Annotated in this window: 94 protein-coding genes and 1 pseudogene (2 of these 95 cut by a window edge); 50 read left to right on the top strand and 45 right to left on the bottom strand. The window is 70.9% G+C overall.

Features of this window, described 5'->3' with window-relative positions:
* Positions 1-48: the final stretch of a lactonase family protein gene (locus tag GUI43_RS05040; RefSeq protein ID WP_112589363.1), read on the top strand. It extends 1,125 nt beyond the left edge of the window; 48 of the gene's 1,173 nt are visible here — the last part of the coding sequence; its start codon lies off the left edge, out of view; it ends in the stop codon at positions 46-48.
* Positions 49-104: 56 nt separating this feature from the next.
* On the opposite strand, the gene GUI43_RS05035 is transcribed toward GUI43_RS05040, so the two are convergent.
* Together GUI43_RS05035 and GUI43_RS05030 are read right to left on the bottom strand one after the other, a co-directional pair.
* Complete coding sequence (locus GUI43_RS05035) at positions 105-1,373, bottom strand: MFS transporter (protein WP_283016218.1); 1,269 nt, start codon at positions 1,371-1,373, stop codon at positions 105-107.
* Positions 1,374-1,794: 421 nt separating this feature from the next.
* Positions 1,795-2,097 carry a helix-turn-helix domain-containing protein gene (locus GUI43_RS05030; protein ID WP_091399313.1) on the bottom strand — a complete coding sequence of 101 codons (303 nt, stop codon included), beginning with the start codon at positions 2,095-2,097 and terminating at the stop codon, positions 1,795-1,797.
* Between the two features lie 65 nt (positions 2,098-2,162).
* Between GUI43_RS05030 and map the strand changes: the two genes are divergently transcribed.
* The 5 genes from map (at position 2,163) to GUI43_RS05005 (ending at position 7,694) form a co-directional block, all read left to right on the top strand.
* The gene (map, locus tag GUI43_RS05025) at positions 2,163-2,936 is read left to right on the top strand and encodes a type I methionyl aminopeptidase (protein ID WP_091399310.1); all 774 of its coding nucleotides are present in this window, start codon (positions 2,163-2,165) and stop codon (positions 2,934-2,936) included.
* Positions 2,937-3,122: 186 nt separating this feature from the next.
* Entirely contained in the window at positions 3,123-3,992 is an 870-nt protein-coding gene (locus tag GUI43_RS05020; RefSeq protein WP_112589371.1) for a CDP-alcohol phosphatidyltransferase family protein, read from the top strand.
* 98 nt (positions 3,993-4,090) lie between these two features.
* Entirely contained in the window at positions 4,091-5,746 is a 1,656-nt protein-coding gene (locus GUI43_RS05015) for a sulfatase-like hydrolase/transferase (RefSeq protein WP_244220330.1), read from the top strand.
* Between the two features lie 36 nt (positions 5,747-5,782).
* Entirely contained in the window at positions 5,783-6,583 is an 801-nt protein-coding gene (locus GUI43_RS05010; protein WP_112698122.1) for an FkbM family methyltransferase, read from the top strand.
* Positions 6,584-6,677: 94 nt separating this feature from the next.
* Positions 6,678-7,694 (top strand): LysR family transcriptional regulator, encoded by a 1,017-nt coding sequence (locus GUI43_RS05005; protein WP_249037651.1) that lies wholly within the window; start codon positions 6,678-6,680, stop codon positions 7,692-7,694.
* On the opposite strand, the gene GUI43_RS05000 is transcribed toward GUI43_RS05005, so the two are convergent.
* The 8 genes from GUI43_RS05000 to GUI43_RS04965 are packed head-to-tail and all read right to left on the bottom strand — an operon-like array spanning position 7,619 to position 15,825.
* Positions 7,619-8,857 (bottom strand): vWA domain-containing protein, encoded by a 1,239-nt coding sequence (locus tag GUI43_RS05000; RefSeq protein ID WP_112698121.1) that lies wholly within the window; start codon positions 8,855-8,857, stop codon positions 7,619-7,621. The two genes, GUI43_RS05005 and GUI43_RS05000, sit on opposite strands and share 76 nt — an antisense overlap.
* On the bottom strand, positions 8,854-9,696 hold the full coding sequence (locus tag GUI43_RS04995; RefSeq protein ID WP_112698120.1) for an SRPBCC family protein: 843 nt from the start codon (positions 9,694-9,696) through the stop codon (positions 8,854-8,856). The genes GUI43_RS05000 and GUI43_RS04995 overlap by 4 nt, the downstream gene beginning before the upstream one ends.
* Positions 9,693-10,562, bottom strand: coding sequence for an AAA family ATPase (locus tag GUI43_RS04990; RefSeq protein ID WP_112589381.1), 870 nt, complete (start codon positions 10,560-10,562; stop codon positions 9,693-9,695). The genes GUI43_RS04995 and GUI43_RS04990 overlap by 4 nt, the downstream gene beginning before the upstream one ends.
* Complete coding sequence (locus GUI43_RS04985; protein WP_112698119.1) at positions 10,559-11,134, bottom strand: nucleotidyltransferase family protein; 576 nt, start codon at positions 11,132-11,134, stop codon at positions 10,559-10,561. Before GUI43_RS04985 ends, GUI43_RS04990 begins: the two co-directional genes overlap by 4 nt.
* 3 nt (positions 11,135-11,137) lie before the next feature.
* A complete protein-coding gene (locus tag GUI43_RS04980; protein ID WP_112698118.1) occupies positions 11,138-12,004 on the bottom strand; it encodes an XdhC family protein in 867 nt (288 codons plus the stop codon).
* A 10-nt stretch (positions 12,005-12,014) separates the two neighbouring features.
* Entirely contained in the window at positions 12,015-14,405 is a 2,391-nt protein-coding gene (locus tag GUI43_RS04975) for an aerobic carbon-monoxide dehydrogenase large subunit (protein WP_112698117.1), read from the bottom strand.
* A complete protein-coding gene (locus GUI43_RS04970) occupies positions 14,402-14,950 on the bottom strand; it encodes a (2Fe-2S)-binding protein (RefSeq protein WP_112698116.1) in 549 nt (182 codons plus the stop codon). Before GUI43_RS04970 ends, GUI43_RS04975 begins: the two co-directional genes overlap by 4 nt.
* Positions 14,951-14,952: 2 nt before the next feature.
* Complete coding sequence (locus GUI43_RS04965; RefSeq protein WP_112589391.1) at positions 14,953-15,825, bottom strand: FAD binding domain-containing protein; 873 nt, start codon at positions 15,823-15,825, stop codon at positions 14,953-14,955.
* A 118-nt stretch (positions 15,826-15,943) separates the two neighbouring features.
* On the opposite strand from GUI43_RS04965, the gene GUI43_RS04960 reads away from it, so the two are divergent.
* Entirely contained in the window at positions 15,944-17,017 is a 1,074-nt protein-coding gene (locus GUI43_RS04960; protein WP_112698115.1) for an XdhC family protein, read from the top strand.
* A gap of 138 nt (positions 17,018-17,155) precedes the next feature.
* Here the strand turns inward: GUI43_RS04960 and GUI43_RS04955 are convergent, their stop codons facing one another.
* The gene (locus GUI43_RS04955; protein ID WP_112698182.1) at positions 17,156-17,554 is read right to left on the bottom strand and encodes an NUDIX hydrolase; all 399 of its coding nucleotides are present in this window, start codon (positions 17,552-17,554) and stop codon (positions 17,156-17,158) included.
* Between the two features lie 76 nt (positions 17,555-17,630).
* Between GUI43_RS04955 and GUI43_RS04950 the strand changes: the two genes are divergently transcribed.
* From GUI43_RS04950 to GUI43_RS04940, 3 genes are all read left to right on the top strand, one after another.
* Complete coding sequence (locus GUI43_RS04950; protein WP_112698114.1) at positions 17,631-18,050, top strand: ASCH domain-containing protein; 420 nt, start codon at positions 17,631-17,633, stop codon at positions 18,048-18,050.
* A 70-nt stretch (positions 18,051-18,120) separates the two neighbouring features.
* Entirely contained in the window at positions 18,121-18,885 is a 765-nt protein-coding gene (locus tag GUI43_RS04945; RefSeq protein WP_112698113.1) for an ABC transporter ATP-binding protein, read from the top strand.
* Positions 18,882-20,744, top strand: coding sequence for a hypothetical protein (locus GUI43_RS04940; RefSeq protein ID WP_112698112.1), 1,863 nt, complete (start codon positions 18,882-18,884; stop codon positions 20,742-20,744). Before GUI43_RS04945 ends, GUI43_RS04940 begins: the two co-directional genes overlap by 4 nt.
* A gap of 106 nt (positions 20,745-20,850) precedes the next feature.
* On the opposite strand, the gene GUI43_RS04935 is transcribed toward GUI43_RS04940, so the two are convergent.
* Entirely contained in the window at positions 20,851-21,087 is a 237-nt protein-coding gene (locus GUI43_RS04935) for a hypothetical protein (protein ID WP_112698111.1), read from the bottom strand.
* Between the two features lie 592 nt (positions 21,088-21,679).
* Here GUI43_RS04935 and GUI43_RS04930 point away from each other — a divergent pair.
* The 4 genes and pseudogenes from GUI43_RS04930 (at position 21,680) to nrfD (ending at position 27,907) form a co-directional block, all read left to right on the top strand.
* Positions 21,680-22,477 (top strand): PrsW family intramembrane metalloprotease, encoded by a 798-nt coding sequence (locus GUI43_RS04930; RefSeq protein ID WP_112589403.1) that lies wholly within the window; start codon positions 21,680-21,682, stop codon positions 22,475-22,477.
* Positions 22,478-22,622: 145 nt separating this feature from the next.
* A pseudogene (gene fdh, locus GUI43_RS04920) lies at positions 22,623-25,871 on the top strand (formate dehydrogenase); the annotation flags it as partial.
* A 30-nt stretch (positions 25,872-25,901) separates the two neighbouring features.
* Positions 25,902-26,945, top strand: coding sequence for a 4Fe-4S dicluster domain-containing protein (locus GUI43_RS04915; RefSeq protein WP_112605577.1), 1,044 nt, complete (start codon positions 25,902-25,904; stop codon positions 26,943-26,945).
* Positions 26,942-27,907 carry an NrfD/PsrC family molybdoenzyme membrane anchor subunit gene (gene nrfD, locus GUI43_RS04910; RefSeq protein WP_112698109.1) on the top strand — a complete coding sequence of 322 codons (966 nt, stop codon included), beginning with the start codon at positions 26,942-26,944 and terminating at the stop codon, positions 27,905-27,907. The genes GUI43_RS04915 and nrfD overlap by 4 nt, the downstream gene beginning before the upstream one ends.
* Before the next feature lie 90 nt (positions 27,908-27,997).
* Here nrfD and GUI43_RS04905 read toward each other — a convergent pair whose 3' ends face one another.
* The 8 genes from GUI43_RS04905 to GUI43_RS04870 form a co-directional block, all read right to left on the bottom strand.
* Positions 27,998-29,557 (bottom strand): OFA family MFS transporter, encoded by a 1,560-nt coding sequence (locus tag GUI43_RS04905; RefSeq protein ID WP_112589413.1) that lies wholly within the window; start codon positions 29,555-29,557, stop codon positions 27,998-28,000.
* A gap of 243 nt (positions 29,558-29,800) precedes the next feature.
* Entirely contained in the window at positions 29,801-31,381 is a 1,581-nt protein-coding gene (locus GUI43_RS04900; RefSeq protein ID WP_112698108.1) for an MDR family MFS transporter, read from the bottom strand.
* A 73-nt stretch (positions 31,382-31,454) separates the two neighbouring features.
* Positions 31,455-32,075 carry an acyl-CoA-like ligand-binding transcription factor gene (locus GUI43_RS04895; protein ID WP_112698107.1) on the bottom strand — a complete coding sequence of 207 codons (621 nt, stop codon included), beginning with the start codon at positions 32,073-32,075 and terminating at the stop codon, positions 31,455-31,457.
* 41 nt (positions 32,076-32,116) lie between these two features.
* A complete protein-coding gene (locus GUI43_RS04890; RefSeq protein WP_112698106.1) occupies positions 32,117-32,977 on the bottom strand; it encodes an alpha/beta fold hydrolase in 861 nt (286 codons plus the stop codon).
* Positions 32,974-33,846: an SDR family oxidoreductase gene (locus GUI43_RS04885; RefSeq protein WP_112698105.1), complete on the bottom strand. Its 873-nt coding sequence runs from the start codon at positions 33,844-33,846 to the stop codon at positions 32,974-32,976. Before GUI43_RS04885 ends, GUI43_RS04890 begins: the two co-directional genes overlap by 4 nt.
* Entirely contained in the window at positions 33,836-35,329 is a 1,494-nt protein-coding gene (locus tag GUI43_RS04880) for a flavin-containing monooxygenase (RefSeq protein ID WP_112698104.1), read from the bottom strand. Before GUI43_RS04880 ends, GUI43_RS04885 begins: the two co-directional genes overlap by 11 nt.
* Positions 35,330-35,629, bottom strand: a complete 300-nt coding sequence (locus tag GUI43_RS04875; protein WP_112698103.1) for a DUF4873 domain-containing protein — start codon at positions 35,627-35,629, stop codon at positions 35,330-35,332.
* A complete protein-coding gene (locus GUI43_RS04870; protein ID WP_112589427.1) occupies positions 35,626-36,354 on the bottom strand; it encodes a TetR family transcriptional regulator in 729 nt (242 codons plus the stop codon). The genes GUI43_RS04875 and GUI43_RS04870 overlap by 4 nt, the downstream gene beginning before the upstream one ends.
* A gap of 48 nt (positions 36,355-36,402) precedes the next feature.
* On the opposite strand from GUI43_RS04870, the gene GUI43_RS04865 reads away from it, so the two are divergent.
* On the top strand, positions 36,403-37,293 hold the full coding sequence (locus GUI43_RS04865; protein WP_112698102.1) for an AurF N-oxygenase family protein: 891 nt from the start codon (positions 36,403-36,405) through the stop codon (positions 37,291-37,293).
* Between the two features lie 70 nt (positions 37,294-37,363).
* On the opposite strand, the gene GUI43_RS04860 is transcribed toward GUI43_RS04865, so the two are convergent.
* Both GUI43_RS04860 and GUI43_RS04855 read right to left on the bottom strand, forming a co-directional pair.
* Positions 37,364-37,870, bottom strand: a complete 507-nt coding sequence (locus GUI43_RS04860; protein ID WP_112589431.1) for a VOC family protein — start codon at positions 37,868-37,870, stop codon at positions 37,364-37,366.
* Between the two features lie 92 nt (positions 37,871-37,962).
* Positions 37,963-38,487, bottom strand: a complete 525-nt coding sequence (locus GUI43_RS04855; protein ID WP_112589433.1) for a winged helix-turn-helix domain-containing protein — start codon at positions 38,485-38,487, stop codon at positions 37,963-37,965.
* Between the two features lie 241 nt (positions 38,488-38,728).
* Between GUI43_RS04855 and GUI43_RS04850 the strand changes: the two genes are divergently transcribed.
* The gene (locus GUI43_RS04850; RefSeq protein WP_112698101.1) at positions 38,729-43,153 is read left to right on the top strand and encodes a S8 family serine peptidase; all 4,425 of its coding nucleotides are present in this window, start codon (positions 38,729-38,731) and stop codon (positions 43,151-43,153) included.
* A gap of 73 nt (positions 43,154-43,226) precedes the next feature.
* Here the strand turns inward: GUI43_RS04850 and GUI43_RS04845 are convergent, their stop codons facing one another.
* Positions 43,227-43,733 (bottom strand): winged helix-turn-helix domain-containing protein, encoded by a 507-nt coding sequence (locus GUI43_RS04845; protein ID WP_112589437.1) that lies wholly within the window; start codon positions 43,731-43,733, stop codon positions 43,227-43,229.
* A gap of 270 nt (positions 43,734-44,003) precedes the next feature.
* Here GUI43_RS04845 and GUI43_RS04840 point away from each other — a divergent pair, with 270 nt between their 5' ends.
* From GUI43_RS04840 to GUI43_RS04825, 4 genes are read left to right on the top strand one after another with little or no spacing between them, the layout of a single operon-like run.
* Complete coding sequence (locus GUI43_RS04840) at positions 44,004-44,981, top strand: phosphatase PAP2 family protein (protein ID WP_170158675.1); 978 nt, start codon at positions 44,004-44,006, stop codon at positions 44,979-44,981.
* Positions 44,982-44,997: 16 nt separating this feature from the next.
* The gene (locus tag GUI43_RS04835; RefSeq protein WP_112589441.1) at positions 44,998-45,690 is read left to right on the top strand and encodes a response regulator; all 693 of its coding nucleotides are present in this window, start codon (positions 44,998-45,000) and stop codon (positions 45,688-45,690) included.
* The gene (locus tag GUI43_RS04830) at positions 45,687-47,147 is read left to right on the top strand and encodes an ATP-binding protein (protein WP_112698099.1); all 1,461 of its coding nucleotides are present in this window, start codon (positions 45,687-45,689) and stop codon (positions 47,145-47,147) included. The genes GUI43_RS04835 and GUI43_RS04830 overlap by 4 nt, the downstream gene beginning before the upstream one ends.
* Positions 47,144-47,647 (top strand): hypothetical protein, encoded by a 504-nt coding sequence (locus GUI43_RS04825; protein WP_112698098.1) that lies wholly within the window; start codon positions 47,144-47,146, stop codon positions 47,645-47,647. The genes GUI43_RS04830 and GUI43_RS04825 overlap by 4 nt, the downstream gene beginning before the upstream one ends.
* Before the next feature lie 19 nt (positions 47,648-47,666).
* Here GUI43_RS04825 and GUI43_RS04820 read toward each other — a convergent pair whose 3' ends face one another.
* From GUI43_RS04820 to GUI43_RS04810, 3 genes are read right to left on the bottom strand one after another with little or no spacing between them, the layout of a single operon-like run.
* Positions 47,667-48,692: a D-alanine--D-alanine ligase family protein gene (locus tag GUI43_RS04820; RefSeq protein WP_112698097.1), complete on the bottom strand. Its 1,026-nt coding sequence runs from the start codon at positions 48,690-48,692 to the stop codon at positions 47,667-47,669.
* Positions 48,689-49,831 carry an alanine racemase gene (gene alr / locus GUI43_RS04815; protein ID WP_112698096.1) on the bottom strand — a complete coding sequence of 381 codons (1,143 nt, stop codon included), beginning with the start codon at positions 49,829-49,831 and terminating at the stop codon, positions 48,689-48,691. Before alr ends, GUI43_RS04820 begins: the two co-directional genes overlap by 4 nt.
* Positions 49,828-50,985 (bottom strand): acyltransferase family protein, encoded by a 1,158-nt coding sequence (locus tag GUI43_RS04810; protein WP_112698095.1) that lies wholly within the window; start codon positions 50,983-50,985, stop codon positions 49,828-49,830. Before GUI43_RS04810 ends, alr begins: the two co-directional genes overlap by 4 nt.
* A 149-nt stretch (positions 50,986-51,134) precedes the next feature.
* Here GUI43_RS04810 and GUI43_RS04805 point away from each other — a divergent pair, with 149 nt between their 5' ends.
* The gene (locus GUI43_RS04805) at positions 51,135-52,007 is read left to right on the top strand and encodes an LLM class F420-dependent oxidoreductase (RefSeq protein ID WP_112589451.1); all 873 of its coding nucleotides are present in this window, start codon (positions 51,135-51,137) and stop codon (positions 52,005-52,007) included.
* A gap of 184 nt (positions 52,008-52,191) precedes the next feature.
* Positions 52,192-54,234, top strand: a complete 2,043-nt coding sequence (locus GUI43_RS04800; RefSeq protein WP_112698094.1) for a serine/threonine protein kinase — start codon at positions 52,192-52,194, stop codon at positions 54,232-54,234.
* A gap of 63 nt (positions 54,235-54,297) precedes the next feature.
* Here the strand turns inward: GUI43_RS04800 and GUI43_RS04795 are convergent, their stop codons facing one another.
* A complete protein-coding gene (locus GUI43_RS04795) occupies positions 54,298-56,559 on the bottom strand; it encodes a catalase (RefSeq protein ID WP_112698093.1) in 2,262 nt (753 codons plus the stop codon).
* A 184-nt stretch (positions 56,560-56,743) separates the two neighbouring features.
* Between GUI43_RS04795 and GUI43_RS04790 the strand changes: the two genes are divergently transcribed.
* From GUI43_RS04790 to GUI43_RS04735, 12 genes are all read left to right on the top strand, one after another.
* The gene (locus GUI43_RS04790) at positions 56,744-57,643 is read left to right on the top strand and encodes an alpha/beta hydrolase family protein (protein WP_112605684.1); all 900 of its coding nucleotides are present in this window, start codon (positions 56,744-56,746) and stop codon (positions 57,641-57,643) included.
* Positions 57,644-57,780: 137 nt separating this feature from the next.
* Positions 57,781-58,566: an ABC transporter ATP-binding protein gene (locus GUI43_RS04785; protein ID WP_112589455.1), complete on the top strand. Its 786-nt coding sequence runs from the start codon at positions 57,781-57,783 to the stop codon at positions 58,564-58,566.
* Complete coding sequence (locus GUI43_RS04780; RefSeq protein ID WP_030490741.1) at positions 58,563-59,285, top strand: ABC transporter ATP-binding protein; 723 nt, start codon at positions 58,563-58,565, stop codon at positions 59,283-59,285. The genes GUI43_RS04785 and GUI43_RS04780 overlap by 4 nt, the downstream gene beginning before the upstream one ends.
* 30 nt (positions 59,286-59,315) lie before the next feature.
* Positions 59,316-60,194 carry a branched-chain amino acid ABC transporter permease gene (locus tag GUI43_RS04775; protein WP_112698092.1) on the top strand — a complete coding sequence of 293 codons (879 nt, stop codon included), beginning with the start codon at positions 59,316-59,318 and terminating at the stop codon, positions 60,192-60,194.
* On the top strand, positions 60,191-61,303 hold the full coding sequence (locus tag GUI43_RS04770) for a branched-chain amino acid ABC transporter permease (protein WP_112698091.1): 1,113 nt from the start codon (positions 60,191-60,193) through the stop codon (positions 61,301-61,303). The genes GUI43_RS04775 and GUI43_RS04770 overlap by 4 nt, the downstream gene beginning before the upstream one ends.
* Positions 61,304-61,388: 85 nt before the next feature.
* Positions 61,389-62,675: an ABC transporter substrate-binding protein gene (locus GUI43_RS04765; RefSeq protein ID WP_112589459.1), complete on the top strand. Its 1,287-nt coding sequence runs from the start codon at positions 61,389-61,391 to the stop codon at positions 62,673-62,675.
* A gap of 145 nt (positions 62,676-62,820) precedes the next feature.
* On the top strand, positions 62,821-63,588 hold the full coding sequence (locus GUI43_RS04760) for an SDR family oxidoreductase (protein WP_112605524.1): 768 nt from the start codon (positions 62,821-62,823) through the stop codon (positions 63,586-63,588).
* A 94-nt stretch (positions 63,589-63,682) separates the two neighbouring features.
* Positions 63,683-64,294 carry a TetR/AcrR family transcriptional regulator gene (locus GUI43_RS04755; protein WP_112589463.1) on the top strand — a complete coding sequence of 204 codons (612 nt, stop codon included), beginning with the start codon at positions 63,683-63,685 and terminating at the stop codon, positions 64,292-64,294.
* 64 nt (positions 64,295-64,358) lie between these two features.
* A complete protein-coding gene (locus GUI43_RS04750) occupies positions 64,359-67,184 on the top strand; it encodes an AAA family ATPase (protein ID WP_112698090.1) in 2,826 nt (941 codons plus the stop codon).
* 46 nt (positions 67,185-67,230) lie between these two features.
* Positions 67,231-68,379 (top strand): acyl-CoA dehydrogenase family protein, encoded by a 1,149-nt coding sequence (locus GUI43_RS04745; RefSeq protein WP_112698089.1) that lies wholly within the window; start codon positions 67,231-67,233, stop codon positions 68,377-68,379.
* Between the two features lie 20 nt (positions 68,380-68,399).
* Positions 68,400-68,864: a MaoC family dehydratase gene (locus tag GUI43_RS04740; protein ID WP_112589469.1), complete on the top strand. Its 465-nt coding sequence runs from the start codon at positions 68,400-68,402 to the stop codon at positions 68,862-68,864.
* A 503-nt stretch (positions 68,865-69,367) separates the two neighbouring features.
* Positions 69,368-73,012 carry an nSTAND1 domain-containing NTPase gene (locus GUI43_RS04735; RefSeq protein ID WP_146765860.1) on the top strand — a complete coding sequence of 1,215 codons (3,645 nt, stop codon included), beginning with the start codon at positions 69,368-69,370 and terminating at the stop codon, positions 73,010-73,012.
* Between the two features lie 18 nt (positions 73,013-73,030).
* On the opposite strand, the gene GUI43_RS04730 is transcribed toward GUI43_RS04735, so the two are convergent.
* Together GUI43_RS04730 and GUI43_RS04725 are read right to left on the bottom strand one after the other, a co-directional pair.
* Complete coding sequence (locus GUI43_RS04730) at positions 73,031-74,029, bottom strand: acetylxylan esterase (protein WP_112698087.1); 999 nt, start codon at positions 74,027-74,029, stop codon at positions 73,031-73,033.
* A gap of 21 nt (positions 74,030-74,050) precedes the next feature.
* Positions 74,051-75,088 (bottom strand): LacI family DNA-binding transcriptional regulator, encoded by a 1,038-nt coding sequence (locus GUI43_RS04725; RefSeq protein ID WP_112698181.1) that lies wholly within the window; start codon positions 75,086-75,088, stop codon positions 74,051-74,053.
* Positions 75,089-75,406: 318 nt separating this feature from the next.
* On the opposite strand from GUI43_RS04725, the gene GUI43_RS04720 reads away from it, so the two are divergent.
* From GUI43_RS04720 to GUI43_RS04680, 9 genes are all read left to right on the top strand, one after another.
* Positions 75,407-77,770, top strand: coding sequence for a beta-xylosidase/alpha-l-arabinosidase (locus tag GUI43_RS04720; protein WP_112698086.1), 2,364 nt, complete (start codon positions 75,407-75,409; stop codon positions 77,768-77,770).
* Between the two features lie 10 nt (positions 77,771-77,780).
* Complete coding sequence (locus GUI43_RS04715) at positions 77,781-78,770, top strand: ABC transporter permease (RefSeq protein ID WP_112698085.1); 990 nt, start codon at positions 77,781-77,783, stop codon at positions 78,768-78,770.
* Complete coding sequence (locus GUI43_RS04710; protein ID WP_238682526.1) at positions 78,767-79,675, top strand: carbohydrate ABC transporter permease; 909 nt, start codon at positions 78,767-78,769, stop codon at positions 79,673-79,675. The genes GUI43_RS04715 and GUI43_RS04710 overlap by 4 nt, the downstream gene beginning before the upstream one ends.
* Positions 79,676-79,729: 54 nt before the next feature.
* The gene (locus tag GUI43_RS04705; protein WP_112698084.1) at positions 79,730-81,367 is read left to right on the top strand and encodes an ABC transporter substrate-binding protein; all 1,638 of its coding nucleotides are present in this window, start codon (positions 79,730-79,732) and stop codon (positions 81,365-81,367) included.
* 88 nt (positions 81,368-81,455) lie between these two features.
* Positions 81,456-82,145 (top strand): DUF624 domain-containing protein, encoded by a 690-nt coding sequence (locus GUI43_RS04700; protein WP_112698083.1) that lies wholly within the window; start codon positions 81,456-81,458, stop codon positions 82,143-82,145.
* Positions 82,142-84,175 carry a beta-galactosidase gene (locus tag GUI43_RS04695; protein ID WP_112698082.1) on the top strand — a complete coding sequence of 678 codons (2,034 nt, stop codon included), beginning with the start codon at positions 82,142-82,144 and terminating at the stop codon, positions 84,173-84,175. Before GUI43_RS04700 ends, GUI43_RS04695 begins: the two co-directional genes overlap by 4 nt.
* Entirely contained in the window at positions 84,172-86,310 is a 2,139-nt protein-coding gene (locus GUI43_RS04690) for an alpha-glucuronidase (protein WP_249037650.1), read from the top strand. Before GUI43_RS04695 ends, GUI43_RS04690 begins: the two co-directional genes overlap by 4 nt.
* 309 nt (positions 86,311-86,619) lie before the next feature.
* A complete protein-coding gene (locus GUI43_RS04685; RefSeq protein WP_112698081.1) occupies positions 86,620-87,960 on the top strand; it encodes an extracellular catalytic domain type 1 short-chain-length polyhydroxyalkanoate depolymerase in 1,341 nt (446 codons plus the stop codon).
* A gap of 40 nt (positions 87,961-88,000) precedes the next feature.
* Positions 88,001-89,395 (top strand): glycoside hydrolase family 10 protein, encoded by a 1,395-nt coding sequence (locus GUI43_RS04680; RefSeq protein WP_112605509.1) that lies wholly within the window; start codon positions 88,001-88,003, stop codon positions 89,393-89,395.
* Positions 89,396-89,452: 57 nt separating this feature from the next.
* Here GUI43_RS04680 and GUI43_RS04675 read toward each other — a convergent pair whose 3' ends face one another.
* The 5 genes from GUI43_RS04675 to GUI43_RS04655 all read right to left on the bottom strand — a co-directional run bounded on the left by GUI43_RS04675 (position 89,453) and on the right by GUI43_RS04655 (position 94,601).
* On the bottom strand, positions 89,453-89,896 hold the full coding sequence (locus GUI43_RS04675) for a hypothetical protein (RefSeq protein WP_112589632.1): 444 nt from the start codon (positions 89,894-89,896) through the stop codon (positions 89,453-89,455).
* 92 nt (positions 89,897-89,988) lie between these two features.
* Positions 89,989-91,392, bottom strand: a complete 1,404-nt coding sequence (gene sthA / locus GUI43_RS04670) for a Si-specific NAD(P)(+) transhydrogenase (RefSeq protein WP_112698080.1) — start codon at positions 91,390-91,392, stop codon at positions 89,989-89,991.
* A gap of 53 nt (positions 91,393-91,445) precedes the next feature.
* On the bottom strand, positions 91,446-92,468 hold the full coding sequence (locus GUI43_RS04665) for a fibronectin type III domain-containing protein (protein ID WP_146765859.1): 1,023 nt from the start codon (positions 92,466-92,468) through the stop codon (positions 91,446-91,448).
* A 295-nt stretch (positions 92,469-92,763) separates the two neighbouring features.
* Positions 92,764-93,402 carry a response regulator gene (locus tag GUI43_RS04660; protein ID WP_112589493.1) on the bottom strand — a complete coding sequence of 213 codons (639 nt, stop codon included), beginning with the start codon at positions 93,400-93,402 and terminating at the stop codon, positions 92,764-92,766.
* Positions 93,399-94,601 (bottom strand): sensor histidine kinase, encoded by a 1,203-nt coding sequence (locus GUI43_RS04655; protein ID WP_112698078.1) that lies wholly within the window; start codon positions 94,599-94,601, stop codon positions 93,399-93,401. The genes GUI43_RS04660 and GUI43_RS04655 overlap by 4 nt, the downstream gene beginning before the upstream one ends.
* Before the next feature lie 146 nt (positions 94,602-94,747).
* Here GUI43_RS04655 and GUI43_RS04650 point away from each other — a divergent pair, with 146 nt between their 5' ends.
* Positions 94,748-95,506 carry an ABC transporter ATP-binding protein gene (locus GUI43_RS04650; RefSeq protein ID WP_112698077.1) on the top strand — a complete coding sequence of 253 codons (759 nt, stop codon included), beginning with the start codon at positions 94,748-94,750 and terminating at the stop codon, positions 95,504-95,506.
* A gap of 8 nt (positions 95,507-95,514) precedes the next feature.
* On the top strand, positions 95,515-98,034 hold the full coding sequence (locus tag GUI43_RS04645) for an ABC transporter permease (protein WP_249037649.1): 2,520 nt from the start codon (positions 95,515-95,517) through the stop codon (positions 98,032-98,034).
* Between the two features lie 52 nt (positions 98,035-98,086).
* Here the strand turns inward: GUI43_RS04645 and GUI43_RS04640 are convergent, their stop codons facing one another.
* The 8 genes from GUI43_RS04640 to GUI43_RS04600 all read right to left on the bottom strand — a co-directional run bounded on the left by GUI43_RS04640 (position 98,087) and on the right by GUI43_RS04600 (position 106,456).
* Positions 98,087-99,700 (bottom strand): ricin-type beta-trefoil lectin domain protein, encoded by a 1,614-nt coding sequence (locus GUI43_RS04640; RefSeq protein ID WP_112698075.1) that lies wholly within the window; start codon positions 99,698-99,700, stop codon positions 98,087-98,089.
* Between the two features lie 205 nt (positions 99,701-99,905).
* On the bottom strand, positions 99,906-100,739 hold the full coding sequence (locus GUI43_RS04630) for a helix-turn-helix transcriptional regulator (protein WP_112589635.1): 834 nt from the start codon (positions 100,737-100,739) through the stop codon (positions 99,906-99,908).
* A 98-nt stretch (positions 100,740-100,837) separates the two neighbouring features.
* A complete protein-coding gene (locus GUI43_RS04625; RefSeq protein ID WP_112698074.1) occupies positions 100,838-102,262 on the bottom strand; it encodes an aldehyde dehydrogenase family protein in 1,425 nt (474 codons plus the stop codon).
* A gap of 84 nt (positions 102,263-102,346) precedes the next feature.
* Positions 102,347-103,312, bottom strand: a complete 966-nt coding sequence (locus GUI43_RS04620) for a quinone oxidoreductase family protein (RefSeq protein ID WP_112698073.1) — start codon at positions 103,310-103,312, stop codon at positions 102,347-102,349.
* Positions 103,309-103,671, bottom strand: a complete 363-nt coding sequence (locus tag GUI43_RS04615; protein WP_112589508.1) for a hypothetical protein — start codon at positions 103,669-103,671, stop codon at positions 103,309-103,311. The genes GUI43_RS04620 and GUI43_RS04615 overlap by 4 nt, the downstream gene beginning before the upstream one ends.
* On the bottom strand, positions 103,668-104,534 hold the full coding sequence (locus GUI43_RS04610) for a DODA-type extradiol aromatic ring-opening family dioxygenase (protein ID WP_112698072.1): 867 nt from the start codon (positions 104,532-104,534) through the stop codon (positions 103,668-103,670). Before GUI43_RS04610 ends, GUI43_RS04615 begins: the two co-directional genes overlap by 4 nt.
* Before the next feature lie 30 nt (positions 104,535-104,564).
* Positions 104,565-105,335: a citryl-CoA lyase gene (locus GUI43_RS04605; RefSeq protein ID WP_112698179.1), complete on the bottom strand. Its 771-nt coding sequence runs from the start codon at positions 105,333-105,335 to the stop codon at positions 104,565-104,567.
* The gene (locus GUI43_RS04600; RefSeq protein WP_112698071.1) at positions 105,320-106,456 is read right to left on the bottom strand and encodes a CaiB/BaiF CoA transferase family protein; all 1,137 of its coding nucleotides are present in this window, start codon (positions 106,454-106,456) and stop codon (positions 105,320-105,322) included. Before GUI43_RS04600 ends, GUI43_RS04605 begins: the two co-directional genes overlap by 16 nt.
* A gap of 198 nt (positions 106,457-106,654) precedes the next feature.
* Between GUI43_RS04600 and GUI43_RS04595 the strand changes: the two genes are divergently transcribed.
* The 5 genes from GUI43_RS04595 (at position 106,655) to GUI43_RS04565 (ending at position 113,349) form a co-directional block, all read left to right on the top strand.
* The gene (locus GUI43_RS04595) at positions 106,655-108,091 is read left to right on the top strand and encodes an amidohydrolase family protein (RefSeq protein ID WP_112698070.1); all 1,437 of its coding nucleotides are present in this window, start codon (positions 106,655-106,657) and stop codon (positions 108,089-108,091) included.
* 4 nt (positions 108,092-108,095) lie between these two features.
* Positions 108,096-108,899 carry an IclR family transcriptional regulator domain-containing protein gene (locus tag GUI43_RS04590; protein ID WP_112698069.1) on the top strand — a complete coding sequence of 268 codons (804 nt, stop codon included), beginning with the start codon at positions 108,096-108,098 and terminating at the stop codon, positions 108,897-108,899.
* A gap of 76 nt (positions 108,900-108,975) precedes the next feature.
* Positions 108,976-109,551: a DinB family protein gene (locus GUI43_RS04585; RefSeq protein ID WP_112589520.1), complete on the top strand. Its 576-nt coding sequence runs from the start codon at positions 108,976-108,978 to the stop codon at positions 109,549-109,551.
* 397 nt (positions 109,552-109,948) lie between these two features.
* Positions 109,949-111,199: an HNH endonuclease signature motif containing protein gene (locus GUI43_RS04575; RefSeq protein ID WP_112698067.1), complete on the top strand. Its 1,251-nt coding sequence runs from the start codon at positions 109,949-109,951 to the stop codon at positions 111,197-111,199.
* A 569-nt stretch (positions 111,200-111,768) separates the two neighbouring features.
* Positions 111,769-113,349: a DHA2 family efflux MFS transporter permease subunit gene (locus GUI43_RS04565; protein WP_112589524.1), complete on the top strand. Its 1,581-nt coding sequence runs from the start codon at positions 111,769-111,771 to the stop codon at positions 113,347-113,349.
* 51 nt (positions 113,350-113,400) lie between these two features.
* Here GUI43_RS04565 and GUI43_RS04560 read toward each other — a convergent pair whose 3' ends face one another.
* From GUI43_RS04560 to GUI43_RS04550, 3 genes are all read right to left on the bottom strand, one after another.
* Positions 113,401-113,862, bottom strand: coding sequence for a DUF5709 domain-containing protein (locus GUI43_RS04560; protein WP_112605669.1), 462 nt, complete (start codon positions 113,860-113,862; stop codon positions 113,401-113,403).
* A gap of 120 nt (positions 113,863-113,982) precedes the next feature.
* On the bottom strand, positions 113,983-114,867 hold the full coding sequence (locus GUI43_RS04555) for an alpha/beta fold hydrolase (protein ID WP_112698065.1): 885 nt from the start codon (positions 114,865-114,867) through the stop codon (positions 113,983-113,985).
* Positions 114,868-114,980: 113 nt separating this feature from the next.
* A protein-coding gene (locus GUI43_RS04550) for an RNA polymerase sigma factor (RefSeq protein WP_112605476.1) crosses the window boundary here: on the bottom strand, positions 114,981-115,343 show its end. 561 nt of this gene lie beyond the right edge of the window; the window shows 363 of its 924 coding nt (coding positions 562-924); its start codon lies beyond the right edge, outside the window; it ends in the stop codon at positions 114,981-114,983.

Below are 115,343 nucleotides of genomic sequence, written 5' to 3'. Positions count from 1 at the left end.
CCGAAGTTCGCCGACGGCATCGGCATGGAGGGCATCGCCGCCTCCTGAGCGCACCACCCGCTGGCCCCGGTCGTTCATCGACCGGGGCCAGCTCCCGCCGGTTTCTAGACGGCATCCGCTGAGTCCGGCCGCGTTCGCTCGCCCCATCGGACGACCGCCGGGGCGGCGAGCCCGACCGCGACGAAGATGCCACCCATCAGCAGCCAGCCGGGGGCACCCCAGGCGATGCAGAGCAGGCCCAGGAGGGAAGGGGCGGCGACGTTGGCCAGGCCCGTGCCAAGGCCGGAGATCCCCATGTACTGCCCCTGCGCGTGCGCGGGAGCGAGCCGGAACTGCAACTCGAGTGAGCCCGCCGCGTGCCACAACTCGCCGACGGTGTGCGAGGCGACCCCCAGCGTGAGCACCGTGACGGCGACCCATCCGGGCATTGCCGACGTGGTGGCGATCAGGGCCATTCCGATCAGGAACGCCAGCCCGGAGCGGCGCATCGCCCGACCTGCCGCTGAACTGGTGTCGCCCCCCCGGCTCGCTCTGACCTGCAGCGTCGCCACGAGTGCGGTGTTGACCAGCACGGCCACCCCGACGAACCAGCGTGGCGCGTCGGTCTCCGAGATGATCCACACCGGCAGCGCGAAGACCAGTACCTGGCCCTGTATTCCCAGGATGGCGTCGAGCACTGTGACTGTCAGAAACGGCCTGTCCCTCAGTGCGATCCAACGCCCGGTCAACTGGGGCGCTGGGACGGGCGGCAGCGAGGGCAGTCGAGTGATGATGGCGGCGCATGCCACGAAGCTGACGGCGTTGCCGACGACCAGGGCCAGATAGGCCGCGCGGGTGTCCAGTTGCACCGCTGCGCCGGCGGCGAGGGCGCCGCAACATCCCGCGAGGTTGGCGATCGACCGCAGATAGGCCCGGTACTGGCCAAGGTTGGCGCCGCCGAAGCCACGCACCAGCGGACCGCGAGATGCCCCGCCGGCTGAGTGCGCGAGCTGGGTCAGGCAGACCAGGACGACAAACGGCCAGAACGTGTGCACGAAGGCCAGAGCGGCCATGGTGGCGGCTCGGATGACCAGGGTCAGCAGATAGATCTCGCGCGGGCCCCGACGATCGGCGAGATGCCCCACCGGAACTCCGGCGAGCATCCCGACGAGCGCCGCGATGCCCACCCCCAGAGCGACCTGCGCAAGGGGAAGACCGACGGATCGGGTGAAGAAGAGCACGGCGGTGGCCATGAAGATGCCACTTCCGAGCATGTTGACGAAGGTCGCGACGGCCAGGACGCGCCGAGGGCCGTGATCGGGGATGAGTCCTCGGGCAACGAGCCACGAGGTGTCGCGCGGAGGAATGGGAACGGGCGTTGTCGCTGTCTGCACAGTGACGAACCTTCCGGCCGAGATGCCGGAGAGTCCGGCGTCACGAAGCTCGGACCAGCGCGCCGAATCCGATCCGATTGACGCTCAGGTCGCCGAGCGTCCAGGTACCCGCGGATTCCGCACCGATCATGTTGGTCGGGCATTGGGCGAACTTAGCCACCGCCGCTGACCTGCGCAGTCGGGCGTCTGCCCGATACCGATCGGGAAGGATCACTGTTAGGTTATCTATCGTGGGAAGCGCTTTGCCGGCAGCGCCGTGACAGCCCGCAGTTCATTCGGGGCCTGAGCGCATTCGCGTCCCGCACCTGACGACAGGCCGTCCCGAGACGAAGCCTTGACCGAGTCCTGGCCGACAAGGCGTACACAGCGCGAGCGAATCGGGCCCACCCGCGGCGGCGTCAACCGGCTCGACCGCAGCGCGCTAGGAGGCCAACCGTTCGCGCGCGGTGCGCGTCGGTCGGGGGAGTTCGGCGCTGCCGTCCGACGTGTTGATCTCCGACCAGACGGCGTCGAGGGAGAGGCCGAGGACGTCGGCGATCGCCGCGATGGTCGGAAACGCGGGGGTGGCTATCCGGCCGGACTCGATCTTTCGAAGGGTCTCCGGCGAGACGCCCGCGTCCAACGCGGTGAGGAGCATCGAACGCTCTCCACGGGCTCGACGCAGGAGGGCACCGAGGCGCTGTCCGCGTTCGAGCTCTGCGGGAGTGAGCGGCAACCTGACCATGCTCCGATTCTAGTACCGGGATAATATGGCCGGGATACTTATTGGTCGTCCGAGGAAGGCGCTGCATGATCGAGATCCTGAGCCCCACCGACGTGCTGCGAGCGAAGGGCGCCGGCGCGCTGGTCGCCGGCATCCTGCAGACGCTGAAGAGCCGCTGCGTGGTCGGCACCAACCTCCTGGACATCGACCGGTGGGCGCAGGCCATGATCACCGAGGCCGGGGCGCAGTCCTGCTACGTCGACTATGAGCCGTCCTTCGGGCGCGGGCCGTTCGGCCACTACATCTGCACGTCGGTGAATGACGCCGTGCTGCACGGATTGCCGTACGACTACCCGCTCGCCGACGGCGACCTGCTCTCGCTCGACCTCGCCGTCTCCCAGGGTGGAGTCGTCGCGGACTCGGCGATCAGCTTCATCGTTGGCGACGTGCGGCCCCCGGAGAGCGTCGCGCTGATCGAGGCGACCGAGCGCGCCTTGCAGGCGGGGATCGCCGCCGCCGGCCCCGGCGTCCCCATCGGTGACATCTCCCACGCGATCGGCTCGGTCCTCAAGGCGGCGGGATACTCGGTCAACACGGAGTTCGGCGGCCACGGCGTCGGATCGACGATGCACCAGGACCCGCACGTCTCCAACACGGGGCGCCCCGGTCGCGGCTACCGGCTACGCCCGGGGCTGCTGCTGGCGCTGGAGCCGTGGGTGATGGCGGACACCGCCACGCTCGTCACCGATGCCGATGGCTGGACCCTCCGTAGCGCGACGGGCTGCCGGACGGCGCACAGCGAGCACACCATCGCCATCACCGACGACGGTGCGGACGTGCTCACCCTGCCGACGCCCTGACCCGTACGCGACGATCGACGCCCGCACCGGTCAGCCGAAGACGGGCCGCCCACGATGGACGATTAACCGGCGGCCGAAGGGGCACGTCCCTCCGTGGCACCCTGCCGGATCGCGTTCAGAATGAACCGATCGGTCATATTTTCCGTGATGACGGTCAGGGTCACCCACCAGAGTCACGGAGGCACGATGTCAACGGTTCGAACTGGTCCGGTCATCGGACTGCTCGTGCAGATCGTCCTGCTGGCGGTGCTGGCGGAGACAGTCGGTCTGGGCGCGGCGGGCTGGGTGGCGGGGCTGGCGTACGGGGTGGCCCTGTGCGCCCTGCTCAGCCGGGGAATGTCCCGCTCGGGCGCGGGTGCGCTCAGCCCGGCCGACCGGGTGACCCTGAGCCGGGCGATCCTCGTCGGCGGCGTGACGGCCCTGGCCGCCGACTCGTTCGGCCGGTCGGCGCCGATCACGGTGATGGTCGTCCTCACCAGCGTGGCGTTGGCCCTCGACGCCGTGGACGGGTACACGGCCCGCCGCACCGGGACCACCAGCGAGCTCGGCGCGCGCTTCGACATGGAGATCGACTCCTTCCTGGTCCTGGTGCTCTGCCTGCACGTGGCCCCCGCGGTGGGTGGCTGGGTGCTCGTGATCGGCGCGATGCGTTACCTCTTCGGCGCCGCGACCTGGGTGTTGGAGTGGATGCGGGGATCCGCGCCGCCGCGTTACTGGAGCAAGGTCGTCGCCGCGATCCAGGGCGTGGTGTTGACGGTGGCGATGGCCGACGTGCTGCCCCCGCCGCTGACGACAGTGGTGCTGGTGGCGTCGGTGGCGCTGCTGGTCGAGTCGTTCGGGCGTGACGTCGCCTGGCTCTGGACGACCCGGCGCCTCCGCCACGCAGTCATCCACGACGCCCAGGGTGCGATGGTTCAGCCGGTCAGCTCGCAGAGCCACGGCGCCCCAGGCGCCGGAGCGGGGCTGGCCGAGCTGATCCCGAGCACTACCGATGGGCTGCCGTGGTCGGACCGTCCCACTGTCGCCGTGGCCCGACGCGGGATCGCCCGCGTCTGAGCCGCCCGGATGCCGCTCCCAGCAAAGATCATGGAAGGATGCCCGGGTTGTCGCTCTTGACGCGCGTACGTCAGTTGCCGAGCCAGGGACGGAGGGCGATGAGGGGCGAAGCCTCGGGCGGGACCGCTGACGGCACCGACGTCGAGGATCGGCCGAAACGCTCCATCGCCGCCCGGCTGACGACCGTGCTGGCCGCGCTGCTTGTGCTGCTCGTCCTCACCGTGCCGTACGACTTCGGCCGGCTCAGCCCGGCGGCGTTCGCGCGGATCCCCCTGGAGGCGCTGCTGGTCGTGGCCCTCCTGCTCGCCCTGCCGTCTCGTGGCAGCCGACTGGTCGCGACGCTGGCCGGCGTGGCCCTCGGCCTGCTCGGCCTGTTGAAGCTGCTCGACCTGGGGTTCACCGCCTCGCTGAGCCGGGCGTTCGACCCGGTGCTCGACTGGGCGCTCCTCGACGAGGGGTTCGCCTTCCTCAGCGAGTCGTACGGTCGACCCGCCGCCATCGGCGTCGCCATCACCCTGGCGGTGGTGTTCGTGGGCCTGCCCACACTGGTCACGCTGTCGATGCGGCGGCTGCGGCGACTGGTGGTCCGGCACCGCACCGGGACCACCCGGATCGTGGCCGCGCTGGTGGTCGTCTGGGTGGCCTGCGCCGCGTTCAACGTGCGGGTGGTCGAGGGCGTGCCGGTCGCCGACACGTCCGCGACCACCCTGGCCAACGGTCACGGCTTCCAGGTGCGCCTGCGCCTCGACGACCGCGAGACGTTCGGCGCGTTGATTGAGGCCGACAGGTTCGGCGACACCCCGGGTGACCAGCTACTGACCGCGCTGCGCGGCAAGAACGTGGTCGTCGCCTTCGTGGAGAGCTACGGCCGGGATGCCGTCGAGGACCCGGAGTTCGCGCCGCAGGTCGGCGCGGTCCTCGACCGCGGCACCAGCGAGCTGGGCGCGGCGGGTTTCGCCGCGCAGAGCGGCTTCCTCACCTCGCCGACTTTCGGTGGCGGCAGTTGGCTCGCGCACGACACGTTGCTCTCCGGCCTCTGGATCGACAACGACCAGCGGCACCGCACCCTGCTGGCCAGTGACCGGATGACCCTCAACGGCGCCTTCCGACGGGCGAACTGGCAGACCGTCGGCGTGATGCCAGCCGTCACCAGGGCATGGCCGGAGGGTTCCTTCTTCGGCTACGACCGGTTCTACGACGCCAAGGCTCTCGCGTACCGTGGCCCGAAGTTCAGCTTCGGCACCCCGCCCGACCAGTACACCCTGGCCAGCTGGCAGCGCCTGGAGCAGGCGAAGCGCGACGGCAACGTGATGACCGAGCTGGCGCTGGTGTCGAGTCACGCGCCCTGGACGCCCGTCCCGCCGCTGCTCGACTGGGCCGACGTCGGCGACGGCGCGGTCTACCGTGGGGCTGGCGCGCGCAGGTCGGACGACAAGCGCCGCAACACCGCCCAGATCCGGGCGGACTACCGAAAGTCCATCGAGTACACCCTCGGCTCGCTCATCTCCTACGTGCGGACCTACGGAGACGACGACCTCGTGTTCATCGTCCTCGGTGACCACCAACCCGCCGCGGTCGTCACCGGCGAGAACGCCAGCCACGACGTGCCGATCTCGATCATCACCCGTGATCGGGCCGTGTTGGACCGGATCTCCGGGTGGGGCTGGCAGGACGGGCTGAAGCCCGGGCCGCAGGCGCCGGTCTGGCGGATGGACGCCTTCCGGGACCGGTTCCTGACCGCCTTCGGACCGTAACCCGGCCACCTCTCTCACGGACTGGACACCAGACAGATGACGGCTACCACCGACACCAGGATCGCCGCGCTCCGGAACGACCCGGCCCTGTCCCTGCTGCACCGGTCGCTGGACGTCTACTACGGCGATCCCGAACGGGACGCGAGGATGGACGCCTTCTACTCCCGCTTCGTCGGGAGTGGGGACCTCGTCTTCGACATCGGCTCCCACGTGGGCGACCACATCGCCAGCTTCCGTCGCCTCGGTGCCCGGGTCGTCGCTGTGGAACCGCAGCCGCTGTGTCTGCGCGTCCTGCGGGCGATCTACGCCGACGACGACCAGGTGACTGTTGTCGACGCAGCGTGCGGCGCACTCCCTGGGCGCACCCGGTTGCACGTCAACTCCGCCAACCCCACCGTCTCGACCGCCTCACCGGACTTCGTCCGCGCCGCGAAGGGCGCGGGCGGGTGGGAGGGCGAGGTGTGGGACACCGACATCGAGGTCCCGGTGGTCACCGTCGACGCGCTGATCGAGACGTACGGCGTGCCGACCTTCACCAAGATTGACGTTGAGGGTTTCGAGGACGAGGTGCTGGCCGGCCTGAGCCGCCCACTGCCCGCGTTGTCGTTCGAGTTCACCACCATCGCGCGTGCGGTCGCCGACCGGTGCCTCGATCGCCTGACCGCGCTGGGCTTCGACGGCTTCGACGTCGCGGTGGGCGACGACAAGTCGATGACGTTCCGGCGTTGGATGCCCGCGACCGACCTGGCCACGCACCTGCACGAACTGCCGCACGCCGCGAACTCCGGCGACGTGTACTGCGTGTCCGGGAGCCAGGCGGCCCCCACCGAGAGCTGACCGGAGCACGCGTCACCGCTTCGGTCCACCGTGAACGGCATCGGGCCCGACGATCAGATGATCGGCCGCTGGCGGTGGGACGGACCAGCGCGGGATGATCGACGTTCGTCTCGACGCCGAGCCGAGCCACGCGATCGCGGGGAAGAGGGTGCCGGTGACCCCGACACAGCTGCGCGCGTACGTCGCCGTGGTCCGGCTGGGCTCGGTCAAACAGGCCGCCGCGGAGCTTCAGGTCTCCGAGTCGGCGGTGTCGCTGCACATCGCCCAGCTGCGCAAGGAGTTCGGCGACAAGCTCTTCGCCCGGACGGCGGCGGGCCTCGCGTTCACCCCGGGTGGGCTGCGGCTGGCCAGTCGCGCGGCGGAACTGCTGGGCCTGCAGGACCGCACCATGCTGGAGGTCAGCGCCGCGACGCGCGGCCGACGGATGCTGCGGGTCGCCGCGTCGAGCCTGTTCGCCGAGTTCGCCGCGCCGGGGCTGATCGAACTCTTCGCGAAGCGGGCCGCCGACCTCGACGTCGAGTTGAGCGTGCGCAACCCGGGGTCGTTTGAGTCGCTGTTGTTGACCCGCGCCGTGGACATCGCGATCGGGCCGCAACCCTCGGTCGTCGACAGCGCCATCGGCTGCCGGCCGGTGATGAACTACCGGCTCGTGATCGCCGTCGGTCCGGAGCACCCACTGGCTGGCCTGGCGGCGTCCCCAGGGCAGTTGCGGGAGCAGACCTGGCTGCTCGGGCCGTCGGCCGCCACCGAGTGGGGCGCGGTCCCGGCGCTGCTGCGCCGGCTGGCCGTGCCGGACGAGCGGCAGCAGATTTTCCAGAGCCACGCGGCCGCGCTGGGGGAGGCCAAGCGGGGCAGGGGGGTGGCACCGGCCCTCGCGTTCACCGTCGCGCCCGACATCCGTCAGGGCCAGCTCGGGCAGGTGGTGGGGCCGCACGCGACGATGGAAGCGGTGTGGCATGCGCAGGTGCTCGCCACCCCCGGTTCGATGTCGGCCGCCGAGGAGCTGTCGCGCTTCTCATCGACGCCCAGGGCGATTCAGGCGATGATGCGCGGCGCGGGCGTCAGCGTCGGCCATTTCCGGCCGTCGGTGCACGTGACGCTCTGGAGCTGACGGGCGACGACCAGCAGGTCCTGGAAGGTACCGGCCGGCAGCATCCGGTCGCAGTAGGGGAGTGCAGCGGCCATCCCGCCGACCCGGGGGGCAAAGCCGGGAGCGCCGGCGCGGGGATTCAACCAGACGATCCGGTACGCGCGCCGGCTCAGCCGGGCCATCACCGTCGCCAGAGCGGCGGGCGGATCGCTGTCCCAACCGTCCGACCCGATCACCACCACCGCCCCGCGTACGGCCTCCGCGTGGTGGGAGGTGAGCAGGGCACGCAGGTTCGTGGCGATCCGGGTGCCCCCGTACCGGTCGGTCACGGCGGCGCTGGCCTGCGCGACCGCCTCGGCCGCCGAGGTGTGCCGGAGCAGCACTGTGAGCCGGGTCAGCGTCGTGGCGAACGCGAACACCTCCGCGTCGGCGACCACCGCGAACGCCCGCATCAGATGCAGGTACGCGGTCGCCTGCGCCCGCATCGACTCGCTGACGTCGCAGAGCAGCACGACCCGGCGTGGCCGTCGTACCGGGCGCGCGCGGACGACCTCGACGGGTTCCCAGCCGGTACGCCGGGCCCGGGCGATGGTGGCCCGCAACGCGATCCGGGCACCGGACGAGCCGATGCTGTGCCGCCGGGTGCGTCGGGTCGGCCAGCCGGCGACGGCCGCGCGCAGGGCGTCGCCGAGTTGCGTGACCTGTGCGGCGTCGAGTTCGTCGAACGGACGGTCGGCGAGCCCGGTGTGGGCGCTCGGGCGTCGCTCGGGCAGTCGCAGCACTGTGTCGCGCTCGGGTGTCTCGGCGACCGCCGGCGGCACTGTCGCCCACGGCAGGCCGCCGCCCGGCCCCGCGTCGTCGGTGTCGGCCGGCACCCGGACGTACACGTCGTCGGGGCCGCCGGTCGGGGGCGCGGACCGCTGCGATCGGGGCAACGGCGGCGGGTCCGCGAAGACCGCCGCGAAGACCCGGTCGAACGCGGGGACGTCGGTGTGCCGTCGCACCAGGCTGATCCGGGCGGCCCAGTAGAGCGACGACATCGAGTCGGGCGGGCTGGCGGCGAGCGCCCGGACGAAGTCGTCGACGCTGGTCAGCCCGGTCGGAACGCCGGCTCGGCGCAGCCGGCTGGCGAGGGCCACCGCGAACGCGGCCCGGTCCACGCCGCGCAGCACGCCCGGGCTCACCGGCGCGCGACCAGCCAGGCGATCACCGCGCCGACCGCGACCAGACCGACGAGCACCGGTACGAGGCGCTTGGTGACCGACCCGCCGGCGATGCTGAGCAGGTCGAGCGCCTCCGGCTCGGCGGTCGGCGCGACACGTACGGCATCGCCCGACGGCCTGACGACCGACGGCCCGGCGGCCGACGGCGCGACCGGTGGCGGCGAACCTGGCCGTGACGAGACCGGCGACGGTCCGACGACCGACGGTGCGACCGGTGACGGCTCGACGGGTGAGGGTGCCACGGCGGCGGTGCTGGGGGTGGTCGCGACCGCCGTGGCGGACGCGGCCGGGGTTGGCTCGGGCGGCGCGGCGGACGTGGCCGTCACGGGTTCGGCGTTCGGATGCGGGGCCGGCGGTTCGGCGGCGAGCTTGGCCTCCAGGTTGGCGACGAACTGGGCCAGCAGTTTGCCCGACACCTCCTTGATCATGCCGCTGCCGAACTGGGCCAGCCTGCCGGAGATCTTCAGATCGGTGTCCACACTGACCAACGTCCGGTCGCCGTCCGGCCGCAGGTGCGCGGTGACCAGCGCGGACGCGGTACCGGCCGAGCGGGCGTCACGGCCCTTCGCGTCGATCACCCCGCGATACGCGGCGTCGTCCTTCTCGACGAACCGGGCGGTGCCCGCGAACTCCGAGACGACCGGCCCGACCTTGACCCGCACCCGGCCCTGGTAGACGTCGCCGTCGACGTCGGTCAGTTGGGCGCCCGGCAGGCACGGCGCGAGCCCCTCCAGGTCGGTGAGCACCGCCCAGGCCTGTTCGATCGGGACGGTGACCGCGAACTCGTTGGTGATCTTCATGGCGGACTCTCCTGGTAGGCGCCGAGCGCGGCGGCGACCACGGCGCGGTCGTCGGGGGTCTTGGCGATGGTGCCGATGGTCTGCGCGACACCGTCGGCGGCCAGGTCGGTGACGCCCAGCACGGACAGCGCGCCGACCCAGTCGATGGTTTCCGCCATCCCGGGCGCCTTCTCCAACTCCCGGTGGCGTACGCCGCCGATGAACTGCACGGCCGTCTGGATCAGCGGCCCGGTCGCGCCCGGTACGGCTCGGCGGACGATCTCCACGGCGCGGGCCGGTTCGGGGAAGTCGATCCAGTGGTACAGGCAGCGGCGGCGCAGCGCGTCGTGCAACTCCCGGCTGCGGTTGGAGGTGAGCACCACGACGGGTGGGGTGCGGGCGGTGAAGGTGCCGAGTTCGGGGATCGTGATGCCGGCCTCGCCGAGGAACTCGAACAGCAGCGCCTCGAACTCGTCGTCGGCCCGGTCGATCTCGTCGATCAGCAGCACCGGCGGGACCGGCCCACTGTGGCGTACGGCCCGCAGGATCGGCCGTTCCTGGAGGTACTCGGCGCTGAACAGGTCCGCGTCGGTGAGCCGGGTGTGGTGCGCCTCGGCGAGCCGGATCGCCAGCAGTTGCCGCTGGTAGTTCCACTCGTAGAGCGCCTCGCCCGCGGTGAGCCCCTCATAGCACTGCAACCGGATCAGCGGTGTCTCCAGCGCGCGGGCCAACGCCTTCGCGGCGGCGGTCTTGCCGACCCCCGGCTCGCCCTCCAGCAGCAGGGGCCGGCCGAGGCGCAAGGCCAGGAACAGGGCCATCGCCATGCCGTCGTCGACCAGGTAGTCGACGGCGTCGAGGCGGTGCCGGACGGCTTGGGCGTCCTTCATGCCTCGCCCGCCAGCAGGCGCTCGTAGTCGGCTCGGGTGTCCACGTCGATCGGCACCGGCCCGTCGACGGTCACCTCGGTCACCGGGTGGCGTCCGGAGTGCAGGAGCTTCCAGACGGCCTTGTCGCCGTGCAGGTCGTACAACTCGGGCAGGACCTCCCGGCCGAAGCGGAAGGGGTGGCCCAAGCCGTCCGCGTACCGGCACACGGCCAGCGGGGTGCCCGCCGCGGCGACCCGGCGGACGTCCGCGGCGCGGACGCCGGGCTGGTCGCCGAGGAGCAGCACGAGCGCGTCGGCGCGCGGGTCCACCGCACGCGCGGCGGTGCGCACCGACGACCCGCAGCCGGTGCTGAACGCCGGGTTCTGCACGACCTGGCAGCCGGTCAGGTCCACCCGGTCGCGGATGTCGCCCGCCGCGCCGCCCACTGTGACGAGCAACTGGTCGAAGCCGCACGAGCGGGCCAGGTCGACTGTGGCGTCGAGCAGCGTCCGCCCCCGGTACGGGAGCAGTTGCTTGGGCTCACCGAGCCGCACCGACGCTCCCGCGGCGAGCACCACGCCGGTCAGGAACACGTGTCACGCCGCCGTGTAGCTCGCGAGGCAACCGGCGCAGCAGAACCAGAAGTCCTGCCCGTCGACGCGCGCCTGTGGCGTCTCCGCCCCGACCAGCACTGTCATCCCGCACACCGGGTCGACGGCCTGCTGCGGTCGGGCAGCCGGCGCGCCGGCGGACGGGGCCAACCCGTCCACCCGGATGGCCCGGACCACCTCGCCCATGATCGCCAGGGCGATCTCCGCTGGCGTACGCGCGCCGATCTCCAGCCCGGCCGGAGTGTGGACGCGGGCGCGTTCCGCGTCGGTGAGCCCCAGCTCGTCGAGCAGGACCCCGCCGCGTTTGCCGCTGGCGACCACCGCGATGAACCCGACGCCGGCGTCGAGCGCTGCCCGGATCGCCTCCGGCTCGCCCTTTCCCAACCCGGCCACCACCACGGCGGTGCAGCCGGTGCTGTCGTCGGCGGCGACGACGTCGAAGTCGAGGAACGCGGCCAGGGTCGCCACGGCGGCGCTGATCGGGGTGTCACCGACCACGCGCACCGCCGGCGCCGGCAGCATCGGTCGGAGGAAGACCTCGATCGCCCCGCCGGAGTGGCACGGGTTCACCACCACCCGCGCCCCCGGCGACTCGGGGAACGGGGGCGCGCCCTCCGGCAGCACCCGCAGCAGCAGGGCGGTGCCGTCGCGCAGGGTGTCGAGGGCGGCGGCCCGTACCGAACTTTCCGCGCAGACCCCGCCCACGAAGCCCTCGATCGAGCCGTCGGACCGGATCACCGCGGCGTCGCCCGGCCGGGCCGACGTCGGATCCTGCGCGCGGACCACTGTGGCGTGGACGAACGGCTCCCGGGTGTCGGTCAGCTCCCGGGCGCGTTCGGCGATGGTGGTCATCCTCGGCTCCTCAGATCGGCGGCCGGGCCTGGCCGCGCATCGCGTCCCAGACCCGCGACGGCGTCAGCGGCATGTCGGCGTGGCGGACGCCGAAGGGCTTCAGGGCGTCGATGACCGCGTTGACGATCGCGGGCGGCGACCCCACTGTGGCGGACTCGCCCACGCCCTTCGCGCCGATCGGGTGGTGCGGCGACGGCGTGACGGTGAAGCCGGTCTCCCAGTCGGGCACTTCGAGGGACGTCGGGATCAGGTAGTCCATCAGGGACGCGCCCAGGCAGTTGCCGTCCTCGTCGAACGCGATCATCTCCATCAGCGCCATGCCGACCCCGTCGGTCAACCCGCCGTGCACCTGCCCCTCGATGATCATCGGGTTGATCCGGGTGCCGCAGTCGTCGACAGCGATGAACCGTCGTACCGTCACCTGCGCCGTGCCGGGGTCGATGTCCACCACGCAGATGTACGCGCCGTGTGGATAGGTGAGGTTCGACGGGTTGTAGCAGATCTGCGCCTCCAGGCCACCCTCGATGCCCTCGGGCAGGTCGCCCGCGCCGTGCGCGCGCAGAGCGATGTCCTGGATCGTGACGGACCGGCCCGGGTCACCGGCGACGTGGAACGCGCCCCTCTCCCACTCCAGGTCGGCGACCGACACCTCGAGCATCCCGGAGGCGATGATCCGGGCCTTGTCGCGGACCTTCCGGGCCACCAGGGCCGCCGCCGCGCCCGAGACGGGTGTCGAGCGGCTGCCGTACGTGCCGAGGCCGAACGGGGTGTTGTCGGTGTCGCCGTGCAGCACCTCGATGTCCGCCGGGGGGATCCCGATCTCCTCGGCGACGATCTGCGCGAACGTCGTCTCGTGCCCCTGGCCCTGCGACTGGACGCTGAGGCGTACCACTGCCTTCCCGGTCGGGTGGACGCGCAGCTCGCAGCCGTCGGCCATGCCCAGCCCGAGAATGTCCATGTCCTTGCGCGGCCCGGCGCCGACGGCCTCGGTGAAGAAGGCGATGCCGATGCCCATCAGCTCGCCCCGGGCCCGCTTCTCGGCCTGCTCGCGGCGCAACTCGTCGTAGCCGGCCATCTCCATCGCGAGCCGCATCGTCGGCTCGTAGTTGCCCGAGTCGTACACCCAGCCGGTCTTCGTCGTGTACGGGAACTGCTCCGGCTGGATGAAGTTCTTCAACCGCAGCTCGGCCGGGTCCATGCCGAGTTCGTCGGCGAGGCAGTCGACGATCCGCTCGACCAGGTAGACCGCCTCGGTGATCCGGAACGAGCAGGCGTACGCGACACCGCCGGGCGCCTTGTTGGTGTAGACCGCTGTCATCTTGCAGTACGCGGCCTCGATGTCGTAGCTGCCGGTGAAGACCCCGAAGAAACCGGCCGGGTACTTCACCGGGGCGGCGGTGCCGTTGAACGCGCCGTGGTCGGCCAGCACGTTGGTGCGGATGCCGAGGATCCGGCCGTCGCGGGTCGCGGCGATCTCCCCGCGCATGATGTAGTCGCGGGCGAAACCGGTGCTGATCAGGTTCTCCGAGCGGTCCTCCATCCACTTCACCGGCTTGCCGGTGACGATCGAGGCGACGATCGCGCAGACGTACCCGGGATAGATCGGCACCTTGTTGCCGAACCCGCCGCCGATGTCCGGCGAGATCACCTGGATCTTGTGCTCGGGTAGGCCCGCCACGATGGCGTAGAGGGTGCGGTGCGCGTGCGGGGCCTGGGTGGTCGACCAGAGTCGCAGCTTGCCGTCGACAGCGTCGTAGTCGGCGACCGCCCCGCACGTCTCCATCGGCGCCGGGTGCACCCGGGGGTAGACGAGATCCTGGCTGACCACGACGTCGGCGCGGGCGAAGACCGCCTCGGTGGCCGCCTCGTCGCCGGTCTCCCAGTCGAAGCAGTGGTTGTTCGTCTTGCCGTCCAGATCGTCGCGGATCAGCGGTGCGTCCGACTCCAACGCCCGGCGTGCGTCGATCACCGGGTCGAGCACGTCGTACTCGACGTCGATCAGCTCCAGCGCGTCACGCGCCGCGTACCGGTCCTCGGCGACGACGAACGCCACCTCCTGGCCCTGGAAACGCACCTTGTCGGTGGCGAGCACGGCCTGCACGTCGTTGGAGAGCGTCGGCATCCAGGCCAGGTTCTGCTGCGCCAGCATCGCCCCGGTCACCACCGCCTTCACCCCGGGCGACGCCTCGGCGGCGCTGGTGTCGATGCTGACGATCCGGGCGTGCGCCACCGGCGACCGGAGGATCGCGAGGTGCAGCATGCCGGGCAGTTGGACGTCATCGACGTACCGGCCACGACCACGCAGAAAGCGTGGATCCTCCTTGCGCAGCATCCGGCCGTACCCGACGGGCTTCTGGTCGTTGTCGTGGAACGTGTCCACGCGCTCGTGCACAGTGGTCATGCGACGGCCTCCGCGGGCTGGCCGGCGTTGTCGATCTCGCCGGCCTCGGACGATTCGGTGGTCTCGGTGACCTGGGCCGCAGCCTGCGCCTCCGCCACGGCGGCCCAGCGGACCGAGCGCACGATGGTGGCGTAACCCGTGCACCGGCAGATCTGACCCGAGATCGCCTCCCGGATCTCCGTCTCGCTCGGGTCGGGGTTGCGGTCGAGCAGCGCCCGCGCGGTCATCATCATCCCCGGGGTGCAGAAACCGCACTGCAGACCGTGGCACTGCATGAACCCCTGCTGGACCGGGTCCAGCTCGGCGCCCTTGGCGAGGCCCTCGACGGTACGCACCTGGTGGCCGCCGGCCATCGCCGCGAGCACCGTGCACGACTTCACCGGCTCGCCGTCGAGCCAGACCACGCAGGTGCCACAGTTGCTGGTGTCGCAGCCCCAGTGCGTGCCGGTCAAACCCAGCACGTCGCGCAGGAAGTGCACCAGCAGCAGCCGGGCCTCGATCTCCCGGGTGACCTCGACGTCGTTGACGGTCATGGTGACCTGCATGCTCAGCTCCTCGCCCGTTCGACGGCCCGGCGCAGGGTCCGCCGGGTCAGCTCGGCGGCCAGATGCCGCTTGTAGTCCGCGCTGCCGCGCTGGTCGGTCACCGGGTCGCAGCTGTCCGCCGCGATCGCCCCGGCCTGCTCGTAGAGGCTCTCCGAGGGTTCCTGCCCGCGCAGCGCCGCCGAGATCGCCGGGATGCCGGTGGTGTTCGGGCCGACCGCCGCGAGCCCGACCCGGGCGTCGACGATCGCGCCGCCGTCGAGCCACACCGCCGCGCCCGCCGACACCACGGCCCAGTCGCCGGCCCGGCGCTCGACCTTGGCGTACGCGCTGCCACAGCCGGGCCGTACCGGTAGCCGGATCTCGACCAGGATCTCGTCGTCCGCGACGGCCGTCTCGTACGGCCCGACGTGGAAGTCCTCCATCGACACGACCCGCTCCGCGCCGCCCGGACCACGGATCACGCACCGCGCGTCCAGCGTCGTGCAGACCGCCGACAGGTCCTCGGACGGGTCGGCCTGGCACAGCGAGCCGCCCAGCGTGCCCCGGTTGCGCACCACCGGGTCGGCGATCACCCGCTCGGCGTCGGCGAAGATCGGGAACGCCGCCGCCAGCACGGGGGATTCGAGGAGTTCCCGATGCCGGGTCAGCGCACCGATGCGGACCTCGTCCGGGCCCGCCTCGACGTAGCCCAACTCGCCGTGCAGGTCGTTGATGTCGATCAGATAGTCGAAGTTGGCCAGCCGGAGCTTCATCATCGGCAACAGGCTGTGCCCGCCGGCGATCAGGCGGGCTGTCCCGCCCAGCCGCTCCAGCAGGCTGATCGCATGGTCCACACTGGTGGCTCGCTCGTACTCGAACGGTGCCGGCACCTGCATGTCGCACCTCCGCAGTCCGGCAAAATCTCTGCCCGGCGGTGGCCAAAGTCAACGGCGACCTAAGCAACTGCTTAGGTCGCCGTTGACGCTGCCGCCGGGGCTCGCGGATCGTGCGGCCATGCGGGACATCGTCGACGGACTGGCCGGCTGGCGCGTCGCGGGCGTCGCGTTCGCCGTCGCGACCGTCGCGCGGACCTGGCAGTCCGCGCCTCGGCAACCTGGCGCGGCGATGGCCGTCTCGGCGCACGGAGACGTGGTGGGCAGCATCTCGGGCGGCTGCGTCGAGGGCGCCGTCTACGAACTCTGCCGGACCGCGATCCAGACCGGCGCGGCGCACACCCAGACCTTCGGCGTCAGCGACGACGACGCGTTGGACGTCGGGCTGACCTGCGGTGGCACCATCCAGGTCCTGGTGCAACCGAGCGTCGCGATGACCGAGTTCGATCAGGTCCTCGCCGCGATCCGCGACGGCCGTCCGGTCGCCACCGCATCGGTCGAGAACGCCCAACTGGTGATCTGGCCCGATCGGGTCGCGGGCAGCCTCGGCGCACCCGACCTGGACGACGCGGCGGCCCGGCAGGCGACCGGGATGCTCGCCCTCGGCGTCACCGGCACGATCCACCTGGGCCGGCAGGGGCAGCAGCGCGGCGACGAGGTGGCCGTGTTCGTCCAGTCGTACGTGCCACCACCTCGGATGATCATCTTCGGTGCGATCGACTTCGCCGCCGCGATGGCCCGGATCGGTAAGTTCCTCGGCTACCACGTCACGGTCTGCGACGCCCGCCCGGTGTTCGCCACCCGTGTGCGTTTCCCGGACGTCGACGACCTCGTCGTCCGCTGGCCGCACGCGTACCTGGAGTCCACTGCCGTCGACGACCGCACGGTGCTCTGCGTCCTGACCCACGACCCCAAGTTCGACGTGCCGCTGCTCCAGGTCGCCTTCGCCACACCCGCCCGTTACATCGGCGCGATGGGCAGCCGGCGCGCCCACGACGATCGGATGCGCCGGCTGCGCGAGGCGGGTGTACCGGAGAGCGCGCTGGCCCGACTCTGCTCACCCATCGGGCTGGACCTGGGCGCGCGGACACCGGAGGAGACGGCCGTGGCGATCGCCGCCGAGATCACCGCCCAGACCTGGGGCGGCTCGGGTCGCCCGCTCAGCGACCTGGCGACCCCGATCCACCACAGCTGACCGAGGGCCAATTCGTCGGCACAGCCCGCTCCCGTCGATCATGGAAATGTGGTGCCAAAATTCGCACTGTAAAAGCTTCTTTGTCACCCACCACAACTGCCTGATCGTTGAGGCAGGGCAGGTTGACGACGTTTGAAGCTAGATCATGCGCAGGACAAGGGCGGTGGAGACCGCCAGCTCACGATCGAGCACCTCGTCTCGAGGAATGAACACCATCGCTTGCCCCTCGCCGACCATCACGTCCTCCTGACGAGCCGTGGTGGTGCCACGGAACACGTGGACAGTCACGGTGTGCGGAAAATCCGCTTCGTACCGGCGCGGTCCGCTCCACAGCGGGTGCAGCTCACCCACGGTCAGACCAGTTTCCTCCAGCAGTTCGCGGCGGGCCGCCTCCTCCGGTGACTCGCCGGGCTCAATGTGGCCACCCGGCAGGCTCCACTGGCCCGGCGAGACGACCGCATCCTCGTCGCGGTGCTGTAGCAGCACCGCGCCCGACGAATCGACAAGCAGTACGAGGGCGACGCCATAGGTGGCCATGACGAGACCGTGCCACCTTGCCGCGAGCATGTCGACGACGGTCCCTCACACGCACCGGATCGCGTACCCTCCGCGGATGGACCTCGACGATCTTCCGCTTGCTGAGTTCGCCTTTCCGGGGCCACTGCGGGACAAACTCGTGGGCGCGATCCTGTCCGGGGCGAAGACCTCGACGACCGGCCTGCTGGCCGGGTACGAGTGCGCGAACGAGCCGCTGCCCGAGGTGGGTCAACTGTCCGCCGTGGTCGACTCCGCCGGCCGCCGGGTCGCGGCCATCGAGCTGACCGACGTACGGGTGGTCCGGCTCGCCGAGGTCGACCTGCCACACGCCCTGGCCGAGGGGGAGGGCGACGAGTCGGTGGCGCAGTGGCGTGCGGGGCACGAGGCGTTCTGGCACAGTGCCGAGGTGCGCGCCGAGCTGGGCGACCCGGACTTCACCGTGGACGACGACACCCTGGTGGTGACCGAACGCTTCCGACTGGTGCACGTCGTCTGAGCAGCTCTGCCCACTGTGGACTTGTGAGCGCCGGGCCACGGGGCAGCGCAAGGTCACCTATGCTCGGCGCGTGATCCCCCCGGCACTAGAGATCCGTGGCCTGGTCAAGACCTTCGCGGCGCATCGCGCGGTGGACGGCATCGATCTGACCGTGCACCCCGGCACCTTCCACGGCATCGTCGGGCCCAACGGCGCCGGCAAGTCCACCACCATCGGGATGGCCGTCGGCCTGGTCACCCCGGACTCCGGGCAGATCCGGATCCTCGGCCACGACGCGCTGCGCGAGCGCGGCCTCACCCGCGCGCTGACCGGCGTGCTGCCCGACGGCCTCGACTTCCCGGAACGCCTCACCGGTGCCGAACTGCTGCGCTACAGCGCCGGCCTGCGCGGGCTACCCCGGGCCACAGCCGCCGACCGTGCCGCCGAACTGATCGACGTGCTCGGCCTGACCAAGGGCGCCGGCACCCCGCTGGCCGACTGCTCCACCGGCACCCGCAAGAAGCTCGGCCTCGCCCAGGCGCTGCTGCACGCGCCCCGGCTGCTCGTGCTCGACGAACCCTTCGAGGCGGTCGACCCGGTCTCCGCGGCCACCATCCGCCAGGTGCTGCGCCGGTTCGTGGCCGGCGGCGGCACCTGCGTGCTGTCCACCCACTCGATGCTGCTCGTCGAGCAGATGTGCGACGAGGTCACCGTGATCCATCAGGGTCAGGTGGTCGCCGCCGGGTCGGTCGCCGAGGTCGCCGCCGGCAGCAGCCTGGAGGACCGGTTCGTCGAGTTGGTCGGCGCCGAAGCCTCCGGCAGCGCCGGTCTGGACTGGCTGACCGGGGCACGATGAGCACGCAACTGACCGCCCCCGGCCAGCTGGGCGGCGCTCTCGGCGCTATCACGGTGCCGGCCCGGATGCGTGCGACGATGCTGCGTCGCTCGCTGCGCGAGCATCCCGGACCCACGGTGGCCGGCCTGGTCGGTCTGCTCGCCGCCGCCTGGTTGATCCGGTACGCGCATCGCGGCGACCAGCACACCCTTGGCCTGCTGGCCGGGGCGTGGGTTCTCGGCTGGATCGTGTTGCCGCTGCTGCTCGGCGGCGGGCGCGGCCGGGTCCTCCCGGCCCACCTGCGGTTGGAGCCGATCGGCGGCGTCTCGGCCGCGATCGGCCTGCTCGCCGCGTCGGCGATCGGTATCGGCCCGGCCGTGTCGCTGATGGCACTCGCCGCGCTGCCGGTGCACGCCGCCCGGTACGGCACCGTCGCGGTCCTCGTCACCGCCGGCGGCGCGGTGCTGCTCTGGTTGCTCGGGCTGATCGGCTCGGCCATCGCGCTGGAGGTCGTCGGCCACGCCGGCGGTCCGGCCGGGGCGCTGCTCACTGGCGTATTCACCGGCACGGCGATGGGTGTCGCCGGGTCGCTCTGGGCGGTCTTCCCGTGGGTGTCGGTACTGCTCGTGGCAGCGCCGGAGGAGGTGGTCCGGGCCATGGCGTACGTGCCGAGCGCCTGGCCGGTCTCCGCCGTGACCGGGCCAACCGGGCAAGGGGTGCGCCTGATGGCGACCCTGGTGGGCATCGTGGCGCTCTGCGCCGCCGCGTACATCATGCTCGTCCGAAGGGTGATCGCCGCCGGCGCGCCGTTCCGGCCGCGCCGGACCACGGCGGCGTCACCGGCCACGACTGAGCGCGAGTGGCTGGGGTGGGTGCCGGCGGCGACGCGGGCGGTCGTCGGCCGTGAGCTGCGGGCCTGGATGCGGCATCCGTTGCGGTTGCAGTATCTGGCGTTCGCTGTGGTGTACGGAGCGTTGCTCGCCGGGCTGCCGCTGCTGTCCGACGTGGACCTGCTGCTGCCGTGGGCGGGACCGCTGGCAGTGCTCGGCGCGGCGGCGATGTCCGCTGGGCTGGTCGGGCTGGACGGCACCGCGTTGTGGCTGCCGCTCACCACGCCCGGCGGCGAACGGGCCGAGGTCCGAGGTCGGGCCCTGGCGTGGTTGGTGCTGGTCACCCCGATCGGGCTGCTGCTCACCGTCGCGGGCATCCTCCTCGCGCCCGACGTCGACCCGCTGGCCGCGCTCTGCACCCTGCCGGCCCTGCTCGGTGCGGGCGCGTCGGTGCCGGTGTGGGTGTCGCTGCTGCGCGTACGCCCGGTAGCCGACCCGCGGCATCCGACAGCGGCTGACAACCCGACCGACATCGTCAGCGTGCTGGTCGCCACCGCGGCTGGACTGCTCGCTGCGGCGCCGGTGCTCGCCCTGATGATCTGGGGTCCGCCGGGGGCGGCACTGTTATTGCCGCTGGTCGGGCTGCTCGGAGGCGCCGCAGTCTGGTGGGGTGGCGTGTGGCTGGCCGACGAGCGGTTCGCCCGGCGCGGCACGGCGGTGCTCGCCGCGGCCGGTCAGCGGAGCCGGCCCCCGGAGACGGTGCTCCCGCTGACCTGGGAAGCGCAGTGGTATCGGGAGAACAAGTCGACAGCGTGGGCGCTGGGGTTGCTGACGGTCGGGTGGATCCCGGTGATCCCGCAGGGGTTGATGCCGTTGGCGTTCGGAATCGACAGCGGGTGGATCGTGGCGGGTCACCTGAGCGGGAGCACGCACACGGCGGTGGGGTTGGCGATGGTCGGTCTGGGCGTCGCGATGCTGCTCACCGGCCTGGTGCTGTGGGATCGCCGACCGCAACCGGGCGGCAGTGCCCAACCCGCTCCCCCCGGCTGACCGTCCTCTGTATGGGGAATCGCCACGTCGATCGGTGGCAGTTCAGCAGGGCACCGCTCGGCGTGTCGAACAGCTCAGCTGCCAACGATCAAGGGAGCAGCACCACCTACAGCAGTGCGAGCTGGCCCTCGACCTCATCCGTGTGCGGCTCGCGTAGCTGCCAGAGCCGGGCCACCCCGAGGCGGGCGTCGTGCGTCATCCACCGTCCGTGTCCACCGGCGGACCGAATCGAGTTCTGCGGCATGTCGATGCCGTAATCCATCACGGTCTGCGGGCGCAGCGTGCGGGTGGAGAGCAGGAGATGCTGCTCGGCGTCGCTCTCGTCGGTCGCGACGCCGACCATCTCTGGAGAGGATGCCGGCCGACCTCCGATCCGCCTGCGGAGTCCCATACGACGACGTGGTCACCGGAATCGTCGGGCACGAACATATAGACAAGGCCGTCACCGGCCAGGTGACAGTGTGGTTGTGGCCATCCGATCGACAGTGCTACGCCGTGCTCGGCCGACCATTGAACGCGGCCGTCGGCACCCCGGATCTGCACCTCACGCGGCCCCACCAGCGCGAACCGCGACCGGTCCGGTGCCACGCCGACAGCCAGAATCGGATCCGCGTCGGGGCTTACCGCCTCCCACGCGAGCGCGCCGCTCAGATGCGGGTCCAACACCCGCAGCGAGCGACGGTCCCAGACCAGCGCCCCCGCGCCGGCCACCCACTCGACACAGCTCGACGGCGTCACCACCGTCTCGGCGATCCGCAATGGGCGCACGGCCGAGAGCCTACGCACCGCGAGGAGCCGACGGGCGCGCGGTCGTACCGATCAGCTGTGACGGCACCGGCCCCCCGATCGTTGTCCGACAGCGCCTTCGACTGGAGTCGTCAGGATCTCAGCGCCGTGGCTGGTCTTCGTAACCTGGGTCCGCCAGACTGCGCGGTATGGGTGATCGTTGGCGCCGGTGGGCGTGGGTCGGGGTGCTCGTCATCGGGCTGATCCTTTATCTGGCGGTGCTGCGGACCCTGGTCAGCACCAAGAATCCGAACTTCGTACCGGCGTTGATCCTGCTCGGGGCGACGTTGGTGCCGTTGACGTTCCTGACGTTCGCGCAGGCCCGGACCGGGCGGTGGCAGGTGCCGGCGTCGGTGTTGGTGACGTCGGCGTTCTTCGGCGGTGTGATCGGCACGGTGGTCGCCGGCACCCTGGAGTACGACACCCTGCGCGGCCTCGGCACCCTGCCGATGCTGTTCGTCGCGTTGATCGAGGAGTCGGCGAAGCTGATCGTCCCGGTGGTGCTGCTGTTCACGGTGGTGGCCCAGCGTCGGCGCCGGGTGCCCTCCGACGGGCTGATCATCGGCATCGCCGCCGGGATGGGGTTCGCCGCGCTGGAGACGATGGGCTACGCCTTCAGCGCGCTGCTGAGTTCGCAGGGCAACATCGGCGCGGTGGAGCAGACACTCTTCATCCGGGGTCTGACGGCGCCCGCCGGTCACACCGCCTGGACCGGGCTGACCGCCGGTGCGCTCTGGGCGTTGCTGGCGAGCCCGAGCGTCGCTCGGCTCTTCGGGTTCATCGGCACGTTCGTGGGTGTCGTCGTCCTGCACACCCTCTGGGACACGTTCTCCGGTTCGCTGGTCTTCGTCGTGTTGGCGATCATCAGCATCGGCTGGCTGTTCTGGGAGCTGCGCCGCTACCGGACGTTCAGCGACCAGCACATGGGCCAGCTGCAACCGCACTGACCAGCGCCGTACTCCATGCCTCTCCCGGCCCGCACCAAGGGGCTGGGAAAGGCATGACTGTTTGTGATCCCGCTGCGACCGGGCCGGCACCTCATCTAACGTCAGAGTGTTCATATTTGGCGGGATTGGTCGGGAAGGTGCGGCGATGGGGGTGCGCAGCTGGTTCGAGGGTTGGCCGGTCTATCGCCAGCTCACCGGCACGGACCCGCTGGGCCGGGGTGCCGCGGCGAAGTCCGACGGGTCCCGCGCGCTCACCGCCCGCACCGACACCGCCGATTCGATGGCCCGGTCCGTGTGCCCGTACTGCGCTGTTGGTTGTGGTCAGCGGGTGTTCGTGAAGGACGGGCAGGTCAGTCAGATCGAGGGCGATCCGGACAGCCCCATCTCGCGGGGTCGGCTCTGCCCGAAGGGCGCGGCCAGCAAGAGCCTGGTCACCAGCCCGCTGCGGCAGACCATGGTCCGCTACCGCCGGCCGTACGGCACCGAGTGGGAGGACCTCGACCTCGACACGGCGCTGAACATGATCGCCGATCGGGTCCTGGCCGCCCGGGACGAGACCTGGGAGGACGTTGACGCCGAGGGTCGACCGCTCAACCGGACGCTGGGTATCTCCAGCCTGGGTGGGGCGACGCTGGACAACGAGGAGAACTACCTCATCAAGAAGTTGTTCACCGCGATGGGGGCGCTCCAGATCGAGAACCAGGCCCGTATTTGACACTCCTCCACCGTCCCCGGTCTGGGGACCAGCTTCGGTCGTGGCGGCGCCACCCAGTACCAGCAGGACCTGTCGAACTCCGACGTCATCGTCATCCAGGGCTCGAACATGGCCGAGGCGCACCCGGTGGGCTTCCAGTGGGTGATGGAGGCCAAGCGTCGCGGGGCGAAGGTCTTCCACGTCGACCCGCGGTTCACCCGCACCAGCGCGCTGGCTGACTCGTACCTGCCGATCCGGGCGGGCACCGACATCGCGCTGCTCGGCGGGGTGGTGCGCTACATCCTCGACAACGAGCTGGACTTCCGGGAGTACGTCGTCGCCTACACCAACGCCGCGACCATCGTGACCGAGGAGTACGCCGACACCGAGGACATGCACGGCCTCTTCTCCGGCTTCAACGACGACAACGCCACCTACGACCAGGCCAGTTGGCGGTACGAGGGGCACTCGCAGAACCGGACGACACGCGACAGCGAGACGCAGCGGGAGACGGCGGCCGGGCTGGAGAACGAGTCGCACGGCGCGCCTGTCGGCGGCGAGACCGAACGGGACGAGACGTTGCAGCACCCGCGCTGCGTCTACCAGATCCTCAAGCGACACTTCGCCCGCTACACCCCGGAGATGGTGGAACGGGTCTGCGGCATCCCGCAGGAGAAGTTCTTCGAACTGGCCCGGGCGTGGACGGAGAACTCCGGCCGGGACCGGACCGGCATGCTCGTCTACTCGGTGGGCTGGACGCAGCACAGCGTCGGCGTGCAGTACATCCGCACCGGCGCGATCATCCAGCTCCTGCTGGGCAACGTGGGCCGCCCGGGCGGTGGGGTGATGGCCCTGCGCGGGCACGCCAGCATCCAGGGGTCCACTGACATCCCGACGCTGTTCAACCTGCTTCCGGGCTACCTGCCGATGCCGCATCACGCCAATCACCCGACCCTGGACGAGTGGGTGAACAGCATCGCGCACCCCGGCCAGAAGGGCTTCTGGGGCAACGCCCGCACCTACGGCGTCAACCTGCTCAAGGCGTACTGGGGCGACGCCGCCACCGCCGACAACGACTACTGCTACGGGTACATGCCCCGGATGACCGGGGACCACGGCACCTACCAGCAGGTGCTCGACATGATCGACGGCAAGATCAAGGGCTATTTCCTGCTCGGGCAGAACCCGGCGGTCGGGTCGGCGCACGGCCGGGCGCAGCGTCTCGGCATGGCCAACCTCGACTGGCTCGTGGTCCGCGACCTGTTCATGATCGAGAGCGCCACGTTCTGGCAGAACGCGCCGGAGATCGAGACCGGCGAGATCGTGCCCGAGCGGTGCCGCACGGAGGTGTTCTTCCTACCGGCCGCCTCCCACGTGGAGAAGGAGGGCACCTTCACCCAGACCCAACGGCTGTTGCAGTGGCGGGAGAAGGCCGTCGAGCCACCAGGCGACGCCCGCTCCGAACTCTGGTTCTTCTACCATCTCGGTCGCGTCATCCGGGAACGGCTGGCGACGTCGACGAAGCCGCGCGACCGTGCGCTGCTCGACCTCGCCTGGGATTACCCCACGCACGGCCCGACCGCCGAGCCGAGCGCCGAGGCGGTGCTGCGCGAGATCAACGGGTACGACGTGGCGACCGGCCGGCCGCTGGCGTCGTTCACCGAGATGAAGGACGACGGCACCACCGTCGGCGGTTGCTGGATCTACACCGGGGTGTACGCCGACGGCGTCAACCAGGCGGCCCGCCGCAAACCCGGCTCGGAGCAGTCCCTGGTGGCACCCGAGTGGGGTTGGGCGTGGCCGGCGAACCGGCGCATCCTCTACAACCGTGCGTCCGCCGACCCGGACGGCAACCCGTGGAGTGAGCGCAAACGCTACGTCTGGTGGGACGCGGACAAGAGCGAGTGGACCGGCTACGACGTACCGGACTTCGAAAAGACCAAACCGCCGTCCTACCGGCCGGCGCACGACGCCTCGGGTGTGGCGGGCATCGCCGGCGACGACCCGTTCATCCTTCAGGGCGACGGCAAAGGCTGGCTGTACGCGCCGACCGGGGTGCTCGACGGACCGATGCCCACCCACTACGAGCCGGTCGAGTCGCCGGTGCGCAACCCGCTCTACCGCCAGCAGGCCAACCCGACCCGCAAGGTCTACACCCACCCGATCAACACGCTCAACCCGAGCCCGCCGCAGGAGCACAGCCAGGTGTTCCCGTACGTGTTCACTGTCAGCCGGCTCACCGAGCACCACACCGCCGGCGGGATGAGCCGGACGGTGTCACCGCTGGCCGAGCTGCAACCCGAGATGTTCGTCGAGGTGTCGCCGGAGTTGGCGGCCCTGCGAGGGTTGAGTCACCTGGGCTGGGCCCACCTGGTCACCAGCCGGGCGGCGGTCGAGGCGAAGGTGCTGGTGACCGACCGCGTGACGCCTCTGCGGGTGGATGGCCGGATCATCCACCAGCTCTGGCTGCCGTACCACTTCGGGTACGAGGGCCTGGTGACCGGCGACTCGGCCAACGACCTGTTCGGCATCACCCTCGACCCCAACGTCCTGATTCAGGAGAGCAAGGTCGGCACGTGCGACGTCCGGCCCGGACCACGCCCCAGAGGACAGGACCTGGTGGACCTCGTCATCGACTACCGGCGGCGGTCGGGAAACCTCGTCCACCGATACCCGCCGATGGTCACGACCGACGTCGCCGACAGCAGCAGCGACCAGGAGGCCTGACCGATGCCCCACGCCAACGCCCTGTACGGGCCGCTGGACCCCGCACCGGACGCCGGCTACGAGAACCCGCCGCCACGGATGGGGTTCTTCACCGACACCAGCGTCTGCATCGGCTGCAAAGCGTGCGAGGTGGCCTGCAAGGAGTGGAACGGCGTCCCCGAGAGTGGGCTCGACCTGCTGGGCATGTCGTACGACAACACGGGCGCGTTGACCGCCAACTCGTGGCGGCACGTCGCGTTCGTGGAGCAGCCCCGATCGGTGGGCTGGGCGACTCCGGCGTTCGAGGGGGACCCGGACGGGCCGGCGATCAGCCCGGTGACGGCTGCGGTCGGCGCGCGTACCAGCACCGACACCGGAACGGACCCCGGCCTGCCCACCGGCTCACCCGCCGCGGCGGCCCGCATGTCGGGCGGGCCGGAGTTTCTGGGGATGCCGGGTGCGCAGCCGCCGGGGAGGGGTTCGGGCGCGGAGGGACGGACGGATTTTCGCTGGTTGATGATGTCGGATGTGTGCAAGCACTGCACCCACGCCGCCTGCCTGGATGTCTGCCCGACAGGTTCCCTGTTCCGGACGGAGTTCGGCACCGTGGTGGTGCAGGAGGACATCTGCAACGGCTGCGGCTACTGCATCTCCGCCTGCCCGTACGGCGTCATTGATCAGCGCAAGGATGATGGTCGGGCGTGGAAGTGCACGCTGTGCTACGACCGGCTCGGCGTCGGCATGACGCCGGCGTGTGCGCAGGCGTGCCCGACGGAGTCGATCCAGTACGGGGAACTGGACGAGTTGCGGGAGCGGGCCGCCGCGCGGGTGGCGAAGCTGCATGAGCGGGGCGTGCCGGAGGCGCGGTTGTACGGGCACGACCCGAACGACGGTGTCGGTGGTGATGGAGCGTTCTTCCTGCTGCTGGACGAGCCGGAGGTGTACGGGCTGCCACCGGACCCGATTGTGACCACCCGTGACCTGCCGGCCATGTGGAAGCGTGCCGGCCTGGCGGCGATGACGATGGCGGTCGCCGCGGCGGTCTCGTTCCTGGGCAGGCGGCGATGACCCGCGGCGGCGAGCAACTCACGGTGCCGCCGGCCGACTTCGCCTCCTACTACGGCCGACCGGTACTGAAGCCGCCGGTGTGGAAGTACGACATCGCCGGATACCTGTTCACCGGAGGCCTCGCCGCCGGAAGTGCGCTGATCGGCGCGGGCGCCCAACTGACCGGACGACCCGCGCTGCGCACTGTGGGCCGTTGGACTGCCCTCGGTGGCGTCGCCGCCAGCACCTACCTGCTGGTCCACGACCTCGGCCGGCCGGCCCGGTTCCATCACATGCTCCGGGTGGCCAAGGTGACCTCGCCGATGTCGGTCGGCACCTGGATTCTCGCCGCGTTCGGCCCGATGGCCGGCGTGGCCGCGGTCGCCGAGCTCGCGCCGCTGCTTCCGCAGCACGGTGTGCTCGGCCTCGCCCGTCGGATCGCGCCGCCCATCGGCAACGTCGCCGGCCTGGCTGCGGCGGCCACCGCGCCGGCGCTGGCGACGTACACCGGGGTGCTGCTCGCCGACACGGCGGTGCCGTCCTGGCACGACGCCTACCCGTCGCTGCCGTTCGTCTTCGCCGGCAGCGCGCTCGCCGCCGCGTCCGGGGTCGGCTTGATCGCGGCACCGGCCGCGGAGACCGCCCCACTGCGACGACTCGCCCTGGCCGCCGCGGCCATCGAGTTTGGCGGAGGGCACCAGCTGGAGCGGCAGGGCCTCACCAGCGAGCCCTACACGCACGGACGCAGCGGCCGGCTGGTCAAGGCGGGACGCGTCCTGCTCGCCGTGGGCGCCGCCACCGCGCTGCTCAGTCGACGCAGCCGGGTCCTGGCGGCGATCTCCGGCGCCGCCCTCGTGGCATCGTCGGTCGCCACCCGGTTCGGCGTCTTCGAAGCGGGAAGGGTGTCGGCCCGCGATCCGAAGTACACGGTCGTGCCACAACGGGAGCGGCTCAACGAGAACCGGTCGGTGACCCGGCTCTGAGCGGATCGGCGGAACGGAAGGAAGGCGCCCCTTTCGAGGGGCGCCTTCCGTTGCGATGCAAAGGGTCTGGCGGTGATGGGCCGCCGCGCGTCAGCCAGTGAACAGCTTCGCGGCGGTGATGGCGGTCTGGACGATGCCGTACCCGAGTAGCACCGCGACCAGCAGCCACGACAACCAGAGCCGACCGGTCTGGCTACCGACGCGCGGCGGCGCGGGCGGCTGGCTGTCCCGCCCGAGAGCGACCGGCTCGGTGACGGTGGCCTTCGCCACGGGCGAGGTCGGTCCTCGGTTCGGTTCGTGGAACCGATCGGGCACGGAACGGACCAGCAGGTTCGCGATGAACCCGATGGCGAGGATGCCGACCATGGTGAACAGCGCGGGCCGGTACGCCGACGCGGTGAGGGTGCCGGGCTTGCCCTGGGTGTCGAGGATCCCGTTGACGATCAGCGGGCCGGCGACACCCGCGGCCGACCAGGCGGTGAGGATCCGGCCGTGGATGGCCCCGACCTGGAAGGTGCCGAACAGGTCACGCAGGTAGGCGGGCATTGTGGCGAAGCCACCGCCGTAGAAGGAGATGATCGCGGCGGCGATCAGCACGAAGACCGCGGTCGCGGAGTGGCCGGCCACGGCGAGCAGCAGGTACAGCACCATGCCGACGCCGAGGTAGACCATGTAGATGGGCTTGCGGCCGATGAGGTCCGACGTCGTCGACCAGACGAACCGGCCAGCCATGTTGAACAGCGACAGCACTCCCACGAAACCGGCCGCCGCCGTCACCGAGACCGTGGTGGCGGTCCCGTTGTCCCGGAAGAAGTCCTGGATCATCGGGCTTGCCTGCTCCAGGATGCCGATGCCCGCTGTGACGTTGCAGAACAGCACGATCCACAGCAACCAGAACGACCGGGTACGCACGGCGTTCGACGCGGACACGCTCGCCGTCGTCACCAGAGGCCGGGCGGCGACGCTCGCAGGATCGAACCCGGCGGGCCGCCAGTCGGGCGCCGGAACCCGGACGTTGAACGGGCCGAACATCATGATCACGAAATAGCCGATGCCGAACGTGACGAAGAGCGCCACGAGGGCGCTGCCCGACGCCACGGCGGCCGGGTTGCTGGGGTTGTAGCCGGAGTCGTAGAGGGAGAGCAGTTGGCGCGCGAGGGGGCCGGCGACCAGGGCGCCGCCGCCGAACCCCATGATGGCCAGCCCGGTGGCGAGGCCGGGGCGGTCCGGAAACCACTTGATCAGTGTGGAGACGGGCGAGATGTAGCCGATGCCGAGCCCGATGCCGCCGATGACGCCGTATCCGAGGTAGAGGAGCCAGAGTTGTTGGGTCGCGATGCCGAGCGCGCCGACCAGGAAACCGACGGCCCAGAAGCACGCCGAGACGAACATCGCCCGGCGCGGTCCGTTCCGCTCCACCCAACGGCCACCCACCGCCGCCGACGAGCCCAGCATGACGATGGCGATACTGAAGATCGCCCCGATCGCCGTCTGGCTGACGTCGAAGTGCGCGATGAGGGAGTTCTTGTAGACACTCGTCGCGTAGACCTGGCCGATGCACACGTGCACGGCCAGTGCCGCGGTCGGGATGAGCCAGCGGCTGTATCCCGGGGGAGCGACAGTGTGCCGGGGATCGAAGACCGACAGCATGGGCATCGTCCACACCTCCTGCGGCCGAACAGGCCGCGACGTTGCCGAGCTGTCCGACCCGGCAGTTGGCCGAGCGGCGCCGCCGCAGTGGCGGCCCGGCGCACGTCTGGCGTCAGCCGTTGACCGGCTCAATCTCACGTTACGTGGCAATGGGTTCACACCATGTCATTACCGAGAAACGCGGAACCGGGCGCAGAGCGGGGGCGGGCCAACCGGCCCGCCCTCGCCCTGCTGGCGTACGGCTCAGTGAATCGCGACCTTTGCGGCCGCCTCCTCCTGGGCGCGTCGTTCGTCCCCGCTGAGGGTGTGCAGCGGCTTCTCCTTGATGAACAGCACGACGATCAGCGCGAGCAGTGCGATCGGCGCGCCGACCAGGAAGAGGTCCGCGGTGGCGATGCCGTACACGTCCTGCACGATGCGCAGCACCGGCTCGGGCAGGGTGGACAGGTCGGGCACCTCGGCGGAGCCACCCCCGGCGGTCGCCGCCGGGCCGAGCCGGTCGGTCGTCAGCGAGGTCACCCGACTTGCCAGGACCGCGCCGAGGGCGCTGACTCCGATCGCGCCGCCCATGCTGCGGAAGAACGTCAGCACGGAGGTGGTGGCACCGAGCTCGTGGGCCGGCACGTCGTTTTGCGCGGCGAGCACGAGATTCTGCATGAGCATGCCGACGCCGACGCCCAGCACGGCCATGTAGATCGACAGCACGACGACGCTGGTGTTGGCGTCGATGGTGCCCAACAGCAGCATCCCGACGGTCATCACCGCGGCACCGGCCACCAGGTACGCCTTCCACCGGCCGTACTTCGTGATGAGCTGGCCGGCCACCGTCGACGAGACGAGCAGACCGAAGATCATCGGAAGGCTCATCAGGCCCGCGACGGTGGGCGACTTGCCCAGCGAGATCTGGAAGTACTGGGACAGGAAGACGGTGCCGCCGAACATCGCGACACCGACCAGCACGCTGGCGATGGTGGCCAGGGAGACAGTGCGGTTGCGGAAGATGCTCAGCGGGACGATCGGCTCCGCCGCCCGCGACTCGACGACCACGGCCAGCGCCAGCAGGACCAGCCCGCCGATGACCATCAGGGCCGTCCAGCCGGAGGCCCAGTCGAACTTGTTGCCGGCGAGGGACGACCAGATCAGCAGGGTGGAGACGCCCGAGGTGATGAGCAGGGCGCCCAGCCAGTCGATCTTCGCCTTGCGGCGGACGACCGGCAGGTGCAGGGTGCGCTGGAGCAGGGCGATGGAGATGATGCTGAACGGGACGCCGATCAGGAAGCACCACCGCCAGCCCAGCCATGACGTGTCGACGAGCAGGCCGCCGATCAGCGGACCGGCGATGGTGCCCACACCGAAGACCGCGCCGAAGATGCCGGCGTAGCGGCCCAGCTCACGTGGCGGGATCATCGCCGCCATGACGATCGTGGCCAGCGCCGTCATGCCGCCGGCGCCGATGCCCTGGACGACCCGGCTGAGCAGCAGAACCTCGACGTTCGGCGTGAAGCCCGCGATGAGTGAACCCACCACGAACAGTCCCAGCGACAACTGGATCAGCAGCTTCTTGCTGTACAGGTCGGCCATCTTGCCCCACAGCGGCACCGTCGCCGTCATGGCGAGCAGTTCGCTGGTGACGATCCACGTGTAGACGGTCTGGCTGCCGTTCAGATCCGCGATGATCCGTGGCAGCGCGTTCGCCACCACAGTGGAGGCGAGGATGGACACGAACATGCCGACCATCAGGCCGGAAAGGGCCTGCAGAACCTCCCGACGCGACATGCGCGTGCCGACGTCGGCGGTGTCGGCGGGCGGGACGGTGGTGGTCATTGACGCTCCCTTGTCGGGTTTGTGGCGGAGTGACTGACCCCGGAGCTGATGCGGCGGGGCAGGGGCTGGCGGGTCAGGAGAGGGCCGGCGGATCAGGTAGGCCGGCGGCGATCGCGGCGAACGCCTCGTCGACGAAGTCGTGCAGGGGCCGGTCGTCGTTACCGGCGGCCCAGCGCAGCATCGCGGTGCGGAAGGCGGCACCGGCGACAGCGACGACTAGCGGCGGATGGCCGTGGTCGAGGCCGACGCCGAGGCGGGTGGCGACGACCGCGACCATGGCCTGCTCGGTCGCGCTGTTGCCGGCCACCAGCCGGGGCAGCAGCGCGGGGTTCTGGGTGATGACCGTCAGTCGCAGCCGCCACAACTCCCGGTCGGCCTGGATCGAGTCGACCGACTCGTCGAGGGCGACCCGCACGGCCTGCAACGCCGACACCTGCGCGGGGGCGGCTGCCAGACGCGCCACGACCGGGTTGCCGTCGAGTGCCGGATCGTCGGTGAGGGCCTCGTCCTTGCAGGTGAAGTAGTTGAAGAAGGTCCGTGAGGACACGTCCGCGGCCTCGCTGATCTCCTCCACCGTGACGTGCTCCAGGCCGCGTTCCGCGACCAGCCGTAGCGCGGCGGCGGTCAGCGCGGCCCGCGTCTGCGCTTTTTTGCGGTCGCGACGCCCGGGCGCAGCGTGGTCGGTGTCGGTCACGCGGGCGAGATTAGGAGCGAACTTGCACAGTCTGCAAGTTTTTAGAGTGTGAAGTGATCTTCCTGACTCGTGACCTGGGCGGAGACCGACGGATCCGGTCGTTCGGTGCGGGGCACGGCGCCGGTGGTCTCCAGGATGAGCGCGGCTACCAGGTCCGGGTCGTCGCTCATCGGCACGTGCCCGCAACGGGGCAACGTCACCACCCGCGCCGCCGGCAGGCCCGCCCGGGCGCGCTCGGCCTGGTGGACGCCGAAGATCCGGTCGCAGTCCCCCCAGCCGATGGTCACCGGCACCGTCGCGTCGGACAACCGAGGGCAGTCGAAGCGGTAGTCGCGGGCGGCTCGGGCCACGGCGTTGAAGCCGGCCCCGCGTCGCAGCGCGAGCGCGTCGCCCAGCGCGCGCTCGACATCCAGCAGCGTCGGGCGGGCCATCAGCGGCGCGAAGCACAACGCCCGCAGGTACGCCGAGCGCAGTGCGACCCGCATGATCGGGGCGGGCAGGTACGAGTTGGCCCGCAGCATCCGGAGGATGGCCAGCGCCCGGCGGCGCTCCGCCGCTGTGAAGAAGCCGGCGGGGGAGAAGGCGGTGGCCGAGGCGACCGCCCCGGTGGCGGCAAGCTCCAGGGCGATCGCTCCACCGAGGCTGTAGCCGGCGACGTGCGGACGCTTCAGCCCCCACTCGGTCAGTGCCGGCAGGACCCCGGCCACGGTGGCGGCCATGTCGGCGGGCATGCCGGTGCCGGGCACCGGAGAGTTCCCGAAGCCCGGTAGGTCGAGCGCGATCACCTCGTGGTGGGCGGTCAGCCTGTCGAACACCGGCTCCCACGCCTGATGGCGGTGACCGATACCGTGGATGAGCACGAGCGGCTCACCGCTGCCAGCACGTCGGAAATGAATGCTCATGACCGCTCTCCCACCGACGTCCTGCCGAAGGAACGCCCGAGCTGGCGTACCTCGTCCTCCATCTGGCCGACCATGGTCTGGCCGCCGAACCGGTTGATTAACGCGTCCGAGAGGCCGCTCAGCACCACCGGCCGCAGCGCCTGCACCAGGGCGAGCGACCGTGGCACGTACACCTTGCGCTTGCGCCGCTCGATGCCGTGGAGCAGGGCCTCGACGCACTGCTCGACGGGTACGACGGTGGACAGCGGCCACGGCAACCGGCCCAGCGCGGTGCGGAACGACGCCAGGTCGTCACGGATGTCGCGGACCAGGTCGGTGTCGATCCAGATGGGATGCGCCGTGCCGACGGTGACGCCGCGTGGGCGGGTCTCCAGGCGCAGCACGTTGGCGAACTGCTCCACACCCGCCTTGGACGCGCAGTAGGCGGCCATCCCGGGCATGGCCGTGAAAGCGGCAGCCGACGAGACGATCAGGACGTGGCCCCGGGCGGCGGCGACGTGAGGTAGCGCCGCGCTGACCGTGCGGATCGCGCCGCAGAGGTTCACCTCGACGGTACGGACCAGCGCGTCGACAGGTCCCACGGCGACGGTGCCGAGGTTCGCGATGCCCGCGTTGGCCACGACCACGTCGAGGCCACCGAAGCGGTCCACAGTGGAGGCCACCGCCGCGTCCAACGCCGCCTGATCGGTGACGTCACACTCGTACCAGTGCGCGTCGAGGTCGGCGCCGAGCCGTTCGAGCAGCTCGCCTTCGAGGCCGACGAGGGCGACCCGGGCCCCGCGGGCGACGGCCTCGCGGGCCAGCTGTGCCCCGATGCCGCGCGCCGCGCCGGTGATGAGCACGATCTTGCCCGCCAGGTCATACCGCATCGGCGTGCTCCCGCTCCGGTTCGTTGGGGGTGCTGCCGGTCGAGACGATCTGGTAGTCGGCCGGGCGGAACCGGCGCAGCCGCATCCGGAAGCTGGTGGCGAAGCCCGGCCAGATGGTGGTGTTGCGGCCGGTGGTGTCGAGGTACCAGCTCGAACAGCCGGTCTGCCAGACGGTGCCGGCCATCTTCTGGTCGACCCGCTCGGTCCAGCGTCGTTGCGCCTGGGCGGTGGGCTCGATGGCCTGAATGCCAGTGGCCCGCATGTGACGCAGGGCCGCGAGCACCAGATGCAGCTGTGCCTCGATCATCAGCACCACCGAGGTGTGCCCGAGCCCGGTGTTCGGGCCGAGCAGGAAGAACAGGTTGGGGAAACCGGCGATGGTCGTGCCCCGGTACGCGCGCATGCTGGGGGTCCACGCGTCGCCCAGGCTGCGCCCGCCCCGACCGTGGATGCGCCGGACGACGGGGGAGTCGGTGACGTGGAAGCCGGTCCCGAGGATGATCGTGTCCGCCCGGTGGTGGACGTCGTCGTCGGTGACGAGACCGTCCGGCACGATCCGGGCGATGCCGGCGGTGACCACGTCGACGTTCGGTCGGGTGAGCGACGGCCAGTAGTCGTTGGAGATCAGCACCCGCTTGCAGCCCATCGCGTACCGGGGGGTGAGCTTGTCCCGCAGGCTCGGGTCGGGAACCTGACGCCGCAGCGTACGCACTGACAGGCGCGAGGCGAGGCGGTTGACCGCCGGGTGCAGGAAGCCCAGGCCCATGCTCTCGCGTACCAGGTAGAGCCCTGCCCGGGCGGCCCGCTGTGCGCCGGGCACTGTGCGGAACGCGGCCTGCTCGACCCCGCTGATCCGGCGCGTCAGCCTCGGCATGATCCAGGCGGGAGTGCGCTGGAAGAGCGTCAGCTTCTCGACCGTCGGCTGGATCTGTGGCACGAACTGGACGGCCGAGGCGCCGGTGCCGATCACCGCGATGCGCCGGCCGGCCAGGTCGTGGTCGTGCCGCCAACGGGCGGAGTGGAACACCGTGCCGGCGAACTCGTCGATCCCGGGCAGGTCGGGGATGGCCGGGTCGCTGAGCGGGCCGGCGGCACAGATCAGGACCCGGGCGCTGTGGTCGCCGCCCGAGGTGCGCAACAGCCAGCGTTGGCGCTGCTCGTCCCATCTCGCCTCCCGCACCTCGTGGCGCAACCGCAACCTGGGGCGTATCCCGAAGCGGTCGACGCAGCCGCGCAGGTAGTCCCAGATCTCCGGCTGGCCGGAGAACGTGTTCGACCAGCCGGGGTTGGGGGCGAAGGAGAACGAGTAGAGGTGCGACGGGACATCGCAGGCGCAGCCCGGATAGCTGTTGTCACGCCAGGTGCCGCCGACGTCCGTACCCCGGTCGAAGACGAGAAAGTCGGTGAAGCCGGCCCGCTGTAGGCGGATGGCGGCGCCTAGGCCGCCGAAGCCGGCGCCGATGATGGCAACGTCTGTCTCCATTCACTCCTCCGTGAGCTCAGGCGCACAGGTCGGGTCGGCCACGGGTGGCCAGGGCGGATCGCCCACGCCGGTGATTCGTACGCCGCCCCACGGATCGACCTCGGCCAGTCGGGCCGCCCGGACGCGGTCGGCGATGCGCAACTCGACGTCGCGCCGGCCGGAGCGCAGCAGGTGAGCCATCCGTGGCTCGGGCTCGATCCGGCCGCCCCAGTGGAAGCGGCCGTCGACCGGCTCCCACCGCCCGCTGAGGTGCACCCGGACCGAGGTGCCCTCGACACCCGCCGGGCCGTGGTAGCTCACGGCACGATCCGCTCGTGGGCGCGGGTGAGCTCGTGCGGCAGGTCGGCGCTGGCTCGCACCCCTTCGATGCCGCTCCACAGCAGAGTGGTCAGGTAGTCGGTGAGGGCGGCCCTGCTGATCGGCTGGCCGTGCGTGGTCCACCAGTCGCCGACCGCCTGCACGAAACCCACCAGGCCGTACGCCCAGGGCTCGGCGGGACCGGCGTCCAGGCCCAGCGTGCGTAGTCGGTCGCCGATCACCCGGGCGAGCCCGGCGGCCACCTGCCGGCTGGTGCCGGCGATCACCTGGTGGATGCCGGGGTCGCCGGACTGGTGGATCAGGAACCGGTAGAGCCTCGGCTCCGACTCGATCACGCCCAGGTAGGCGTCGATCGTCGCCTCGACCAGGCCACGTTCCTCGCGGACCTGTTCGACGGCGGGCGCGATGGTGTCGACCATCCGGGCCGCGACCACCTCGCTGACCGCGACCCAGAGCTGCGACTTGTCGGCGAAGTAGCGGTACAGGACCGGTTTGCTGACGCCCGCGGCGGCGGCCACCTGTTCCATGTCGACCTCCGGCCCGTGCCGCAGCAGCGCCTGCACCGCGGCACCGACCAATTCCTGCCGTCGTTGCTCACGATGGTCTGCCCAACGGTCTCGGCGGCCGTTGCCCTTCGCCTTCGGACTGCCGTCGGGGGGCGTGGCCGACGGGTCGGACGCATTGACATCGGTGAGCGGCGATTGCATGCTACTACTCGTAACAGTTACTGGTCGTCACGTCAATATGGAGGAGCCATGGAGGCGGCGGAAACCGGGCGCGCGGCGGTCGCCGAGCGACTGCTCACGTCCTCACTGCGGACCAGCTACGACCCCACCGTCGAGATCGACTGGGACGCCCCGCACACCCCCGGCGCCTACTGGCTCCCGCCACAGCGCAGCAGCCTCTACGGCACGCCACTGTGGGAGCAGCTCAGCGAGGAGCAGCGCGTCGAGCTGACCAGGCACGAGGTGGCCAGCGCGGCCAGCGCCGGGCTGTGGTTCGAGACGATCCTCATGCAGATGCTGATCCGGGAGTACTACCGTGCCGACCCGACCAGCCGGCAGGCCCAGTACGCGTTGACCGAGGTCGCCGACGAGTGCCGGCACTCCATCATGTTCGGCCGGCTGATCGAGGCGATGGGTTGTCCGGTCTACCGCGCGAGCACCGTGGACCACCACCTCGGGCGCTTCCTCAAGGCCACCGCCAGCGGCCCCCGGATGTACGCCGCGATCCTCATCGCGGAGGAGATCCTCGACGCGTTCCAGCGCGAGATCATGGCGGACGAGTCACTCCAGCCGCTCATCCGGATGGTCTCCCGCATCCACGTGGTGGAGGAGGCGCGGCACGTCCGGTTCGCCCGCGAAGAACTGGCCGCCGAGGTCGCGGCCACCGGCCCGGTGGGCATGGCGTACGCCCGACTGTTGGTCGGTCGCGCCGCCTGCACGATCGCCAACCGCCTCGTCCATCCCGACGTGTACGCGGCCGTGGGCATTCCGCCGGCGGTCGGTCGGGCCGCTGCCCGCGCCAACCCGCACTGGCGCGCCACCCTCCGCTGGTCCGCGGCGCGGGTGCACGCCCACCTGGCGGACGTTGGCCTGGTGGCCGGGCCGGGGCGTCTGCTGTGGGCCCGGGCCGGGCTGATCTGACCCGTTGTCCCTGGAGTGAGCGGCGTGGGGGGCCGTTCCCGGCCTGACCCCCCACGCCGCCCGTGTCGGCTCACTCGCTGCGGGCGAAGCCACCCTTCGGCGCGATGATCTCCAGGTTCGTCCCGTCCGGGTCGTTGAAGTACGCGACCTCGGTGCCGACCGCCGCTGGCGGCTCCACCTCGCCGGACGCGAACGTGTACGGCTGTCCGAGGAACTCGAACCCGGCCTCGCTCATCCGGTCGTAGACCGCGCGCACGTCGTCCACGTGGAAGCACAGGTGCATCGAGCCGGGCCGGTTGGCCGCCACCTGGGCGGCGTCACCGACCGGCTCCTGAAACTGGATCAGGTCGATCCCGAGGTTGTCGAGGTTGAACGTGGCGTACCGCAGCTTCGTCGTCGGCAACCCTTGTGACTGCGCGAAACCGGTGCCGTGCATGTTCTCGTCCCGAACGACCGGTTCCGCGCCGAGCAGGGCCTGGTAGAACGCGACCGAGCGGTCGAGGTCACTCACCGCGATCCCGACGTGCGCGGCCTTCTTCAGCCCGATGGACACGGTCGCGGGATTGGGGAATGGCATCCTGACTCTCCTTACCAGCGCTCTTCGTCGCCTGTGTCGATGCTGATCTTCCTGGCGTACCCCGGGTGAGATCAGTTCATGCGACCTCGCTGTCAGGCCCGTTCGACCCGCGCCTGCTGGTGATCGGTCAACCGCAGCCCCACACCGCGGACGACATCGATGGTGGCCCCGGTGCCCAGGTCGTGCAGCTTGCGGCGCAGCCGCTTGACCAGCGACTGCACGTCCGCCTTGCGTTCGCGCCCCTCGTCACCCCAGACCGACCGGTGCAACTCGGCGTAGCTCCAGACCCGGGCCGGCTCGGTGATCAGGCAGGTCAGCAGGTCGTGTTCCAGGCGGGTGAGGTCGATCTCACGTTGTCCGCAGCGGGCGCTGGAGCGGGCGGAGTCGATCACCAGTGCGGCGACCGGCGCCGGTTCGGACGGGGCGGCTGCCTGCTGCGGAGCGGCGATCAGCCGGCGCAGCTCATCGAGGTCGGACACCAGCAGCAGCGGTGCGATGCCGTCGAGAAGCTCCGCGAGCCGGATGCGCTCGGCTGGCGACGGGGTCACCGCGATCAGCAGTGGGAACGGCTCGTCGGCCGGATCGCCCCTGTTCACCGTTGCCTCGTCCTCGGCCACCGCACCACCCGGGATCGATGGGCATCCCTGCCCAGCTCTCGTCACGGTTCTGACAATGATTGGCAAGCGTGCCGCCAGCCAGGGCAACTCTTAGCGACAAGTTGCTCACGGCAAGTTCTTGATCGTCCGTTCTTCTCGATCATAGTGTCCACTCGGGCAACCGGCGTGACCCGCGCGGTGCATGGGGGAGGTCCACCATGGCCCATTTACACCCTGGGTCGTTCTGAGGGAGGCAGCACCGATGTTCAGACGTCCACAATGGCGGCGCGCGGCCAGATCACTGGTGAGCGCCGGCGCGGCGACGATCCTCGCCGCGACATGCTTGGCCACGATCAGCTCGGGCGCGCAGGCTGCGCCGGGCGGTGCGATGGGGGCGGGCGCCCAGACCGGGGACAAGATCCGACCGGAGCTCGCCAAGCAGCTCCAGGCCAAGAGTGAAGGGGACTTCTGGATCCGGTTCAAGGACCGGGCGGACCTGAGCAAGGCCAGCGCCATCAAGGACTGGTCGAAGCGTGGCACGGCGGTGGCGGACGCGCTGCGCAAGACCGCCGCCGCGAGCCAGGGCAAGATCCGGGCCGACCTCGACAGCTCGGGCACCAAATACCAGACCTTCTGGGCCACCAACGCCATCAAGGTGAACAGCGGTTCGCTGGCGATGGCCCAGAAGTTCGCCGGGCACTCGGAGGTCGAGGGCCTCTACGCGCCGGTCGCGTACAAGGTGCCGGAGACGACCAAGGGCACCGACGAGAAGACCGTGAACGCCCTGGAGTGGGGCATCGCCAACATCAACGCCGACGACGTCTGGTCCCAGTACGGCGTCAAGGGCGAGGGCATCACCGTCGCGAACATCGACACCGGGGTGCAGTTCAACCACCCGGCGCTGGTGAACTCCTACCGGGGCAACAACGGCGACGGGACGTTCGACCACAACTACAACTGGTTCAACGCCGCCAACGCCACCGGGGCCTGCGCCACCGCCCCCTGCGACGGCGACGGCCACGGCACGCACACGATGGGCACCATGGCCGGCTCCGACGGCGTGAACCAGATCGGTGTCGCCCCCGGGGTGAAGTGGATCGCGGCGAACGGCTGCTGCCCCAGTGACGCCGCTCTGGTCGAATCCGGTCAGTGGATGCTCGAACCGCTGGACCTCAACGGTCAGAACGCGGACGCGAGCAAGCGCCCCAACATCATCAACAACTCGTGGGGCACCCGGGACCCGTCCAACGAGCCGTTCATGGAGGACGTGACGAACGCCTGGGCCGCGTCCGGGATCTTCGGCAGCTGGTCCAACGGCAACAGCGGACCGGCCTGCCAGACCAGTGGCTCGCCGGGCAGTCTCGTCAGCAACTACTCGACCGGCGCGTACGACAGCAACAACAACGTCGCCGGCTTCTCTGCCCGCGGCGCCGGCCAGAACGGCGAGATCAAGCCCAACATCTCCGCGCCGGGCGTGAACGTGCGGTCGAGCATCCCGGGCAGCGCCTACGGCAGCATCAGCGGCACCTCGATGGCCGCACCGCACCTCGCGGGCGCGATCGCGCTGCTGTACTCGGCGGCACCGTCGCTGGTCGGCGACGTCAATGCGACCCGCGCGCTGCTCAACGGCGCGGCGATCGACAAGGCCGATGACCAGTGTGGTGGCACCGCCGCCGACAACAACGTCTACGGCGAAGGCCGACTGGACGCCCTCGCGTTGCTCAACGCCGCCCCGACCGGCGACATCGGCACGCTGGCCGGCACTGTCACCGACGCGACCTCCGGCGCCCCGATCGCCGGCGCGACACTGACGCTCACCGGCGCGTCCGAGCGTGAGCTGACCACCGGTGCCGACGGCAAGTTCTCCACCCAACTCCCCGCCGGCGACTACCAGGTCGCCGTCGCGGCGTTCGGGTACGCGAGCACCAGCAAGACGGCGACGGTCACCAAGGGCGCCACCACGACGCTCGACGTCGCCCTCACGGCGGTGCCGAGTGTCAACGTCACCGGAGCGGTCACCGACGGCTCCGGCCACGGCTGGCCGTTGTACGCGAAGGTGACAGTGACGGGTGTGTCCGGCGTCTACGACTACACCACCCCGTCGAACGGCCGCTACAGCATCAAGCTGCCGGCCGGGCAGACGTACACCCTGAAGTACGAGCCGCAGTACCCGGGCTACCAGACCGTCACCAAGGAGGTTGTTGTCGGCTCGGGCAACGCCACCGCCAACGTCGCCGTGCCGGTGGACAGCACCGTCTGCACCACCGCGCCCGGATACACGACCGGCTCCGACGGTGAGTACGAGACCTTCGACGCAACGACCACGCCGGCCGGCTGGACCGTCGTGGACAACGCGGGCAGCGGTCAGGTCTGGAAGTTCACCGACGACGGCGACCGCGGCAACCTGACCGGCGGCAGCGGCAACTTCGCGATGATCGACAGCGACAACTACGGTGCCGGCACCAGCCAGGACACGTCCCTGGTCAGCCCGGTGGTCGACCTGACCAGCGTCACGGCCCCGGTCATCCGGTTCAACCAGGACTTCAACCAGCTCAACGACGACACCGCTGACGTGGACCTCAGCATCGACGGCGGTGCCACCTGGACCAACGTGCTCCGGCAGGAGACCGACGTCCGGGGACCGAAGCTGACCGAGATCCCGATCCCGCAGGCGGCCGGTAAGGCGCAGGTGCAGGTTCGGTTCCACTACTACGACGCCTCGTACGAGTGGTGGTGGGAGGTCGACAACGTCCTGATCGGCAGCCAGGTCACCTGCGTGCCGGTCGACGGCGGTCTGGTCGTCGGCAACGTCCGCGACAAGAACGACGACAGCTACGTCAACGGCGCGACCGTCACCAGCAAGGATCGGCCCGCCGAGAAGGCCGTCACCGTGGCGACCCCGGACGACCCGGGGCTGGCCGACGGCTTCTACTGGATCTACTCGTCGCTGACCGGCGAGCACCCGTTCACGGCGACCGCCGGCAACTACGTCAGCCAGACCAAGCCTGTCGACGTCGAGGCCGACTGGGCGACCACCGCGAACTTCCAGCTCGCGGCCGGTCGACTGGCGGTGACGCCGACGCAGCTGAGCGCGACGCTCCAGATGCCCAACGGCAAGACCAGCAAGTCGTTCACGGTGACCAACACCGGCGGCGCGCCGGTCGAGGTCAAGTTCGGTGAGCGGGACAACGGGTTCGAACTCCTGCGGGCGGACGGCTCCACTGCCACCCGGCAGCAGGTGCTCGGGTCCAGCGGTGCGCCGGAGCAGCGGCTCACCGTACCGACGTCGTTCGCCGCCAAGGCGTCCGGCAAGGAGGCCAAGGCCGCTGCCGCGGCGGCCGGCCCGCAGGCGGCGCCGTGGACCGACATCGCCAACTACCCGTCCACGATCATGGACAACCGGGTGGTGAACCTGGACGGCAAGGTGTACTCGCTCGGTGGCGGCGACGGTGAGGCCTCCACCGCCAAGAACTACGCCTACGACCCGGCCGCGCAGACCTGGACGGCGATCGCCGACCTTCCGGGCGCGCGCAACGCAGTGACCGCGGGCGTGGTGAACGGCAAGATCATTGTCACTGGCGGCTGGGCCGACGCCGGCCCGGACTCCGCCACCTGGTCGTACGACCCGGGGGCCAACACCTGGACCGAGCTGGCCGACAACCCGGCACCGCGGGCCGCGGCCGGTCAGGCCGTCGTCGACGGCAAGCTGTACGCGGTCGGTGGCTGCACCACGGCCGCCTGTCTGCCGATGTCGAACAGCGTCGTCCGGTACGACCCCACCGGTGACAAGTGGGAGACGATGGCCAACTACCCGAAGTCGGTGGCCTTCGCCTCCTGCGGCGGGATCGACGGCGTCCTCTACTGCACCGGCGGCAACGACGGTTCCGCCGCGCAGAAGTCCAGCTACGCCTTCGACCCGGGGGCCAACACCTGGACCGCCATCGCCGACGCGCCGGCCGACAACTGGGCCAGCTCGTACGCCGTCGCCAGCGGCAAGCTCCTCGTCGTCGGTGGCTCGCAGGGTGGGGCCATCAGCAACGCCGGCTTCGCCTTCGACCCGGCCGCCGGTTCCTGGTCCAACCTGCCCAACTCCAACACCGCGCGGTACCGCGGCGGCGCGGCGTGTGGCTTCTACAAGATCGGCGGCTCGTCTGGCAGCTTCAACGCGGCTCCGGACAGCGAGGTGCTCCCGGGCTTCGAGGGATGTTCCGAGTCGGCCGCCGACGTCAGCTGGATGACCATCGACAAGTCGGCTGTCACCCTCGCACCGGGTGCGAAGGTCACCGTCACCGTCGGTCTGACGGCGAACGTGGACCAGCCGGGCACCTACTCCGGCGCGGTCGCGATCTCCGAGAACACCCCGTACTCGGTGGCACCGGTCGCGGTGACCATGACCGCGAACCCCCCGAAGACCTGGGGCAAGCTCATGGGTACGGTCACCGGCACCAGCTGCCAGGGTGCGACCTCGCCGCTCACCGGCGCGGTCGTGCAGGTCGACTCGTGGGCGGCGTCGTACACCTTCGCCACCGACGCCGAGGGCAAGTACGCCTACTGGGTGGACCGCCGCAACAACCCGCTCACGATGATCGTGGCCAAGGACGGCTGGAAGCCGCAGACCCGTCAGACCCGGATCGACACCGCCACTCCGACGGTGGAGAACTTCGGGTTGGCACCCATCAAGTGCTGATGCTTGAGCACTAGCCGAATAAATCCGGCCCGCCTGGTCCCCGACCAGGCGGGCCGGACCGCGCCCTGGGTGATCAGACGGGAGCGAGCCGGAAGCCGACGCCGCGTACCGAGTGGATCGTCGCCGTGGCGTTGAGACTGGCGAGCTTGCCGCGCACCCGGCGGATCACCGAGTGCATGTCGGAGCCCCGGCCGAGGTGCCGGTTGCCCCAGACCTCGAGGTGCAGGCGCTCGTAGGTCCAGACCTGCCCGGGCGCGTGCACCAGGCAGAGCAGGACGTCATGCTCCAGCCGGGTCAGGTCGATCTCCTGGTCGCGCCAGCGCAGCACCCGGCGGTCGGAGTCGACGGCCAGATCCGGTGGCGGTGGCTGTGGGCTCGGCGCCACCTCGGCGAGCGCCACAGTGGTCGGGGGAGCCGGGGCGGCAGGCGCCTCGACCACCCCGAGGAACTCTCGTGCCTGGTCGACGGTCGAGACGATCAGGAAGGCGTCACTGCCACCGAGCAGCCGGGCCAGATGTCGCCGCTCGGCCGGCGAAGATGCGATGCCGATGACCAGGCTGGCCACTGGAATTCCCTGCATTTGCCAACACCTTCCGGTTCCCCAACTCACTCCGGATGGATTTTTCGCACCGCCGACCGAAACATCGATCGGCGTCCTGACCCTAGTGGTGACTGATCTCGGCTGGGTAAAACCTGGTCGCATGTAAGCACGTGAATCCCGCCGCGCCGTCCAGGTCCCCCCCGGCCCACCGCCGACGATCCGCTTTTCCGGAAGCGGCGGGGGTGGTTGTGACAGAACCAAGACAATCCGAGGACGGGGTACGGACCTGCCGGGGCGAGCATGGTCGCCATGTCCATCGGATCGTTGTACTCCGTCGGGCGGTCGACGCCCGGTCCGGCGCGACCGCTGCCGCACGCTCGCGCCGCGGTGCCGCTGGGGCTCCGACTGCTCGCGGCGGCGCTGTCCGGTCTGGTTGCCCTGACCCTCACCGCCGTCGTCTTCGTGCGGACGTACCCCGGGCAGTGGCTGGACGGGGTGCTCCTGCCGCGCGCCGAGCGGGGCGGGGGGTACGAGCAGCAGACCGTGCTGGTGGGCCCGGCAAAGACCGTGCTGGCCACCTTCGGCAGCCCGAGCCTCATCGCGGCCCTGCTCGGTGTGGTGCTGCTGGTGGGTCTGCTCCGCCGGCGGCTGGTGGCGGGGGTCGTCGGTGTGGGCATTGTCGTCTGCGCGGTGCTGCTGGCCGGCGCGGTGAAATCGGAGCTGCCCCGCCCGGATCTGCAGATCCTGAGCTCCACCACCCACAACAGCTTCCCCAGCGGCCATGTCGCGGCGGCGACCGCCCTGCTGCTGGCGTTCATGCTGGTCCTGCCCGGGTGGGCCCGGCGCTGGCTGGCGGCGCCGGGCGCGGTGGGTGTCTCGGTGATCGCCTCCGCCACGATGATCGCGGGCTGGCACCGGTTCAGCGACGTGCTCGGTGGCGTACTGCTGGGGGTGACAGTGTTCTGCCTGGCCGCGGCCGCGTTGGTGGCCCGGTCCGGCGACCGCGACCCGACCGGCGGTTCGGGCGGCGGCAGCCTCTGGCGCCGGCTGGCCGAGGCGGGGGTTGGGCTGGTGGTGCTGGTCTGGGCGCTGCTGGTGGTCGTGCCCGGTCTGGCCGCGTCGGTGCAGCGCGGCTTGTTGATCGCCATCGTGGCCGCTGCCGCGTCGACGATGTTCCTGGTGGGCGCTGTGGTGTTCCTGGTGCGTTCGACGGATTTCGCGGTGCCGCTCTCCCCGCGGAACCCCGCGCAGCCACCGCCGACGACCGAAACCCGAAAGATCTCATGATGGGATACTTGACGACATGTCCCAGGTGCTGTTGATCGAGGACCACCAGACGGTGCGCGACGGACTGCAGTTGGCGCTCACCCGACAGGGCCACACCGTGCATGCCGTGGGCACCGGTGAGCAGGGGTTGGAGCGGCTGCGCACGACCCCGTCCGATGTCGTGGTCCTCGATCTCATGCTGCCCGGGATGGACGGGTTCGAGGTCTGCCGCCGGATCCGGCAGCTCGGCGACCTGCCGATCATCATGCTCACCGCCCGCAACGACGACATGGACGTGGTCGCGGGCCTGGAGGCCGGCGCCGACGACTACGTGGTCAAGCCCGTTCAGGCCCGGGTGCTGGAGGCCCGCATCCGCGCGGTGCTGCGCCGGACCGGTGGCGACTCGCGGCGCGGCGGCGACCGGGCCGGCCTGGAGCAGCACGGCGCGTTGACCATCGACCGGGCCGCGCTGGTGGTCAGCAAGGACGGAACGCCGGTCAGCCTCGCCCCGACGGAGCTGCGGCTGCTGCTCGAACTCTCGCACACGCCGGGCCAGGTGCTCAGCCGCCAGCAGCTGCTGGAGGCCGTGTGGGAGCACGGCTATCTCGGCGACTCGCGACTCGTGGACGCGTGCGTCCAGCGGGTACGCGCCAAGATCGAGGTCGATTCGTCGGCACCGGTCTACATCCAGACCGTGCGTGGTTTCGGATACCGGTTCGGGCCGCTGTGACACGATGGCGCCGGGTCGGCGCGTGGGTCTCGGGTCTACGGGTCCGGCTCGTCCTGGCGTTCGCGCTGCTGGGCGTCACCACGACGGTGGCGGTGGCCAGTGGCAGCTACTTCCAGGCTCGGAACGTCATCCTGCAGCAGGCGCAGGACGCCGCGGTGATGTCACTGACCGACCAGCTCACCAAGGTCTACCCGATCGCCCAGCTTCCGCCGACCCAGGACGACCTCGAACTGTTGGCCCAGCGCCTCAGCGACCGGGAGAGCTTCGCGGTGGTCCTCTACCGGGACATGCGGGCACAGGGCGGCTCCGAAATCACCGACCCGCTCACCCCGGAGCTGCGGCAGGAGGTCCGTGACGGTCGCATCGCCTGGCAGCGGGTCTCACTCGCCGGACAGCCCGCGCTGCTCATCGGTACCCAGTTGGCGCTGGACCGCCCGGACGGCACGTCCCGCCCGTCCGGGGTGGAGGTCTACTCGGTGCGCAATCTCGTGCCCGAGCAGCAGAGCATCGACCAGCTCGCCACCAGGGCGTGGCTGACCGGCGGGTTGTCCCTGGTCCTCGCCGTCCTGCTGGCCCTGCTGTCCGCCCGCGGAGTCCTGCGACCCGTCCGCGACCTCAGCCGGGCTGCGCGCCGCCTCGGTGAGGGCGACCTGAGCACCCGGTTGACGGTCCGCGGCGCCGACGAGCTGGCGGATGTGGCACGGACCTTCAACGACACCGCGGGCACGCTGGAGCGGCAGGTCGGCGAGCTGCGGCGGTTGGAATCCGACGCCCGCCGCTTCGTGGCCGACGTCTCGCACGAACTCCGGACACCGCTGGCCGCGATGACGGCGGTCACCGACGTGCTCGACGAGGAGGCGGAACACCTGCCCGGGGACGCGGGCCGGGCCGCCCGGCTGGTCAGCCAGGAGACGCAGAACCTCACCCAGCTTGTCAACGACCTCATCGAGATCAGCAGGTTCGACTCCGGCACCGCGCGGCTCGCCCTGGACGACGTGGACGTGGCCGCGGCGGTGACCGCGACAGTGCGGATCCGCGGCTGGCTGGACCGGGTACGAACGGAGTTGCCACCCGGCGTCGTGGCCCGACTCGACCCCCGCCGACTGGACGTCATCGTCGCCAACCTGGTCGGCAACGCCTTCCGGCACGGTGCCGAGCCGGTGTCGGTGCGCCTGCGCGCCGACCCGGACTGGGTCACCATCGAGGTGGCCGACCGGGGGCCCGGACTGGATCCGGAGGTGTTGCCGCACGTCTTCGACCGCCTCTACAAGGCCGACACCGCGCGAACCCGCTCCGAGGGCAGCGGCCTCGGTCTCGCCATCTCCTGGGAGAACGCGCGCCTGCACCGCCACGGCGAGCGACGGGGGAGTCTCGTCGCGGGCAACGGCACCCACGGCGGCGCGGTGTTCACCCTCCGCCTGCCCCGCGAAACGGCGGACACCGGAGGTGCCCCGTGACCGGCCGACGGACGGGCCGCGCGCTGCTCGCCGGCGGACTGCTTCTGACGCTGCTCGCGGCGGGCTGTGGGGTACGGCCCAGCGCGGTCATCACCGGTCGCCCGCCGATCAGCGGCCCCGCCCAGGGCACCTGGGTCTATCTTCTCGCGCAGGGCGAACTGGTGCTGGTCCTCCGCCCGGTCAACACGGACCCGTCGCCCGCCGCCGCGCTCTCGCTGCTCGCGGCCGGTCCGCAGGAGAACGAACGCGCCCAGGGTTTCACCAGCGACGTTCCGGCCGGGCTCGACCCGGTCACGGTGACGGCGGGAGCCGGTCGGTCCGGTGATCTCACGGTGCGGGCGAACATCGCCGCGCAGGCGTTGTCAGCGCACGCGGCCGACCAGATCATCTGCACGACGGTCGCCGCCGCGGCGCAGGTCAGCGCGGCGAACACCGCCACCACCGTCGCCATCGTCGGGTCGGACGGCGCCCGAGGGCCTCGGGCGTGCCCGATCAGGTGACCGGGCACCGACCGCCGACTCACACCAGGTGGTCGACCGCTCGGGCCGGCCGGGGCAACCCGCTGTGGTGGCCGTGGTCCTGGTCGGCCAGCGCGCCGGCGATCAGGATGTCGATCAGGGCGGCGAAGCCGATGCCGGCCTGCTGCCAGATCTGCGGGAACTGGGACGCGGCGGTGAAGCCGGGGAACGTGTTGACCTCGTTCACGATGGGCTCGGGCGACCCCTCGGTGGGCAGGAAGAAGTCGACCCGCAGCAGCCCACGGCAGTCGAGGGCCTGGAAGGCGCGAATCGCACGGTCCTGAAGCACCTCGGTGGTCGCCGCGTCGAGCGGGGCGGGAATCTGGAAGATCGCCCCGCCGTCGTACTTCGCGTCGTAGTCGAAGAAGCCGGCGCCGGTCACCCGGATCTCCAGCGGCGGGCCGGCCTGCACCCGGCCGTCCGGGTGCTGGAGGACGGCCACGTCGATCTCGCGTCCCCGTGCTCCCTGCTCGACGAGCACCTTCGGGTCGACCTGGCGGGCCTGCTCCAGCGCGGCGGGAACTCCCGCCCAGTCGTCCACCCTGACGACGCCCAGGCTCGACCCGGCCCGGGCCGGCTTGACAAAGACCGGCAGTTCCAGCCGACGCTGATCCTCGGGCGACAGGGCCTCGCCGGGACGCAGGGTCACCCCCGGGCTGACCCGCAGGCCCTCCGCCGCGAGAAGCCGCTTGGTGACCCCCTTGTCCATGCCGGCGGCGCTGGCGAAGACGCCGTTGCCGACGTACGGCACGCCGAGCCATTCCAGCAGCGACGACACGGTGCCGTCCTCGCCGTACGGGCCGTGCAGGGCCGGGAACACCACGTCCTGGGCGCGCAGGACGCGCAAGGCCGCCGGCAGGGGCGTCGGTCGGCCGCCGACGTGCCACCCGCCGTCGCGGTCGATGAGCACCTCGGTGACCTGGTACCGCTCACGGTCCAGGTGGGCGAGGATGCTCGCCGCCGAGCGGCAGGACACCTCGTGCTCGCCGCTCTGCCCGCCGTACAGCACTGCCAGTCGGGTTGTCATGAGTTCCGTGCCCTTCCGTGGAGGTGCTCGCGGGCCACCCGGGCCCCGATGCCGGTCAAGATCTCGTGTGGGTTGGTGTCGGCCCAGCGGGCCCACTCGACGACCGTCGGGGGGCGCTGGTCACCCTCGGCCGGGCCGAACACCACGACCGGGTCGCCGATCGTCACGGGAAGATCCCCGGCGTCGACCACGCACTGGTCCATGGCGATGCGCCCGACGATCGGGCACCGCCGGCCGGCGAGCCACACCGAGGCACGGCCACCCGCAGCCCGGGGCAGCCCGTCGGCGTAGCCGAGCGGCAGCAGCGCCAGCGTGGTCGGTGTGCCGGTCACGTGCTCGGGCCCGTAGGAGACGCCAGTGCCGGCCGGCACCCGCTTGACGTTGACCACGCTCGTTCGCAGGGTCATCGCGGGGTGCAGCCCGAACTCGCCCGGACCGCTCACGCCGAACGGGTCCACGCCGTAGAGGGCGATCCCGATCCGGCAGAGGTCGAAGCGGGTCCGTGGTGCGGAGAGCGCGGCCGCCGAGTTGGCCAGGTGGACGAGATCGGGGCCCAGGCCAGCCGACCGTGCGGTCCGCAGCGCCTCCTCGAAGATCGCCACCTGACGGGTGAGCGCGGGGGCGCCCGGCAGGTCGGCGTCGGCGAGATGGGACCACACCCCGCGCACCCGGATCCCGCCCTCTCGTTCGTACTTGCGGGCCCAACCGACCAACTCGGGCCAGTCGTCCCCGGCGGCCCCGTTGCGGGACAACCCGGTGTCCGCCTTGAGCTGCACCATTGCCGGTGCGCCGAGCAGACGGGCCGCGTCGGCGACGGCGTGCAGGTGCGTCGTCGTGGACACGCCGATGTCGACGCCACCCTTGATCAACATACCGAAGTCGTCATTCGGGCCGTGCAGCCAGCTCAAGGTGGGCGCTGTCACACCCGCTTCGCGCAGGGTCAGCGCCTCGGCCGAGGAGGTCACTCCCAGCCAGGAGGCGCCGGCGCGCAGCGCGGCCCGGGCCACCTGCACCGCGCCGTGGCCGAACCCGTCGGCCTTCACCACGGCCATCAGTCCGGTGCCGGTGACCGACGCGATAGTCCGCACGTTGCTGGCGATCGCGTCCAGGTCGATCAGGGCTTCGGCGAGGGCGCTCATCCGGTCGCCTCCACCCGGCGCGTGCCGGGCAGCGCGAACAGCCAGCCCGCGCGAACCGCCAGCAGCCCGCGGTGAACGGCCAGGCTCAGACCGATCACCAGCCCGCTCAGCAGAATCGGATAACCGAGCACGATCAGGCCCTGAGCGGACCCACCCAGCCCGGAAACCGGTACCAGCAACAGCCGGTGCAGCAAGGCCAGGACCGGCATGTGAATGACGTAGATCGGCAGGGTGATGCGGCCGAGCCTAGCCAGTGGTCTGCTCAGCGCCGACCACCGCGACAGCCGGGCAGCGGCGGTTATGCCGAAGATCACTGCCACCACGGACACCGCCGGCCACACCCCGAACCACTGCTGTGCGCCGGTCACCGCCATCGCGGTGAGCGCCAGGACGTAGCCACCCGAGGTCAGCAACAGCCGGCGGCGGCTTGCGGTGGCGGCCCACCGCTGGATCTGCGGCCGCAGGTACAGGCCGGCGAGGAAGAAGACCAGGTTCTGGTAGAGGCCGGCGCGGTTGCCCGGGGTGTCGAGCAGGCCGGCGGCGGCGACGGCGGACAGCGCGGCGGCGGGGACCAGGACCAGCGCCCGGGGCAGCCTGCGGGTCGCCTTGGCGATCGTGAAGTACAGCGCCAGGGCGTACAGGTACCAGAGGTTGGACGGCGTGATGGTGAGCTGCTGCAGCAGGCCGAGCGCCGAGGTGGCCCGGTCGGTCGGCAGTCCCGGCGCGGCGGCGAGGACCACCGTGTGGATCAGCAGCCAGACGGCGTACAGGTAGAGGAACCCGGCGATCCGGCTGCGGGCGACCACCCGCCACGGCCGCTGGGCGGCGTTCGCCGCGAAGACGCCCGAGATGGTGAAGAACAGCGGCATCCGCAGCGGGAGGAACTGCTCACCCAGGGTTCCCCAGAAGCCCGGCACCGGTACGCCGATGTGCCAGTCGATCTGGAGGTAGTCCTTCACGACGACGTGCCACAGGACGACGAGGATGATGCAGACACCCTTCGCGGCATCGGCCCACTCCGCCCGGTGCGATCCGGCGGCGGGCGCGGGTGCGGAGGCAGGGGCAGGGCCGCTCCGTTGCCGGTGGCGGAACCGGACGCGCGTCGCGTCGGGCTCCAGCTCGGCGGGCCGGGACTCGGTCAGCTGTCGGATCACTCACCGAAAGCTGCCAGCCGGATATCCGCACGTGATCCACGAATTGTCATGAGTTGGTAATGGACGCCGCCGGACCCAATCCGTGGGCGGTTCCGAGCCGCCCCCGGCGGACGCCGGGCGGCACTAGGCTCGTTGCGGAGGTGCCGAACATGAAGCTCGGGCTGCACTACTGGAACTACTCGACCCCGGCCGACCCCGCCGCGATCGCACCGACCCTGGCGCAGACGGCGACAGTCGCCGAGCAGGCCGGCGTCGCGTCGTTCACGGTGATGGACCACTTCTTCCAGATGGACGCGGTGTTCGCGGCCGAGGAGCCGATGCTGGAGGCGTACACCACGCTCGGCTACGTCGCGGCCATGACCCAGCGGATGACGCTGGGCGTGCTGGTCACCGGCGTGATGTACCGCTACCCGGGGTTGCTCGCCAAGACCGTGACGACCCTCGACGTGCTCTCCGGCGGCCGGGCCCGCCTCGGCATCGGCGCCTCCTGGTACGAGCGGGAGCAGCTCGGGTTGGGCGTGCCGGTCGTCCCGGTGGCCGAGCGGTTCGAGCGGTTGGAGGAGACGCTGCGCATCTGCCTTCAGATGTGGAGTGCCGACGACGGCCCGTTCAACGGGCAGCACTACCAGCTCGCCGAGACCATCAACTCGCCGCAGCCGTTGAGCCGCCCGCACCCGCCGATCATGATCGGCGGCGGCGGCGAGAAAAAGACCCTGCTGCTGGTGGCCCGGTACGCCGACGCCTGCAACCTGTTCGGCCGCGGCGGCATCGACGACGTCGCGCGCAAGCTGGATGTGCTGCGCGGGCACTGCGCCGCCGAGGGCCGCGACTACGACACCATCGAGAAGACGGTGGTCGCCTCGCAGGCGCCGCTGGACGACACCGACGCGTTTCTCGCCGAGGTGGCCGAGTACGCCGCGCTCGGAGTGAGCGAGGTGCAGGTGACACCGGATCGGCACCCGGTCGAGTTCGCGCAGCGGCTCGGCGACGAGGTGCTGCCCCGGTTGGCCGACATCGCCTGATTCCGCCACGAGGGGTGCGGGCGGCCATTGTGAACGACTGGCCAATTCCTGGGGGATCAATGGTGCGCCCGCGCCGGCTTCGGCTCCACGAACGACGTTGCCGGCGGGGATGAGCCGGATCACATATGGCGGTTCGCTTCGACTGCCGGAAATTGTTCGACGACGTGCCAGGTAGCCTCTCCGGGTGTCGCAGATGTTACCGCTTCTTGTTACCGATCGGTATGACGTCGTCGAGCTCATCGGCCAGGGCGGAATGGGTCGAGTGTGGAAAGCCCGCGACCGAATGCTGCAACGGGACGTCGCCATCAAGGAAATCGTTCCGCCCCCCGGCCTGACCATTGAGGCGCGACAGGAATTGCGGGTCCGGTCACTTCGGGAGGCTCGGGCAATTGCGCAACTCGACCACGTCAACGTCGTCCGGGTCTTCGATGTGCTGTTGAGCGCCGACGGCGACCCGCAGATCGTGATGGAGTACGTGCCGTCCCGTTCGCTGCACGACACCATCACCACCGACGGTCCCGTCCCGCCGGTGCGGGCGGCCGAGATCGGGCTGGCCGTGCTCGGCGCGCTGCGTGCCGCCCACCGCGCTGGGATCATGCACCGCGACGTCAAACCGGCCAACATCCTCGTCGGCGCGGACGACCGGATCGTGCTCACCGACTTCGGCCTGGCCACCGCCGTCGAGGACGTGAACCTGACCCTCAGCGGTGTGGTGCTCGGCTCGCCCGCGTACGTGTCTCCCGAGCGGGCCATGCGGGGCACGGTGGGTCCGGAGGGGGATTTCTGGTCGCTCGGCGCGACCCTGTACGCCGCCGTGGAGGGCCAGTCGCCGTACGCCCGGCCGTCGAGTCTGATGAGCCTCACCGCGCTGGTCACCGAGCCCCCACCCGCGGCGCGACGGGCGGGACCGCTCGCACCGGTGCTGGCCGGTCTGCTGCGCAAGGACCCGGCCGAGCGGGTGGACGCCGACGCGGCCGAGCAGTTGCTCCGGGCGGCGCTGGACGGCACACCGCGGTCGCCCATCGCGGTGACGTGGCGTCCGGCGCCCGCACCAGCGGCGGTCACGGCCCATCCGGTCGGCGCGCCCGGCGTACCCCGGTCGTCGGCCCCGGTGGCGGCGGATCGTGCCGGTCGGGGACCGGCCCGCCGACGGCGGACCTGGGTCCTCGGTGGTCTCGCGGCAGTGGTCGCGCTCGGCCTGGCGGTCGCGGTTCCGCTGGCCACCCGCCGTGCGTCACGGCCGGCCGGGGGAGGGGCCGAGCTGGTGGACGCCGCCGTGCCGGGTACGCCGTCGACGCCCGGTGCCGCACCGACGACCGCTGCGCTCCAGCCAATCTCGTGGTCGGTCTACCGGGACAGCAGCGGCTTCTCGATGCCGGCGCCGCGCGACTGGCAGATCGTCCGACGCGGGCAGCGGGTCGAACTCCACGAGCCGGGCGGCGAACGGATGCTGGTCGTCAGCCAGACCGACTCGCCGCGCAGCGACCCGTTGGCCGAACTCGGCGGACCGGCCGTCAGTGAGCGGTACCGCGACTACCGCCGGATCGAGCTGATCGCCGTCAACTACCAGCTTAAGGCTGCCGACCTGGAGTGGGTCTACACCAGCGAGGCGGGTACCGCGATGCGCGGGCGCCAGCGCACCTTCACGACGGGTGAGCGCCTGGGCTACAGCATCGCCTGGTTGACACCCGAGCCCGCCTGGGCGGTGGCCGGGGCGGACGCGTTCCGGGAGGTCACCGCGGGCTTCCGGCCGGCGTCGACGGCGGGCGGGGCGACCCCGTCCGCCACGCCGGACCGTCGAGTGTCACCGACTCCGAGTGTGCCCCCGGCGCGGTCGGGCAACCGGCTCGTCGGGGTGGCGAGCAAGCGGTGCCTGGACGTCAGCGCGCCGGACTCACCCGACCCGGTCCGGCTCGGGATCTGGGACTGTCGGGACGACCGCGCCTCCCACCAGCTCTGGTCGATGCGGTCGGACAGGAGCGTGCAGTTGGGTGGGCGTTGCCTGGACGTGCTCGGCGCGTCCAGCGACGCCGGGGCGGCGATCCAGCTCACCACCTGCAACACGACCCCGGCGCAACAGTTCACCCTGAACGAGGCCCGGCAACTCGTCAACGCGCACAGCGGACTGTGCCTGGGCACTGTCGGCCAGAGCACCGCGAACGGCGCGATGATCGAGCAGCGCAGCTGTAGCGCCGACACGAGCCATCTGGAGTGGACCCGGCGATAGACCGGATATCGACGAGGGCCGTCCTCCCGGTGGTGCGGAGGACGGCCCTCGTCGGTGGTTGGATCAGGCGACCGCGGCGGGGAACCGTTCCCAGACCCGGTGCGCGGCCATCAACTGCTGCACCGCGGTCAGCGCCTCGGCGCCCGAGCCCGCCGCCACGACGCCCGGGGTGCCGGCGACGCCGGCCTGCTCCAGCACTGTGACGCCGGCGCCCCAGGCGCCGATCGCCTTGGCGTGCCGCCAGGACTCCTCGACGAGCAGCAGCACGCGGGGGTCCACGGTGGCCGGGGCCGGCGTGCCCGCCTTGGCGTCGCGGGCGGGCAGGGCATCCGGTGCGGGTGCCGGCGCTCCGGCCAGCAGGACCGCGTCGAACTCGACCGACCGGCCGGTGGCGAAGGTGCGCTGCACCGGCAGGTCGCCCACCATGCCGCCGTGGGGGGCGATCAGCAGCGGCACCATGCCGGCGCTGAACACGGCCCTGCGGACCTCGTCGACGCCGTCCAGGTCGCCGTCGGGGTCGACGACGATCCCGACCATCCGGCCGTCGCTCGGCCACTCCCGACCGACCTGCGACAGCGCCGGGCTGGGCGTGACGTCGGGGAGCGGCACGGTCGGCTGGGGTGCGGGCAGGCCCAGGCCGGTGGCGACCTGCTCGCACAGCACCGGGTCGATGTTGGCGAGGCTCTGCAGCTGACGCTCCTTGATCGTCTGGTGGTAGCACTTGCCCAGCTCGAAGGTGTACGCCCGGATGATGTGTTCCTTCTCGACCGGCGACATGCTCAGCCAGAACAGGCGGACCTGGCTGTAGTGGTCGTCGAACGAGGCCGGGTTCGCGCGTACCTTCGGTGCCTGGGCGACAGTGACCGGCACGTCGACGAAGGCGTGCTCGGCGTCCCCGGCGGGGAACGGGTTGCCGCCGTCGAGCGAGTTCGGTCGGTACGGCGCGACGCCGGCGTGCACGGCGTGCTGGTGGAAGCCGTCGCGCAGCATGTCGTTCACGGCCGCGTGCGGGCGATTGATCGGGATCTGCGTGAAGTTCGGCCCGCCCAGCCGGGTGAGCTGCGTGTCGACGTACGAGAAGAGCCGGCCCTGCAACAGCGGGTCGTTGGTGACGTCGATGCCCGGGGGCAGGTGACCGAGGTGGAAGGCGACCTGTTCGGTCTCGGCGAAGAAGTTCGTCGGCGTCCGGTTGAGCACCAGCCGCCCGATGGGCTGCACCTCGGCCAGCTCCTCCGGCACGATCTTCGTGGGGTCAAGCAGGTCGATGCCGGCGAAGGTCTCCTCGGGAGTGTCCGGGAAGACCTGGATGCCCAGCTCCCACTCGGGGTACGCGCCGGCCTCGATGGCGTCGTAGAGGTCGCGGCGGTGGAAGTCCGGGTCGATGCCGCCGATCAGCTGCGCCTCCTCCCAGGTCAGCGAGTGCACGCCCAGCTTCGGCTTCCAGTGGAACTTGGCCAGCACCGTCTCCCCGGCCTCGTTGACGAGGCGGAAGGTGTGCACGCCGAAGCCCTCCATCGTCCGGTACGAACGCGGAATGCCCCGGTCGGACATGTTCCAGATGGTGTGGTGCTGCGCCTCGGTGTGCAGCGACACGAAGTCCCAGAAGGTGTCGTGGGCGCTCTGCGCCTGCGGGATCTCCCGGTCGGGGTGCGGCTTGCCGGCATGGATGATGTCCGGAAACTTGATCGCGTCCTGGATGAAGAAGACCGGGATGTTGTTGCCGACCAGGTCGAAGGTGCCCTCGTCGGTGTAGAACTTCGTGGCGAAGCCACGGGTGTCGCGGACCGTGTCGGCCGAACCCCGCGAACCGAGCACCGTGGAGAACCGGACGAAGACGTCGGTCTCGCGTCCCTTCTTGAGGAAGCCGGCCCGGGTGACCGCCTCGGCGGTGCCGTACGCGGTGAACACACCGTGCGCGCCGGCACCCCGGGCGTGCACCACGCGCTCCGGAATACGTTCGTGGTCGAAGTGCGTGATCTTCTCGCGTAGGTGGTGGTCCTGGAGGAGCACCGGGCCGCGCGGGCCGGCCTTGAGCGAGTGGTCGGTGTCGCGCAGCCGCGCCCCGTTCGCGGTCGTGAGGTAGGCCCCCTGCTGGCCGTTCGCGATCGTCGGCGCGCCGGTCTCCGCGCCGGTCGGCGTGCGCGTCTGCGGTGCCCCCTGTTCCGACTTCGGCGGCAGCGGGTCGTGCGGCGTCGTCGGCTCCTCAAGCGGCGGTGGCGCGCTCCCCGGCGCGCCGGGGACGTCCGGGGTGAGGGCATCGGCGATCTTTCCTGAGGCGGTCTTCACGACGTTCTTGACCGCCTCGGCGGGCTTGCTGGAATCCACTGAAAGAACCTCTCCATGGCGCGTGTGCGGGCCGGCGCCTGCCCTGCTACCCCAGGTCAGAGGGTCGAAACACGACTGATCTCGGCATCCTGCGCCGGGACTGGTGATTTCGCCGATGCCGGGATCGGCGGAGCAGCCAAAACTGACACACGTCGATATCCCTCGACTTTAGGGAGTGCCCGACGTGTCCTCACCAACCACCACCCGTCCCCGTTCCGTCGCAGCCCGTGCCACCCGGCTCGCGCTGGCCGCCGTCCTGGCCGCCGGCGGCGTCCTGGCCGGATCGTCCGGCGCCGCCCAGGCCGCCGGCCCGTACGAGCGGGGCCCCGCCCCGACCACGGCGATCCTGGAGGCCAGCCGTGGCCCGTTCGCGACGTCCTCGCAGAGCGTGTCCTCGCTGAGCGTCACCGGCTTCGGCGGCGGCGTCATCTACTACCCGACCAGCACCAGCGAGGGCACCTTCGGCGCCATCGCCATCTCGCCCGGTTACACCGCCGCCTGGTCCAGCATCAGCTGGCTCGGACCACGCATCGCCTCGCACGGTTTCGTGGTGATCGGCATCGAAACCAACAGTCGGCTGGACCAGCCGGACAGCCGGGGCCGGCAGTTGCTCGCCGCGCTGGACTACCTCACCCAGCGCAGCTCGGTGCGCACCCGGATCGACAGCAGTCGGCTCGCGGTGGCCGGCCACTCCATGGGTGGCGGGGGCAGCCTGGAGGCGGCCTCGTCGCGGCCGTCGTTGCAGGCCGCGGTGCCGCTGGCACCGTGGAACCTGGACAAGAGCTGGTCCGAGCTGCGGGTGCCCACGCTGATCGTCGGTGGCGAGAGCGACTCCGTCGCGCCGGTCTCGTCGCACTCGGTGCCGTTCTACAACAGCATCCCGGCCTCCGCCGAGAAGGCGTACCTGGAGCTGAACGGGGCGAGCCACTTCTTCCCGCAGACCACGAACACGCCGACCGCCCGGCAGATGGTGGCCTGGTTGAAGCGGTTCGTCGACGACGACACCCGCTACGAGCAGTTCCTCTGCCCCGGCCCGAGCGGCTCGCAGATCCAGGAGTACCGCAACACCTGTCCCAGCGCCTGACGGCGGTCACGGGGCGGTCGCTGCTGGCGGCCGCCCCGTCCACGTGCGTAAAGGGGGCATTGAAGGTCTTGACGCCAAACCCGAGAAACGTACACTGCGAGTGTAAATAAACACCCGCCACGACAGAGGGATGGGTGATGGAGCGCGGCCTCGAACTGCACCACATCGGCGTCCGTTTCGGCGGCCTCACCGCCCTCGACGACGTGTCCCTGCGGGTGCCACCCAACCGGGTGGTGGGCGTCATCGGGCCCAACGGCGCCGGCAAGACCACGCTGTTCAACGTGATCTGCGGCTTCGTCGCACCGGAGACGGGTTCACTCACCCTCGACGGCCGGCCGCTGCGGCCACGGCCGCACCGGTTGACCCGGCTCGGCATCGCCCGGACCCTGCAGGGCACCGGGCTCTTCGCCGGGCTGAGCGTGCTGGAGAACGTGATGACCGGCGCTTCGCACACCGCCCGTGCCGGCTTCGTCCCCGCGCTGCTCGGGCTGCCGGCCAGTGACCGCGACGAGCGCCGGCTCCGCGGGGACGCCCTGGCCATCCTCGACGAGCTGGGCATCGCCGAGCACGCCGAGGCCGCGCCGACCACCCTGCCCTTCGCCGTACGCCAGCGGGTCGCCCTGGCCCGCGCGCTCGCCGCCCGGCCCCGGCTGCTCCTGCTCGACGAGCCGGCCGGTGGCCTCGGGGCGGACGACATCGCCGAGCTGGCGGAGCTGGTCCGGCAACTGCCCCGACGGGACACCGACCCCTGCGCCGTGCTCCTGGTCGAGCACCACATGGACCTGGTGATGGCCGTCTGCGACGAACTCGTGGTCCTCGACTTCGGCCGGGTCATCGCCGCCGGCACCCCGGACGAGATCCGCGACGACCCCGCGGTCACCGACGCGTACCTCGGTGCCACCGTCGAGGAGGCCTCCCAATGACCGCGACCGACCTGCTCGTCGTGCGGGGGCTGGTCGCCGGCTACGGTGCCGCGCCCGTGTTGCGGGCAATCGACCTCACCGTTCCGGCCGGCACCATCGCCGCGGTCGTCGGCGCCAACGGCGCCGGAAAGACCACTCTCCTGCGCGCGCTCTCCGGCATGATCCGCCCGGCCGCCGGCCAGGTCCTGCTGGCCGGAGAGGACCTTCGCGGTACGCCGGTGGAACAGCTCGTCCGACGCGGCATGGCGCACGTCCCGGAGGGCCGGGGCGTGATCAGCGAGCTGACCGTCGATGAGAACCTGCGACTGGGCGGGCTGTGGCGACGCGACCGGGCCGACGCCGGGCGGGCCCTCGACGAGGTCTACCAGCTCTTCGAGCCGCTGGCCCGACGCCGTCGGCACCTCGGTCACCAGCTCTCCGGCGGCGAGCGGCAGATGCTCGCGCTCGGTCGGGCCCTGGTCGGCCGACCCCGTCTGCTGCTGCTGGACGAGCCGTCGCTCGGCCTGGCGCCACGGGTGGTCGCCCGGACCATGGCCCTGCTCCGCCAACTGCGCGACCGCACCGGGCTGACCGTCCTGCTGGTCGAGCAGAACGTGCGCAGCGCGCTCGCCGTCGCCGACCAGGGCGTCGTGATGTCCCTCGGCCGGGTGGTGATCGCCGCCCCGGCGGTGCAGCTACGCGACGACGTCGACCTGCGCCACGCGTACCTCGGTTTCTGACCACCACCTCGTCCCCCGGAGGGAGAACTGTTGGACCGCTTCGTCTTCCTCACCGTCGACGGCCTGTCCCGGGGCGCGGTGTACGCCGCGTTCGCACTGGCCCTGGTGCTCATCTGGCGGGCGGCGCGGGTCGTCAACTTCGCCCAGGGAGCGATGGCCGTCGCCGCCGCGTACGTCGCCTACACCGTCAGCACCGCGACCGGTTCCTACTGGCTGGGCTTCGTGGTCGCGATCGTCGCCGGCCTGCTGCTCGGTGCGCTGGTGGACCGTGCGGTGATGCGGCACGTCGATCACGCCTCACCGCTCAACCCGGTGATCGTCGCGCTCGGGCTGGTGCTGCTGATCCAGGCCGTGCTCGGCATGGTGTACGGCAGCGAGTTCCGCCCCGCCGAGGCCCCGTTCAGCCGGTCCGCCCTCACCGTGGGCGGCGTCGCCGTGCTGTCCCCGTACGACCTGTTCGTCTTCGCCACGATCGGCGTGGTGGTCAGTGGCCTGGCCTGGATGTTCGCCCGTACCCCGGTGGGGTTGCGGATGCGCGCGGCGGCCTTCGCTCCGGAGGTCTCCCGGCTGCTCGGGGTCAACGTCGGTGGGATGCTGACCCTCGGTTGGGCGCTCGCCTCCGGGGTGGGCGCGTTGGCCGCCATGCTGGTCCTGCCGACCGAGCTGGGCCTGCACCCGCACGCGATGGACCTGGTGTTCGTCTCGGCGTTCACAGCGGCGGTGGTCGGCGGGCTGGACAGTCCACCGGGGGCGGTGGTCGGTGGGCTGGTGGTGGGGCTCTTGCTCTCCTACGTGAGCGGCTACGCCGGCAGTGACCTGACCCCGCTCGCGGTGCTGGTACTGCTGCTGGCGGTGCTGCTGGTCCGGCCCGGTGGGCTGTTCGCCCCGGTCGCGGCGAGGCGGGTGTGAGCGCCACGAGGGCGGCACTGCCGCCGAAGGAGCAGCTCGACGAACAGGGCGGCCGACCGGTCGACCGGCGACACGGCTCCACACTGCTGCGCCACCTCGCCGTGGTGCTGGCCGCCGGGTTGCTGCTGGTGGCGGTCAGCTACTCCGTCGAGCCGTTCCGCAACTTCCAGCTCGCCACCGTGGCCGCCTACCTCTGCGCGACCGCCGGGCTGACCGTCCTCACCGGGCTCAACGGTCAACTGTCGCTCGGGCACGGCGCGCTGATGGCCACCGGGGCGTACACAGTGGCGCTGTGCCAGACCGCGTTCGCCGACCGGGGAATGACCGGCGGCTGGCTGTTGCCGCTGTCGTTGGCTGCGGCGATCGTCAGCACTGTCGCGGTCGGCGCTGTGGTCGGTGTGGCAGCGGCCCGGCTGCGCGGTCCCTATCTGGCCGGGGTCACCCTCGCGGTTGCCGTTGTGGTGCCGGCGCTGGCGGTCACCTTCGACGGCGTGTTCAACGGCGAGCAGGGGCTGTCGGTGCCCGTGGAGCCGCCGCCGCTGTCGCTCGGCCCGTACTTCCCCTACGAGCGGTGGCAGCTTTGGGTCACCGGCGCGGCCACCCTGCTCGCGTTGCTGCTGTTGGCGAACCTGATCCGCAGCCGGTACGGGCGTACCTTCCGGGCGGTCCGCGACGACGAGGTGGCGGCCCGCCTCGCCGGCATCCACGTGGCCCGCACCCAGGTCCTCGCGTTCGTGGTCAGCGCCGCCACCGCCGGGCTCGGCGGCGCGCTGCTGGCGGTGCTCGCGCAGAGCGTCTCACCCGGGGCGTTCTCGCTGACCCTGTCGCTGTTCCTGCTGATGGCCGTCGTGATCGGTGGCCTGGGTCGACTGACCGGCGCGCTGTGGGGGGCCGTCCTGCTGGTCGCCCTGCCCGATCTGACCCACTCGGTGACCGAGATGCTCACGCTCTCACCCGCGGTGGCGCAGCGGCTGGAGGGCAACCTCCCCCTGGCGATCTTCGGACTCACCCTGATCGTCGTCATGATCGCCGCCCCCGGCGGTGTGCAGGGTCTGCTGTCGCGTCTCGGCCGGGCGCTACTGGCCAGGCGGCCGACCCGGCGTTCCTGAGCTGTCCTCGGTCCGGCCTCGGCCGGGCGCCCCACCACCACACCGTTCCCACAGACAACCGGACCGAGAAAGGTCGGTGTTTCCCATGCACCGTAAAGCGCATCGCGGCCTCGCGATCGCCAGCACCCTTGCCCTGCTCATCACCGCAGCCGGCTGTAGCGGCGACGACGGCCCCGGCTCCGGCGGGGCGTCGGTGCCGGGCGTCACCGACACCGAGATCGTCGTCGGCACCCACATGCCGCTGACCGGTCCGGCCTCGGCCGGCTACTCGAAGATCGCCCCGGCGACGAAGGCGTACTTCGACTACGTCAACGCCAACGGCGGAGTGCACGGCCGCAAGATCACCTACAAGATCATGGACGACGGTTACAACCCGGCGAACACCCAGCAGGTGGTCCGTCAGCTCGTCCTCCAGGACAAGGTCTTCGCCGTCCTCAATGGTCTGGGCACGCCGACGCACACCGGTGTGCTCGACTTCCTCAAGAGCAACCGGGTGCCCGATCTGTTCGTCGCCTCCGGCAGCCGCAGCTGGGACCAGCCGGACAAGTATCCGGGCACGTTCGGGTTCAACCCGGACTACACGGTCGAGGGCAAGATCCTCGCCAACTACGCGAAGGCGAACCTGGCCGGCCAGAAGGTCTGCTTCCTCGGTCAGGACGACGACTTCGGCCGGGACAGCCTGGCCGGCGTGGAGAAGGTGCTCGGCGCCGGTGCCGTTGCGGTCAAGCAGACGTACGTCACCAGCAACACCAACGTGGCGCCACAGATCGGCGCGTTCAAGGCGGCCGGCTGCCAGGTCGTCGTGCTCGCCACAGTGCCCGGATTCACCGCGCTCTCCGTCGGCACTGCGGCACGGCTGGGTTTCAAGCCGCAGTGGCTGGTCTCCAACGTCGGCGCCGACCACCCGACCCTGGCCAAGCAGCTCGGCGCCGCCGCGCCGCTGCTGGAGGGCATGGTCGGCACCAACTACCTCCCGATGCAGAACGACACCGCGAACCCGTGGATCCAGCTCTTCACGAAGGTCAACAAGGAGCACAACGGGGACGCGCCGTTCGACGGCAACACCGTCTACGGCATGTCGGTCGGCTACCTCTTCGTGCAGGTGCTGCTCGCCGCCGGCAAGGACCTCACCCGGGAGAAGGTGCTGGACGCCGTGCAGAAGGGCGGCTACCAGGGCCCAGGGCTGGTGCCGCTGCGCTTCTCTGCCACTGACCACTCCGGGTACGGCGGTCAGCGCCTGAGCCGGGTGAGTGGGGGAGTGCAGAGCTACTTCGGGCCGGCGTACGAGACGGACGAGGCGGACGGGGCGGTCAACGAGTACACCGCCACCCCGGCCGCGCCGCCGGCGAACGGGGTGCCGACCGTCTCCTGAGGGCCCCGCAGCGCCGACGTCCGACCGGGCGTGGTCCCGCCTGACCACGTCCGGTCGGACGGCTGCGCTCGTGCTGCCGCGTGGCCTGCCGGCCGATCGTCGGAGGCGTTGACCGATACCGATCGACGCTCCTACTATCTGCACCGTGAATGCATATTCGGACCGGCTTGCGGGCCGGGTCGCCATCGTCACCGGCGCCAGTCGCGGGATCGGTCTGGCCATCGCCCAACGCCTCGTCGCCGAAGGCGCGCGGGTGGGCCTGACCGCCCGCCGCCCCGAGGGGCTGGCCGAGGCGGTCGCCACCCTGGGCGGTCCGGCACACGCCCTGTCGGTGCCGGGCCGGGCCGACGATCCCGAGCATCGGGTCGCAGCGGTCAGCCAGGTGAGCGCGGCGTTCGGGCCGGTGGACCTGCTGGTCAACAACACCGGCATCAACCCGGTGCACGGCCCGCTGGTCGAGCTGGACCTGGCCGCGGCCCGCAAGATCCTCGACGTGAACGTGGTCGCCGCGCTCGGCTGGGTGCAGGAGGTCTGCGCCGCCGGCATGAGCGAGCGCGGCGGCTGCGTCGTCAACGTCTCGTCGATCGCCGGGCTCGGTCCGTCGCCCGGCATCGCCTGCTACGGGGTCAGCAAGGCCGCGCTCAACCACCTCACCGCCAGCCTCGCCGTGGAGCTGGGGCCGACGGTCCGGGTCAACGCGGTCGCCCCCGGCGTGGTGAAGACCCGCTTCGCCGCCGCCCTCTACGACGGGCGGGAGGCCGAGGTCGCCGCGCGGTACCCGCTCGGGCGCCTCGGTCTGCCGTCGGACGTGGCGGGCGCGGTCGCCTTCCTGGCCTCCGACGACGCCAGTTGGATCACCGGGCAGACCATCGTCTGCGACGGCGGCGTCTCGCTGACCGGCCGGGCCGGATGAGGGCGTCGGCGGAGCGTCCGGAGCCGCTGATCAACGGCTGTCTAGACTCGGCGGTGCGTCGGGGGACGCCGTGGCGGTGAGGGGGCGAGGGCGGATGGACGGGGTCGATGTGGCGGGCCGGGTCGACGGGCGCACCGCCCGCGCCGAGCGGACCCGCGCGGCCATCGTCGAGGCGCACCTCGCGCTCATCTCCGAGGGCGACCTCCGCCCGACCGGGGAACGCATCGCCGAGCGGGCCGGCATCTCGCTGCGCACCCTCTGGACCAACTTCAAGGACATGGAGACGCTCTTCGAGGCCAGCGGCGCGGAGGTGCTCCGCCAGCAGGACGCCGCCTACCGGCCGATCTCGACCGGGCTGCCGTTGGCGAAGCGGGTCGACGCGTACTGCCGGCAGCGAGCTCGACTGCTCCAGCTCATCGCGCCGTCGGCGCGGGCCGCCCAGATGCGTGAGCCGGTCTCCGAACAGCTGCACCGCAACCGTCTCAAGCACATCGAACGGGTCCGCGACGAGGTCGAGGAGCTTTTCGCCGTCGAGCTGGCCGAGGCCGGGCCGGGGCGGGAGCAGTTGCTCAACGCCCTGGTGGCGGCGAGCACCTGGCAGGCCTGGTCGATGCTGCGCTACGGGCTCGGTCTCGGCGTGGACCAGGCCCGCGCGGTGATGGCCCGGACCGTGGGCGCCCTGCTGGCCGAGGTCGCGCCCGACTGATTCCGGCCCGGCCCGATATCGCCCCCTCTTTCCATTCGGTTTCCGATGGGTAACACTGGCAGGCATGGTTACTGCATCAAGAGTGCAACTAACCGTGCTGCGTGGCCGGGACGACGAGTGCCGGGCTGTCCGGAGCCTGCTCGACGGCATGACCAACGCCGGCGGTGCCCTGCTGTTGCGCGGAGAGCCCGGATCGGGCCGGACGGCGCTTCTCGGCTACGCCCATCGGCACGCCGAGAGTCGCTGCACAGTGCTCGCCGGCAGCGGGCTCGCCGAGGAGGCCGCCCTGCCGTACGCCGGCCTGCAACGCCTGGTCGACCCGGTGCTCGACCGGGCCGCCGCGCTCCCCGGCGAGCAGCGCCAACTGCTACGGCGCGCACTGGGCGGGGAGAGCTGCCCGGCCGACCGGCAGCTGACCCTGTCGATGGCCGTGCTCGGGCTGCTCGCCGCCGCCGCCCGGGACCGGCCGTTGCTCGCCACCATGGACGACATCGACCGAGGGGACCCGCAGACCGCGCAGGTGCTGGCGTTCGTGGCCCGCCGACTGCGGCACCTGCCGCTCGCCGTCCTGCTCACCGCGGACGTCACCGCCAACCTCGACGGGATACCGGCGCACCGACTGCGCGCGTTGACCGAGCACGAGAGCGGCGCGGTCCTCACCGATCGACTCGATCGGCTGACCGAACGCGAGGGCGGCGACCGGCTTCCCGACCGGCCAGCCGCGTCGGCCCTGACCGCGCTGGCCACGATCGGCGGCGGCAACCCGCAGGCCCTGGTGGACCTCGCCGAGGTGCTCACCGCAGGGCAGTGGCGGGGCGAGGAGTCGTTGCCCGCCGCGCCACCAGCGGACGGAGCGCTGGGTCGCTCGTACCGAGCCCGGCTGGACCGGCTGCCCCCGGAGACCCGACGGGTGCTGTTGCTCGCCGCGCTCGACGAGGACGGGGAGCCGGGCACAGTGATCCGGGCCGCGGCCGCCGCTGGCGCCGAGGTCGAGGCGCTCGCCCCGGCGGAGGTCGCCGGCCTGGTCCGCGTCGAGCAACGCGGCGTCACCTTTCCGCAGCCGCTGGTGCGCACGATGATCGCGGCCAGCGCGCCGCTCGCGGAGCGCCGCGCGGCGCACCGACTGCTCGCCGAGGTGCTGGTCGCGGACGGGCAGCGGCTGCGCCGGGCGATGCACCTCGCCGCCGCGACCGCGGGTGCCGATCCGGCCCTCGCCGCCGAGCTGGAACAGGCGGCGGTCGGCGGACCCGACGGCTGGGCCGCCGCCTCGGTGGCCCTGCGGCGGGCCGCCGAACTGAGCGACCATCCGAGGCTGACTGCCACCCGTCTGCTGACCGCAGCCCGCTACGCCTGGGCCGGGGGGCAACCCGACGAGGCCCGGCTGCTGCTCGACCGCCTCCGCGCGGTCTGCGTAGACCCGGTCGTTCGAGGCCGCGCCGACCTGCTCCGCGGTGAGCTGGAGTTGCGCTGCGGCACCGCGTCGAGTGCGTCGGCCACGCTGCTGGCCGCAGCCGCGGCGGTGGACGGCACCGACCGCGCCCTGGCGTTGACCGGGCTGGTGCGGGCCGGCGAGGCGGTCTGTTTCACCGGCGACCAGTACCGGTACGCCGAGGTCGGCCGGCGGTCGCTGGCGTTGCGGCGCCCAGACGACCCGCCGGCCCTGGAGGTCATGGGCTGTCTGATCGCCGGGGTGGCCGCGACCCTGCGGGGCGACCACGAGCGAGCCGGGCCCGTGCTGCGCCGCGCCGTGGTGCTGGGCGACCGGCTGACCGGTTGGGCGTTGACCCCCACAGCGCTCAGCTGCGCCGCGGCGGCCGGACTGCTGGTGGCCGTGGACGGCGCGGCCCACCGGCTCGCCGAACGCGCCGTCGAGCTGGCCCGGGAACGGGGTGAGCTGTCCATGCTGTCGCGGGCGTTGGAACTGCGGGCGGTCGCCGAGTACTGGCTGGGTCGACACGAGGCGGCGGCGGAGACCTCCCGCGACGGGCTGCGCGTCGCCCGGGCAACCGGGCAGGTCAACTGCGCCAACGTCCATCTGGGCATGCTCGCCGTCCTCGCCGCGATCCGGGCCGATCGGGAGACCAGCCTGCGGCGGATCCGCGAGATCGGCGAGTCGCCGACGCCGGGCAGCCGCCCGCACGCGCTCGCCGCGTGGGCCCTGGCGGTGCTCGACCTGGTCGACGGCCGGCACGCCGAGGCCGCGGAGCGGTTGGCGTCGCTGGCTCGGCTCGGCACGCGTCGAGGTCAGATCCTCGTGCAGGTGATGGCCACCCCGTACCTGGTGGAGGCGGCGGCACACCTGGCGCACCGGCCGGCGGCGACGGCCGCGCTCGCCGCGTTCGACAGGTGGGCCAGCAGCACCGCGAGCCCGTTGCGCCGGGCCCTCTCCGCGCGGTGTCACGCACTGCTCGCCCCTCGGGGCGGCACCGAGGCGGAACGGGACTTCCAGGCGGCGCTGCGCCTGCACCCGACCGAGGCCGGCACGTTCGAGCGGGCCCGCACCGAACTGCTCTTCGGCCAGGAGCTGCGCCGCAGTCGACGCCCTCGTGACGCGCGGACGCACCTGCACCAGGCCCGCGAGATGTTCAGCCTGCTCGGGGTGGAGTGCTGGGCCGAGCAGGCCACCACGGAGCTGCGGGCGGCCGGGGAGTCGATCGGTCCGCCGGACCTGCCCGCGGCGCGGTTGTTGACCGGCCAGCAACTGCGGATCGCCGAGCTGGTCGCCGAGGGCGCCACCAACCGGGAGATCGCCGCCCGGATGTTCCTCTCCACCCGTACGGTCGACCATCACCTGCGCAACGTGTTCCACCGGCTGGGCATCCGTTCGCGGACCGAGCTGGCCCGCGCGTTCACCGCCGAGCGGCACGTCGGTCTGGCCTCAGACCGGTGAACGTCCGGTCTGGACGCGTTTAACTATCACCGCTAGTTTGAGCGTCATGGACCTCACCCTCTCCGCCGAGCAGGCGGCGGTCCGCCAACTGGCCGCCGAGTTCGCCGACCGCGAGCTGCTGCCGCACGCCGCCGCCTGGGATCGCCGCGAATCGGTCGACCCCGCCATCGTCGGCATGCTCGGTGACCTGGGCTTCCTGGGGCTGACCATCGCCGAGACCGACGGCGGTTCCGGCGGCGACCACCTCGCGTACTGCCTGGTCCTGGAGGAGTTGGGCCGGGGCGACTCGGCGGTGCGCGGCATCGTCTCGGTCTCCCTCGGCCTGGTGGCGAAGTCGATCGCCGCGCACGGGAGCGCGGAACAGCGGGACGAGTGGCTACCGAGGCTCTGCGCCGGCAGCGCACTCGGATGCTTCGCGCTGACCGAGCCGGACAGCGGCTCGGACGCGGCCGCCCTGCGCACCCGTGCGGTCCGCGACGGCACCGACTGGCTGCTCACCGGCACGAAGACGTTCATCACCAACGGCACCACCGCCGACGTCGCGCTGGTCTTCGCCCGCACCGGCGGCCCCGGGCACCGAGGAATCACCGCGTTCCTGGTGCCCACCGACAGCCCCGGGCTGACCCGGCGGGAAATCCACGGCAAGCTCGGCCTGCGCGGTCAGGCCACCGGCGAGCTGGGCTTCGACGAGGTGCGCGTGCCCGACACGGCCCGCCTCGGCGCCGAGGGCGCCGGATTCCGGCTGGCCCTGGCCACCCTCGCCAAGGGTCGGATGTCGGTGGCCGCCGGGTGCGTCGGCATCGCCCAGGGCTGCCTCGACGCGGCGGTCGGTTACGCCGGGCAGCGCACCCAGTTCGGCAAGCCGATCGCCGGGCACCAGCTCGTCCAACAACTGCTGGCCGCCATCGCGGTGGACACCGCCGCCGCCCGGCTGCTGGTCTGGCAGGTCGCCGACCTGATCGACCGCGGCCAGCCGTTCGCCACCGAGGCGTCGATGGCCAAGCTCTTCGCCAGTGAGGCCGCCGTCCGCGCGGCCAACAACGCGGTCCAGGTCTTCGGCGGGTACGGCTACATCGACGAGTACCCGGTCGGTAAGTATCTGCGCGATGCCCGGGTGGCCACGCTCTACGAGGGCACCAGTCAGATTCAGCAACTCCTCATCGGACGTGCGCTCACCGGCGTCAACGCCTTCTAGTAGCTGTAGGGAGATCCGGCATGAGAGTCTTCACCTCGTTCGAGGAGTTGGCCGCCGCGACCGGCGAGAGCCTCGGGCCCGGTCCGTGGCAGCGCGTCGAGCAGAGCCGCGTCGACCTCTTCGCCGACGCCACCGACGACCACCAGTGGATCCATCTCGACCCGGTCCGAGCCGCGGCGGGGCCGTTCGGCGGGACGATCGCACACGGGTACCTCACCCTGTCGCTGTTGCCGGCGTTGGCGAGCGGGCTCTACCGGGTCGAGGGGGTGGCGATGGGCGTCAACTACGGGCTGAACCGGGTGCGCTTCCCCGCGCCGCTGCGGGTCGGCGCCGCCGTACGCGCCACCGCCACCATTGCCGACGTTTCGCCGGTCAGCGGCGGTGTGCAGCTGGTCGTGACGGTCACCGTGGAGAGCGACAGCGGCGGCAAGCCCGTCTGCGTGGCCGAAACCGTGAGCCGGCTCTACCACGCCGTGGAGCAGTGACCCTCCGCAGGCTGACGGGGCGGCGACGGATCCCGTCGCCGCCCCGTCACCGCACCCCCGTAGCGGTCGATGCGGAGGGAGATGGTCCTGGTCCTCGCCGACTCGATACCGGCGGCGACCGCGAGGGCCGCGAATCGATGACGCACCGAACGTTGGGCCCCGAGGCGAACTGCCGAAACGGGCCCCATTCAGTCGCGCTAGCGAAATCGTAATCGAATAAGAGCCCCCCTTGTCTATCCGGGATTGCGTGACGCCCCCCGTACCCAGGACGACCATCAGTGCTGTGGGTAAACAGCGCCGGTGCCGTTTCTGGCGTGCATCACACACCCCCTCCCGGTCCTCCTCCGTGTCGTTGATCGCGTTGAGTCGTCGCACGCCAAGTTGCGCTGTGGCTGCTACCCGACACTCGCCGATCGACGTCCACGGAACTAGATATAGTCCCGTATGGATTGTTTGCCAATCATGTCGCCAGGCTGACAAACAACTCTGTGACGGGGGACAACGTGGGAAGACCTGAGCGGCCGCTCGACCCGGAGGCAGGCGAGCTGGAGCGGTTCGCCCTCGACCTACGCCAGCTGCGGACGAAGGCGGGTTCGCCGACCTACCGTCAACTGGCCAGACGCGCGCACTTCTCGGTGACCACCCTGGCGAAGGCCGCCAGCGGAGAGACCGTGCCAAGCCTTCAGGTGACACTGGCGTACGTGGCCGCCTGCGACGGCGATCCGGCCGAATGGACCGAACGGTGGCACAGCCTGATCGCGAGCGTGACGTCCGCCGAGACGGTGGGGGTTGGCCGCGGACCGTACTGGGGAATGGCAGCGTTTCAGCCGGAAGACTCAGAATGGTTCTTCGGACGCGAGCGCATGGTGGCTCAGCTCTGTGAAATGCTCACCCGCCTCCGGTTCGTCGCGGTTTTCGCCCCGTCCGGTGCGGGCAAGTCGTCCCTGCTACGAGCGGGTCTGATAGCGGCCGTGGTCGAGAATCCCGTCAAGGGTCAGCCGGCCTGGGCCACGGTGCTGATGACGCCCGGCGAACATCCCATCGAAGAGCTTGCGTTCCACCTCGTCAATGAGCAGGACCCGGCTCGTGACACGATCCAGCGCCACCTGGCCGATGATCCGGTCAGCATTCGCGGAATGATCGAGCAGATTCTCAATTCGCGTCCATCGGTCGCGAACATGCTCATCGTGGTGGACCAGTTCGAGGAGCTCTTCACGCTCTGCCGGAACGAGGAGGAGCGATCGGGCTTCATTGCCGCGCTGCTCGCCGCAGCGGAGATCCCCAGGGTGCGCGTGGTGCTGGGAGTGCGGGCCGACTTCTATGGTCGGTGTGCCGCCTATCCGGCCCTGGTGGCCGCTCTCCATGAGCACCAGCTGTTGATCGGCCCGATGGACGATGAGGATCTGCGTCGGACGATCACCGGCCCCGCGGAGCGCGCCGGGTTGCTGGTGGATCCGGCGTTGGTGGAGATGGCCGTGGCAGACGTTGGCGGTCAGACAAGTGCGCTACCGCTGCTGTCCCATGCACTCTTGGAGACGTCGCGCCTGCGGCAGGGCAAGCGGATCACGCTGGCCCACTACCGCGAGTCAGGCGGCGTGAACGGCGCCATCACCCGTACCGCTGAAGGGGTGTACGCGCAGTTCGATGAGGGGCAGCGAGGGCTGGCACGGGACATCTTCCTGCGCCTGACCGCCCTCGGCGACGGCACCGAGGACACCCGACGCCGGGCACCCCTCGCCGAGTTGGTGGGCGGGGTGGACCCCTTGGCCGCGGCTGGGGTACTGGCCAGGTTGACGGCCGCGCGGCTGGTCATGGCGGACGAGAAGGGCGTCATGGTGGCCCACGAGGCCCTGATCCAGGAGTGGCCCCGGCTGCGTCGCTGGCTGACCGAAGATCGGGAGCTGCTGCGCTCGCACCGCAGGCTGACAGAGGCTGCCGCCGAGTGGGATCGGCACGACCGCGTGGACGGATTCCTGTATCGGGGGGTCCAGTTGGCGCTCTGGGGAACGCGCCAGGTGATGGACCTCAGTGACCTGGAACAGGACTTTCTGGAGACCAGCCGTGCACGCGAGAGCCGGCACCGGGCAGCCCGACGGCGGCGGAGCAGGGTGGCATTGACCGGGCTCGCGGCAACAGTTGTCGTGGTGAGCGTCCTCGCGGCAGTGGCACTGGTGCAGGCGAACCGGGCGGCCGCCGAACGAGACCTCGCTGTTTCCCGGCAGCTGACGGTCGAGGCCGACAACCAACTCCAGATCGATCCGCGGCAGGCGCAGCGCCTCGCCAGACGCGCTCTGACCACCCGCCCGACCGTCGGTGCGGAGATGGTGCTCCGCCAGGCCGCCGTCGACGACCGGCTGCAGGCGATTGTGCCGATGAGCAGCAAGAAGGCCTTGGGCGTGGCGTTCAGTCCGGACGGAAGGCGGGTGGCGGCCACCGGGACGGACGGCGAGGTGCGGGTGTGGACCTGGGCCGGGCACGGCGTCTCCGGACCGGGCCAGGCTCTCACCGGCGGACCCGAGGGGCAGGTCTGGAGCCCGATGTTCAGCCCGGACGGGAAGCGACTGGTCACCGCCGGCTCGGACGGCACCGTCCGGATCTGGCAGGTCGATGGAAAGGCTGGGCCCATCGTCCTCCGAGGGCACGAGGGCCCGGTCTGGGGAGTGGCCTTCAGCCCCGACGGACGGTTGGTCGCCAGTGCTGGCGAGGACACCACCGTTCGGGTCTGGGATGCCCGCGGCGACGAACGACCGGTGGTGCTGCGTGGGCACACGAAGGTCGCGGTCGGTGTGGCCTTCAGCCCCGACGGGCGCCAGTTGGCCAGCAGCGGCCACGACGCGACGGTACGGCTCTGGGATCTGGCCGCGCGATCCACCAGAACGGTCCTCACCGGGCCACGCGAGGCCACCAGGACGTTGGTGTTCAGCCAGGACGGCACCCGCCTGGCCTGCTCCAGCGCCGACGGTACGGCCTGGGTGTGGCCACTGACCGGGTCGGCGGCGCCGGTGGTGCTGCGTGGGCATGAGGGCACTGTGGAAGGGCTCGCGCTGAGCCCGGACGAGCAGTGGTTCGCGACCACCAGTGACGATCTGACCGTACGGATCTGGAACGCCAACGGCGCTGGTGACCCGTTGGTGTTGCGCGGCCACACCAACCGGGTCTGGGCGTTGGCGTTCAGCCCGGACGGATCCCGGCTGGTGAGCGCGGCCGATGATGGCACGCTACGGATCTGGGACCCGGGCAGCGATCGTCTGATCCTGCGGGGCCACAAGAAAGCCACCTGGTCCGCAGCGTTCACCCCGGACGGGCAGCGGGTGGTCAGCGGCGGCGAGGACGGCACGGTGCAGGTCTGGAACCTGGCCACACCGGCCGAGCCCCGGGTGCTCGGCCGCCACGACGGCGACGTCTACGGTCTCACCGTGAGTCCGGACGGGGCGAGTGTGGCCACCGGCGGCCGCGACGGCAGCGTGCGAGTCTGGGACCTCGCCGGCAGACACGATCCTGTGGTGCTTCGCGGGCACGAGAAGCAGGCGTGGATCGCCGACTTCAGCCCTGACGGCCGTCGCCTGGCCAGCGTCAGCAACGACAGGAGCCTACGAATCTGGGACCTCACCGGCCGGAGTGCCCCGGTGGTCCATCGAGCCGCCGAAGAGATCCGGTACGCCGCCTTCAGCCCGGACGGCCGGAAGGTCGCCACAGCTGGCGCGGAGGGCACCCTACGGATTTGGGACGCTCTCGGCACGGCCGAACCACTACTACTTCCCGGTCATGAGGGATTGGTATGGGCCGTGGCCTTCAGCCCGGACGGACAACGGGTCGCCAGTGCCGGCTTCGACGGCACCGTGCAGATCCACTCCGTCACGAGCGGCATCGCGCCTATGGTGTTGCGAGGACACGAGGGGCCGGTCTGGCACGTGTCGTTCAGCCCGGACGGGCAATGGGTGCTCAGTTCTGGAAAGGACGGCACCGCTCGGCTGTGGCGCGCTTCGGAGGCCGCGCGGTCCGTGACCTTCGGGGGATTCGGTGCCTCCGTGGAGACCGTCGACTTCAGCCCGGACGGCGAGCGGCTCGTCTCGACGCATGACGACGGCACCGTACGCGTCTGGCCCTGCCGGGCGTGTGCTCCGGTCCAGAACCTGCTGGAGCCGTGACCAGGGAAGGTGGGCCGTTCAGGCCCGCGCTGAGTGGAGCACCGAGCCCAGCCAGCGCAGCTGACGCCGGACGTGCACGGCCTCGCCGCCCTCATGACCGTTGAACGGGTAGACGTGCATCTCCCGCTCGGGCGGCACCGGCTTCCCGTTCGCGGCGCCGTAGTGGTTGTAGGCGGCGAAGGCGGTTCGCGGTGGGCAGACGGTGTCGCGTTGGCCGACTCCGAAATGTGCCGGCGCCGTCGCCCGGCGCGCGAAGCTCACGCCGTCGACATAGGACAGGGTGCGCCACACCGCCTCCTCGGCCTCCCGGTGCACCGCCAGGTACCGGGCGATCTCGCCGTACGGCGCGAGGTCGGTGAGCGCGACGGCCCGGCGCATGTCGCACAGGAACGGGGCGGTGGTCAGTACCGCGCTGAGGTCCTCGACGAGACCCGCCACCGCCAGGGCGATGCCGCCGCCCTGGCTGTTGCCGATCACGGTGACCCGGTCACCCGCGGCCCCCGGCAGCGCGCGGACCGCCTCGACCGCCCGCACCGCGTCAGTGATCAGGCGGCGGTAGTGGTAGTCGCGCGGATCGAGGATCCCCCAGGTGGCCGGCCAGGGCCCGCCGGGCGCGCCGTGCGGGTCGGGGGTGTCCCCGGCGCCGTGCTGCCCCGCCTGGCCCCGGTTGTCCATCAACAGGTGCGCGTACCCGGCAACGGCCCAGGTCGGCCGTTCGTGGGGCAGGCCCCGCCCGCGACCGTAGCCGGCGTACTCGACAACGGCCGGCAGCGGCTCGCGAACCCCGGCCGGGCGGGTGTACCAGGCGCGGACCGGGTCACCGCCGAAGCCGGCGAACGTGACGTCCCAGGAGTCGAGCAGCCGCAGGTCGGTGGGTTCGGGGCGGACGTCGACGAGCACCGGCACGGCGGCCGCCTCGGCGAGCGTGTCCCGCCAGAACTCGTCGAAGTCATCGGGTTCGGCGACCTCGGGTGCGTACCGCTGAAGGTCGTCGAAGGTGAAGGCGGAGTGGGGCACGGGTCCTCGCAGGGGCCGGGGTCAGTGCGGGTGGGCGGGGGGCGCGGTGCTCTCCCGGACGACCAGCTCGGTCACCAGGTCGATCCGGCTGGTCGCCGGCTCGTTCCCCCTGGTCAGGTCGAGCAACATCTGGGTGGCGATGCCGGCCATGTCACGCAACGGCTGGTTGATCGTGGTGAGGGCCGGGTCGGTCCAGGCCGAGACCGGCAGGTTGTCGTACCCGATCACCGAGAGGTCCTCGGGCACTCGCAGGCCGCACTGACGGGCGGCCCGGAGCACCCCCATGGCCTGGATGTCCGACCCGGCGAAGATCGCCGTGGGTCGGTCCGGCCGCTGGAGCAGTTGCAGACCGTGGGCGTGCCCCGCTCCGGCGGAGAAACTGCCGTAGCGGATCAGCTCGCGGTCGACCACTATTCCGGCTTCGTCGTGGGCCGACTGGAAGCCGGCGGCCCGGGCTCTGCTGCACAGCACGTCGGGTGGCCCGGAGATGATGGCGATCCGTCGGTGCCCCAGCTCCAGCAGGTGCCGGGCGGCGAGCAGACCGCCGTTCCAGTTGTTCGACCCGACGGTCGGCACGGAGGCCGAGGTGGCACTGTCCGTGTCGACGACGACGAACGGAATGCCCTGCCGGCGCAGATGCTGCTGTTGGGCCTCGGCCAGGTGGGAGAGGACGAACACCACGCCCAGGGGGCGGTCGGCGAGTAACGCCTCCAGCCATCGTGCCGGCGGGCGGTGCGCGCCGTCGAGCTGGGCGATCGACAGCCCGATGCCGGCGGCGGAGGTCACCGCCTCGACGCCCCGCAGGATCTCCATCGCCCAACCCGTGTCGAACTCGTGGAACACGAGGTCCACCCGGCCGCCGCTGGTCGCGTGTCGCCGGGCGCGGCGCTGGTACTGGTGGCGGTCGAGGCTCGCCTCCACCCGGGCTCTGGTGCCGGGGGCGACATCGCCGCGTCCGTTGAGGACCTTGGACACGGTCGCGACCGATACGCCGACATCGTTGGCGATGGTCGCGATGGTGGTGGAGGCGGGTGGGTCGAGCGGGCGGTGCTCTGTCATCGCGGCCTCATACAACATCCGAAAGTTTCGGGCGACCTTAACACGATGAGACATTCACGCCAGTGGGTGCCGCACTCGGGCTGGGCATTCACGGGACATTGCGCGGCTTCTCGGCGACTGAGCGCTGATCGTGGGGTCACCGTGTGCAGGATCCGCCCCCTGGTAGTCCGATTGAGACTCTTGACAGGCATCGATGGGACACTTAGGTTGCCGAAAAGGTTACGCAGGTTTCCGGAAAGTTTCGGATCGTGAGATACGTCCGCCACGCAGCTGGTTCACGAGGGCACGGGGATGTGGCCGGAGCTAAGGGGTCATGGCATGAGAAGTCAGTCGCTCGAGGACGGCGGCGCCGCGCCGTGGCGTGATCAGCGGCTGTCGCCCACCGAGCGAGCCGAGGCGCTCCTACCGAAGATGACCCTCGAAGAGAAGATCGCCCAGCTCGTCGGTGTCTGGGTCGGCGCGGACGCCAGCGGCGAGGGCGTCGCACCGCACCAGTCGGACATGATCAGCGAGTTGCCGCCGTGGAGCACTGTCATCCAGTACGGGTTGGGTCAGCTGACCCGCCCGTTCGGCACCGCCCCGGTCGACCCCGTGTTCGGCGCCCGGTCGCTGGCGGCCTCACAGGCGCAGATCGTGGCCGCGAGTCGGTTCGGCATTCCGGCGCAGGTGCACGAGGAGTGCCTCACCGGGTTCGCGGCCTGGCGGGCCACCGTCTACCCGACTCCGCTCAGCTGGGGCGCGTCCTTCGACCCCGAACTGGTCGAGGCGATGGCCGACCGGATCGGGCGGTCGATGCGCGTCGCCGGTGTGCACCAGGGCCTCGCACCGGTGCTGGACGTCACCCGGGACTACCGCTGGGGCCGTACCGAGGAAACGATCGGCGAGGACCCCTACCTGGTCGGCACGACAGGTGCCGCCTACGTGCGGGGCCTGGAGCGGGCCGGCGTCGTGGCCACTCTGAAACACTTCGCCGGCTACTCCGCCTCCCGGGGCGGACGCAACCTCGCGCCGGTGCCGATGGGTCGCCGCGAGCTGGCCGACGTCATCCTGCCGCCGTTCGAGATGGCGCTGCGCCTCGGCGGCGCGCGCTCGGTGATGAACTCCTACGCCGAGATCGACGGCCTGCCCGTGGCGGCAGACCGTGGGCTGCTGACCGGGTTGTTGCGGGACGAGTGGGGCTTCACCGGCACCGTGGTGGCCGACTACTTCGCCGTACGGTTCCTCCAGACCCTGCACGGAGTCGCCGGGGATCCCGCCGACGCGGCCCGGCTCGCCCTGCGGGCCGGGATCGACGTCGAGCTGCCCACAGTGGACGCCTTCGGTGGACCGCTGGTGGAGGCGGCTCGCCGCGGCGAGGTCGACGAGGCGCTGATCGACTGCGCGCTGCGTCGGGTGCTGATCCAGAAGATCGAGCTCGGTCTGCTCGACGAGGGCTGGCAGGAGCTGCCCGACGACGTGGCGTCCCTGCGCTTCGACGACGAGGCCAGCCAGGACATCGCCCTTCGCCTGGCCCGCGAGTCAGTCGTCCTGCTGCGCAACACCGGCGTCCTCCCGCTGACCGTGGGTAGCCGGGTCGCCCTGGTCGGTCCGGTCGCCGACGACCCGATGGCCATGCTCGGCTGCTATTCGTTCCCCAACCACGTGGGCGTCAACCACAGCGAATTCGGGCTCGGCCTGGACATCCCCACACTGCGCGACGAGTTGGCCCGACGCGTCCCGCTGCTCACCCACGAGCCGGGCTGCGCCATCACCGGCGAGGACACCTCGGGTATCCCGGCCGCGGTCGCCGCGGCCGCCGACGCCGACGTGTGCGTGCTGGCCGTCGGCGACCGGGCGGGAATGTTCGGTCGGGGCACCTCCGGTGAGGGCTGCGACGCCGTCGACCTGCGACTACCCGGCGTGCAGAGCGACCTCGTCCGCGCCGTCCTCGCCACCGGAACCCCGGTCGTCCTGGTGTTGATGGCCGGTCGCCCCTACGCGCTCGGCCCGGAGTTCGACGGCGCGGCGGCCGTGGTGCAGACGTTCTTCCTCGGTCAGCTCGGTGGGCAGGCACTCGCCGAGGTGCTCACCGGCGCGGTCGACCCCTCCGGGCGGTTGCCGGTCAGTGTTCCCCGCGACGCTGGCGGGCTGCCGAGCACCTACCTCGCGCCGCCACTCGGTCGGCGCAACAAGGTCTCCTCGGTCGATCCGACCCCGACGTACCCGTTCGGCCACGGGCTGAGCTACACCACCTTCGAGTGGTCCGACGCGACGGTGGTCGAACCGCGCGAAGATCCGACTGCCTGGCCGGTCGACGGCGAGGTACGGGTGCGGATCACCGTCGCCAACACCGGTGAGCGGGCCGCGACCGAGGTCGTGCAGCTCTACCTGCACGACCCGGTCGCGCAGACCACCCGTCCGGTGGTGCGGCTGATCGGCTACACCCGGCTGCCGTTGGCGCCCGGCGAGGCCGCGCACGTGACGTTCGGCGTACCGGCCGACGTGGCGTCGTTCACCGGGCTGACCGGCCAACGGATCGTCGAGCCCGGCGACGTCGAGCTGCGGTTCGGCCGATCGAGCGGCGACGCGGCGGCGGCCCTGCCGCTGCGACTGGTCGGCACCGAGCGCCAGGTCGGTTTCGAGCGGGAACTGCTCACCTCGGTGCGGGTCGAGCCCCTCGTTGCCGTTCCACAGTCGGCATAGGAGGCCACGGATGACATCCACCCTGCGGCCACCGCCGCCGGCGCCGCCGAATTCTCCGCAGCAGGCGCAGAGCCCTGCCCCGCGCTCGCCACGACGCCGTCGCAGTTGGCGCCAGGCACTGCGCCGGGACTGGCAGCTCTACTCCCTCGCCATCCTGCCGCTGCTGTTCTTCCTGGTCTTCCGCTACCTGCCGATGATCGGCAACATCATCGCCTTCCGCCGGTTCAAGCCGGGCGGCAGCATCTTCGGTGAGTACTGGGTCGGGCTGCGCTACTTCCGGATGTTCCTCACCGACCCGACGTTCTGGGAGGTGTTCACCAACACCCTGGTGCTCGGGACGCTGACCCTGCTGTTCTGTTTCCCGCTGCCGATCGTGCTGGCGCTGCTGCTCAACGAGGTCCGGGCCCGCCGTTTCAAGCGGTTCGTCCAGTCCGTGTCCTACCTGCCGCACTTCCTGTCGATCGTGATCGTGGCGGCGATGGTCATGCAGTTGACCTCGATCGACGGCACGGCCAACCAACTCGTCAACCTGTTCGGTGGCGACCCGGTGGCGTTCCTGCAGAAACCGGAGTGGTTCCGCACCATCTACGTCTCGTCCGAGGTCTGGCAGACCGTCGGGTGGGGCACGATCCTCTACCTCGCCGCCCTCACCACCGTCGACGAGGACCTGTACGAGGCCGCCCGGATCGACGGCGCCGGCCGGCTGCGGCAGACCTGGCACGTCACGCTGCCCGGCATCCGCCCGACGATGGTGACCCTGCTGATCCTCAACATCGGCAGCTTCCTGGCGGTCGGGTTCGAGAAGATCCTGCTGCTCTACAACCCGTTGACGTATCCGACCGCCGACGTGGTCTCCACCTATCTGTTCCGGATGGGCTTCCAGTCGAGCAACTTCAGCTACGCCGCCGCCATCGGCCTCTTCGAGGCGGTGATCGGGCTGATCCTCGTCCTGTCGGCGAACGTCATCTCCCGTCGCACTGTGGGGACGAGCCTGTGGTGACCCTTGGTACGAAGATCGACGCCCCGAAGACGCGCGGGCCGGTGGACAGCCGGGGCTACCGGATCTTCCGGGTGGTCAACACGATCGTCCTGCTCGGCGTCGTGGTCGTGACGCTGTACCCGTTCCTCAACATCGTTGCCCGCTCGCTCAGCGAAGAGGCGTACATCATCGCCGGCAAGGTGACCATCGTCCCGCGTGGGTTCGACCTGACCGCGTACAAGCTGCTGATGTCGGACGCGATGTTCTGGACGAACTACCGCAACACCGTGGTCTACACGGTGGTCGCCACGCTCATCTCGATCGTGCTGACCACGTGTTACGCGTACGTGCTGTCGAAGCCGCAGCTCAAGGGTCGCCCGTTCCTCATCGGTGTCGCGCTGTTCACCATGTTCTTCTCTGGTGGCCTGATTCCCAACTACGTGCTGGTCACCAGCCTGGGCATGAAGAACACCATCTGGGCCGTGGTGATCCCCAATGCCATCAGTGTGTTCAACCTGCTCGTCATGAAGGCGTTCTTCGAAAGTCTGCCGAGCGAGTTGGAGGAGGCCGCGGCCGTCGACGGGCTGAACACGTACGGGACTCTGCTGCGGATCGTGCTGCCGTTGTCGAAGGCGATCATCGCGACGATGGTGCTCTTCTACGCGGTCTCCTTCTGGAACTCGTGGTTCACCGCGTTCCTCTACATCGACCGGCAGGATCTGCTGCCGGTCACCGTGTACCTCCGCAACCTCATCGCGGGCGCCACCAGCGCCGAGTCGGCCGCGGCCGACGCCGACAAGGTCCAGGCCGCGGCCACCCTCCAGGCCGTGACGATCGTGCTCACCACCCTGCCGATCCTGGCGATCTATCCCTTCGTTCAGCGGTACTTCGTCCGCGGCGTGATGCTCGGCGCGGTCAAGGGATGACGCCGGGCGCCGCACCGCTTCCCCCTCGAATCCCCACCACCGAAAGGACGAGCCATGCTCCACAAGACGTGGCGCCGCGTGGCAATGGCCACAGCGGGTCTGCTTGCGCTCTCCCTTGCCACCGCCTGTTCCGAGGACCCCGGCGAGTCGACTGACCTCTCCGGGAACCGGGCCGGCGCGATGGCCAACTACGGCGTCGGTGACCAGTTCAAGGCCACCGAGGCACTCTCGTTCTCCACTCTCTACAACAACCACACGTTCTACCCGCTCAAGGAAGACTGGCTGTTCTGGTCGGAGCTCACCAAGCGGACCAACGTCAAGATCGAGCCGGTGGCCGTGCCGCTGAGCGACTACGAGCAGAAGCGCAGCCTGCTGATCGGCGCCGGTGACGCCCCGCTGATCATCCCGAAGACGTACCACCCGCAGGAGAACGCGTTCGTGTCCTCCGGGGCGATCCTCCCGGTGAGCGACTACCTGGACCTGATGCCCAACCTCAAGGACAAGATCGCCAAGTGGAACCTCAAGCCGGAGATCGACAACCTGCGGCAGTCCGACGGTAAGTTCTACCTGCTCCCCGGCGTCCACGAGAAGCCCACGCAGGACTACACGGTGCTGGTGCGCACCGACATCATGCAGGAGCTCAACCTGGCGGTCCCGAAAACCTGGGACGAGCTGTACACGGTGCTCAAGGCGATGAAGGCGAAGTACCCGAACGTCTACCCGTACTCCGACCTCTTCAGCAAGCCCAACCCCACCGGGGCCCTGCTGAACATCCTCGGCTCGGCCCACGGCACCCAGGCGGGCTGGGACTACCAGCACGCCACCTGGGACCCGGCGGCGAAGAAGTTCAACTACACCGGCGCTTCCGAGCAGTACAAGCAGATGGTCACCTACCTGCACAAGCTCGTCGCCGAGGGCCTGCTCGACCCGGAGAGCTTCACCCAGACCGACGACCAGGCACGCCAGAAGCTCGCCAACGGCAAGTCCTTCGTGGTCACCGGCAACGCGCAGACCCTGGTCAACAACCACCGGCCCGACCTGGCCAAGACGCTGCCGAACGCCAAGCTGGCCAAGATCCCGCTGCCGATCGGCCCGGCCGGCGAGATCAACCCGTTCCCCCGGTTGGAGAACGGCATCATGATCTCCACGAAGGCCCGGGAGAGCAAGAACTTCGTCGCCATGATGCAGTTCATCGACTGGCTCTGGTATTCCGACGCCGGCATGGAGTTCGCCCGCTGGGGTGTCGAGGGCACCACCTTCACCAAGGACGCCTCCGGCAAGCGCTCGGTCACGCCCGACGTCGACTTCCTCGGAATCAACCCGAAGGGCACCAAGCACCTGCAGAAGGAGTTCGGTTTCCACAACGGCGTCTTCGCCTACGGCGGCACCCCCGACCTGGTCCGTGGGTTCTTCTCGCCGGAGGAGCTGGAGTTCCAGAAGGTGATGGACGCCCGCAAGCCGAGGGAGGTGCCACCGCCCGCCCCGTTGACCGATGAGGAGCGCGAGCAGGTGTCGCTCTGGGAGACCCCGCTGAAGGACTTCGTCACCCAGAACACGCTGAAGTTCGCCCTGGGGCAGCGTCCGCTCAGCGAGTGGGACGCGTACGTGGCCGAGCTGAAGGCCAAGAACTCCGACCAGTACATCGACCTGGTCAACAAGGCGTACGAGCGGTTCCAGAAGAACAACAGCTGATCAGCGGGGGTCCGGTCGGGCGGCCTGTCGCGGCCCGGCCGGACCCCCGGCGACCACGGATCAGCTGAGTCGACCGGAGGGAGCGACAGTGAGTGGCGCGACTCAGACCCGGCGACAGTTCGGCGACGGACCACTGTCGCGGATCACCTCGCGCGTCTACATCCTGCTCGTGGTCGAGCTGCTCCTGCTGCTCACCACGTTGCCCGCCCTGCTCCCGCTGCTGGTGCTGGGCCGCGATCCGAGCAACCTGCCGCTGGCCGCGCTCCTCCTGGTACCAGTCGGCCCGGCGATCTCCGCCGCCCTGTACGCCCTGCGCCACCAGCGAACCGACCTGACCGACCTGCGCCCGGCCACCCTGTTCTGGCGTGGCTACCGGGCCAACGTGCTCGGCGTGCTGCGCATCTGGGTGCCGACGCTGCTGTGGCTGACAGTGCTCGCAGTGAACCTCGCCTACCGCGGTGCGGTCGGCCTGTCGAGCTGGTGGGCGGTGCCGCTGGTGCTGATCGGAGTGGGCGTGACGCTCTGCGCGGCAAACGCCCTGGTGATCACCTCGCTGTTCGACTTCCGCACCCGGGACGTGCTCCGGCTGGCCGTGCACTTCCTCGTGCGTACCCCCGGTGTCTCCGTCGGCAACGCCCTGCTGCTGACCGCGGCGGCCGGGATCACCGCGGTCTTCTCCGAGGCGGTGTTGATGCTGCTGGCGTCGATCGCGGTCCTGGCGTACCTGCGCATCAGCGACCCGATGATCCACCTGATCCGGAAGGAGTTCACCTCGTGAGCCTGCCCCTCAGCGCCAAGGTGCCCTTCGGGGGCGACTACAACCCGGAACAGTGGCCCGAGGACGTGTGGAAGCAGGACTACCGTCTCTTCGACACCGCACGGATCGACCTGGTCACCCTCGGGGTGTTCGACTGGGCGCTCACCCAGCCAGCCGAGGACACCTACGACTTCGCGCTGCTGGACAGGGTCATCGAGCGGGCCAGTGCCGAGGGACGCGGGATCTGCCTGGCCACCGGCACCGGCGCCCACCCACCGTGGTTGGCGAAGGCGTACCCCGAGGTGACCCGGACCGACTTCGAGGGCCGCAAGCACCGCTTCGGCCAGCGACACAACTCCTGCCCCAGCTCGCCGGTCTTCCGCCGGCTCTCGACGGAGCTGGCCCGCCGGGTCGCCCGCCGCTACGCCGACACCCCGGCGGTGCTCGCCTGGCACGTCGGCAACGAGTACGGGGGCGCCTGCTACTGCGCGCTGTGCGCGGCCGGCTTCCGGAACTGGCTGCGCCACCGCTACGGCACCCTCGACGAGCTGAACGAGGCCTGGTACACCACCTTCTGGTCGCACACCTTCACGGACTGGGACGAGATCGAGCCGCCGTCGGCGCTGACCGAGCACTGGCGCGGCCCGGACCACACCGCGTTCCAGGGCATCACACTGGACTACCTGCGATTCACCTCCGACGCGATGTTGACCAACTTCCGCGACGAGAAGGCGGCCATCCGGGAGTCCAGCCCGACGCTGCCGGTGACCACGAACTTCATGGGCATGTACCGGCCGATCGACTACCACCGCTGGGCCCCTCATCTGGACTTCGTCTCCTGGGACAACTACCCGCCCGACGACGGGTCGGCGGCCCGGATGGCACTGACCCACGACCTGATGCGCGGGCTCAAGGACGGCCAGCCGTTCTGGCTGATGGAACAGACCCCGAGCTGCACCGCGTGCCGCGACGTCAACCCGTTGAAGCGTCCCGGGCTGATGCGGCTGTGGAGTTGGCAGGCCGTGGCGCACGGCGCCGACGCGGTGCTCTTCTTCCAACTGCGTGCCTCCCGGGGAGCCAGCGAGAAGTACCACGGTGCGGTCATCGGGCACGCCGGTCGCGCCGACACCCGGGTGTTCCGGGAGGTCGCCGAGCTGGGCGCCGAACTGGAACGGCTCGGCCCGGCGTCGCTGGGCGCGCGGACCCCGGCCCGGGTGGCGCTGCTGTTCGACTGGGACAGCTGGTGGGCGTTGGAGCTGTCCGACGGCCCGTCCCGGCTGGTCCGCTACCAGCAGGTCGTGCTCGCGTACCACCGGGCACTCTGGGATGCCGGTGTGGACCTGGACGTCGTCGCGGTGACCGCCGACCTGTCCCGCTACGACGTGGTCGTGGCCCCGGCCCTGCACCTGCTCAAGGGGGACCTGCCGCAGCGGCTGGAGGCGGTGGCGACGCGCGGCGGGTCGGTGCTGACCACCTACCTGTCCGGCCGGGTGGACGAGAACGACCAGGCGTTCCTGATGGACGTGCCGGGCCCGCTCGGGCAGCTCATGGGCGTCCGGGTCGACGAGTGGGACGCCCGCGGCCCGGAGGTGGTCAATCCGGTCCGCCTCGGCGACGGCGCGGATCAGGTCGAGGTCGACGCGCGGCTGCTGTTCGAGCTGGTGATTCCGCAGGGCGCGCAGGTCGTCGGCACCTACCAGGCCGACTTCTACGCGGGCACCCCGGCGGTGACCCGCAACTCCTTCGGCGCAGGCGACGGCTGGTACGTGGCCGCCGGACTGGACCAGGCCGGGGTGTCCTGGGTGGTGCGGCAGGTGCTCGCCCGCCATGACCTGCTCGGGCCCTACCCGGACGTGCCGGACCTGGAATCCGCCGTCCGGGTCGCGGCGGACGGGTCGCGGCTGCTGTTTCTGCTCAACCACCGCGCCGAGCCGGTCGAGGTGACCGCCCGGACCGGCGGCGTCGACCTGCTCACCGGCGACCGTACGGCGGCCGGCGGTGCGCTGCGGCTGCCGGCGTACGGGGTTGTCGTGCTGGAGGAGGACCGGTGAACGCCGAAGAGTCGGTGGAGTTGGAGCAGCTGATGTTCGTCGAGGAGCCGATGGACGGTGACGAGCCGCGCGTCCACCCGGCCTGGCTGCCCCCGGAGGCGTTCCGGTCGCTCGGCGCGCGCCGCGTCCTCCTCCACGGCGAGGGGTTGCTCGTCGACACCGTCCTCAACGAGGTCTCGCGCGCCTGCGCGCGTTACGGCGGACGAGTGTGGCACTCTCCGTCCTGGGACGTCGACGTCGACCTGGTGCTTGCTCTGCGCGACGCCGATGAGCTGCCCAACCCGTCGGTGGAGGCGGCACGCGCCGCCGGCGAGGCGGCGCTGGTCGAGCTGGGCGACGGCGGGCCGCTCGGCGACGAGGGTTTCGTGTTGGCGCGGGCCGGCGACGTGACCGCGGTGCTGGCCGACGCGCCCGCCGGCCTGCTGTACGGGCTCTTCCACGTGGTCCGGCTCTGCGCGGCGGCCTTCGACCCGGCCCGACCGCCCGAGCGGCACCGGCCGGCGCTGCGCCGACGAATGCTGAACCACTGGGACAACGTGGCCGTGCACCCGGTGATGGGCCAGGTCGAACGGGGGTACGCGGGCGGCTCGATCTTCTGGCGGGACGGCCGTCCGCGCGGCGACCTGGCCCGGGTACGGGAGTACGGGCGGCTGCTGGCCTCCTGCGGGGTCAACGCGATCTCGGTGAACAACGTCAACGTGGCCCGTACCGAGGCGCTGCTGCTCACCGAACGGCTCGGCGACGTGGCCGAGATCGCCGACGCGCTGCGCCCGTACGGCATCCGGGTGCACCTGTCGGTCAGCTTCGCCGCGCCGGTGCTCCTCGGAGGCCTGTCGACCGCCGACCCCCTGGACGAGGCGGTGCGGGCCTGGTGGGCCGCTACCACCCGGCGGGTCTACGACCGCATCCCGGACTTCGGCGGTTATCTGGTGAAGGCCGACTCGGAGGGGCAGCCCGGCCCGTTCACGTACGGCCGCGACCACGCCGACGGGGCGAACCTGCTGGCCGAGGCCCTCGCCCCGCACGGGGGAGTGGTGCACTGGCGGGCGTTCGTCTACAACCACCACCAGGACTGGCGGGACCGGTCCACCGACCGGGCTCGGGCCGCGTACGACCACTTCGCCCCGCTCGACGGGCGGTTCCGCACCAACGTGGTCGTTCAGGTGAAGTTCGGCCCGGTGGACTTCCAGACGCGCGAGCCGGTCTCACCGGTGCTCGCCGCGATGCCGGCGACCCGGCTGGCGGTGGAGTTGCAGGTCACCCAGGAGTACACGGGCCAACAGCGGCATGTCTGCCACCTCGGCCCGTGGTGGAGTGAGGTGCTCGGCTTCGCCCCCTGGGGGCCGGACGGGCGGACGATCGCCGACGTGGTCACGGGGGAGTCGGCGTCGGGCGGCGGGATGGTCGCCGTCGCCAACGTCGGCGACGACCTCTTCTGGACCGGGCATCCGTTGGCACAGGCCAACCTGTACACGTTCGGCCGGCTGGCCTGGGACCCTCGGCGGGACCCGACGGCGATCCTCGACGAGTGGATCACGCTGACCTTTCCGCCGTCGGCGACCGCCGACGCGGAGCTGGTGCGGCGGACCCTGCACGAGATCATGGACGACTCGTGGCGCACGTACGAGCGCTACACCGCCCCGCTGGGCGTCGGCTTCATGGTCCACCCCGGTGATCACTACGGTCCCGACGTCGACGGGTACGAGTACACCCGGTGGGGCACCTACCACTTCGCCGACCGCGACGGCGTCGGCGTGGACCGCAGCCTCGCGTCGGGCACCGGCTTCGCCGACCAGTACCCGCCGTACTGGGCCCAGGTGTACGAGTCACCCGAGACCTGCCCCGACGAGCTGCTGCTCTTCTTCCACCACGTGCCGTACGGGCACGTGCTGCACAGCGGCTCGACAGTCATCCAGCACATCTACGACACCCACTTCGCGGGGGTCGACGAGGTGACCGCGATGCGACGGAAGTGGCAGACGTTGACCGGCATGATCGACCCGAGCGTGTACGAGCGGGTCGCCGAGCGCCTCGATGAGCAGGTGCGCTGCGCCACAGAGTGGCGTGACCAGATCAACACGTACTTCTTCCGCAAGTCCGGGGTGCCGGACGAGCGAGGGCGGGTCATCTACTGAGCGGCGCTGAGGCACGGCCCGGCCATCCGGTCGGGCCGCCCTCGTGCCGTGCGCCCCAGCGCCCTGGCAGGTTCCGAAAACGTCCCGATAATTTATCGCCACCCATCGGCGCTGACCATGCCCGTCGATGCCCACTGCTGCGCAGGTGACCGCCGGAACCGTTGCGGCGAAAGGTTTCCGGAAGTCTTGACAATCGACTGTGCTCGATCGAAGCTGACATGGTCACGCGAGCCGCGGTCAAGGTCGGGCGAAGGGCAGTCCTCGACTTAAGTCCCCTTCCACGCGCCTTTTTCGCAAGGGATCGCGACGATGACACTGAAGACGAAAATGCTTGGCGTCGTCATGGCGGCAGTGACACTGGCCGCCGCCGCGTTGACGTTCGCCACTCCCGCGTCGGCGGCGGCGCTCACGCAGGTGACCAACTTCGGCACCAACCCCACCAACCTTCAGATGCACCTGTACGTCCCGGACCGGGTGGCGGCCCGACCGGCGATCCTCCTGGCCATGCACTACTGCACCGGCACGGGCCCCGCGTTCCACTCCGGCACCCAGTACGCCTCCCTCGCGGACCGGTACGGGTTCATCGTGATCTACCCGTCGGCCACCCGCAGCAGCAAGTGCTGGGACGTCTACTCACCGCAGGCGTTACGCCGTGGCGGCGGCAGCGACCCGGTCGGGCTCATGTCGATGGTTGACTACGTGCGGCAGCGCTACTCCGCCGACCCCGCGCGGATCTTCGCCACCGGCACCTCTTCCGGCGCGATGATGACCAACGTCATGCTGGGCGTCTACCCGGACGTGTTCGCGGCGGGCGCCTCGTTCGCCGGGGTGCCGTTCGCCTGCTTCGCCACCGGCGGCACCTCGGAGTGGAACAGCCAGTGCGCCAACGGGCAACTCATCCGGACCGCGCAGCAGTGGGGTGACCTGGTTCGGGAGGCGTACCCCGGCTACACCGGCCAGCGGCCCCGGATGCAGATCTGGCACGGTACCAACGACGAGACGCTGCGCTACCCGAACTTCGGTGAGCAGGTCAAGCAGTGGACCAACGTGCACGGGCTGAGTCAGACCCCGACGTACACCGACTCCCCGCAGTCCGGCTACACCCGCACCCGGTACGGCAGCAGCGGCCCGATGGCGCCGGTCGAGGCGATCAGCATGCAGGGTGTCACGCACAACCTGCCGGTCGACGCCGCGCAGGTGATCCGCTTCTTCGGGCTGGACGGCACCCCGCCGCCGACGACGCCGCCCCCGACCACGCCGCCCCCGACCACCCCGCCGCCGACCACTCCGCCCCCGACAACCCCGCCCCCGACCACGCCGCCGCCGACCGAGGGCGCCTGCCGGGTCGGCTACACGGTCAACGCCTGGAACAGCGGCCTCACCGCGAGCGTGGCCATCACCAACACCGGTGCCACCGCCGTGAACGGCTGGGCGCTGACCTTCACGCTGCCCAGCGGACAGCGCATCACCAGCGGCTGGAACGCGCAGTACGCCCCGGCGAGCGGTGCGGTGACCGCCCGCAACGTCTCCTACAACAACACCATCGCCCCGAACGCGTCGGTCGAGATCGGCTTCCAGGCCACGCACGAGGGCGGCACCGGCAAGCCCACCTCGTTCGCCCTCAACGGTGCCGCCTGTTCGGTGTCCTGATTTCCCTTCCCACCCCACCACCCTCAGAAGGAGCCACACGATGAGAAGTACGAGATGGAAGGCGGCATCGAGAGCCACGCTAGCGCTGGCCGGCGCGGGCGCCCTCGCGGCCGGCATGGCGCTGTTCGCGACGGCACCCGCATCCGCCGGGACGACGCTCGGTGCGTCCGCCGCCGAGAAGGGTCGGTACTTCGGCACGGCGGTGGCCGGATTCAAGCTCTCCGACAGTGCGTACACCACGATTTTGAACCGTGAGTTCAACATGGTGACCGCCGAGAACGAAATGAAGATGAACGCCACCGAGCCGCAGCAGAATCAGTTCAGCTACGGGGCGGCGGACCAGATCGTCAACCACGCGCGCAGCCGCGGGATGAGCGTGCGGGGTCACACGCTGGCGTGGCACTCGCAGCAGCCCGGCTGGATGGAGAGCATGAGCGGCAGCCCGCTGCGGCAGGCGATGCTCAACCACGTCACGCAGGTGGCCACCCACTTCCGCGGTCAGGTCGTGGCGTGGGACGTGGTGAACGAGGCGTTCGCCGACGGCAGCTCCGGAGGCCGTCGCGACTCCAACCTCCAGCGCACCGGCAACGACTGGATCGAGGCGGCGTTCCGGGCGGCGCGTGCCGCGGATCCGGGCGCGAAGCTCTGCTACAACGACTACAACACCGACAACTGGACGCACGCCAAGACCCAGGGCGTCTACAACATGGTGCGCGACTTCAAGGCCCGTGGCGTGCCGATCGACTGCGTGGGCTTCCAGTCGCACTTCAACAACGAGTCCCCGTACGTGAGCAACTACCGCACCACGCTGTCGAGCTTCGCGGCGCTCGGTGTGGACGTGCAGATCACCGAGTTGGACATTCAGGGCGCTTCGGCGAGCACCTACCGCAGCGTCGTCGAGGACTGCCTGGCCGTGGCCCGCTGCAACGGCATCACCGTGTGGGGCATCCGCGACAGTGACTCCTGGCGGGCTTCGCAGACCCCGCTGCTGTTCAACAGCAACGGCTCGAAGAAGCCCGCGTACGACGCGGTTCTCGCGGCGCTGAACAACGGCACCACACCCACGGATCCGCCGACGGACCCGCCCACGGACCCGCCGACCGACCCGCCGACCGACCCGCCCACGACTCCGCCTCCGGGCCCGGGTGGCTGCACGGCGACGGTGTCGTTGAACCAGTGGACGGGTGGCTTCGTGGCCACGGTGAAGGTGACGGCCGGTTCGTCGGCCATCAGCGGCTGGACGGTCGCCATCGGTCTCCCGTCCGGCGCGACGGTCACCAACGCGTGGAACGCCAACCGCAGCGGTAACACCGGCACGACGAACTGGACGAACGTGGCGTACAACGGCCAGATCGGCGCCGGACAATCCACCGAGTACGGCTTCCAGGCCAACGGCACCGCCGGCAGTCTCAGCCCCACCTGCTCAGCCCGCTAAAGCCCCACCGGCCGGTGCGGAGGCTCCCGCCCCCGCACCGGCCCATCACCCGGGGGGCTAGTCGCCGGAGAAGCCCCAGAAGTAGATTTCCTCCGGCTTGCCCTGAGCGTCGTGCAGGACCGCGCAGCGGCCGAACCATCTCTGCTCGGCCAGCCCCTCGATCGCGGCCAGGTGCTCGCGGGTCAGCCGCTCGGTGCCCGCATGGCGCAGTGCCTCGGCAGGGCTCACCGGCTCGACAGTGCCGAATTCGGGCCGTTCGCCCTCGTCGAGGACTCGGTAGACATCGAGGATGGAATGGGTGCCCGATTCCTGCACCCATTCGTCGTTGAACAACTCTTCCATCGTGGCGGGACGGTTCGGATAGTCGCTCGCCGAGCTCGGGATCTCACCGCGGGCCCACCAGTAGTCACCCTCGGCGAAGGTCCTGTCCCGCAGCGCGTCCAACGCCGCGTCCAGGTCTGGCTGGTACGCGACGAAGTAGCTCCACCCGGATGCGCCCACCACTGCCTCTTTCCTCAACGTGTCAACAGTGCCGGCACGGTAGCGGGCAGCACCGACATCGGTGGCGGGGCGGGCTTCCTCGGGGGTGGTGGCTAGCCGTCGATGCGGACGATGTTGCGGATCTTGTTGGACGCGTCCAGGGCGGCGACCTTGTACGCCTCGGCCAGCGTCGGGTAGTTGAACACCGCGTCGACCAGGTAGTCGATCGTGCCGCCGCAACCCATCACCGCCTGACCGATGTGGACGATCTCGGTGGCGGCGGTGCCGAACACGTGCACCCCGAGCAGTCGGCCGTCGTCGGGGGAGACGAGCAGCTTCAGCATCCCGTACGAGTCGCCCACGATCTGACCCCGGGCCAACTCGCGGTAGCGGGCGATGCCCACCTCGAACGGTGTTGAGCTTTCGGTGAGCTGCGCCTCGGTCTGCCCGACGAAGCTGATCTCCGGAATCGTGTAGATGCCGATCGGTTGCAGGCCGTGCATCTCCCGGATCGGCTCGCCGCAGGCGTGCTGCGCGGCCAGCCGGCCCTGCTCCATCGAGGTGGACGCGAGCGCGGGAAAGCCGATCACGTCGCCGACGGCGTAGATGTTCTCCACCGAGGTGCGGTAGTTGGCGTCCACAGTGATCCGGCCGCGTCGGTCCGCCTCCAGCCCCGCGGCCTCCAACGCCAGGTCGTCGGTCTGACCCTGCCGCCCGGCCGAGTACATCACCGTGTCGGCGACGATTTTCTTGCCGCTCTTGAGGATGCACAGCGCCGCCGTCTGGTGCTTCTCCACTGCGGCGACCTCCTCGCCGAAGCGGAACGCCACGGACAGGTCGCGCAGGTGGTACTTGAGTGACTCGACGACCTCGTCGTCGCAGAAATCCAACATCCGCTCGCGGCGTTCCACCACCGTCACCTTGGTGCCGAGGGCGGCGAACATCGAGGCGTACTCCATGCCGATCACGCCGGCACCGACCACGACCATGCTGCGGGGTACGGCCTGAAGGTTGATGACACCGTCGGAGTCCACGATCGTCCGGTCGTCGAAGTCGACGCTGTCCGGGCGGGCCGGGCGGGTGCCCGCGGCGATGACGATCTTGTCGAAGGTCACTTTGGACTCGCGGCCGGAGCCGCCGTCGACCCAGATCGAGTGCGCGTCGGCGAAACGCCCGGTACCGGTGATCATCGCGACCCGATTGCGGGCCAGTTGATTGCGGATGACGTCGGTCTGCCTGGTGATCACGTGCTGGGTCCGGGCCGCCAGGTCGCTGACCGTGATCTCTTCCTTGACCCGGTAGCTGCTGCCGTACAGGTCCCGCTGACTCAGGCCGGTCAGGTAGAGCACGGCCTCGCGCAGCGTCTTGGAGGGGACCGTGCCGGTGTTGATGCACACCCCACCGATCATGTCGCGGCGGTCCACGATGCCGACCCGCCTGCCGAGCTTGGCGGCGGCGATCGCGGCCTTCTGACCGCCGGGTCCGGAGCCCAGCACCAACAGGTCGTAGTCATACACAACCGCTAGCGTCGCAAGATGTCGTGGCCAGCGCCAGACCCCGGAGTCGAGCGTTATTCGTCTGCCACAGTGCAGAGGCCGCCGTTCAGCGTGATCTCCTCCGGTAGTTGCGTGCCGGTGGCGACGAGGCCCAGCGACACCGTGCCGCCGGGCGGGATCACCGCGTTGCGACCGGTGTTGCGCACCCGCAGGTAGCTGTTGTTGAGCCGGTCGACGACCTTCGCGCCCCAGATGCCCTGCACCTGCTGGCTGGCCCAGAACCGCCACGTCATCGTCCACCCGTCGATGGCCGTGGTGCCGGTGTTCTCGACGACGAGGTGGGCCACGAAGCCGTCCGGCCACTGCCGCACGACGGACCGGACCGCGCAGCTCGGCGGCGGTGGCAGGGTGGTCACGGTGACCGGTGCGGACAGAGGGGACAGGTGTCCGACCTCGTCGCGGGCCTGCACCACGAAGGTGTACGTGGTGTCCGGCGCCAACCCGCTGATCTGTGCACTGTTCACGGGCGGGTACTGGTACACCTCGCGGACCCGGGTGAGAGTGCCGCCGGCGTCGACCCGGAACACCTCGTACCGGTCGAGCGCGACGTTCTCCACCGAGTGCGCCCACCGCAGCCGGACCACCGTGGCGGCGACGTCGTACGCCACCGGCTGGCCCGGCGCGCTCGGCGGTTGGTCGTCCCCCGGTGGCATGGTCAGCCGCAGGGTCGGGTTGGACACCGAGCTGTTGCCGGCCGCGTCCAGCGCCCACACCGAGAAGGTGTACGTGCGCGACGGCCGCAGGTTGATGATCCGGATGCTGTTGGTGTCGGTCGAATACTGGGCGCCGGAATCCTCGAACTGCGCGCCGACCGGGTAGCGGACCACGCCCACGTTGTCGGTGGAGGCCGCCCAGGTCAGCTCGACCGAGGTGGTGTCGATGGCGACGACCGTGATCGGGCCGGGCGCGGTGGGACGTTCGGTGTCGGCGGCGGCGTGCGCCGGGGTCGCGCCCGCCGCGACCAGGGCCACCACTAGCGCGCCGGCGGCCAGCGTGGCGGCCTTCGACCGGATTGCTCGACTTCGACGATCACGCACGAATCTCCCCGCCCTCCGGTCGCCCACCGCTTTAACCAATCCACTTCCGTCAATGCTAAGTCACTGTGGCTCGGCAGGTTGCCCCGCCGGACCCGGACGCCGCCCTCGGTGCGCGGAGTAGCCCCAGGGCTGGTGGATGGTGTGCCGTTCGTTGCCTTTGGAGCTGAATCGTCTATGACATCGGTGGTCGCCGGTGCCGCTGATTCGTTGACGACATCAGCTCCAAAGGAAACGAACAAGACACCAACCCGCCCGGGAGCCGCCGCCCGGGAGCCGCCACCCGCCAGGGCCCGATCTAGCCGACGAGGCGGCGTTCCCAGGCCCAGGCGGCGATCTCGACCCGGTTGCGGGCCTTGAGTTTCATCTGCACGCTCGCCAGGTGGGTCTTGACCGTGCCCACGGCGATGAAGAGATGGGTGGCGATCTCGGCGTTGGTCAGGCCCCGGGCGACGAGCTTCACGACGTCGAGTTCCCGTGGCGACAGGCCACCGTCGTCGCGCGCAGGAGCCGGCGAGCTGAGGTGCTCCAGCAGCCGTACCGTGATCGAGGGGCTGATCAGCGCGTCGCCGGACACGGCCGCGCGGACCGCCTCCACCAGCAGGGCCGGGCCGGAGTCCTTGAGCAGGAAGCCGCACGCGCCGTTGGAGAGCGCGGTGTGCACGTACTCGTCGAGGTCGAAGGTCGTCACGACGACCACCCGGACCGGGTCGGCGACGCCCGGCCCCGCGAGCAGCCGCAGTGCCTCAAGACCGTCGAGGCGGGGCATCCGGATGTCCAGCAGCACTACGTCCGGGCGCAGTCGTCGGGCCAGTTCGACGGCCTGGACGCCGTCGGCGGCCTCGCCGACCACCTCCATGTCCGACTGGGCGCCAATGATCATGCCGAAGCCGGTCCGGACCATGGCCTGGTCATCGGCGATCAGCACCCGGATCACCGCGTCACCGCCACCTGAAGTGGGAACGCCGCGTCGAGCACCCAGCCACCGGCGACGCCGGGCCCGGCGGTGATCGTGCCGCCGAGGGCGCGTACCCGCTCGTTGAGGCCGATCAGACCGAAGCCGTGCCCCCGGGCCGGCGCGGTGCGCGGCGACGCGCCGTCGTCGGCGACCCGGACCAGCAACCAGTCCGGGGTACGCCGCACCGCCACGTCCACTGACCGCGCGTCCGGCGCGTGCTGGCGGGTGTTGGTCAGCCCCTCCATCACCACCCGGTACGCCGACGTGGACACCTCCACCGGCAGCCCGTTCAGGTCGCCGTCGACGTGCAGTCGTGCCGGCGCGTTCGCCGCGCCGTTGAAGCCGGTCAGCAGCGGCTCCAGTTCGGTCACCCCGGCCAGTGGCGCCAGCGGCGCGTCCGGCGGGGCGTCCGGGTTGCGCAGGATGCCGACCATCCGCCGCATCGAGGTCATCGTCTCCGCGCCGGCCCGCTCGATCTGCTCCAGGGCGACGATCACCCGTTGCGGGTCCTGCTCGGCGACGAACCGGGCACCCTGGGCCTGCACCACGATGCCGGTCACGTGGTGGGCGATGAAGTCGTGCAGGTCCCGGGCGAACTCGGCACGCTGCTCGGCCCGGACCAGCGCGATGGCCCGCTCCCGGCCGGCGGCCATGATGCGCAGGTAGAGCCCCACCCCGGCGGCGCCGGCCGCGGCGAGCACCTGGAGCAGGCCGAAGATCACCAGCAGGTTCTCGGTGCCGACGCGCAGCGGCATCGCGGCGACGGCGAGCCCGGCGGCCACCGCGGCCCACGGGGCGAGCCGCGGCGCGCCCCAGCGGCTCACCACGAAGACCACGCCGATCAGCCCGGCCGACTCGGCGAGCCCCCAGGTGCGGGCGAGCAGGATGCCGCCGCCTCCGGAGAGGAGCACCACCCCGGCGGTCACGGCCAGTGAGGCAGTGGCGAGTGTCAGCGCGGCCAGCGGCAGCCGGCGGGAACCCAGCCGGTGCATCGGCAGCCACAGCGGCACCGTCGCCACCGCCAACCCCATCGGCACCAGCAGGAGCAGAAGAGTTCCGATGCCGGAGTCATCCGCCGTGCTGGCCGCAAAGTCGAAGAGGGCGAGCAGGCCGAAGGCCACCAGCCCGGCCGCTTGGGCCAGGCGTACCCACAGACGTCGAAGATCCGGCGCGCTCATGGTGACCCAGCGTAGCCAGCCAGGTGGAGGTGGTGGATCGGCCAAAAGGCAGACCCCGCACCGGCGATACCCGGCCCTGGGCCGATGCGCGCACCCGCCGGTGGCGGCGACGCTTCCCGGGTCACCACGCAGCCACTGGAGGAACGATGACAACCCACGCCCCGCCGGAGACCAGCCACGCCGCGGTCGCCGCGGTCGACCTGGTGAAGGTGTACGGCAGCGGCGACACCGCTGTCCGTGCCCTGGACGGGGTCTCGGTCGGCTTCGGTCGGGCCGAGTTCACCGCGATCATGGGCTCGTCCGGGTCCGGCAAGTCGACACTGATGCACTGCCTCGCCGGCCTCGACACGGCCACCTCCGGTCGCGTCCTGCTCGGCGGCACGGAGCTGACCGGCCAGTCGGACCGGACGCTGACCCGGGTACGCCGGGAGCGGATCGGGTTCGTCTTCCAGTCCTTCAACCTGCTGCCGCAGCTCACCGCCGCGCAGAACATCACGCTGCCGCTGGACCTCGCCGGTCGGCAGCCCGACGCCGAACTCCTGGCGCGCCTGGTCGAGCTGCTGGGCCTCGGCGACCGCCTAAAGCACCGGCCGAGCGAGCTGTCCGGCGGCCAGCAGCAGCGCGTGGCGCTGGCCCGGGCGTTGGTGGCCCGGCCCGAGGTGGTCTTCGCCGACGAGCCGACCGGCAACCTCGACTCCCGCTCCGGCGCCGAGGTGCTCACCATCCTGCGCGACTCGGTACGCGACCTCGGCCAGACCGTCGTCATGGTCACCCACGACCCGATCGCCGCCGCGTACGCCGACCGGGTGGTGCTGCTCGCCGACGGGCGGCTGGCCGGCGAGATCGACAAGCCGAACCAGGTGTCGGTCACCGACGCGCTGCGCGATCTGGCGGCCCGCCGATGAGGGCGACAGTGCTGCGTACCCAGACGACCGCCGCAGCCCGGCGGCCCGGCCGGCTGATCCTGACCGGCCTGGCGATCCTGGTCGCGTCGTTCGTCGTGTTCGGCACCGTTCTGGTGCAACAGATCACCGAACGGACCGTGCGGGACAACCTCAGCGGCACCCCGGCGGTCACCGACCTGGTGATCGGCAGCGTTGACGTGCCGCCACCCACAGTGACCGACGTGCGGCAGGTCCGGGCCGTGCCCGGGGTGGCCGAGGCGGTGGCCCGGGTCTCGACCGGGGTCTCCATCGGAGAGGGGTACCTCAACCTCCAGTCCGATCCGGGCACCGGCGCGCTGACCACGGTCCGGGTGATCGAGGGCAGCTACCCGGATCAGCCCGGCGAGATCGCGATCACGCCGCGTACCGCCGAACGGCTCGGACTCTCGGTGGGCACCACCACCAGCGGCACCGGCGGTGAACTCACCACGCCTGCCCCACTCACAGTGACCGGCGTGGTGGAGAGCAGCGCCGACGCCGGCTACGACGCGTACGCCCCGGACAGCGCCGTGATCGCCTGGGCGCGCCTGACGACCGTGGAGCGCGTCGACGTGCGGGTGGCCCCCGGGGCCTCGACCGACGCGGTCCGCCAACGGGTTACCGCGGCGGTCGCCGGCCAGCCGATCCGCTCCGGCGCCGAGGTGCGCGAGGCCGAGGCCCAGGCGGCGGCCGAACAGGTCGGGAGACTCTTCATCCTGGTCGGCATGTTCGTCTCCATCGCGGTCGTCGCGGCCGCGCTGGTGGTCACCTCGACCTTCCGCATCGTCTTCGCCCAGCGGATGCGGCAGCTCGCGCTGTTGCGGGCGGTCGGCGCGAGTCGGGCCACCCTGGTGGGGGCCCTGACCGCTGAGGGAGCCCTGACCGGGCTGGTCGCCGGCGTCGTCGGGGTCGCCAGCGCCCTCACCCTCGGGTACGCGCTGCCGGCGATCCTGCGCGCCACCGGCCACGCTGTCTCGTCGCCGGGCCTGCCACTGGCGGCGGCGGTCACTGTGGTGATCGGCGCCGTCGTGATCACCGTGCTGGCCGTGTTGGCACCGGCGCTCTCCGCCGCCCGGGTCTCCCCGCTGGAGGCGCTGCGGGCGGCGAGCGTCACCGCCGGCCGCCGCGGCATCGGCGTGCTGCGTCTGGTCTTCGGGCTGCTCCTGGCCGGCGGCGCGGTCCTGGCGGCGGTCGGGACGATCAGCCAGTTGCCGAAGCCGGAGCAGTCGGACTACGACCCGTCGATTCCGATGCTCCTGCTGGTCGGGTCCGGCGCGTTGGCGTTCTTCGCGCTGGTGGCCCTCGGCCCACTGCTGGTGCGCCCGGTGCTGGCCGTGGTGGGTTGGCCGCTGCGCCAGCTCGGGCCGCTCGGGCGGATGTCGGTCGGCGGAATCGGCGGGACGCCGCGCCGCGCCGCCGCGGTCTCCGTCGTGGTCGCCCTCGGCGTGACCCTGATCTCCGGGGTGGTCATCGGCGGCGCGTCGTTGCAGATCCTCGCCGACCGCGAGATGGCGCTCTCGGCCCCGTCCGACTTCGAGGTCACCAGCAACGGTGGGACGCTCCCGCCGGCCGTCGTGAGCCGGGCCGAGGCGGCACACGGTGCGCTGGCCAGAGTGGTGCCGTACCGGATGGTCGACGACGCCACGCTGCTGCGCGGCGCGGACAAGCTCGGCGACGTCGAGGCCGGTTATCCGACCAGCGACCTGGACCTGGCGGCGTTGCCGAGCACCGGCGACCTGGACGTGGCCCAGGGCACCCTGACCGATCGTGGCCCCGGCCGGATCGTGCTCAACAGCTGGGTCGCGCGGGACGCGGGCCTGCGCGCCGGCGACACGGTCACGCTCGCCGTCGCCACCGGCACTGTCGAGGTGCGGGTGGCCGCGGTCCTGCCCGGTGACGGGCCGCTGCACGCGGGAATCCTCGCCGATCCGGTCGACCTGGACCGGCTCGGTGTGCCGGCCGCGTACACCGGTCTGCTGGCCGACGCGGCCGGTGCCGGCGAGGACGGTCGCACCGCCGGCGTGCGGGCGCTGCGGCAGGCGATCGGGGGCAGCGACGGGGTGGGCCTCGCGGTGCTCGCCGACGAACGGGACCGCAACGACGCGTTGGTGCGCACGCTGGTCTGGATCGCTGTCGGTCTGGTCAGCCTGACCGTGCTGATCGCGGTGGTCGGCGTGGGCTCCACGACCGCGCTGTCGGTGGTGGAGCGGGTACGCGAGTCCGGGTTGCTCCGGGCGATCGGGCTGTCCCGGACCGGCCTGCGCACCATGCTGACCGTCGAGTCCGGCCTGTACGGGGTGATCGGCGCGACCATCGGCCTGGTGCTCGGCATTCCGTACGCCTGGTTGGCGGTCCAGACCCTCGGGATCGAGGCACCGCTGACCGCGCCTCTGCTGCCGCTGGCCGGGCTCTTCGTGGTGCTGGTCGGGCTGACCGCGCTGGCCGGGGTGCTGCCGGCCCGTCGGGCGTCGCGGGTCAGCCCGGTGGTGGCACTGGGGGCCGACAACTGAGCACCGTCGTGGGGTGGCGCCGCGCCTTCGGCGCCACCCCACGGCGGCCTGGTCAGTTGGGGTTGTTGGCGTGGGTCAGCGTCTCCCAGGCGACGAAGAGGTTGTTGGTTCCGGCCGGACGTTGTTGCAGCGTGAGGGTCTGGGTGTTGGTCATGACGTTGCCCAACCGGGTGCTCATCGCGTTGAAGCCGACCTCGGTGATCGGCCCGAGGCCCCGGGTGAGGCTGCCACCGCAGAGCCAGGAGGGCGGCGCCTCGCCCAGCTGGTAGCGCGAGTGGAAGCCCAGCGCCTGACGAAGCCGCTCACCGACCTGTGGGTACAGGTCCCGTCCCTGGATCCGGGAGGTCTCCGCGACGTGCGAGATGGCGGAGATCCCGTACCCGGTGTGGACGAAGTCGCGGCAGGTCTCCTGGGCGAGGCCGGCGACGAAGGTGGACTGGCCCTGCCAGTAGCCGATGATCTCCGCGCTGGTGTCCAGGCCGCTGCCGGGCATCGTGTACGGCAACGCGCCGTCGCTGGGCAGGTAGACGAACGCCCGGGCGCGGTTGAGGAAGCGGCTGACCGCCGCGTCGTACACGGCCCGATCGTCCAGGAACACCGCGGTGCCGACGGCGGCCTCCATCATGGTCAGTTCCCAGTTGCCGTTGCTGTTCGAGCCGTTGCGCACCACCGGCAGGTAGACGTTGCGCAGCATGGTGGCGAAGCGGTTGGCGTTGGGCCAACTCGTGTACGTGTACTTGATGATCTCCGCCGCCCGGGGCCAGACCGAGGCGGCCCAGCCGGTTTGCAGTGGCGCGTTGCTGCCGGCGTGCGCGGTGATGGTGGCCGACCACGCGTCCATGATCTGGATCGACTTCTGCGCGTACCGCGCGTCCCCGGTGAAGTACCAGGCGAGCGCGTCGGTGTACGCCGCGATGGCGTCCTCCCGTTCGTCGGTGCAGCCGTTGTTCGGGTTGGAGTAGGAACCACACTCGACCACCGAACGGGGAGCCGGGGTACGCGACAGGGAGGCGTACCGGCTGCTCATCATCTGGTTGTAGGCCGCCGCCCACGGCTGCGCGCCGGCCTGCACCCGGCCGCGGACGAAGTCGAGCTGGCCCCGGCTGACCAGCACTCCGGGGTGGGTGAAACCACCCGAGGGCGGTGGTGTGGTGCCACCGCCGGTGGGCAGCGCCCAGGTCTGGTTGGCGGTGCCGGTGCAGCTCCAGATCTGCAGCGGGGTGCCGTCGGCCGAGCTGGGGCCGGTCGCGTCGAGGCACTTGCCCGAGGTCGGGTTGACCAGTTGCCCGGCGCTGGGCGACCACTGCTGCGCTCCGGTGCCGTTGCAGTCGTAGATCTGTACCCGGGCGCCGTTGGCGGTGCTGGCGGCGGCGATGTCCAGGCACTTGCCCAGCGCCCGGATCGTGCCGTCGTCGGCCACCGTCCACTGTTGCGCGGTGGAGCCGTTGCAGGTGAAGAGCTGCACCGCTGTGGTGTTGGCCGGGTTCGCGGCGGCCACGTCGACGCATTTGCCGCCGTACCCGGTGATGGCGCCCGTCGCGGCCGCCACCGCAGGCGATGCGGTGACGACCAGGCCGGTCGGTACGGCGAGCACGGCCGCGGCGAGCGCGGAGGTCAGTCTGATACGGGGGCGGCGGGGCAGGAGCCCGGCCGATCGTCGCGCCATGTGGGGGTCCTTCCGGGGCGGCGAAACAACTGTAAAGTGTGTTAATCATTACAGTCATACACACCGATATCAATGTCTTCGTCGCCACGGATGCCGTTACGGGTGCATGGACGCACCCTTGAGCACCTTGTCCACCACGTTGCGCGGCGCGTGCAGCGCCAGGCCCGTCAGCCCCGCCCGCCACCCCCGCCCGAGCTGATCGCGGTCAGACGAGCTGGCCGCCGATGACGGCGAGCAGGCGCAGCTTCTCGTCGCTCGGCGACCCGGGCACGGCCGTGAAGACCAACAGTGTCTGTGACTGGTCGGGGTCCACCAGCGTCTGGCAGTGCAGCTCCAGCGCCCCGACCTCCGGGTGCACGAAGTGCTTGGGCGGGCAGTAACCGGCGGGCACCGGGTGCTCCCGCCACAGCTGCGCGAACTCCGGGCTCCTGGCCAGCAGGTCGTCGACGAGCGCGGCGGCCCGTGAGCCGCGTCCGTCGCGGGTGTACGCCGCGTGCAGGTGCGCCACGAGCAGGCGACTCTGCGTCTGGTGATCCTGCGCCGGGTGCAGCTGCCGTGCCGCCGGGTCGGTGAACCAGCGGTGGTGCGCGCTGCGCGCGAACCCGGTGTACCGGGTCTCGTCACCGAGCAGGGCGATGGCCGGCGCGGTCTGCGCCAGGGTCTCGCCGAGGTGGTTCACCACCTGGGCCGGGGTGTCGTGCATCCGGTCGAGGATCCGCATCATTCCCGGGTTCACGTGGTCGGCCCGCACCGCGCGGCGCGGAACGGCGTGACCGGCGAGTTGAAACAGGTGGTCCCGTTCGGCCAGGGAGAGCCGCAGGCCCCGGGCCAGGGCGGCGAGCATCTGCTCCGAGGGGTGCGGCCCGCGCTGCTGCTCCAACCGGCTGTAGTAGTCGGTGGACATTCCGCTCAACGTGGCGACTTCCTCGCGCCGTAGCCCTCCGGTGCGCCGACGGGGGCCCCGGGGCAACCCGACGTCCTCGGGCTGGAGCGCCTCGCGGCGGGTGCGCAGGAAGCTGGCGAGTTGGGCGCGGTCCACGGTGTCTCCGATCACTGCGTGCCGGCTGTCGACCGGCGCATCGAGTGCAACAGGGGAGACCCGGCAGGGTGTTCCGCCTCCCGGGCCGTCCCGTGCCGTCAGCGCTGGATGGACTTGGTCTCCAGGAACTCCTCCAGCCCAAAGCGGCCGAACTCGCGGCCGTTGCCGGAGTGCTTGTAGCCGCCGAACGGGGCGAGCGGGTTCCAGTGGCCGGCGTTCACGTCGACCTGGCCCACGCGCAGCCGCCGGGCGATCGCCAGCGCGTGCTCCGGCTCACCGAAGACGCCGCTGGTCAGGCCGTACAGCGTGCCGTTGGCGATGGCCACGGCCTCCTCCTCGTCGGCGTAGGGGATGATCGTCAGCACCGGGCCGAAGATCTCCTCCTGGGCGATCGCGGAGGTCGGGTCGACGTCGGCGAAGATCGTCGGCTGGACGTAGGCCCCGACGGTCAGCCCCTCCGGCCGCTGCGGACCGCCGAACACGAGCCGGGCACCGTCGGCGATGCCTCGCTCGATGTAGCCGACGACCTTCTGCCGGTGGGCCTCGGACGCCATCGGGCCGATCCGGGTGGCCTCGTCGCCCGGGTCGCCGACGGTGTACTGCTTCGCGGCCTCGACGGCCAACGCCACGACCTCGTCCTGACGGGAGGCGGGCACCAGCATCCGCGGCCACGCGCCGCAGACCTGACCACCGTTGCTGAACGCCATCATGAGACCCCGCTCGACCGCGGCGGGCAGGTCGGCATCGTCGAGGATGATGTTCGCGCCCTTGCCGCCCAGCTCCAGCGCGACCCGCTTGACGGTCGCCGCGGCCACCGCGGAGATCCGCTGCCCCGCCCGGGTGGAGCCGGTGAAGGAGATCATGTCGATGTCCGGGTGTGCGGAGATCGCCTCGCCGACGGTCGCGCCGGTGCCGTAGACGACGTTGAACACACCCGCCGGTACGCCGGCCTCGGCGGCGACCTCCGCGAGGATGCGCGCGGTCAGCGGGGCGTTCTCGGACGGCTTGAAGACCATCGTGTTGCCCGCGAGCAGGGCCGGCGCCAGCTTGGAGACAACCTGCTGAAGCGGGAAGTTCCACGGCGTGATCGCGCCGACCACGCCGATCGGCTCGCGGACGATCAGCGAGTTGCCGACCTCCTCGGTCCAGGCGAAGTCGTCGGCCAGGCCGGCGACGGACTCGACCACCGCGGCCGGGAACGCGACCTGGGCGGTCCGGGACATACCGATCGGAGAGCCCATCTCGGCGGTGATCGCCTGGGCGATCTCCTCCGTGCGGGCGGCCAGGCCGGCGCCGAGGCGACGCAGAACGTCCGCCCGGTGCTGCGGGGTGGTCGCCGACCAGGCCGGGAAGGCGGCTCGGGCGGCGGCGACGGCGTGGTCGACGTCGGCGGCGGTGCCGGCCGGGGTCTCGGCGACGACCTCGCCGGTGGCCGGGTTGACGACGGGAAGGATGTCGGCGGAGCCGGTGACGGTCTCGCCACCGATCCAGTGGCCGGCGACGGTGTAGGTGGAAGGTGTCATGGACCGACCGTCGCACCGCTGCCGAACCCCAACCAGGTGCGGTTTATCCAGGGTTCCGCGATCCCTGGCTGAGGCCCGGCCCCCTCAGAGCGCGAGGACGATCCGGCCGGCGGTGGTGCCCGCGTCCTGCCGGGCCCAGGCGTCAGCGATGGCGTCGAACGGCACGATCTCGTGGTCGACGGTGAGCCGGCCGGCCGCCGCGTGCCCGGCCACCACTGTCAGCGCCGCGGCCCGCTCGGCGGTCGACAACCCGTTGTTGGTGTAGCCGATCATCCGCAGTGCGCCGCTGCGCAGCACTGCGGACTCGATGGGCGCGGTCGCGCCGGCCGCGCTGCCCAGGTTGACCAGTCGCCCACCCGGGCGCAGCACCCGCAGCGCCGCCGCGGCCGGGACACCGAAGACCGGGTCGAGGACGAGGTCGACCGGCCCGTCGGCGGCGTGGCGCAGCCGATCGGCCATCGACGCGAAGGACCTGTCCCCGCACGCGTCCGGCGCGTACACCGGGGACATCTCCGGGCCGCTGCTGCCAAGCGCGGCCGACCGGGCCACGGCGATGACGCGGCGAGCGCCGCCGAGCAGGGCGAGCTGGACGGCGGCCTGACCGACCACACCACCGGCGCCGAGCACGATGACCTGGTCGCCGGCCGCCAGGCCGCCGGCGTGGGTCAGCGCCGCGTGCGCGGCGACCGCGGAGAGACCGAGGGCCGCGAGCAGGGTCAGCGGTACGTCGGCCGGCAGCGCCACCACGTCGACGGTCGGCACGGTGACCGTGGTCGCCATGCTGCCGTCGACGCCGGAGCGCATCCCGGCCGACGTGCCGAACCAGACCGGGGTGCCGTCGGCGAGCCGACCGACCCCCTGCACGCCCGGCACGTACGGGGTGCTCGGCGGGCCGAAGTAGCTGGTGCCGCTGGCGCAGAGCACGTCCAGCGGGGTGATCGGCACGGCCTCGACGGCGACCGCCACCGTACCGTCGGCCGGTACGGGCGCCGGCCGCTCGGCGATCGTCGGCGCGTCGCCGCAGGTGGTGAGCACTGCCGCGCGGATCACGTCGCGATGTCCGGGTAGGGCATCGAGAAGTGGGCCAGTCGCGCGCCGTAGGACTTCTGGTATTCCAGCGGCTCGGTGTTGTCCCGCTCGAAGAGGGCGATGAAGAGGGTCAGGGTGAGGAACGGGTGCGCGCCCAGCTCGAAGAGCTTCACGTGGTCGTGGGTGGCCAACGCCTCGCGCTCCACGTCGTCGAAGCGCAGCCAGGTGCTCGCCTCGCCGGTGTGGCAGTTCAGCACCGTGTTGGCGCACTCGGCCTCCCACCAGGAGACCAGCTCGCGCGGCTCGCTGCGGTAGCGTTCGACCAGCTCCGGGTCCCGGTCGACCATGAAGAGGAACTTGTTCAGCAGGTACTTGCTCATGCCGTCGGCGCTCCGTTCGGGTACCAGGTGAAGTACGCCTCCATGGTGTGGAACAGATCGAGGGTGTCCACGTAGTCGGCCTTCACGCCGGCACCGGCCACGCCCATCATCAGCATGAAGTCCATGAAGCCGTGGGTGGCGTTGCCCGGTGAGTGCAGGCTGTCCAGGGTGACCTCGCGCAGGCACTCGTCCAGGTCGCCGTTGGCGATCCACTCGACGGCCCGCTGGTCGAACTCCGGGTCCGGGCCGTGCGGGCCGAACTGCCGGGGGCCGCCCAGCTCCAGCGAGAGGTGGCCGGTGCCGATGACGGCCACCCGCAGGTGCGACGGCCACGACTGGACGATGTCGCGGATGCTCTGGCCGAGCTGGACGAAGCGCTTCGGCTGCGGCAGCGGCGGCGCGAAGATGTTGGTGTAGATCGGCACGATCGGCAGGTCGGCCTCGGGCCGCAGCGTGATGATCGGGCAGGTGATGCTGTGGTCGATGCGCAGCTCGTTGCTGAACGCGAGGTCGAAGCCGGCGTCGAGCCCGGCCCGCAGGATGTGCCCGGACAGGTCCTCCTGACCCCTGAGCAGCATCCGGGGCAGCCCGAACTCGCGCTCCTCGTTGTACCAGTTGGCGTCGTAGTAGGGCGCCTTGCCGACCAGGAACTGCGGCATGTTGTCCAGCCAGAGCTGGTGGAAGTGGTCGGAGCCGACCATCACCAGCACGTCGGGCCGGGCTCGGGTCAACGTCTCCCGGAATGCCAGGATCTTGCGGGTCCACTCGTCGGCGAACGGTGGCCGATCCTCGCCGGTGGCCGTGCTGGCCCGGTAGTAGAAGGGGTGGTGGGTGGAGGCGATGACCGCGACGATGGAGGCCATTCCCGCTCCTTTCGGGGGTGGGAGAGGAGATCAGGGTTCGTAGACGGCGTTGCGGTCGACGGTGCGGTAGATGTCCATGCCGAGCGGTCGTCGTCGCTCCTCGGCGAGGTGCCCGAGCAGCCCCGCCGCGCGGGCCAGCAGGGCGAAACCGCGCAACATCTCGACCGGGAGCCCGAGGTCGGCGAGTGCCGCCCCGCAGACTCCGGCGCCGTTGAGCGGCAGGGTGCGGCCGAGCACCTGCGGGTGTACGCGTCCGATCGCCTCGAACAGCCGCAGGTGCGGGCCGTGCAGGCCCTCCTCGGTGGCGATCCTGATCAGCACGGGGGTGCGCGGGTCCTGCTCCTTGTGCACGGGGTGCCCGAGCCCGGGGACCAGTCGACGCTCCTGCCTGGCCCGGGTGACCGCGTCGAGCGCCACCGCGTCGTAGTCGGTCACCTCGCCGGCCCGGGCGAGCGTGTCGGCGAGGAAGCGTCCACAGTCCTCGGTGACACCGAGGAAGCGGGAGCCGCCGCCGAGCAGGCCGGCGGCGAGCGCGCCCTGCAACGACTCGGGCGCGGACAGGTACGTCAGCCGGGCGGCGATCGCCGTCGGGGTGAAGCCGTGGTCGGCGAGGGCCACCAGCACCGCCTCGAAGACCCGTACCTCACCCGGGGTGGGACGGCGGCCGGCGACCAGCCAGTACGCCAGCTCGCCGAAGCCCACAGTACCCATCAGGTCGGCGGCCAGGTCCTGCCCGAGCAGGGAGATGGTGGTCGGGTCGGAGGTGCCGATCCCGGTGGGGAAGCTCAGTTCTTCAGCCACGCGCGGATCTCCTCGCCGTGTTCGTCGAGTCCCGGCGGCGGCAGCTCGTACCGGGCCGGGGTGTCGGAGAAGGTGATGGGGTTGCGGACACCGGGCACGTCTCCGACGGTGACGACCGGGTCGAGGCCCAGCTCCTCGGCGAGCGCCACGCCACCGTCGATGGTGTTGATCGGCGCGCATGGAACGCCGGCGGCGAGCAGGTCCCGGAACCACTCGTCCTTGGTCCGCTTGGCGAGGCGTTCGACCAGCAGCGGCCGCAGTTGTTCGCGGTTGGCAGTGCGGTCCTGGTTGCGCCCGAAGCGCGGGTCGTCCGGCAGGCCGGGCAGGTCGAGCACCTGGCAGAGCTTGCGGAACTGCCCGTCGTTGCCGGCGATGACGATCAACTCGCCGTCAGCGGTGGGCAGTGGCTCGTACGGGAAGAGGCTGGGGTGCGCGTTGCCCATCCGGAACGGGACGGTGCCGCCGGCGACGTAGCCGCTGGAGTGGTTGACCAAACCGGACAGCGCGGAGCTGAGCAGGTTGACCTCGACGTGCTGGCCTCGCCCGGTCTCGTCACGATGGTGCAGCGCGGCGAGGATGCCGATGCTGGCGTGCAGTCCGGCCATCACGTCGAAGACGGAGATGCCGGCCCGGTACGGCGAACCGTCCGGGTCGCCGGTGAGGCTCATCAGGCCCGAGATGGCCTGCACCATGAGGTCGTAGCCGGGGAAGTCCCTGCCTGCGCCGGTGCCGAAGCCGCTGATGCTCGCGTACACGATCTTGTCGTTGGTCGCGGTGACCGTGTCGTAGTCGAGGCCGAACCGGGCGAGGCCACCGGGCCGGAAGTTCTCGATCAGTACGTCGGCGCGGCGGGCCAACTCCTGCGCGGCGGCCAGGTCGTCGGGTTTCCTGAGGTCCAGGGCGACCGACCGCTTGTTGCGGTTGATGCCGAGGTAGTACGTCGAGACCCCCTCGCGGGTGGGCGGCATCCAGGTGCGGGTGTCGTCGCCACCGGGGCTCTCCACTTTGATCACCTGAGCGCCCAGGTCGGCCAGGAGCATCGTCGCGTACGGCCCGGCGAGGATCCGGGAGAAGTCCGCGACGAGCAGGCCGGCCAGTGGGCCTGTCGAATGCTGCACCATGTTTCCGCCCGTTCTGCGGACACCTGTCCGCCGGGACAGCTTGCGATACCGCACGGTGCGTGTCAACGGTGCGATTCGCGCGCGGGACCACGCTCTTGACACGAATCGTGACCGGGACCACACTTGCGCCACTCGGGCTGGCCGCACAGCGGACAGAAGTCCGGATTCCCCTCGTACCGTGAAAGGAATGGGTGGCGAATGAGCGCAACCGACCGGCCGGTGGTTTTCCGTAACGGCCTGGTTCTCACCATGGACGACGCGCACACGGTGCTGCCCGGCGCCGACGTGCTGGTCATCGGCGGCCGGATCGCGCAGGTCGGCGTCGGTCTCACCGCACCCGACGACGCCCTGGAGATCGACGCCACCGGCGGCATCCTCATGCCCGGCATGGTCGACACCCACCGGCACCTGTGGCAGACCGCGATGCGCGGGTACGGCGCCGACTGGACCCTGACCCAGTACTTCGTCTGGTACTACCTCGAGTCGGGCAAGCTGTTCCGGCCCGAGGACGTCTACGCCGGCAACCTGCTCGGCGCGATCGAGGCGATCGACGCCGGCGTCACCACCACTGTCGACTGGTCGCACGGGTTGCAGACACCCGAGCACGCCGACGCCGCCGTGGACGCTCTGGAGGCGGTTGACGGACGGTTCGTGCTCGCCTACGGCAACATCCAGCAGGGGCCGTGGGAGTGGGCCACCTCGCCGGAGTTCCGCGACTTCCACCGCCGTCGCGTCGACGGTGGCAAGCTGGCCGGCTTCCAGTTGGCGTTCGACGTCACCGGTGACCCCGCCTTCCCGGAGCGGGCCGCGTTCGAGGTGGCCCGGGAGTTGGGCGTCGCGGTGACCACCCACGCGGGCGTGTGGGGCGCCACCAACGACGACGGCATCCGGCTGATGCACGAGAACGGGTTCATGACCCCGTCGACCGTGTACGTGCACGCGGCGACGCTCACCCAGGACTCGTACAACCGGATCGCCGCGACCGGCGGCTCAGTCTCCGTCTCGACCGAGAGTGAGCAGAGCGCCGGCCAGGGTTACCCACCCACCTGGCAGTTGCGCCACCACGACATCCCGGTGTCGCTGTCGATGGACACCAGCGTGTGGTGGAGCGGCGACCTCTTCTCCGCGATGCGCAGCACGCTCGGCGCGGACCGCTCCCGGGAGCACCTGGAGGCGCACGCCAAGCAGGAAACCATCACCCACTGCCACCTGCGCGCCGAGCAGGTCGTCGAGTGGGCCACCCGAGGCGGCGCCCGTGCGCTCGGCATGGACGCCACGATCGGCGCGCTCACCCCCGGCCGTCAGGCCGACGTCGTCCTGATCAAGAACGACGCCTCGCCGGTGATGTTCCCGATCCTGAACCCGCACGGTCACGTCGTCTTCCAGGCCCAGCGCGCCGACGTGCACACAGTGCTGGTGGGTGGCCGGGTCGTGAAGCGGGACGGCCGCCTCGTCGGCGTCGACCTCGCCGCCGCGCGGGCCAGTGTGGCCGCGACCATCGATCACCTGCGCGAGACGATGGGGGAGGAGGCGTGGCAGCGGGGAATGAACCCGGACGTCCCCGAGACCGCGATCCTGGAGAACCCGTACCAGTACACCGAGTGGGACGCCGGGTCGGCGCAATGGAAGCATTAAGGACATGAGTGACAACGGAAGGGGCGCCGGGCCCGACTTCATCGAGGCTCTCGCCCGTGGCCTCGACGTCCTGCGCTCCTTCCGTCCCGCCTGCCCCTCGATGACGCTCAGCGAGCTCGCCGCCGCCACCGGCCTGGCCCGCCCCACCGTCCGGCGCATCCTCATCACGCTCGAATCGCTGGGCTACGTCCGCGCGGTCGGCCGCGGCCACACCCTCACCCCGCGCGTCCTGGAGCTGGGGATGGCGTACGTCAACGCGCTGAACATGTGGGACGTGGCCCGCCCACACATGGAGAAGCTGGTCGCGCAGACCAACGAGTCGACCTCGATGGCCCAGCTGGACGGCAGCGACATCGTCTACGTCGCCCGGGTGGCCGTCCCCAAGATCGTCACCCTGGGCGTCACCATCGGCACCCGCTTTCCGGCACCCGCGACGTCGATGGGCAAGGTGCTGCTCGCGGCCCTCCCACCGGAGACGCTGGCGACCGTCCTCGGCGAGCCCAGCCGCTCCGGCATCACGCCGCGCTGGCAACCCGCACCGGGCGACCTCGACGCCGTGTTACGCGAGGTCCGGGCCAAGGGCTGGGCCCTCGCCGACCAGGACCTGGCGCCGGGAATCCGGTCCGTCGCCACCGGCGTCCGCGACGGCGACGGGCGGGTCGTCGCCGCCATCAACGTGACAGTGCACGCCGCCGAGACCTCGCTGGAGACCCTGCGCGAAGAGCACCTTCCGAGGTTGCTGCGCGCGGCCGCCGACATCGGGCACGACTGGGCGCTCACCGCCGCCGTGCCGGTGGTCACGGCCTAGACGTGTCCGGCCGATCATGAGCTTCGCGGATCGTCCGGGGCAGCGCCGACACCCGACCGGATGCCATAGTGCCGCGATGAAGGCGGACCTGCACAGTTACTTGACGGGCGGCCGCGAGTCGCTGCTGTGGAAGCTCGACGGGCTCGGCGAATACGACATTCGGCGTCCGTTGACCCCGACCGCGACCAATTTGCTCGGTCTGGTGAAGCACTCGGCGGCCATGGAGATCCTCTACTTCGGCGTCGTGTTCGGCCGACCGTTCGAGCAGGAGCTGCCGTATGTCGGCCACGGGGCGGAGGCCAATGCCGACATGTGGGCGAGCGCGGATGAGACCCGCGAGGAGATCGTCGCACTGTACCGTCGCGCGATCGCCCACGCCGACACCACCATTGAAGCCCTTGCACTGGATGAGGTAGGCCACGTGCCGTGGTGGGGCGGTGCAGCGGTCACGTTGCACCATGTCCTGGTCCACGTCATCGCGGAAACCCAACGGCACGCCGGCCACGCTGACATCGTGCGCGAACTCATCGACGGCACGGCCGGGTTGCTGCCCAGAAACGACAACCTGCCCCCCGTGGACGAGTCATGGTGGCTGGACTACCGCCAGCGGGTGGAGCAGGCCGCCCTCGACGCCAGCGAGCGCAGCCACTAGTTCTCCGCCGGTCATGGCAGCCAAATCGCCGGCCTGCCGCGTGGGTCGGCCTGCCGCGTGGGTCGGCCTGCCGCGTGGGTCGGCCTGCCGCGTGGGTCGGCCTGCCGCCTGCGTCGGCCTGCCGCCTGCGTCGGCCTGCCGCCTGCGTCGGCCTGCCGCCTGCGTCGGCCTGCCGCCTGCGTCGGCCTGCCGCCTGCGTCGGCCTGCCGCCTGGGTCGGCCTGCCGCCTGCGTCGGCCTGCCGCCTGCGTCGGCCTGCCGCCTGCGTCGGCCTGCCGCCTGCGTCGGCCTGCCGCCTGCGTCGGCCTGCCGCCTGCGTCGGCCTGCCGCCTGCGTCGGCCTGCCGCGAATCGATCATGATGACTGAAAGTGTCGTACACCTGTTCTAGTCTCGGGTCATGGTCGAGGAGTTGACGCAGGCAGAGGACGCTATCGCGGCCTGCGCCGACACGGCCACGTGGGCACTGCGCGAGGACGAGCTGATCACCGCGCTCGACACCGCGCACCGCATCGAGCAGCGGCTCGCCGCGGTGAAACTAGCCCTGATCCGTGAGTTCGATGGCCGAGGCACCGCCACCACGCACGGTGCCTCCTCGACCGCGGTCTGGCTCCGCGGACGGTTACGCCTCACCGTCCCGGCCGCCCGCCGCCTCGTCGACCTCGCCGAGGTCCTGGACACCGGCAACCCCGGGGTACGCCACGCACTGGGCGATGGTCACATCACCGTCGACCAGGCCAGGGTCATCGCCGACACGGTCGACACCGTGCAGACCGCCGCCGGTCCCGAGGCCGCCGACAAGGCCCTCGGAGTGCTCGTCGAGTGGGCCGGGCAATTCGATCCCACCCTCTTACGCAAACTCAGCACCCGCATCCTGGACCACGTCGCACCCGACATCGCCGACGCCGCCGCCAAAGCCGCACTGGACGCCGAAGCTCGCCGCGCCACCCGCGACCGCCACCTCACCCTCTCCACCCTCACCGACGGCCGCCTGCGACTCACCGGCATCCTCGACACCGAGACCGCCGGGCTGCTCCGTGCCGCCATCGACCCACTCGGCACACCCTCGGGCCCTGACGACCAGCGCTCTCCCGGCCAACGCCGGCACGACGCTCTCGGTGAGGTGTGCCGCCTCGCCCTGCGCACCGGCGAGTTGCCCGAGCACGGCGGCGATTCCGCCCAGATCGTCGTCACCACCAGCTACGACGGGCTGACCCGGCAACTGGGCAGCGGGACCCTCGACACCGGCCTACACCTCACCGCCGAGGCCGTGCGACGCCTCGCCTGTGACGCCGCCATCCTTCCCGCGGTCCTCAGCGGAGCCGGCCAACCACTCGACCTCGGTCGACAACGTCGCCTCATCACGGGCTCGCTCCGCCGAGCTCTGGTGCTGCGGGACGGGGGCTGCGCCTTCCCGGGCTGCGACCGACCACCGCGCTGGTGCGACGCCCACCACATCCACCACTGGGCCGACGGCGGCGACACCAGCCTCGCCAACGCCGTCCTGCTCTGTGGCCACCACCACCGGCACCTGCACGACAGCGACTGGGCCGTGCGACTGGCAGGCGACGGCCACCCCGAGTTCGTGCCACCGGCCTGGCTCGACCCCGAGCGGGTCCCCCGCCGCAACCACTACCACCGACGGACGTGAGTATCACCAGCACACAACGATCACCCCGGCCAGCAGGCCGATCGAGTGACCAGCCCAGCACGTCCCAGTCCCGCGCGGCCGCCGATGCGGAGGGAGGGGCGCGACCAGGGCCCGGCGCGTCCCAGTCCCGCGCGGCCGCCGATGCGGAGGGAGGCGCGTAACCAGGGCCCGGCACGCAGCGCCGCCGCGATCTCGTACCCGATTCCCTTGTTCGTGCCGGGGGCCAGCGCGATTCTCGGTTCGACCTCGCCGTTGTGCCGTGGGTGGACGCGCCAACCCTCACGACGCTGATCGCTTGGCCGCCGCACCGCCGCACCGCCGACCTCACTGGGCACAACACCTGGCTCGCGGCTCTGCCGGCTGATTGCCACCCCGACGTCCGGCCACAGTCGCACGGCCGATCGGATACGCGGCCGGGCCGTCACGAAATCCGGCGGCGAATCGTCACAGCTGACGGTTAGTCTTCCTCCGCGCGTCGTCGTCCTGGCACGTCGCGCCCCGCGCCCGGTTGGCGCGGCATCGCCGCCACCGCCCACCGTCGGCCGGCTCAATCGACTTCAGGAGAGTTAGTGACACAGCAATCCCTCGCGACATCGGACAAACTCGACGGCGCGGTGCTCAAGGTGGCGGGCGTCGTCGTCATTGGCGCGATCATGTCGATCCTCGACGTGACGGTGGTCAGCGTGGCGCTGCCCAAATTCCAGAGCGAGTTCGACGCGTCCTACGCCCGCGTGGCCTGGACCATGACCGCCTACACCCTCGCGCTCGCCACCGTGATCCCGCTCAGCGGGTGGGCGGCGGACCGGTTCGGCACCAAACGGCTCTACATGGTGGCGCTGGCCCTGTTCACGATCGGGTCGGGGCTCTGCGCCATGGCCGACACCATCGGCGAGCTGATCGGCTACCGGGTCCTGCAGGGCCTCGGTGGCGGCATGCTCATGCCGCTGGGCATGACCATCATGACCCGGGCGGCCGGTCCGCACCGGATCGGCCGGCTGATGGCCGTCCTCGGCATCCCGATGCTGCTGGGGCCGATCGGCGGCCCGATCCTCGGTGGTTGGCTGATCGACACCGCGAGCTGGCACTGGATCTTCCTGATCAACCTGCCGATCGGCCTGATCGCCCTGATCTACGCGCAGGTCGCGCTGCCGAAGGACGCGCCAGAGCCGTCCGAGTCGTTCGACTTCGTCGGCATGCTCATGCTCTCGCCGGGCCTCGCCCTCTTCCTCTACGGCGTCTCGTCCCTGCCGGAGGCGGGCACCTTCGCCGAGGCCAAGGTGTGGGCCCCGATGCTGGTCGGCGGCGCGCTGGTGGTGGCGTTCGTGCTCTACTCGTTCAAGCCCCGGCACCCGCTGCTCGACCTGCGGCTGTTCCGCAACCGCAGCCTGACCATCGCGTCGGTGACCATGTTCGTGTTCATCATCGCGTTCATGGGCGCCGGCCTGCTGTTCCCGAGCTACTTCCTGCAGGTGCGCGGTGAGTCGACGCTGGCCGCCGGCCTGCTGATGGCGCCGCAGGGCATCGGCGCGATGATCACCATGCCGATCGCCGGCACGCTGGCCGACCGCGTGCCGATCGGGCGTACCGTCCCGTTCGCGCTGGGGCTCATCGTCGTCGGGTTCTTCGGTTTCACCCAGGTCGACCCGCAGACGTCGTACTGGCTGCTCGGCGGGTCGCTGTTCGTGATGGGCCTGGGCATGGGCGGCACGATGATGCCGATCATGACGTCGGCGCTGCGGACGTTGTCGGCCAACGACGTGGCCCGCGGCTCGACGTTGGTCAACATCCTCCAGCAGATCGGCGGCTCGGTCGGCGCCGCCGTGATGTCGGTGATCCTCACCAACGAGCTGAACGGCTCCCGGCAGATCCCCGGCCTGGTGGACGAGAGCGGCAAGCCGGTCACCGAGGCCGGGCTGGCCATCGCCGCCCAGCAGCGGCCGGAGCTGCTTCAGCAGATGCCGGTCGACCCGTCGCTCATCGAGCGCGGGCTCGACTTCGCCGCCAAGTCGTTCGCCAGCACGTTCTGGGTGGCGTTCGCGCTGGTCGTGCTCACGCTCATCCCGGCGGCGTTCCTGCCGCGCCGACGTCAGCCGGCGCAGCTCGACGACCCGCAGGGCGAGCAGGTCAGGACGCCCGTCGTCATCCACTGACCGACCCCGCCGCGCTCGGCACCCGAGGTGCTGGGCGCGGCGGGTACGGCGTCAGCGCAACGGACCGTCGCCGGGCCCGTCCGGGTCCTCGACCACGTGGATCGCCGCCTCCTCCGCGCTGGCGGCACCCGCGTCGATGCCGGCGTCCCACGCCACCGACTCGGCCTCGTCGTCCTCGCGGACGCCCTCGTCGTACGCGACGAGACGGCCGGCGCGCGCCTCCGCCTCGTACCCCCGGCGGGTCAGCTCGTCCTCGTCGTCGCCACCCTCGGCGTACGGGTCGACATCCGGCACCTCCTGGGCGAGGTGTTGCGCCAGGGACTCGCCCGCCCGCTCCTCGGCCGGCGTGGTGCCGAACCGGTTTGCCGCCGTCCAGTGGTCCTCGGCGACGATGCCGGTGTCGAGGGGGTCGCCGACCCGGTCGTCGTCGAGGGTGTCGGTGGCGTCCAGGACGCCGTCATCCTCGGCCACGTTCCACTCGTCGACGGAATCCACTCGTTCGGTCTGGCTCACGGCGGTCTCCTCTTCGTTGCGGTGCAGCAAAGCGCTCAGCCTATGACCGTGCAACGCGCCCGCACCCCGAGGCCTGCCCGCTGTGACGAACCCACCTCGGGGCGGGCGGTGCCCGGTGGGTCAACGCTTCAGCAGCTCCGCCACGGCGTCGGTGAACTCCACCGATTGCTCGATGTGCGCGAAGTGTCCGCTTCGCTCCAGCGTCACCAGCCGCGAGTCCGGAAGCCCCGCGTGCAACTGCTCGGCCCAGCGAGGGCCACAGATGAAGTCGTACGCCCCAACGATCACCACGACGGGCACGGTGATCTCACCGAGGTTCTCCCGCACGTCGAAGGGTGTGGGGTCCTGCGCGCCGGCCGGCGTCGCCCAGATCCGGACGGCCGCCTGAAACGGGGCGAACTCGTCCTGTCGGCCCCAGAAGTCCGCGAAGTACACCGGCAGGGCGGCGCGCAGAGCGGCTCCCAGCGACTCGTCGTCCGTCGCGCCGCCGATCTGCGCGAAGGCAGCCGGGACCGCCGCCGCCTCCGGCCGGTCCGGGTGCCGCTGCGGGTAGGCGGCGAGGCCGGCCATGGCCTCGCCCCAGAACTCGGCACCGGTGACGGGCGAGGTGTCGTACAGGGCGAGGCCGGAGATCCGGTCCGGGTGGGCGAGCGCGTACCGCTGGACGACGAAACCGCCGTGCGAGTGCCCGAGGAGGTACACCCGGGGTTCGCCGAGGTGCTCGACGACGGCGTGCAGGAACCGGACATACGTGTCGAGACGGTAATCGTCGGGGTTGTCGAGCTGCCCCGACGCGCCAGTGCCCACCGGCTCGACGTAGACCATGGTGAAGTGCGTTTCAAGGCTGGGCGTCCGCAGGTACGCCCACTCGATGCCCGGGCCGCCGGAGTGCGCCACGCAGACCGGACCGGTGCCGGCGACGTGGTAGACCTGCCGAACGCCATCCACCGTGAACGTGTGGGCGCCGGGTGCGAGGGCGCTGACGTCGTGGCTGGTGAAACCCATGAACTATCTCCCGATCCGAGACCCGCGCGGCGTCCGCCGGCACGGCAACTGGTGCATGACGCAGACCAGATGCGCGGGTCGAGAGGAAAGTTCGCTCGGTCGGAGAAGTTTTTTCAGACCAGCGCGGGGACGGGGTGGAAGAGGGTGAGCTGGCGCACCCGGCCCTCACGCAGCACCTGCAACCACAGCGCCGCGGGTGGGCAGTGCTCCGGGTCATCGGGTGGGCTGATCAGGTCGGTCTCCCAGATCAGCACGTCGCCGCTGGCCACCACGTTGCGCAGCCGCTGACGTACCCCGGCGGCCAGGTCGCAGTTCATGCCGTTGATGGCCAGGTCACGGCCACCGCGCGGGCCGCCCGGCACGATCATCTCGGCGTCCGGCCACCAGCTCTCGCGGACCACCCGCTCGAAGTCGCCGCCCATCGCCGTGGAGATCATGTCGCTGCCCTCCCGCCACCGCGAGTCGTTCGAGGCGGC

Origin of the sequence: Micromonospora noduli, from assembly GCF_003264365.1 — a bacterium.
GTDB lineage: Bacteria > Actinomycetota > Actinomycetes > Mycobacteriales > Micromonosporaceae > Micromonospora > Micromonospora noduli.
The sequence above is the reverse complement of the archived record's forward strand: the minus strand, read 5'-3'. Positions and strand labels throughout refer to the sequence as shown.

Coding starts and splice junctions, on each gene's coding strand:
- GUI43_RS05030 (WP_091399313.1), bottom strand. CDS start 2,097: ATGGTCAGGTTGCCGCTCACTCCCGCAGAGCTCGAACGCGGACAGCGC.
- map (WP_091399310.1), top strand. CDS start 2,163: ATGATCGAGATCCTGAGCCCCACCGACGTGCTGCGAGCGAAGGGCGCC.
- GUI43_RS05020 (WP_112589371.1), top strand. CDS start 3,123: ATGTCAACGGTTCGAACTGGTCCGGTCATCGGACTGCTCGTGCAGATC.
- GUI43_RS05015 (WP_244220330.1), top strand. CDS start 4,091: ATGAGGGGCGAAGCCTCGGGCGGGACCGCTGACGGCACCGACGTCGAG.
- GUI43_RS05010 (WP_112698122.1), top strand. CDS start 5,783: ATGACGGCTACCACCGACACCAGGATCGCCGCGCTCCGGAACGACCCG.
- GUI43_RS05005 (WP_249037651.1), top strand. CDS start 6,678: ATGATCGACGTTCGTCTCGACGCCGAGCCGAGCCACGCGATCGCGGGG.
- GUI43_RS04995 (WP_112698120.1), bottom strand. CDS start 9,696: ATGAAGATCACCAACGAGTTCGCGGTCACCGTCCCGATCGAACAGGCC.
- GUI43_RS04990 (WP_112589381.1), bottom strand. CDS start 10,562: ATGAAGGACGCCCAAGCCGTCCGGCACCGCCTCGACGCCGTCGACTAC.
- GUI43_RS04980 (WP_112698118.1), bottom strand. CDS start 12,004: ATGACCACCATCGCCGAACGCGCCCGGGAGCTGACCGACACCCGGGAG.
- GUI43_RS04975 (WP_112698117.1), bottom strand. CDS start 14,405: ATGACCACTGTGCACGAGCGCGTGGACACGTTCCACGACAACGACCAG.
- GUI43_RS04970 (WP_112698116.1), bottom strand. CDS start 14,950: ATGCAGGTCACCATGACCGTCAACGACGTCGAGGTCACCCGGGAGATC.
- GUI43_RS04965 (WP_112589391.1), bottom strand. CDS start 15,825: ATGCAGGTGCCGGCACCGTTCGAGTACGAGCGAGCCACCAGTGTGGAC.
- GUI43_RS04960 (WP_112698115.1), top strand. CDS start 15,944: ATGCGGGACATCGTCGACGGACTGGCCGGCTGGCGCGTCGCGGGCGTC.
- GUI43_RS04955 (WP_112698182.1), bottom strand. CDS start 17,554: ATGGCCACCTATGGCGTCGCCCTCGTACTGCTTGTCGATTCGTCGGGC.
- GUI43_RS04950 (WP_112698114.1), top strand. CDS start 17,631: ATGGACCTCGACGATCTTCCGCTTGCTGAGTTCGCCTTTCCGGGGCCA.
- GUI43_RS04940 (WP_112698112.1), top strand. CDS start 18,882: ATGAGCACGCAACTGACCGCCCCCGGCCAGCTGGGCGGCGCTCTCGGC.
- GUI43_RS04935 (WP_112698111.1), bottom strand. CDS start 21,087: ATGGTCGGCGTCGCGACCGACGAGAGCGACGCCGAGCAGCATCTCCTG.
- GUI43_RS04930 (WP_112589403.1), top strand. CDS start 21,680: ATGGGTGATCGTTGGCGCCGGTGGGCGTGGGTCGGGGTGCTCGTCATC.
- GUI43_RS04915 (WP_112605577.1), top strand. CDS start 25,902: ATGCCCCACGCCAACGCCCTGTACGGGCCGCTGGACCCCGCACCGGAC.
- nrfD (WP_112698109.1), top strand. CDS start 26,942: ATGACCCGCGGCGGCGAGCAACTCACGGTGCCGCCGGCCGACTTCGCC.
- GUI43_RS04905 (WP_112589413.1), bottom strand. CDS start 29,557: ATGCTGTCGGTCTTCGATCCCCGGCACACTGTCGCTCCCCCGGGATAC.
- GUI43_RS04900 (WP_112698108.1), bottom strand. CDS start 31,381: ATGACCACCACCGTCCCGCCCGCCGACACCGCCGACGTCGGCACGCGC.
- GUI43_RS04890 (WP_112698106.1), bottom strand. CDS start 32,977: ATGAGCATTCATTTCCGACGTGCTGGCAGCGGTGAGCCGCTCGTGCTC.
- GUI43_RS04885 (WP_112698105.1), bottom strand. CDS start 33,846: ATGCGGTATGACCTGGCGGGCAAGATCGTGCTCATCACCGGCGCGGCG.
- GUI43_RS04880 (WP_112698104.1), bottom strand. CDS start 35,329: ATGGAGACAGACGTTGCCATCATCGGCGCCGGCTTCGGCGGCCTAGGC.
- GUI43_RS04870 (WP_112589427.1), bottom strand. CDS start 36,354: ATGCAATCGCCGCTCACCGATGTCAATGCGTCCGACCCGTCGGCCACG.
- GUI43_RS04865 (WP_112698102.1), top strand. CDS start 36,403: ATGGAGGCGGCGGAAACCGGGCGCGCGGCGGTCGCCGAGCGACTGCTC.
- GUI43_RS04860 (WP_112589431.1), bottom strand. CDS start 37,870: ATGCCATTCCCCAATCCCGCGACCGTGTCCATCGGGCTGAAGAAGGCC.
- GUI43_RS04850 (WP_112698101.1), top strand. CDS start 38,729: ATGTTCAGACGTCCACAATGGCGGCGCGCGGCCAGATCACTGGTGAGC.
- GUI43_RS04845 (WP_112589437.1), bottom strand. CDS start 43,733: ATGCAGGGAATTCCAGTGGCCAGCCTGGTCATCGGCATCGCATCTTCG.
- GUI43_RS04840 (WP_170158675.1), top strand. CDS start 44,004: ATGTCCATCGGATCGTTGTACTCCGTCGGGCGGTCGACGCCCGGTCCG.
- GUI43_RS04835 (WP_112589441.1), top strand. CDS start 44,998: ATGTCCCAGGTGCTGTTGATCGAGGACCACCAGACGGTGCGCGACGGA.
- GUI43_RS04820 (WP_112698097.1), bottom strand. CDS start 48,692: ATGACAACCCGACTGGCAGTGCTGTACGGCGGGCAGAGCGGCGAGCAC.
- alr (WP_112698096.1), bottom strand. CDS start 49,831: ATGAGCGCCCTCGCCGAAGCCCTGATCGACCTGGACGCGATCGCCAGC.
- GUI43_RS04805 (WP_112589451.1), top strand. CDS start 51,135: ATGAAGCTCGGGCTGCACTACTGGAACTACTCGACCCCGGCCGACCCC.
- GUI43_RS04785 (WP_112589455.1), top strand. CDS start 57,781: ATGGAGCGCGGCCTCGAACTGCACCACATCGGCGTCCGTTTCGGCGGC.
- GUI43_RS04780 (WP_030490741.1), top strand. CDS start 58,563: ATGACCGCGACCGACCTGCTCGTCGTGCGGGGGCTGGTCGCCGGCTAC.
- GUI43_RS04765 (WP_112589459.1), top strand. CDS start 61,389: ATGCACCGTAAAGCGCATCGCGGCCTCGCGATCGCCAGCACCCTTGCC.
- GUI43_RS04755 (WP_112589463.1), top strand. CDS start 63,683: ATGGACGGGGTCGATGTGGCGGGCCGGGTCGACGGGCGCACCGCCCGC.
- GUI43_RS04750 (WP_112698090.1), top strand. CDS start 64,359: ATGGTTACTGCATCAAGAGTGCAACTAACCGTGCTGCGTGGCCGGGAC.
- GUI43_RS04745 (WP_112698089.1), top strand. CDS start 67,231: ATGGACCTCACCCTCTCCGCCGAGCAGGCGGCGGTCCGCCAACTGGCC.
- GUI43_RS04740 (WP_112589469.1), top strand. CDS start 68,400: ATGAGAGTCTTCACCTCGTTCGAGGAGTTGGCCGCCGCGACCGGCGAG.
- GUI43_RS04725 (WP_112698181.1), bottom strand. CDS start 75,088: ATGACAGAGCACCGCCCGCTCGACCCACCCGCCTCCACCACCATCGCG.
- GUI43_RS04720 (WP_112698086.1), top strand. CDS start 75,407: ATGAGAAGTCAGTCGCTCGAGGACGGCGGCGCCGCGCCGTGGCGTGAT.
- GUI43_RS04715 (WP_112698085.1), top strand. CDS start 77,781: ATGACATCCACCCTGCGGCCACCGCCGCCGGCGCCGCCGAATTCTCCG.
- GUI43_RS04705 (WP_112698084.1), top strand. CDS start 79,730: ATGCTCCACAAGACGTGGCGCCGCGTGGCAATGGCCACAGCGGGTCTG.
- GUI43_RS04685 (WP_112698081.1), top strand. CDS start 86,620: ATGACACTGAAGACGAAAATGCTTGGCGTCGTCATGGCGGCAGTGACA.
- GUI43_RS04680 (WP_112605509.1), top strand. CDS start 88,001: ATGAGAAGTACGAGATGGAAGGCGGCATCGAGAGCCACGCTAGCGCTG.
- GUI43_RS04655 (WP_112698078.1), bottom strand. CDS start 94,601: ATGAGCGCGCCGGATCTTCGACGTCTGTGGGTACGCCTGGCCCAAGCG.
- GUI43_RS04650 (WP_112698077.1), top strand. CDS start 94,748: ATGACAACCCACGCCCCGCCGGAGACCAGCCACGCCGCGGTCGCCGCG.
- GUI43_RS04640 (WP_112698075.1), bottom strand. CDS start 99,700: ATGGCGCGACGATCGGCCGGGCTCCTGCCCCGCCGCCCCCGTATCAGA.
- GUI43_RS04625 (WP_112698074.1), bottom strand. CDS start 102,262: ATGACACCTTCCACCTACACCGTCGCCGGCCACTGGATCGGTGGCGAG.
- GUI43_RS04615 (WP_112589508.1), bottom strand. CDS start 103,671: ATGAGCAAGTACCTGCTGAACAAGTTCCTCTTCATGGTCGACCGGGAC.
- GUI43_RS04610 (WP_112698072.1), bottom strand. CDS start 104,534: ATGGCCTCCATCGTCGCGGTCATCGCCTCCACCCACCACCCCTTCTAC.
- GUI43_RS04600 (WP_112698071.1), bottom strand. CDS start 106,456: ATGGTGCAGCATTCGACAGGCCCACTGGCCGGCCTGCTCGTCGCGGAC.
- GUI43_RS04595 (WP_112698070.1), top strand. CDS start 106,655: ATGAGCGCAACCGACCGGCCGGTGGTTTTCCGTAACGGCCTGGTTCTC.
- GUI43_RS04590 (WP_112698069.1), top strand. CDS start 108,096: ATGAGTGACAACGGAAGGGGCGCCGGGCCCGACTTCATCGAGGCTCTC.
- GUI43_RS04585 (WP_112589520.1), top strand. CDS start 108,976: ATGAAGGCGGACCTGCACAGTTACTTGACGGGCGGCCGCGAGTCGCTG.
- GUI43_RS04575 (WP_112698067.1), top strand. CDS start 109,949: ATGGTCGAGGAGTTGACGCAGGCAGAGGACGCTATCGCGGCCTGCGCC.
- GUI43_RS04555 (WP_112698065.1), bottom strand. CDS start 114,867: ATGGGTTTCACCAGCCACGACGTCAGCGCCCTCGCACCCGGCGCCCAC.